The 114,737-nt window shown below is 60.4% G+C and carries 106 protein-coding genes (1 of these 106 running past the window's edge); 56 read left to right on the forward strand and 50 right to left on the reverse strand.

The features are described from left to right. The 8 genes from DOU54_RS22900 to DOU54_RS22935 form a co-directional block, all read right to left on the reverse strand. On the reverse strand, positions 1-990 hold a 990-nt coding region (locus DOU54_RS22900), incomplete at its 3' end, for a Gfo/Idh/MocA family protein (RefSeq protein WP_113731829.1). 10 nt (positions 991-1,000) lie between these two features. Then, positions 1,001-1,897: a sugar phosphate isomerase/epimerase family protein gene (locus DOU54_RS22905; protein WP_022562706.1), complete on the reverse strand. Its 897-nt coding sequence runs from the start codon at positions 1,895-1,897 to the stop codon at positions 1,001-1,003. Between the two features lie 46 nt (positions 1,898-1,943). Continuing rightward, entirely contained in the window at positions 1,944-2,867 is a 924-nt protein-coding gene (locus DOU54_RS22910) for a sugar ABC transporter substrate-binding protein (RefSeq protein WP_113731830.1), read from the reverse strand. A 137-nt stretch (positions 2,868-3,004) separates the two neighbouring features. Continuing rightward, positions 3,005-3,187: a hypothetical protein gene (locus DOU54_RS22915; protein WP_146617397.1), complete on the reverse strand. Its 183-nt coding sequence runs from the start codon at positions 3,185-3,187 to the stop codon at positions 3,005-3,007. Between the two features lie 280 nt (positions 3,188-3,467). After that, positions 3,468-4,496, reverse strand: a complete 1,029-nt coding sequence (locus tag DOU54_RS22920) for a LacI family DNA-binding transcriptional regulator (RefSeq protein WP_037092251.1) — start codon at positions 4,494-4,496, stop codon at positions 3,468-3,470. Positions 4,497-4,927: 431 nt separating this feature from the next. Further along, positions 4,928-6,133, reverse strand: coding sequence for a 3-oxoadipyl-CoA thiolase (gene pcaF / locus DOU54_RS22925; RefSeq protein ID WP_113731832.1), 1,206 nt, complete (start codon positions 6,131-6,133; stop codon positions 4,928-4,930). 10 nt (positions 6,134-6,143) lie between these two features. After that, positions 6,144-6,839, reverse strand: a complete 696-nt coding sequence (locus DOU54_RS22930; protein WP_113731833.1) for a CoA transferase subunit B — start codon at positions 6,837-6,839, stop codon at positions 6,144-6,146. Continuing rightward, the gene (locus DOU54_RS22935) at positions 6,836-7,543 is read right to left on the reverse strand and encodes a 3-oxoacid CoA-transferase subunit A (RefSeq protein WP_113731834.1); all 708 of its coding nucleotides are present in this window, start codon (positions 7,541-7,543) and stop codon (positions 6,836-6,838) included. The genes DOU54_RS22930 and DOU54_RS22935 overlap by 4 nt, the downstream gene beginning before the upstream one ends. 138 nt (positions 7,544-7,681) lie before the next feature. Here DOU54_RS22935 and DOU54_RS22940 point away from each other — a divergent pair, with 138 nt between their 5' ends. Then, on the forward strand, positions 7,682-8,443 hold the full coding sequence (locus tag DOU54_RS22940) for an IclR family transcriptional regulator (protein ID WP_113731835.1): 762 nt from the start codon (positions 7,682-7,684) through the stop codon (positions 8,441-8,443). Here the strand turns inward: DOU54_RS22940 and DOU54_RS22945 are convergent. Continuing rightward, positions 8,413-9,336, reverse strand: coding sequence for a helix-turn-helix domain-containing protein (locus DOU54_RS22945; protein WP_113731836.1), 924 nt, complete (start codon positions 9,334-9,336; stop codon positions 8,413-8,415). The genes DOU54_RS22940 and DOU54_RS22945 overlap by 31 nt on opposite strands. 117 nt (positions 9,337-9,453) lie before the next feature. Here DOU54_RS22945 and pobA point away from each other — a divergent pair, with 117 nt between their 5' ends. Further along, positions 9,454-10,626 (forward strand): 4-hydroxybenzoate 3-monooxygenase, encoded by a 1,173-nt coding sequence (gene pobA / locus DOU54_RS22950; RefSeq protein ID WP_034496718.1) that lies wholly within the window; start codon positions 9,454-9,456, stop codon positions 10,624-10,626. Between the two features lie 199 nt (positions 10,627-10,825). Here the strand turns inward: pobA and pcaQ are convergent, their stop codons facing one another. Continuing rightward, positions 10,826-11,767 carry a pca operon transcription factor PcaQ gene (gene pcaQ, locus DOU54_RS22955; protein WP_113731837.1) on the reverse strand — a complete coding sequence of 314 codons (942 nt, stop codon included), beginning with the start codon at positions 11,765-11,767 and terminating at the stop codon, positions 10,826-10,828. Positions 11,768-11,860: 93 nt separating this feature from the next. Here pcaQ and pcaD point away from each other — a divergent pair, with 93 nt between their 5' ends. From pcaD to aroQ, 11 genes are all read left to right on the forward strand, one after another. Further along, positions 11,861-12,658 (forward strand): 3-oxoadipate enol-lactonase, encoded by a 798-nt coding sequence (gene pcaD / locus DOU54_RS22960; RefSeq protein WP_113731838.1) that lies wholly within the window; start codon positions 11,861-11,863, stop codon positions 12,656-12,658. Between the two features lie 3 nt (positions 12,659-12,661). Continuing rightward, complete coding sequence (pcaC, locus tag DOU54_RS22965) at positions 12,662-13,096, forward strand: 4-carboxymuconolactone decarboxylase (RefSeq protein WP_004445114.1); 435 nt, start codon at positions 12,662-12,664, stop codon at positions 13,094-13,096. Beyond that, the gene (pcaH, locus tag DOU54_RS22970) at positions 13,093-13,833 is read left to right on the forward strand and encodes a protocatechuate 3,4-dioxygenase subunit beta (RefSeq protein WP_004445116.1); all 741 of its coding nucleotides are present in this window, start codon (positions 13,093-13,095) and stop codon (positions 13,831-13,833) included. The genes pcaC and pcaH overlap by 4 nt, the downstream gene beginning before the upstream one ends. A gap of 2 nt (positions 13,834-13,835) precedes the next feature. Beyond that, positions 13,836-14,456: a protocatechuate 3,4-dioxygenase subunit alpha gene (pcaG, locus tag DOU54_RS22975; RefSeq protein ID WP_004445117.1), complete on the forward strand. Its 621-nt coding sequence runs from the start codon at positions 13,836-13,838 to the stop codon at positions 14,454-14,456. Between the two features lie 68 nt (positions 14,457-14,524). Continuing rightward, positions 14,525-15,607, forward strand: a complete 1,083-nt coding sequence (locus DOU54_RS22980; protein ID WP_113731839.1) for a 3-carboxy-cis,cis-muconate cycloisomerase — start codon at positions 14,525-14,527, stop codon at positions 15,605-15,607. Positions 15,608-15,948: 341 nt separating this feature from the next. Next, positions 15,949-16,617, forward strand: a complete 669-nt coding sequence (locus DOU54_RS22985; RefSeq protein ID WP_004445120.1) for an amino acid ABC transporter permease — start codon at positions 15,949-15,951, stop codon at positions 16,615-16,617. Between the two features lie 12 nt (positions 16,618-16,629). After that, positions 16,630-17,280, forward strand: coding sequence for an amino acid ABC transporter permease (locus DOU54_RS22990; RefSeq protein WP_004445121.1), 651 nt, complete (start codon positions 16,630-16,632; stop codon positions 17,278-17,280). A gap of 42 nt (positions 17,281-17,322) precedes the next feature. Then, complete coding sequence (locus DOU54_RS22995; RefSeq protein ID WP_004445123.1) at positions 17,323-18,162, forward strand: transporter substrate-binding domain-containing protein; 840 nt, start codon at positions 17,323-17,325, stop codon at positions 18,160-18,162. 13 nt (positions 18,163-18,175) lie between these two features. After that, complete coding sequence (locus tag DOU54_RS23000) at positions 18,176-18,937, forward strand: amino acid ABC transporter ATP-binding protein (protein ID WP_004445125.1); 762 nt, start codon at positions 18,176-18,178, stop codon at positions 18,935-18,937. Between the two features lie 203 nt (positions 18,938-19,140). Further along, the gene (locus DOU54_RS23005) at positions 19,141-20,010 is read left to right on the forward strand and encodes a shikimate dehydrogenase (protein WP_044459384.1); all 870 of its coding nucleotides are present in this window, start codon (positions 19,141-19,143) and stop codon (positions 20,008-20,010) included. Continuing rightward, positions 20,007-20,450, forward strand: coding sequence for a type II 3-dehydroquinate dehydratase (gene aroQ / locus DOU54_RS23010; protein WP_004445128.1), 444 nt, complete (start codon positions 20,007-20,009; stop codon positions 20,448-20,450). Before DOU54_RS23005 ends, aroQ begins: the two co-directional genes overlap by 4 nt. On the opposite strand, the gene DOU54_RS23015 is transcribed toward aroQ, so the two are convergent. Beyond that, complete coding sequence (locus tag DOU54_RS23015; protein WP_113732082.1) at positions 20,422-21,117, reverse strand: TetR/AcrR family transcriptional regulator; 696 nt, start codon at positions 21,115-21,117, stop codon at positions 20,422-20,424. The two genes, aroQ and DOU54_RS23015, sit on opposite strands and share 29 nt — an antisense overlap. 121 nt (positions 21,118-21,238) lie before the next feature. On the opposite strand from DOU54_RS23015, the gene DOU54_RS23020 reads away from it, so the two are divergent. Then, positions 21,239-23,140 (forward strand): bifunctional sugar phosphate isomerase/epimerase/4-hydroxyphenylpyruvate dioxygenase family protein, encoded by a 1,902-nt coding sequence (locus tag DOU54_RS23020; protein WP_113732083.1) that lies wholly within the window; start codon positions 21,239-21,241, stop codon positions 23,138-23,140. A gap of 63 nt (positions 23,141-23,203) precedes the next feature. Here the strand turns inward: DOU54_RS23020 and DOU54_RS23025 are convergent, their stop codons facing one another. Beyond that, the gene (locus DOU54_RS23025) at positions 23,204-23,506 is read right to left on the reverse strand and encodes a putative quinol monooxygenase (RefSeq protein WP_113731840.1); all 303 of its coding nucleotides are present in this window, start codon (positions 23,504-23,506) and stop codon (positions 23,204-23,206) included. A gap of 212 nt (positions 23,507-23,718) precedes the next feature. On the opposite strand from DOU54_RS23025, the gene DOU54_RS27595 reads away from it, so the two are divergent. From DOU54_RS27595 to DOU54_RS23055, 6 genes are all read left to right on the forward strand, one after another. Then, a complete protein-coding gene (locus DOU54_RS27595; protein WP_193603444.1) occupies positions 23,719-23,856 on the forward strand; it encodes a hypothetical protein in 138 nt (45 codons plus the stop codon). A gap of 130 nt (positions 23,857-23,986) precedes the next feature. Next, entirely contained in the window at positions 23,987-25,807 is a 1,821-nt protein-coding gene (locus DOU54_RS23035; protein ID WP_004445135.1) for an ABC transporter ATP-binding protein, read from the forward strand. A gap of 41 nt (positions 25,808-25,848) precedes the next feature. Beyond that, entirely contained in the window at positions 25,849-27,384 is a 1,536-nt protein-coding gene (locus DOU54_RS23040; RefSeq protein WP_113382267.1) for an ABC transporter substrate-binding protein, read from the forward strand. A 76-nt stretch (positions 27,385-27,460) separates the two neighbouring features. Beyond that, positions 27,461-28,384: an ABC transporter permease gene (locus DOU54_RS23045; RefSeq protein ID WP_006700225.1), complete on the forward strand. Its 924-nt coding sequence runs from the start codon at positions 27,461-27,463 to the stop codon at positions 28,382-28,384. A 6-nt stretch (positions 28,385-28,390) separates the two neighbouring features. Further along, a complete protein-coding gene (locus tag DOU54_RS23050; RefSeq protein WP_113731841.1) occupies positions 28,391-29,239 on the forward strand; it encodes an ABC transporter permease in 849 nt (282 codons plus the stop codon). Positions 29,240-29,244: 5 nt separating this feature from the next. Further along, on the forward strand, positions 29,245-30,978 hold the full coding sequence (locus DOU54_RS23055) for a M14 family metallopeptidase (RefSeq protein WP_113731842.1): 1,734 nt from the start codon (positions 29,245-29,247) through the stop codon (positions 30,976-30,978). A gap of 26 nt (positions 30,979-31,004) precedes the next feature. On the opposite strand, the gene DOU54_RS23060 is transcribed toward DOU54_RS23055, so the two are convergent. Then, positions 31,005-31,379, reverse strand: coding sequence for a hypothetical protein (locus DOU54_RS23060; RefSeq protein WP_006700227.1), 375 nt, complete (start codon positions 31,377-31,379; stop codon positions 31,005-31,007). A 340-nt stretch (positions 31,380-31,719) separates the two neighbouring features. Here DOU54_RS23060 and DOU54_RS23065 point away from each other — a divergent pair, with 340 nt between their 5' ends. From DOU54_RS23065 to DOU54_RS23115, 11 genes are all read left to right on the forward strand, one after another. Then, a complete protein-coding gene (locus DOU54_RS23065) occupies positions 31,720-32,892 on the forward strand; it encodes an ABC transporter substrate-binding protein (RefSeq protein ID WP_004445145.1) in 1,173 nt (390 codons plus the stop codon). A 90-nt stretch (positions 32,893-32,982) separates the two neighbouring features. Next, positions 32,983-33,846, forward strand: a complete 864-nt coding sequence (locus DOU54_RS23070) for a branched-chain amino acid ABC transporter permease (RefSeq protein WP_004445147.1) — start codon at positions 32,983-32,985, stop codon at positions 33,844-33,846. Position 33,847: 1 nt separating this feature from the next. Then, positions 33,848-34,855: a branched-chain amino acid ABC transporter permease gene (locus tag DOU54_RS23075; RefSeq protein ID WP_107339574.1), complete on the forward strand. Its 1,008-nt coding sequence runs from the start codon at positions 33,848-33,850 to the stop codon at positions 34,853-34,855. Next, on the forward strand, positions 34,852-35,616 hold the full coding sequence (locus tag DOU54_RS23080) for an ABC transporter ATP-binding protein (protein WP_004445150.1): 765 nt from the start codon (positions 34,852-34,854) through the stop codon (positions 35,614-35,616). Before DOU54_RS23075 ends, DOU54_RS23080 begins: the two co-directional genes overlap by 4 nt. Beyond that, positions 35,597-36,313: an ABC transporter ATP-binding protein gene (locus DOU54_RS23085; RefSeq protein ID WP_004445152.1), complete on the forward strand. Its 717-nt coding sequence runs from the start codon at positions 35,597-35,599 to the stop codon at positions 36,311-36,313. The genes DOU54_RS23080 and DOU54_RS23085 overlap by 20 nt, the downstream gene beginning before the upstream one ends. Positions 36,314-36,585: 272 nt before the next feature. Further along, positions 36,586-37,401, forward strand: a complete 816-nt coding sequence (locus DOU54_RS23090) for a MurR/RpiR family transcriptional regulator (protein WP_004445154.1) — start codon at positions 36,586-36,588, stop codon at positions 37,399-37,401. Between the two features lie 204 nt (positions 37,402-37,605). Then, entirely contained in the window at positions 37,606-39,522 is a 1,917-nt protein-coding gene (locus DOU54_RS23095; protein WP_113731843.1) for a bifunctional 5-dehydro-2-deoxygluconokinase/5-dehydro-2-deoxyphosphogluconate aldolase, read from the forward strand. Beyond that, a complete protein-coding gene (iolD, locus tag DOU54_RS23100; protein WP_113731844.1) occupies positions 39,519-41,345 on the forward strand; it encodes a 3D-(3,5/4)-trihydroxycyclohexane-1,2-dione acylhydrolase (decyclizing) in 1,827 nt (608 codons plus the stop codon). Before DOU54_RS23095 ends, iolD begins: the two co-directional genes overlap by 4 nt. Position 41,346: 1 nt before the next feature. Continuing rightward, a complete protein-coding gene (iolE, locus tag DOU54_RS23105; protein WP_113731845.1) occupies positions 41,347-42,255 on the forward strand; it encodes a myo-inosose-2 dehydratase in 909 nt (302 codons plus the stop codon). A gap of 197 nt (positions 42,256-42,452) precedes the next feature. Beyond that, positions 42,453-43,265, forward strand: a complete 813-nt coding sequence (gene iolB, locus DOU54_RS23110) for a 5-deoxy-glucuronate isomerase (protein WP_004445159.1) — start codon at positions 42,453-42,455, stop codon at positions 43,263-43,265. A gap of 151 nt (positions 43,266-43,416) precedes the next feature. Further along, a complete protein-coding gene (locus DOU54_RS23115) occupies positions 43,417-44,544 on the forward strand; it encodes a Gfo/Idh/MocA family protein (protein WP_113731846.1) in 1,128 nt (375 codons plus the stop codon). A gap of 237 nt (positions 44,545-44,781) precedes the next feature. Here DOU54_RS23115 and DOU54_RS23120 read toward each other — a convergent pair whose 3' ends face one another. The 3 genes from DOU54_RS23120 to DOU54_RS23130 form a co-directional block, all read right to left on the reverse strand. Next, complete coding sequence (locus tag DOU54_RS23120; protein WP_022562733.1) at positions 44,782-45,744, reverse strand: 2-hydroxyacid dehydrogenase; 963 nt, start codon at positions 45,742-45,744, stop codon at positions 44,782-44,784. A gap of 339 nt (positions 45,745-46,083) precedes the next feature. Continuing rightward, positions 46,084-47,106: a LacI family DNA-binding transcriptional regulator gene (locus tag DOU54_RS23125; protein ID WP_003505469.1), complete on the reverse strand. Its 1,023-nt coding sequence runs from the start codon at positions 47,104-47,106 to the stop codon at positions 46,084-46,086. Between the two features lie 134 nt (positions 47,107-47,240). Next, complete coding sequence (locus DOU54_RS23130) at positions 47,241-47,750, reverse strand: MarR family winged helix-turn-helix transcriptional regulator (RefSeq protein ID WP_022562734.1); 510 nt, start codon at positions 47,748-47,750, stop codon at positions 47,241-47,243. A 79-nt stretch (positions 47,751-47,829) separates the two neighbouring features. On the opposite strand from DOU54_RS23130, the gene DOU54_RS23135 reads away from it, so the two are divergent. From DOU54_RS23135 to DOU54_RS23150, 3 genes are all read left to right on the forward strand, one after another. Next, positions 47,830-48,630, forward strand: a complete 801-nt coding sequence (locus DOU54_RS23135) for a creatininase family protein (protein WP_113731847.1) — start codon at positions 47,830-47,832, stop codon at positions 48,628-48,630. A gap of 113 nt (positions 48,631-48,743) precedes the next feature. Then, complete coding sequence (locus DOU54_RS23140; protein ID WP_035207166.1) at positions 48,744-49,856, forward strand: CobW family GTP-binding protein; 1,113 nt, start codon at positions 48,744-48,746, stop codon at positions 49,854-49,856. 477 nt (positions 49,857-50,333) lie between these two features. After that, entirely contained in the window at positions 50,334-51,326 is a 993-nt protein-coding gene (locus DOU54_RS23150; protein ID WP_034496759.1) for a WD40 repeat domain-containing protein, read from the forward strand. A gap of 221 nt (positions 51,327-51,547) precedes the next feature. Here the strand turns inward: DOU54_RS23150 and DOU54_RS23160 are convergent, their stop codons facing one another. The 3 genes from DOU54_RS23160 to DOU54_RS23175 all read right to left on the reverse strand — a co-directional run bounded on the left by DOU54_RS23160 (position 51,548) and on the right by DOU54_RS23175 (position 54,473). Next, entirely contained in the window at positions 51,548-52,729 is a 1,182-nt protein-coding gene (locus DOU54_RS23160) for an MFS transporter (RefSeq protein ID WP_113731848.1), read from the reverse strand. A gap of 290 nt (positions 52,730-53,019) precedes the next feature. Continuing rightward, positions 53,020-53,667 carry an outer membrane protein gene (locus tag DOU54_RS23165; protein WP_037092288.1) on the reverse strand — a complete coding sequence of 216 codons (648 nt, stop codon included), beginning with the start codon at positions 53,665-53,667 and terminating at the stop codon, positions 53,020-53,022. Positions 53,668-54,185: 518 nt separating this feature from the next. Further along, complete coding sequence (locus DOU54_RS23175; protein WP_004433441.1) at positions 54,186-54,473, reverse strand: hypothetical protein; 288 nt, start codon at positions 54,471-54,473, stop codon at positions 54,186-54,188. Between the two features lie 271 nt (positions 54,474-54,744). Between DOU54_RS23175 and DOU54_RS23180 the strand changes: the two genes are divergently transcribed. The 3 genes from DOU54_RS23180 to DOU54_RS23190 all read left to right on the forward strand — a co-directional run bounded on the left by DOU54_RS23180 (position 54,745) and on the right by DOU54_RS23190 (position 57,714). After that, complete coding sequence (locus DOU54_RS23180; RefSeq protein WP_113731849.1) at positions 54,745-55,923, forward strand: hypothetical protein; 1,179 nt, start codon at positions 54,745-54,747, stop codon at positions 55,921-55,923. 106 nt (positions 55,924-56,029) lie between these two features. Then, entirely contained in the window at positions 56,030-56,671 is a 642-nt protein-coding gene (locus DOU54_RS23185; protein WP_193603445.1) for a DUF1007 family protein, read from the forward strand. Further along, on the forward strand, positions 56,665-57,714 hold the full coding sequence (locus DOU54_RS23190) for a nickel/cobalt transporter (protein ID WP_113731850.1): 1,050 nt from the start codon (positions 56,665-56,667) through the stop codon (positions 57,712-57,714). The genes DOU54_RS23185 and DOU54_RS23190 overlap by 7 nt, the downstream gene beginning before the upstream one ends. Here DOU54_RS23190 and DOU54_RS23195 read toward each other — a convergent pair. From DOU54_RS23195 to DOU54_RS23210, 4 genes are all read right to left on the reverse strand, one after another. Next, positions 57,705-57,953 carry a hypothetical protein gene (locus DOU54_RS23195; RefSeq protein WP_004445178.1) on the reverse strand — a complete coding sequence of 83 codons (249 nt, stop codon included), beginning with the start codon at positions 57,951-57,953 and terminating at the stop codon, positions 57,705-57,707. The genes DOU54_RS23190 and DOU54_RS23195 overlap by 10 nt on opposite strands. Continuing rightward, positions 57,940-58,632, reverse strand: coding sequence for a GNAT family N-acetyltransferase (locus tag DOU54_RS23200; protein WP_034496774.1), 693 nt, complete (start codon positions 58,630-58,632; stop codon positions 57,940-57,942). Before DOU54_RS23200 ends, DOU54_RS23195 begins: the two co-directional genes overlap by 14 nt. A gap of 318 nt (positions 58,633-58,950) precedes the next feature. Further along, entirely contained in the window at positions 58,951-59,646 is a 696-nt protein-coding gene (locus tag DOU54_RS23205; protein WP_108081581.1) for a tellurite resistance TerB family protein, read from the reverse strand. A 109-nt stretch (positions 59,647-59,755) separates the two neighbouring features. Further along, entirely contained in the window at positions 59,756-60,394 is a 639-nt protein-coding gene (locus DOU54_RS23210; RefSeq protein ID WP_006700245.1) for a 2-dehydro-3-deoxy-phosphogluconate aldolase, read from the reverse strand. Positions 60,395-60,565: 171 nt separating this feature from the next. Between DOU54_RS23210 and DOU54_RS23215 the strand changes: the two genes are divergently transcribed. The 3 genes from DOU54_RS23215 to trhO all read left to right on the forward strand — a co-directional run bounded on the left by DOU54_RS23215 (position 60,566) and on the right by trhO (position 63,182). Continuing rightward, complete coding sequence (locus tag DOU54_RS23215; protein WP_004445188.1) at positions 60,566-61,054, forward strand: CYTH domain-containing protein; 489 nt, start codon at positions 60,566-60,568, stop codon at positions 61,052-61,054. Then, positions 61,038-61,946: a CHAD domain-containing protein gene (locus DOU54_RS23220; protein WP_113731851.1), complete on the forward strand. Its 909-nt coding sequence runs from the start codon at positions 61,038-61,040 to the stop codon at positions 61,944-61,946. Before DOU54_RS23215 ends, DOU54_RS23220 begins: the two co-directional genes overlap by 17 nt. A 291-nt stretch (positions 61,947-62,237) precedes the next feature. After that, on the forward strand, positions 62,238-63,182 hold the full coding sequence (gene trhO / locus DOU54_RS23225) for an oxygen-dependent tRNA uridine(34) hydroxylase TrhO (protein ID WP_113731852.1): 945 nt from the start codon (positions 62,238-62,240) through the stop codon (positions 63,180-63,182). A gap of 102 nt (positions 63,183-63,284) precedes the next feature. Here the strand turns inward: trhO and DOU54_RS23230 are convergent, their stop codons facing one another. The 11 genes from DOU54_RS23230 to DOU54_RS23295 form a co-directional block, all read right to left on the reverse strand. After that, positions 63,285-65,528, reverse strand: coding sequence for a bifunctional diguanylate cyclase/phosphodiesterase (locus DOU54_RS23230; RefSeq protein WP_193603446.1), 2,244 nt, complete (start codon positions 65,526-65,528; stop codon positions 63,285-63,287). 194 nt (positions 65,529-65,722) lie between these two features. Then, positions 65,723-66,502, reverse strand: coding sequence for a MetQ/NlpA family ABC transporter substrate-binding protein (locus DOU54_RS23235; protein WP_006699526.1), 780 nt, complete (start codon positions 66,500-66,502; stop codon positions 65,723-65,725). Between the two features lie 33 nt (positions 66,503-66,535). Then, the gene (locus DOU54_RS23240; RefSeq protein WP_006699527.1) at positions 66,536-67,204 is read right to left on the reverse strand and encodes a methionine ABC transporter permease; all 669 of its coding nucleotides are present in this window, start codon (positions 67,202-67,204) and stop codon (positions 66,536-66,538) included. After that, positions 67,194-68,234 (reverse strand): methionine ABC transporter ATP-binding protein, encoded by a 1,041-nt coding sequence (locus DOU54_RS23245; protein ID WP_060942288.1) that lies wholly within the window; start codon positions 68,232-68,234, stop codon positions 67,194-67,196. The genes DOU54_RS23240 and DOU54_RS23245 overlap by 11 nt, the downstream gene beginning before the upstream one ends. A 367-nt stretch (positions 68,235-68,601) precedes the next feature. Continuing rightward, positions 68,602-69,231 (reverse strand): NAD(P)H-dependent oxidoreductase, encoded by a 630-nt coding sequence (locus DOU54_RS23250; RefSeq protein WP_004445205.1) that lies wholly within the window; start codon positions 69,229-69,231, stop codon positions 68,602-68,604. Positions 69,232-69,597: 366 nt separating this feature from the next. Continuing rightward, complete coding sequence (locus DOU54_RS23260) at positions 69,598-70,977, reverse strand: GH1 family beta-glucosidase (RefSeq protein WP_113732085.1); 1,380 nt, start codon at positions 70,975-70,977, stop codon at positions 69,598-69,600. A 705-nt stretch (positions 70,978-71,682) separates the two neighbouring features. Next, the gene (gene xylA, locus DOU54_RS23270) at positions 71,683-72,993 is read right to left on the reverse strand and encodes a xylose isomerase (RefSeq protein ID WP_004445208.1); all 1,311 of its coding nucleotides are present in this window, start codon (positions 72,991-72,993) and stop codon (positions 71,683-71,685) included. 241 nt (positions 72,994-73,234) lie between these two features. Then, positions 73,235-74,689: a xylulokinase gene (gene xylB, locus DOU54_RS23280; protein WP_113731856.1), complete on the reverse strand. Its 1,455-nt coding sequence runs from the start codon at positions 74,687-74,689 to the stop codon at positions 73,235-73,237. Between the two features lie 103 nt (positions 74,690-74,792). Beyond that, entirely contained in the window at positions 74,793-75,815 is a 1,023-nt protein-coding gene (locus DOU54_RS23285; RefSeq protein ID WP_004445210.1) for a LacI family DNA-binding transcriptional regulator, read from the reverse strand. A 339-nt stretch (positions 75,816-76,154) separates the two neighbouring features. Beyond that, positions 76,155-77,738, reverse strand: a complete 1,584-nt coding sequence (locus DOU54_RS23290) for a DHA2 family efflux MFS transporter permease subunit (RefSeq protein ID WP_113731857.1) — start codon at positions 77,736-77,738, stop codon at positions 76,155-76,157. A gap of 34 nt (positions 77,739-77,772) precedes the next feature. Next, positions 77,773-78,984 (reverse strand): HlyD family secretion protein, encoded by a 1,212-nt coding sequence (locus DOU54_RS23295; protein WP_004445212.1) that lies wholly within the window; start codon positions 78,982-78,984, stop codon positions 77,773-77,775. A gap of 163 nt (positions 78,985-79,147) precedes the next feature. Between DOU54_RS23295 and DOU54_RS23300 the strand changes: the two genes are divergently transcribed. The 6 genes from DOU54_RS23300 to lysS all read left to right on the forward strand — a co-directional run bounded on the left by DOU54_RS23300 (position 79,148) and on the right by lysS (position 86,689). Then, a complete protein-coding gene (locus tag DOU54_RS23300) occupies positions 79,148-79,834 on the forward strand; it encodes a TetR/AcrR family transcriptional regulator (RefSeq protein ID WP_113731858.1) in 687 nt (228 codons plus the stop codon). A 193-nt stretch (positions 79,835-80,027) separates the two neighbouring features. Further along, positions 80,028-80,786, forward strand: a complete 759-nt coding sequence (locus tag DOU54_RS23305; protein ID WP_072493045.1) for a TerC family protein — start codon at positions 80,028-80,030, stop codon at positions 80,784-80,786. A 178-nt stretch (positions 80,787-80,964) separates the two neighbouring features. Continuing rightward, the gene (locus DOU54_RS23310) at positions 80,965-81,252 is read left to right on the forward strand and encodes a GIY-YIG nuclease family protein (RefSeq protein WP_107339551.1); all 288 of its coding nucleotides are present in this window, start codon (positions 80,965-80,967) and stop codon (positions 81,250-81,252) included. A 243-nt stretch (positions 81,253-81,495) separates the two neighbouring features. Then, positions 81,496-83,268 carry an SLC13 family permease gene (locus DOU54_RS23315; protein ID WP_072493046.1) on the forward strand — a complete coding sequence of 591 codons (1,773 nt, stop codon included), beginning with the start codon at positions 81,496-81,498 and terminating at the stop codon, positions 83,266-83,268. 213 nt (positions 83,269-83,481) lie between these two features. Next, on the forward strand, positions 83,482-84,939 hold the full coding sequence (gltX, locus tag DOU54_RS23320) for a glutamate--tRNA ligase (RefSeq protein ID WP_113731859.1): 1,458 nt from the start codon (positions 83,482-83,484) through the stop codon (positions 84,937-84,939). 250 nt (positions 84,940-85,189) lie between these two features. After that, positions 85,190-86,689, forward strand: a complete 1,500-nt coding sequence (gene lysS, locus DOU54_RS23325) for a lysine--tRNA ligase (protein WP_113731860.1) — start codon at positions 85,190-85,192, stop codon at positions 86,687-86,689. Between the two features lie 254 nt (positions 86,690-86,943). Here lysS and DOU54_RS23330 read toward each other — a convergent pair whose 3' ends face one another. Then, positions 86,944-87,879, reverse strand: coding sequence for a hypothetical protein (locus DOU54_RS23330; RefSeq protein ID WP_286079954.1), 936 nt, complete (start codon positions 87,877-87,879; stop codon positions 86,944-86,946). A 284-nt stretch (positions 87,880-88,163) separates the two neighbouring features. Here DOU54_RS23330 and DOU54_RS23335 point away from each other — a divergent pair, with 284 nt between their 5' ends. From DOU54_RS23335 to DOU54_RS23355, 5 genes are all read left to right on the forward strand, one after another. Continuing rightward, positions 88,164-89,054 (forward strand): metal ABC transporter substrate-binding protein, encoded by an 891-nt coding sequence (locus tag DOU54_RS23335; protein WP_072493047.1) that lies wholly within the window; start codon positions 88,164-88,166, stop codon positions 89,052-89,054. Beyond that, positions 89,051-89,947: a manganese/iron ABC transporter ATP-binding protein gene (locus DOU54_RS23340; protein ID WP_193603447.1), complete on the forward strand. Its 897-nt coding sequence runs from the start codon at positions 89,051-89,053 to the stop codon at positions 89,945-89,947. The genes DOU54_RS23335 and DOU54_RS23340 overlap by 4 nt, the downstream gene beginning before the upstream one ends. Then, entirely contained in the window at positions 89,940-90,800 is an 861-nt protein-coding gene (locus DOU54_RS23345) for a metal ABC transporter permease (protein WP_113731862.1), read from the forward strand. The genes DOU54_RS23340 and DOU54_RS23345 overlap by 8 nt, the downstream gene beginning before the upstream one ends. Then, positions 90,797-91,651, forward strand: a complete 855-nt coding sequence (locus DOU54_RS23350) for a metal ABC transporter permease (protein WP_077986910.1) — start codon at positions 90,797-90,799, stop codon at positions 91,649-91,651. The genes DOU54_RS23345 and DOU54_RS23350 overlap by 4 nt, the downstream gene beginning before the upstream one ends. A gap of 108 nt (positions 91,652-91,759) precedes the next feature. Continuing rightward, positions 91,760-91,933 (forward strand): DUF1328 domain-containing protein, encoded by a 174-nt coding sequence (locus DOU54_RS23355; RefSeq protein ID WP_003499086.1) that lies wholly within the window; start codon positions 91,760-91,762, stop codon positions 91,931-91,933. Between the two features lie 55 nt (positions 91,934-91,988). Here the strand turns inward: DOU54_RS23355 and DOU54_RS23360 are convergent, their stop codons facing one another. Continuing rightward, the gene (locus DOU54_RS23360) at positions 91,989-92,720 is read right to left on the reverse strand and encodes an SDR family oxidoreductase (protein ID WP_037092311.1); all 732 of its coding nucleotides are present in this window, start codon (positions 92,718-92,720) and stop codon (positions 91,989-91,991) included. A 205-nt stretch (positions 92,721-92,925) separates the two neighbouring features. On the opposite strand from DOU54_RS23360, the gene DOU54_RS23365 reads away from it, so the two are divergent. Beyond that, positions 92,926-93,693 carry an IclR family transcriptional regulator gene (locus DOU54_RS23365; protein ID WP_113731863.1) on the forward strand — a complete coding sequence of 256 codons (768 nt, stop codon included), beginning with the start codon at positions 92,926-92,928 and terminating at the stop codon, positions 93,691-93,693. Positions 93,694-93,796: 103 nt separating this feature from the next. On the opposite strand, the gene tal is transcribed toward DOU54_RS23365, so the two are convergent. Further along, positions 93,797-94,762, reverse strand: coding sequence for a transaldolase (gene tal, locus DOU54_RS23370; RefSeq protein WP_004445235.1), 966 nt, complete (start codon positions 94,760-94,762; stop codon positions 93,797-93,799). Positions 94,763-94,967: 205 nt separating this feature from the next. On the opposite strand from tal, the gene DOU54_RS23375 reads away from it, so the two are divergent. Further along, positions 94,968-95,942 (forward strand): sugar-binding transcriptional regulator, encoded by a 975-nt coding sequence (locus DOU54_RS23375; RefSeq protein WP_034497564.1) that lies wholly within the window; start codon positions 94,968-94,970, stop codon positions 95,940-95,942. 69 nt (positions 95,943-96,011) lie between these two features. On the opposite strand, the gene DOU54_RS23380 is transcribed toward DOU54_RS23375, so the two are convergent. Further along, complete coding sequence (locus tag DOU54_RS23380; protein ID WP_034496818.1) at positions 96,012-96,884, reverse strand: methylated-DNA--[protein]-cysteine S-methyltransferase; 873 nt, start codon at positions 96,882-96,884, stop codon at positions 96,012-96,014. Positions 96,885-97,101: 217 nt separating this feature from the next. Further along, positions 97,102-97,581: a DUF2244 domain-containing protein gene (locus DOU54_RS23385; RefSeq protein ID WP_113731864.1), complete on the reverse strand. Its 480-nt coding sequence runs from the start codon at positions 97,579-97,581 to the stop codon at positions 97,102-97,104. A 37-nt stretch (positions 97,582-97,618) separates the two neighbouring features. On the opposite strand from DOU54_RS23385, the gene nth reads away from it, so the two are divergent. Beyond that, a complete protein-coding gene (gene nth, locus DOU54_RS23390; RefSeq protein ID WP_004445242.1) occupies positions 97,619-98,401 on the forward strand; it encodes an endonuclease III in 783 nt (260 codons plus the stop codon). Here the strand turns inward: nth and DOU54_RS23395 are convergent. Next, positions 98,363-99,100 (reverse strand): sulfate transporter family protein, encoded by a 738-nt coding sequence (locus DOU54_RS23395; protein ID WP_113731865.1) that lies wholly within the window; start codon positions 99,098-99,100, stop codon positions 98,363-98,365. The two genes, nth and DOU54_RS23395, sit on opposite strands and share 39 nt — an antisense overlap. A 295-nt stretch (positions 99,101-99,395) precedes the next feature. On the opposite strand from DOU54_RS23395, the gene DOU54_RS23400 reads away from it, so the two are divergent. Then, complete coding sequence (locus DOU54_RS23400) at positions 99,396-100,229, forward strand: MurR/RpiR family transcriptional regulator (protein ID WP_113732087.1); 834 nt, start codon at positions 99,396-99,398, stop codon at positions 100,227-100,229. 103 nt (positions 100,230-100,332) lie between these two features. Here the strand turns inward: DOU54_RS23400 and DOU54_RS23405 are convergent, their stop codons facing one another. The 10 genes from DOU54_RS23405 to DOU54_RS23450 form a co-directional block, all read right to left on the reverse strand. Beyond that, complete coding sequence (locus tag DOU54_RS23405; RefSeq protein ID WP_072493054.1) at positions 100,333-101,910, reverse strand: FGGY-family carbohydrate kinase; 1,578 nt, start codon at positions 101,908-101,910, stop codon at positions 100,333-100,335. Positions 101,911-101,970: 60 nt separating this feature from the next. Then, a complete protein-coding gene (locus DOU54_RS23410; RefSeq protein WP_113731866.1) occupies positions 101,971-102,690 on the reverse strand; it encodes an HAD family hydrolase in 720 nt (239 codons plus the stop codon). Positions 102,691-102,697: 7 nt separating this feature from the next. Further along, positions 102,698-104,182: a mannitol dehydrogenase family protein gene (locus DOU54_RS23415; RefSeq protein WP_072493056.1), complete on the reverse strand. Its 1,485-nt coding sequence runs from the start codon at positions 104,180-104,182 to the stop codon at positions 102,698-102,700. Positions 104,183-104,301: 119 nt separating this feature from the next. Further along, the gene (locus DOU54_RS23420; RefSeq protein WP_072493057.1) at positions 104,302-105,300 is read right to left on the reverse strand and encodes an ABC transporter ATP-binding protein; all 999 of its coding nucleotides are present in this window, start codon (positions 105,298-105,300) and stop codon (positions 104,302-104,304) included. 12 nt (positions 105,301-105,312) lie between these two features. Further along, positions 105,313-106,137 carry a carbohydrate ABC transporter permease gene (locus tag DOU54_RS23425; RefSeq protein ID WP_004445255.1) on the reverse strand — a complete coding sequence of 275 codons (825 nt, stop codon included), beginning with the start codon at positions 106,135-106,137 and terminating at the stop codon, positions 105,313-105,315. Between the two features lie 12 nt (positions 106,138-106,149). Further along, complete coding sequence (locus DOU54_RS23430) at positions 106,150-107,022, reverse strand: carbohydrate ABC transporter permease (RefSeq protein ID WP_034496826.1); 873 nt, start codon at positions 107,020-107,022, stop codon at positions 106,150-106,152. A gap of 166 nt (positions 107,023-107,188) precedes the next feature. After that, positions 107,189-108,502: an ABC transporter substrate-binding protein gene (locus DOU54_RS23435; protein WP_034496827.1), complete on the reverse strand. Its 1,314-nt coding sequence runs from the start codon at positions 108,500-108,502 to the stop codon at positions 107,189-107,191. Positions 108,503-108,646: 144 nt separating this feature from the next. After that, positions 108,647-109,600, reverse strand: a complete 954-nt coding sequence (locus DOU54_RS23440) for a sugar-binding transcriptional regulator (RefSeq protein ID WP_113732088.1) — start codon at positions 109,598-109,600, stop codon at positions 108,647-108,649. A 306-nt stretch (positions 109,601-109,906) separates the two neighbouring features. Beyond that, the gene (locus DOU54_RS23445; protein ID WP_022562770.1) at positions 109,907-111,757 is read right to left on the reverse strand and encodes an ABC transporter ATP-binding protein; all 1,851 of its coding nucleotides are present in this window, start codon (positions 111,755-111,757) and stop codon (positions 109,907-109,909) included. A gap of 49 nt (positions 111,758-111,806) precedes the next feature. Further along, complete coding sequence (locus DOU54_RS23450) at positions 111,807-112,970, reverse strand: M20 aminoacylase family protein (protein WP_113731867.1); 1,164 nt, start codon at positions 112,968-112,970, stop codon at positions 111,807-111,809. A 305-nt stretch (positions 112,971-113,275) separates the two neighbouring features. Between DOU54_RS23450 and DOU54_RS23455 the strand changes: the two genes are divergently transcribed. Beyond that, positions 113,276-114,737 carry the 5' portion of a peptide ABC transporter substrate-binding protein gene (locus tag DOU54_RS23455; RefSeq protein ID WP_113731868.1) on the forward strand. It continues 248 nt past the right edge of the window, so 1,462 of the gene's 1,710 nt are visible here — the first part of the coding sequence; it begins with the start codon at positions 113,276-113,278; the stop codon falls past the right edge of the window.

Genomic DNA, 114,737 nt, shown 5'->3' on the forward strand with positions numbered 1-114,737 from the left:
GGCGGGAAGCCTGATTGCGACGGCTGCTCCGTCCGTCTCCTGCGCGGCGACGCAGGCATCGGAAGTGATCGCGGCCACGTAGCCGTCCCAGGAATTGGGGCCGGAGGCTGTTCCCTTCGCCGCCGCATGGATGAAGTCCTGCAATTCGACGTCGTAGCTCGCGATGAAGCGATCCTTCCAGTCGGTGAGAATATCGTTCTGCAGCTTGGCGCCGAGCCGTGTCTGTATCGCCATCGGCTCCGGCAGGCTGGCAATGCCGTCCTCGCCGACCACCTGGCACTGTATGTCGTAACCATAGTGGCAGTTCACGAAGATTTCGACGTCGATGATCGTGCCCCTGGCCGTTTCCAGAATGACGATCTGCGGGTCCCTCAGCTTTGCATGGCTGCGGGCGGCGGCACGTGGAAAGAGAACCCGGGCCGACACATAGTCGTCATCGAGCAGCCAGCGCAGCACGTCGATCTCATGGATCATCGTGTCGTGGATCGCCATGGGCGTCACATAATGCTCCGGAACGGTCGGGTTGCGATGGGTGGCATGGACCATGATCGGGGCGCCGATCATGGTGTCCACGGTCTTTTTCAGCGCCACGTAACCGGCGTCGTAGCGGCGCATGAAACCCACCTGCACCAGCCGTTTGCCATGCGCCACCTCAGCATCGACGATCCGCTTCGCGCCCTCTGCCGTCGTCGCCAGCGGCTTTTCGCAGAAGCACGGCTTGCCGGCGGCGATGGCAGCCAACACATATTGCTCATGCGTCGCGCCCCAGGAGGTGACAAGCACGGCATCCACATCAGCTGATGCAATGAGCTCCTCGCCGGTGGCGAAAATGGCGGCATCAGGGGCGATGTCTTTTTTGACCGCCTCGGCCGAGGCGCGGTCGACGTCGCTCAGCGCAACGACCTTCGCACCGCCCAGAACCTCATTGATACGTCGGGTGTGATCGCGCCCGATGGCACCGGTGCCGATGACACCAATTTTCACAGTCATCTGAAAAACCTCATTTCCAGTATTTGGCGACATATCGCCGGGTTTCGCTGAGCATGAAACGCGCGCTTTCATCGACACGATCTTCCCAGGCAAAGACGCAGTTCGACAGCACACCGTCGAATTTCATGTCGGCCAGCGTGGCAAAGAATATCTCCCAGTCGATCTCGCCCTGGCCGAAATCCGTGTGCTGGTGCACCCTGACTTTGGCGCCGGGCGGATTGACGATGTAGCGCAGCTGCGACGATTTGGTGTGGTCATAGGTATCGGCAAGGCGCACATGCACCAGATGACCTTCGGTCGCGCGCAGGTTGGCAACCATGTCCGGACCGTAAAAGAAGGTGTGAGGCGCGATGAAGGAGGCCTTTACCGCCTTGGAATTGATGGTCTTGATGATGTCGATGGCCGGCGCGATTTCCTCGATCCAGTCTTCGGGATGCGCCTCCAGCGACAGCACCAGCCCCTCCCGCTCGAGGATCGGCACCAGAACATCCATGGCGCGGAAGAACTGCGCTTCGCAGGTTTCCGGACGGTGCAGGCCGGACCGGTCGTTGAGGCTGCGCTCCGGCGAGCCTCCACGGCCGAATTCCGAAACGAACATTGGGCACTCCATCTCGACCGCAATCTCGATGGCGCGTTTCCAGTTGTCGATCGCTACCTCCCATTCGTCCGGATACGGGCTCGCCCAGCGATACATGGGCTGCAGCGTGGCAAGGCCGACGCCGTGATCCTTCAGGGCCTTTTTGAATTCGGCGACGCGCTCGGGATAGACCTTCGGTCGCGTCCACCAGGACAGAAAATCCGGACGGGGTGAAAGTTCGACATAGTCGTAACCGAGCTCTGCGACCTTGCGGCAGGTCTCGGCCAGCGAAAGATGCCGGAACATGTGGGGATCGAGCGTATGTTTCATGGCTGTTTCCAGTCGGTGGGATAAGGGACGGGGCCGAAGCCCCGGCTCATTTGGCATAGGCGGACATGTTTTCCGGCGTGACGAGTTCGAAGGGCACCCAGAGCGTCTTTTCGGTGCTTTGACCGGCAGCGGCCTTCACCGCCGTCTGAACGGAGACCTCGCCCTGCTTCGTCGCATTCTGGTAGACGGTGATATCGAGATCGCCCGCCTGCATCGCGGCAAGTCCATCGGGTGTCGCGTCAATGCCGGCAATGACGACGTCCTTCATGGATACGCCCGCTGCCTTCAGCGCCTGCACGGCGCCAATCGCCATTTCATCGTTGTTGGCGATGACCGCATCGAACTGTATGCCCGCCGTCAGCCAGGAGGAAACGAGGTCCTGTGCCTGCGTGCGGCTCCAGTTCGCCGTCTGCTTTTCAAGGATTTCGATCTTGCAGTCCGGCTTGGAGAACACCGTTTCCACATCCTTGGTGCGAACCAGCGCCGCATGGTTTTCCAAAGGGCCCATCAGAATGACGGCCTTGCCCTTGCCGCCCATCAGCTTGCAGGCGGCTTCGGCTTCCATGGTGCCGGAATCAAGTTCGTTGGAGCCGACAAATGCCGTGCCGTCAGGCAGCCCGGTTTCCAGCTCAGCCGGCGGATGGTTCACATAGACAAGCGGAATTTTCGCAGCGGATGCGGCCTTGGTTATCGCCGAGGTAGCGTCACCGTCGACGGCGTTGACAATGATCGCATCGACGCCATTGGCAATGAAGTTCTGCACCTGATTCAGCTGCTTTGAAGGATCGAGCTGGGCATCCTCGAGCAGAAGCTCGATGGTCTTGTCGCGCCCGGCCTCGGCCCTTATGCCGTTGAGCAGGATCGTCAGAAACGGATTGTCGAAAGACGTCATCGAGACTGCAATTCGGGTCTCGGCCAGAGCCGGTGTCGCGAAGATACAGAGTGCCGTCGCCATCAATAGTTTTTTCAAGGTTTCCTCCCGCGGAAATCGCTGCTGATTGCATTGTCCAGTTTTTACCGTGGCCGGTCGTGCCCGGCTGCGGCGCGTCAAGCCCCTCCGGCGGCACTCCCCCGGGGAGCGCAGAAGCCGGCAGGCACGGCCATGGCTCAATTCCCGGCCTGATGGTTTTTGAGATCGGCCGGCCTTACCAGCTCGAAGAGCACGAAGACCCTCCTGTCTGCCGCATCGTTTCCGGCAGGTTTCAGCGCCATCGAAACTCCAACGGCCTGCACCGGCGCGCCCGTCGTCCGCATGGTCGCGAAGGCTGCATTGGCGAAATGTCTTTTCATCTCGTTCCCCCTCCAAACCTTGAAAAGAACCGGCCGCACCATCGCGCTCGAAGTGCGCCGTCACGGCTTTCCGGAAAAAGCTGCCCCCGCGCCGCGAAGGAATATCCGCAGCGTCAAGCAACCCCGACGTAATCTCATGCTGTGAAGGTCGGCCTCCTGTCCGCTCCACAGGCAGGCAAGATTTCCTAGTCCGGTCACCACGTCAACGCGTCAGCAGCAGGCAAAACCATCAAGCATGATAGAAACGGGCGGACGCGATATGATGTAATCTATCAAACCATCAAAGGCTTTCAGGAACCCAGAGATGGGCAGGAAGGAAACGCTGTCCCGGCGTCTCCGCCATGCCATGTTCGATAGTGTGAACCATGGTTGCGATGAGATCGGCGCACAATTCGCGCAGCGGCGTCTGGAACACGCCGCTGATGCTGCCTTCCAGCAGTGCCTGGCGGGACACGGGGGTCAGTTCGTTGACAAGGCAGACAATGGGTTCCTGCCGCTTTTCGTGTTGAAGTGCCTCGATCACCCCTTCCATGCCGCCGCCCACGCAATAGATTCCGACGAGATCCCTGTGCTTGGCGATAGAGTCCATCACGAGCTCATAGGTTACGCGTCGCGTTTCCAGCGTGATCAGGGCATCCATAACCTCAAATTCCGGCGCATATTCACGCATGTAGCTGCGAAAGCCGGTTTCGCGCAGCGAATGACCATGAAACCGGTGACCGCCAAGCAGCAGAAGCACCTTGCCCTTGCTGCGCGCCAGTCGTGAGATCATCCACGCCGCTGTGCGCCCCACCTTCATGCTGTTGACACCGAGATAAGCTTCCCGCACGCCCTGGGCAAAATCGGAAAGCAGCGAGAATGTCGGAATGCCCTTGATCTTCAATGCCTCGACGGCGGCCGTGACATCGTGGTGGTCCGGCCCGGTAGCGGCCACCGCCTGTACCCGGCCCTTCATGCCCATAAGCAGCGCCGCAAGCTCCGCCGGCTCACCGGATTGCGCAAATTCGATGCGCAGACTGACGTGGCGATCCCGGATGTTGCGCGCCGCAAGCTCCAGCTCGTCGGCAAAGGTCTGATAAAAGGCGTGCCGCTCCTTGCGCAGAATGATTCCAAGGCCATAGGAAGGCATATCCGCCAGCATACGCTGACGAATGATGTTGGTGGCATGAAAGCCGATCTTCTCCGCGGCCTCGAACACACGCCGCGAGGTTTCCTCCCGCACCGGCAGGCGGCCGTTCAGCACCCGGTCGACCGTGGCGACGCTGACGCCGGCGGCCTTTGCAACATCGGTAATGGTCGGACGTTTCATGCGGGTGCCCCGTAGACGGAAAGATTCCTGTCATATCTCGCAAAACATGTCACGGATCATGATGGAATCCAACATGTGCAGAGGGATAAGAGCGTGGAGTACTTTATCAGGGAATAATCGACCGGGGCCTGCATCGCAGGGCCGGCTTGCTTGGCCCAGCACGCCTCCTCCCCTCATCTCTGTGCTCGTCACGGAGATCCAGCCAGCCCAAGTCCCTGGGCTGAGAGGAGTCTTTCCGCCGCGCAGACGCGCGTCGCCTGGATTCCTGTGACAAGCACAGGAATGGGGGCTGGGATGTGTCAGAGCGAAAAAATCACCTGCCGAGTAACCTGAATGGCCACTGTCACACTAAGGAAGCTGCGGCAGCGGGCATTCGTACCGGTTTACGGCGGCATTAGCACCGTTATCACGATACTGAAGCCGTTATCCCGTCAGATCCGCTCCAGCGCGACGGCGATACCCTGCCCGACGCCGATACACATGGTGGCGAGCGCCAGCCGCTTGCCCGTCAAGGAAAGTTCGAGCGCCGCCGTTCCGGCGATACGCGCACCGGACATGCCGAGCGGATGGCCGAGCGCGATGGCACCGCCATTCGCATTTACCCGCGCATCGTCATCGGCAATGCCGAGCTGGCGCAGCGTCGCGAGGCCCTGGCTCGCGAAAGCCTCGTTCAGCTCGATCACATCGAGCTGTTCCTGCTTCAGCCCGAGCCGCGCCAGAAGCTTGGCGGAGGCCGGAGCCGGGCCGATGCCCATCACGCGCGGCGGCACGCCGGCAGCGGCGCCACCGAGGATACGGGCGATGGGAGTGAGGCCATATTTCTTCGCAGCCTCGGCTGACGCGATGATAAGCGCGGTCGCGCCATCATTGACGCCAGACGCATTTCCCGCCGTTACCGTAGCGCCCTCGCGCTTGTTCACCGGCTTCAGCTTAGCCAGTGCTTCGAGGCTTGTGGCCCGCGGATGTTCGTCCTTCGAGACGACAAGTGGATCGCCCTTGCGCTGGGGGATCGTTACCGAAACGATTTCCCTGTCGAGGCGGCCATTGGCCTGCGCATCCGCTGCCTTCTGCTGACTGCGTACGGCGAAGGCATCCTGATCCTCGCGCGAGACCTGATAATCGACCGCGACATTGTCACCGGTTTCCGGCATGGAATCGACGCCATATTGCGCCTTCATCAGCGGGTTGACGAAACGCCAGCCGATTGTGGTGTCGTAGATTTCGGCATTGCGCGAAAAAGCGCTCTCCGCCTTGGGCAGAACGAAGGGCGCGCGGCTCATGCTTTCGACACCGCCGGCAATCATCAACTCCGCCTCGCCCGATTTGACGGCCCGGGCGGCAGCAATGACGGCATCCATGCCGGAGCCGCACAAACGATTGATGGTCGTTCCGGTTACTGAAACCGGCAGGCCGGCAAGTAGCAGCGACATGCGCGCGACGTTACGATTATCCTCGCCTGCCTGATTGGCGCAGCCGAAGATCACATCCTCGACGGCTTCCCAGTCGATGGAAGGATTGCGTTCCATCAGCGCCTTCAGCGGCACCGCGCCGAGGTCATCCGCCCTTACGGAAGAAAGCGCACCGCCGAAACGGCCAATGGGCGTGCGGATGTAATCGCAGATATAGGCTTCGGTCATCGGTGTTTCCTCAAAGTTCCGGTGCAACGAGATCAGCAACCGTGCCATCCACATGAAGCGGCGCGCCGGTCATGGCCTGCAACTCATCGAACGTCATCGCCGGCAGTTTTTCACGCAGCACGAAGCGGCCGTCCACCACGTCAATCACCGCGTGGCTGGTATAGATGCGGGTGATGCAGCCGACGCCGGTCAGCGGGAAGGCGCATTTCTCAACCAGCTTTGGCTCGCCATTCTTGGTCACATGTTCGGTGATGACGAAGACCTGCTTGGCGCCATGAACCAGATCCATGGCCCCACCGACGGCTGGCACACCCTTGGAGCCGACGCGCCAATTGGCGAGATCGCCATTCTGCGCCACCTGATAGGCCCCGAGGATCGCCACATCCAGATGTCCGCCACGCACCATGGCGAAGCTGTCGGCATGGTGGAAGAAGGCCGCACCCGGCTTCAGCGTCACGGCTTTTTTGCCGGCATTGATGAGGTTCCAGTCCTCCTCGCCCTCCGGCGGTGCCTCACCAAAATTCAGGATGCCATTTTCGGTGTGGAAGATCGCCTGACGGCCGTGTGGCTGATAGCGCGCCACCATTTCGGGAAAACCGATGCCGAGATTGACGTAGGCGCCATCTTCGATGTCCTGCGCCGCACGCCAGGCGATCTGGGCGTTGGAAAGCTTGATGTCTTCGCGGGTGTCGATGGTCGTGGTCATGCGTAGGCTACTCCGGCGCGAATGAGGACTTCTTCCTGTTGCGGATCGGGAATTTCCACGACGCCGTTCACGAAAATACCCGGCGTCACGACATGCTCCGGATCGATCTCGCCGGCGGCGACGATCTTCGAGACCTGCGCAATGGTGGTTTTCGCGGCCATGCACATCAGCGGGTTAAAATTGCGCCCGGCCTTGTTGTAGGTGAGGTTGCCATATGTGTCGCCAAGCTCGGCCTTGACGATGGCAAAGTCGGCCTTCAGCCAGCGCTCCTGCACGTAGGAGCGGCCGTCGAATTCCGCGATTACCTTGCCTTCTGCCAGTTCCGTGCCGAAACCTGTCGGGGTGTAGAAGGCCGGAATACCGGAACCGCCAGCGCGGATACGCTCGGCAAGCGTGCCCTGCGGCACCAGCTCCAGTTCGATTTCGCCGGCCAGATAGCGATCGGTGAAGGCGCGCGGATCCGAAGAGCGCGGGAAGGAGCAGATCATCTTCCTGACCATGCCCGCATCGATCATCGCGGCGATGCCGATGCGGCCGTTGCCGGCATTGTTGTTGATGACGGTAAGGTCCTTCGGTCCCTTGTCGATCAGTGCGTGGATCAGCTCGATCGGCGCGCCGGAGCCGCCAAAACCGCCGATCATGATCGTCGCACCATCGCCGATGCCAGCAAGCGCCTCTTCCGCGCTCTTGATTGTCTTGTCCATTCTCAAAACCTCCATCCAGCCGAGCGGATGGACCGGCAGGGCTGCTTGGCCATGAGGTAAAGCTGAAATTGCCTCGACGGCAAGGATTTTGTGCGTTATATGATTTTTGTTCGTATATCGCACAAGTGGAACGTAGCCATGGCCGTCAGCGAAAGAGACATGATGGGCGGTCTCGCCAAGGGATTGCGCGTGATCGAAGCCTTCAGCGCCGAGCGGCCGCGCCTGTCCATCTCCGATGCCGCCGAGATCGCCGGACTGGACCGCGCCACCACACGCCGCTGCCTGCTCACGCTTTCGGAGCTTGGTTATGCCGCCTATGACGGGAAGTTCTTCACCGTCACGCCGAAGGTGCTGCGGCTCGGAACCGGCTGCCTCGCCACCATGCCGCTGCCGAAAATCGTCCAGCCGCTCATCGATCGCCTTTCGGAGGACATCGGCCAGAGCACCTCCGTCTCTATCCTGGACGAAACCGAAATCGTTTATGTGGCCCGCGCCGCCCAGCAGCGGGTTATGTCCATTGCGCTGATGCCGGGGTCGCGCCTGCCCGCCTATTGCACCTCGATGGGCCGTGTTCTTCTTTCCGCTCAGCCGCCCGAACGCCAGCGCGACATTCTCGAAGCCTCCCGGCTGGTCGCCCGCACGGAAAAAACCATTACCGATATTCAGGCCTTGCTCACCGAAATCGAGGTGACCGGCCATCGCGGTTATGCGTTGATCGATCAGGAAGTCGAAATCGGCCTTCGCTCCATCGCCGTGCCGCTGAAAAGCGTGCGTGGCCAAACTGTTGCCGCGCTGAATGTCGGGCTCGCCGCCTCGGTCGCTTCGATGGATGATCTGGTGGAGCGACATTTGCCCGCACTTCTGTCCGTTCAGCGGGAACTGGCGAGAATGCTGGTCTGAAGCGGCATCTGCCGCGCGCCGGTATCGCCCATCCTGCGCTGCTCGGCGAGCCGCCAGGCGCGCGGCGTCATGCCGGTCTCGCGCCTGAAGAAGCGGTTGAAATAAGCGGGATCGGCAAATCCAAGACCCTCCGCGATCATCTGTACGCTGGAGACGGTGAAGACCAGTTCCTGCTGGGCGATCTCGATCTGGCGCTTGGCAATCAGCCGCTGCAGGCTGAGCCCGGAAACGGAACGGACAAGCCGGTTAAGGTGCGTTTCCGAAAGGCCGAGCTTCCTCGCATAAAAACCGGCTTTCTGCGGCTCGCGGATATGGCGAGCAATCAGTGACAGCAACCGTTCGAAACGCTGCTCCGCCAGGCCCTCACCGCTTGTTTCCAGAAGCGGCCGCGCCGCCCGTGAAAGAAGCGCGACGACGGTCGCAAGCTGGCCTTCTATCATCGCGTCGCGACCGATCTCACGGGCCTCATATTCCGCGGAAATCCGTTCGAACCCGCTGCGCACTCCTTCTCCATCGGCAAAATCCAGCAAGGGCAGAAGCACCGGTTGGGAGAAATTCCGCAGCAGAAGCGCCTGCACCGATGCCGGCAGCGCGCCCTGCAGCATGGTGACGATCACGCCGCCGATATCGCGGGAAAAACGGAAGCCGTGTTCGAAACCGGGTGGCACGATGATGGCGACCGGCGGGCGGATCGGCTCGATGCGGCCATCCAGCAAGGCATCGCCCTCGCCGCCAAAAATGTACAAGATTTGCAAAAAAGCAGAATGGCGATGCAGGCCGATTTCAAAGCGATGCAGGCTGCTCCGCGAAAAAAGCGTTTCGCAATGGAAGCGAAAATCGCTGCCCTGCGCGGCTTCCTCACCATAGAGCCCTTCATTGGCAGTCACACGCATCTCATCCCCCTCCTGGGCCCGATGGTCGGATTGTGCAATTTACGGACCGGAAAGTCCATTGAGCTTCCGGCAACGCTTGGTCAATTTCTTGACCGGAGACAAGTTCGGGAGGAAACAATGCGTACACAGGTCGTCATCATCGGCTCCGGTCCATCGGGGCTGTTGCTTGGCCAGCTTCTGGCGAAAGCCGGTGTCGAGACCGTCATTCTCGACCGGGTCAGCAAGGAATACATTCTCGGCCGCGTCCGCGCCGGCGTACTGGAAGAAGGCACGGTACAGCTCATGGAAAAGGCCGGCGCGGATAAGCGCCTGCGCCGCGAGGGTCTGCCGCATGACGGTTTTTCGCTGACCTTCGACGGTCGCGACCATCGTATCGATCTATTCGATCTGACCGGCGGCAAGCGTGTGATGGTCTATGGTCAAACGGAAGTGACCCATGACCTGATGGATGTGCGCGAAGCGGCCGGCCTCTCGACCATCTACGATGCATCTGATGTCGAGCCGCATGATTTCGATGGCGAAAGCCCTTATGTAACCTATCAGAAAGATGGCGTAACCCACCGGATCGATTGCGATTTCATTGCCGGCTGCGATGGTTTCCACGGGGTGAGCCGAAAATCCGTGCCGCAAGGCGCGATCAAGGAATTCGAGAAGGTCTACCCCTTCGGCTGGCTCGGCATTCTGGCCGAAGTGCCGCCGGTCAACCACGAACTCATCTATGCCAACCATCCGCGCGGTTTTGCGCTCTGCTCCATGCGCTCGCACACGCGCAGCCGGTATTACATTCAATGTTCGCTGGAGGACCGGCCGGAAGACTGGAGCGACGAGCGCTTCTGGGACGAAATTCGCCGTCGCCTGCCGGAAAACCATGCGGATGCAATGGTGACCGGCCCCTCCTTTGAAAAATCGATCGCTCCGCTCCGTTCCTTTGTCAGTGAACCAATGCGGTTCGGACGGCTGTTTTTAGCGGGGGATGCCGCCCATATCGTGCCGCCAACGGGTGCCAAGGGCCTGAACCTTGCCGCCAGCGACGTACATTATCTGAGCGAGGCGCTGATCGAGTTTTATCGCGACAGGTCTGAAGCCGGCATCGACGCCTATTCGCAGAAGGCGCTTTCCCGCGTGTGGAAGGCGGTGCGCTTCTCCTGGTGGATGACGACGATGATGCATCGTTTTCCCGATACGGGGGATTTCGGCCAGCGCATTCAGGAGGCGGAACTGGATTATCTCGTCCAATCGCGCGCCGCTTCCACCGCGCTTGCGGAAAATTACGTGGGGCTTCCGTATTAGGGCTGCCCCAGACACGCGGCTTTTATCTCTACCGTTTCCACACCCGTCACCCCGGACCTGATCCGGGGTCCAGCGCGATCAAGTCATTGATCGCAAAAAAGACTCTTTTCACGGCGCAGACGCGCCGTGGCTGGATTCCGGCTCAAGGCCGGAATGACGGAGGAGAGGTTCTCAGACTTTTCCGACCCTCACCCTCATCTCAAGAACCAGCCTCCGCCCTCCCATCCAGCAACTCGCCCGCCGCCTCACGTATGGCCTGCATCAGCAGCGAAAGCGGCAGCGAGGGCTGCGTATCGGCCCGGACCGTCAGACCCACCGGCCCGCTGGTATCGCCGGTCTCGACCGGCAGAATTTCGAGGATGCCATCCGCCACATCCGCCGCCACCACGCCCTCCGAGATGATCCAGATCGCGTCGCTGGTGCGCAGAAAGGCGCGACCGAAGGCGTCGGATACGGTTTCGATGCGGATCGGCAGGGCCGGAACACCGTTGGCGATCAAAAACTGTTCCACGACAGGACCGATGACGGACTGCCGTGTGGGCATCAGCACCGGATATTCATGCAGGTGATCGAACACCGAAACACCGGGCGACAGAAGCGGGTGGCCAGCCCGCACCACGAAGCGCACCCTTTCCGAATAGAGATGCTCGAAGGAAAACCCGGCCATCTTCTGCGGCGCCGCGAGACGGCCGACGACGAGATCGAGATCGCCGACCCGCAGCTGCTCCAGCAGAACAGCGTTTTCGCCCGTCACGATCTTCACCGGGCTGCCGGTCTTTTCCGCCAGAAAACCGGCCATCGCCTTCGGCATGATGCGGACCGAAACCGTGGGCAGAGCACCCACCCGCACCGGGGGACCGGCGCGCGCCGCCTCCTGCGAAACCGAATCGACCGCCTGTCGCAACGCCGTCATTGTCGCGCCGGCGTGGCGCAGGAAAACCTCGCCGTAGCGGCTGATGCGAATGCCGCGACCTTCCCGGTCGAATAGCGAGACACCCAGAATCTCTTCCAGTTCGCGGATCGTTTTTGTCACCGCCGGCTGGCTGACATGCAGGATTTCGGCGGCGCGGATAACGCTTTTCTGCCGCGCAACCCCCACGAAGGTCTGCAGGTGGCGGAACTTGATACGCTGGTCGACCATCGCTCGTATAATCCAGTGGTTATGATTTTCATCGATAATGTCATTTTACTTAACCGGAACCCGCTTGCAATATCCCCGGCAGGAGGAGCCATCATGCATTTTCTGCGCTGCGGCGAGACCGTGATCCATTATCGCGTCAAGGGATTGGACAGCGGCAAGCCGGTCATCGCCTTCATCAATTCGCTCGGTACGGATTTCCGCATCTGGGATGCGGTGATCGAAGTGCTCGGCGATGACTATGCCTACGTACTGCACGACAAGCGTGGCCACGGGCTTTCCGATATCGGTCGCCCACCCTATTCGATCGATGACCATGCCGGTGATCTGATCGCGCTGCTCGATCATCTCGGCGTGAAAAGTGCCGTCATCTGGGGACTGTCCGTCGGCGGCCTGATTGCCCAGGGGCTTTATGCCCGCCGGCCCGATCTCGTCCGCGCATTCGTGCTCAGCAATACCGCTCACAAGATCGGCACAGCCGACATGTGGAACGCCCGCATCGACAAAATCTCTGCGGATGGCCTCGGCTCGCTGGTCGATCCCGTCATGGAGCGCTGGTTCACGCCCGCCTTCCGCACGCCTGACAATGCCGCCTATGCCGGCGCACGCAACATGCTGTCGCAACAGCCGGAAGCCGGTTACAGCGGCACTTGCGCCGCCATCCGCGACGCGGATTTTACCGCGGCCGCCGGGCGCATTGCCGTGCCGACCCTTTGTATCGTGGGCGATCAGGACGGCTCGACACCGCCGGAACTGGTAAAATCGCTTGCGGACCTCATTCCCGCAAGCCGCTTTGTAACAATCGCCGGCTGCGGCCACATTCCCTGCCTTGAACAGCCACTCGCCTACGCGCAGGCCGCGTGCATTTTTCTCAAGACCTTGCCGGAGCATTGACCGATGGCGGACCAGAACAACAAGAACGAACGTTTCGAACAGGGCATGAAGACCCGTCGCTCCGTGCTGGGAGATGCCCATGTGGACCGCGCCCAGACCGTGACGACGGGCTTCGACCAGCCTTTTCAGCAGCTCATTACCGAAGGCGCCTGGGGCACCGTCTGGTCCGGCAATCAATGGACGAAACGCGAGCGCTCGATGGTCACCATCGCCCTTCTTGCGGCGCTGGGCCAGGACGAAGAACTTGCCATGCATGTGCGCGCCACCGTCAATACCGGCGCAACCGAGGCGGATATTCGCGAGGCGCTGATGCACGTTGCGATCTATGCCGGCGTGCCTGCCGCCAATCATGCTTTCAAGATTGCCAAGCTTGCCCTGGCCAGCATGAAAGCCGATAGTTCCCTTGATAAAACTGGCGATGGGGAGGAGACGAAATGAGCAACCAGCCACCAGAAACCGGGCCTTTCTTCGCGCGCAACCGCGATATTCACCCGCTGGCCTATGCGCCCGGCTACAAGACCTCGATCCTGCGCTCGCCGCAACGCGCCCTGATTTCGCTTGAGGGAACCAAAAGCGAGATCACCGGTCCCGTTTTTGGCCATGGCATGCTGAATCCGCTGGATAACGACCTCATCCTCAACTATGCCCGCCCCGGTGAAATGCCTGTTGGACCGCGTATTCTCGTTCACGGCCGGGTGCTGGACGAGCGCGGTCGCGGCGTCGGCGGCGCGCTGGTGGAATTCTGGCAGGCCAATGCCGGCGGTCGCTACCGCCACAAGAAGGAAAGCTACCTCGCTGCCATCGATCCGAATTTCGGCGGCGTCGGCCGCACGATCACCGACGAGAACGGCTATTACTGGTTCAAGACCATCCAGCCGGGCGCCTATCCCTGGCCGAACGGCGTCAATGACTGGCGGCCGGCCCATATCCATTTCTCCATCTTCGGTCACGGTTTCGCGCAGCGCCTCATCACCCAGATGTATTTCGAAGGCGATCCGCTGATCTGGAAATGTCCGATCGTCAAAACCATTCCGGACGAGGATGCGATACGGAGACTGATCGCGCCGCTGGACATGAATGCGACGCTGCCGATGGACATGCTGGCCTATAAGTTCGATATCGTGCTGCGCGGTCGCCGCTCCACCCTTTTCGAAAACCGCATGGAGGGCAACTGACCATGGTTCAGCCGCTCAACTATTTCAAGGAAACCGCCTCGCAGACGGCAGGGCCCTATGTGCATATCGGCTGCACACCCAATTTCGTCGGCATCGAAGGCGTGTTCGAGAAGGATCTCGGTTCCGGCCCGCTTTATAACGACAAGGCCCGCGGCGAGCGCATCAGCGTGCGCGGCACGGTCTATGACGGCGCCGGCATGCCGCTCAAGGATGCGCTGATCGAGATATGGCAGGCCGATACCGACGGCTATTACAACAGCCCGAGCGAAACGCGCGGCAAGGCCGACCCGAATTTCATCGGCTGGGGCCGCTCGCCCGGTGACATGGATACGGGCGAATTCGTCTTCGAAACCATCAAGCCCGGCTCGGTGCCGTTCCGCGACGGTCGGCCGATGGCGCCGCACATCACCTTCTGGATCGTCGCGCGTGGCATCAATATCGGCCTGCAGACCCGTATGTATTTCCCGGAAGAACAGGAGGCCAATGCCGCCGATCCCGTTCTCGCCCGCATCGAGCAGAAAAGCCGCATCGCCACGCTTGTCGCCAAAAAGGAAGAAGGCAACGTTTATCGTTTCGATATCCGTCTGCAGGGCGAAGGCGAAACCGTGTTTTTCGATATCTGACGCATATCGCGCAAAAGTGTGCAGCGGTTTTGCGACAACGATATGCGCAAAAGAAAGCGAGACGGACGATGAGCCTTTCCCCCTTCGAGCACCCTTTCCTCTCAGGCCTTTTCGGCGACAGCGAAATCGTCGAGCTGTTTTCGGCAAGGGCGGATATCGACGCCATGATCCGTTTCGAAGCGGCGCTGGCGGAGGCGGAGGCTGGCATCCTTGCGGATGAGGTGGCACAAGCGATTGTCTCAGGCCTGTCGGACTTTGCCGCCGACATCACCGCCCTTCGCCACGGCGTCGCAAAGGATGGCGTTGTGGTTCCCGAACTCATCCGGCAGATGCGGGCGGCCGTCGCCGGCAAGGCAGCGGACAAGGTGCATTTCGGCGCGACCAGCCAGGATGTCATCGATACCAGCCTGATGCTGCGGCTGAAAATGGCGGCGGAAATCATCGCCATGCGGCTCGGGCGTCTCGTCGATACGCTGGGAGATCTCGCCTCCCGCGACGGCCATAATCCGTTGACGGGCTATACCCGCATGCAGGCCGCGATCGGCATCACGGTCGCCGACCGGGCGGCAAGCTGGATTTCACCGCTGGAGCGCCATCTGCTGCGGCTCCAGAGCTTCGCGCAGACCGGTTTCGCCCTGCAATTCGGCGGCGCGGCCGGCACGCTCGAAAAGCTCGGTGACAATGCCGCAGCCGTGCGCATCGATCTGGCAAGGCGCCTCGGCCTTGCGGATCGGCCACAATGGCAAAGCCAGCGCGACGGCATCGCCGAATTTTCCGGTCTGCTTTCGCTGATCACGGGCACGCTCGGCAAGTTCGGGCAGGACATCGCGCTCATGGCCGAACTCGGCACGGAAATCCGCCTCTCCGGAGGCGGCGGTTCCTCGGCCATGCCGCACAAACAAAACCCGGTCAATGCCGAAACGCTGGTGACGCTCGCGCGCTTCAATGCCGTGCACATATCGGCGTTGCACCAGTCGCTTGTGCACGAACAGGAAAGGTCCGGCGCGGGCTGGATGCTGGAATGGCTGTCGCTCCCACAAATGGTGACGGCAACGGGAGCCTCGCTGCTGATCGCCGAGCGGTTGGCGGGGCAGATAGACAGGTTGGGCGCAGGCGAAAACGAGCCTCAGGGCGATCGCCATCTTCCATAGACCAGGGTTTCCAGGAACTGCCAGACGGGCGGCCGGTGGCGACATGGTGACGTGCGGAAAGCGCTTGCGATCCTTTGCATTAGCCATTGATAAAAAAGACTTTATCGGGAATTTAGAAAAACAAAAAAACAGCGGCGACGCCGCTTTTTAACCGGATATGACGCTTGACACAAAAATGAACTAACTGGTACAAACATTAAGATTAACGAGACGCCGCCGACGAGGGTTCGAAGCCCGCAGCGGCAAAAATCGACAAATGGAGGGCTTTGGCGCCGCACGGTTCCAGAGCGATGCGGACAAGGCGCAAAGCCTGTCCGGACCCGAAGGGGTTGGGAGGAAGAATGTCTTACAGTCTCGATTTCTCAGCGGTCATAGACCGGCTGCCCGAGCTGCTTTTAGCCTGTCTGGCGACGATCGGCCTTGCCATTGCCGGCATGTCGCTTGCCACCGTCATCGGGGTTCTCGGGGTTGTCGCCCGACGCTCGCGTTTCAGGCTGCTGCGCGGCATCGTCATCGGCTTTGTGGAAGCCATCCGCAATACGCCGTTTCTGGTGCAGATATTCTTCATCTTCTTCGCCCTGCCGCAGATCGGCATCAAGCTCAATCCCACCGTCACCGCCATCATTGCGCTGGCCCTGAACGGTGGCGCCTACGCCATTGAAATCATTCGGGGCGGGGTCGATTCCATCCCTAAGGGCCAGGTGGAAGCGGGCCTCGCGCTCGGCCTGCACCGGGCGCAGATCTTCCGCCATATCATCCTGAAGCCGGCGTTGCGCGCGGTCTATCCGTCACTCACCAGCCAGTTCATCATGCTGACGCTGACGACGTCGGTCTGCACTTCGATCGCCGCTTACGAGCTGACTTCGGTCGCGCAGAAGATCGAGGCGGATACGTTCAGGTCCTTCGAGGTCTATTTCTCGATCACGCTGCTTTATCTCGTCATTTCCTCGCTGATGATGGCCGTCTTCTCGCTCATCTCCCGCCTTTCCTTCAGCTATCCGGTCAAGTGAGGAGAAAAGACAATGGCATCCATCGGTCCCAACGAACTCTTCTTCCTGCTGCAGGGCCTGAAATGGACCCTTGCGCTGACCATCATCGGCTTTATCGGCGGCGGCATTTTCGGCCTTTGCGTGGCGCTCGCGCGCGTTGCGGACAGCCCGGCAATCCAGCGGGCAAGCACGGCCTACATCGCCATCTTCCAGGGCACGCCGCTCCTGATGCAGCTTTTCGTCGTTTATTACGGCGTGGCGCTCGCCGGCCTCAATGTCGATGCCTGGATCGCCGTTGCCATCGCCTTCACGCTGCATGCCAGCGCCTTTCTGGGTGAAATCTGGCGCGGCGGCATCCAGGCCGTGCCGAAAGGGCAGACGGAAGCGGCCAATGCGCTCGGCCTGCATTACGTCTCACGCATGAAGGATGTGATCCTGCCGCAGGCGCTCAAGATTTCACTGCCGGCCACCATCGGTTTCCTCGTGCAGCTCATCAAGGGCACCTCGCTTGCGGCGATCGTGGGTTTCGTCGAGCTCTCCCGCGCCGGACAGATCGTCTCCAACCAGACGTTCCGCCCGCTCACCGTCTTCGCCCTCGTCGGCATCATCTATTTCCTGATCTGCTGGCCGCTCTCCCTGTGGGGCGCCGGCGTCGAAAAGCGGCTGCAGGCCGCGTCCCGTTAAACGTCAAAACCATCTCATCAGCTTTGTAAGGAGGAGCAAAAGATGAAAACCACCAGCATGAAATTCTCGCGTCGCGCCCTGCTCGCGCTCGCCGCGGCAACGGTTGCGCTGCCTTTCGTGACACCGGGCGATGCTTTCGCCGGGACCGTTGAAGAGGCAAAGGCCAAGGGCAAGGTCGTCATCGGCATTCAGGGTGACAATTCGCCCTGGGGCTTCGTGAATTCCAGCGGCGTGCAGGATGGTCTCGATGCCGATATCGGCAAGGCCTTCGCGGACTATCTCGGCGTCAAGGCCGAGTTCGTGCCGCTCGCCGTCGCAAACCGCATCCCGGCGCTGCTGACCGGCAAGGTCGACGTGCTCTTCGCCACCATGGCCATGACCGCCGAGCGCGCCAAGAGCATCCAGTATTCGAAGCCCTATGTCGGCAACGTGTTTTCCGTCTATGCCCCCAAGGACAAGAAGATCGCCGGTTACGATGATCTGACCGGCATCAATGTCGGCGTGCCGAAGTCGAGCGCCATGGACACGGCGATTACTGCCGGTGCCGGCTCCAAAGCCAATATCCTGCGCTTCGATGACGACGCCGCCAATATTCAGGCGCTGATATCGGGCCAGGTCGAAGCCGTGGGCGGCAACATGTTCTACGGCGACCGGCTGAACAAGGCCGCCGAGGGCAAGTACGAATCAAAGTTCGAACTGACGACCATGTATAACGGCGCCGGCACCCGCCCGGGCGAGAAGGACTGGAACGAAACCGTCAACGCCTTCCTCGACAAGATCAAGTCGGACGGTCAGCTCGCCAAGATTTACGACAAATGGATGAAGCGCGAAGTGCCGGCCTTCCCGGACAGCCTTCCCGACATCCCCTTCACCGTGAAGTAATCTGGAGGTTTCCATGCCGCAATCCGCCGCCGCACAGGTTCCGCTTATCGCCCTTGAAGGGGTCGGAAAGTGGTATGGAGCCTACCACGCGCTTAAAAATGTCAACATGACGGTTCGCAAGGGCGAGAAGATCGTTCTTTGCGGCCCGTCCGGTTCGGGCAAATCCACCCTCATTCGCTGCATCAACCATCTGGAGGAAATCCAGGAGGGCAAGATTACGGTGGAGGGAACCATGCTTTCGGATTCCAGCCGCGCCATCGATGCGGTTCGGCGCGAAGTGGGCATGGTGTTCCAGAGCTTCAATCTCTTCCCGCACAAGACCATCATGGAAAACTGCACGCTGGCGCCCATGCGGGTGAAAGGCCTGTCGAAGGCCGATGCGGAGGCGACGGCACGCAAATATCTGGAGCGCGTGCGCATTCTCAACCAGGCCGACAAGTACCCCGCCCAGCTTTCCGGCGGCCAGCAGCAGCGCGCGGCGATTGCGCGGGCGCTGTGTATGGAACCGAAGGCGATGCTGTTCGACGAACCGACCTCGGCCCTCGATCCGGAAATGGTGAAGGAAGTGCTCGACACCATGATCGGTCTTGCCCGCGACGGCATGACGATGATCTGCGTGACGCATGAAATGGGTTTCGCCCGGCAGGTGGCCGACCGCGTGGTCTTCATGTCGGAAGGCGAGATCATCGAGGAAGGCCCCCCGGAGGAATTCTTCCGCGATCCTAAGCACCAGCGTACCCGCACGTTCCTTGGCGAAATTCTCGCCCATCATTGAGGTTCGCGCTCCGCGGGGAACTCTTGGCGACCTCCCGCGCAGAGACAGCGTCATCCCCGGGACAGGCCCGGGGATCCATGGAGCCAGCGGATGACAGATCCCCGGGATCAGGCCCGAGGATGACGACGGCGAGGTTTCAACACCTCGCCAGCAACCCGAAGGCAGGCGATGCCCGCCGCCGAACAGATGAACGACCCGAGATCATGACAGACAAAACCGCATTCAAGGTCGGCCTGATAGGCGCCGATATCCAGCTATCCAAGTCACCCGCGCTGCATATGCGCGAGGGAGCAGCCCATGGTCTCGACTATTCTTATGAGCTGGTGGATGTCTCCGCACGCAAATTGCCCTTAAGCGCCCTTCCCGATCTGCTCGATGAGCTGGAGGCGCGCGGTTTTGCCGGCACCAATATCACCCATCCGTTCAAACAGGCCGTCATCGCGCATCTGCACGAACTTTCTGACGACGCCCGCATGCTTGGAGCGGTCAATACCGTCGTCTTCCGCGACGGCCGCCGCATTGGCCATAACACCGACTGGTACGGCTTTTACGAAAGCTTCGTGCGCGGCCTGCCGGATGCAAAGCGTGATCGGGCGCTGCTGGTCGGCGCAGGCGGCGCCGGCGTGGCTGTCGCCCATGCCGCCCTGAAGCTCGATATTATGAGACTCGATATTTTCGATCGCGATTTGCCCCGGGCCGAGCGCCTGGCGAGCGAACTCAACGACCGGTTCGGAGAAGGGCGCGCCTTTGCCGTTGGCGACCCCGCCGCTTCCCTGCCCTTTGCCGATGGCCTGATCCACGCCACGCCAATGGGCATGCCCGCCCATCCCGGCATGCCGGTTTCGGCCGACCTGATCGAGCAACGACACTGGGTGGCCGACATCGTCTACATGCCGCTCGTGACCGAGTTGCTGGCGACGGCGGCGAAAAAGGGCTGTCGCACCCTGCCCGGCGGCGGCATGACGGTATTTCAGGCCGTTGGCGCATTCCGCCTCTTCTGCGGCCGCGAGCCGGACGCTGCGCGCATGACCGCACATTTCACCGAGCTGTGCATGGCGGAGGGGGTGGCATGAGCCTTTTCACAATCCTCAACGGCCCGAACCTCAACCTGCTCGGCCAGCGCCAGCCGGAAATCTACGGCTATGAAACGCTCGCTGACATCGAGTCCCGTTGCCGCGGGATCGCAGAAACCGCCGGCCACGAACTGTTTTTTGCCCAGAGCAACCGGGAATATGAACTGATCGACTGGGTTCACGAAGCCCGCGGCAAATCCGCAGGCATCGTCATCAACCCCGGCGCCTTTACCCATACGTCGGTGGCCATCCTCGATGCGCTCAATGCCTTTGAGGGGCCGGTGATCGAGGTTCACATTTCCAACATCCACAAGCGCGAGGTCTTCCGGCACCACTCCTATGTCTCGACCCGAGCCGAAGGCGTGATCGCCGGCCTCGGCATCGAAGGTTATGACGTGGCGCTGCGCCACCTCATTGGCCGTCTTTCGCGCTCGTCGTGATATGGGCGGGCGTCAGCACATAACGCAGCACCATGTCGCTGACATGCCGCGACAATGTCTCCTGTCCCGCATCGGTGAACAGGCTGTCGCCGAAGATGAACGAGAACGTCGTGACATTCGAGACGTTGAAAAAGGACAGCGCGCTGATCTGCCAGTGCAATTCCAGCGCATCGATGCCCTCGCGGAAGACGCCGCTCTGCTGGCCTCGCAGCAGCACGCTTTCCAGCGCATCGATGGCGGGACGGTTGAGCTGGCGGATCGTTTCGGAGGACTGCATGTGCCGGCCGTGATGGATGTTCTCGATCATCACCATGCGAATGAAAGCGGGGTTGCGCCTGTGGTGATCGAAGGTGAACCGACAGAGCTTGTCGAGCGCCGCAGCCGGTTCCAGATCATCGAGTTCCAGATCGCTCTCGCCGCCGCGCACCTTGGCATAAGCCTCCTCCAGAACGCGCTGGTAGAGGCTCTCCTTGTCGGTGAAATAATAATAGATCATGCGCTTGGACGTGCGCGTGCGCGCCGCTATTTCATCGATGCGGGCGCCGGAGAGGCCATTTTTCGAAAACTCTTCCATGGCCACCGAAAGAATGTCGCGGCGAACCCCTTCCGGATCACGCTTCGCCTGCCGGCTTTCTCGGGTCGCGTTCAAAGTCGCAGTTTTGGTCATCATCCATTCCATCGGTGGGGCAGCGGCCTGCGGTCACGCCCTGCTTATTAACCAATCAGTACATAAGGCTGAAAAGGAAGGCAATATGGCGAGCTATGACACAGCAGGACACGGCATGCCAATGCGCACATCCATTGCAACCGTATCGATCAGTGGCGAATTCCCCGAAAAGCTGGCGGCGATCGCCAAGGCCGGCTTTTCCGGCGTGGAGATTTTCGAAAACGATTTCCTGACCTATGACGCCTCCCCGCGCGAGGTAAAGGCACTGGCTGCCGACCACGGACTTGATATCACCCTGTTTCAGCCGTTCCGCGATTTCGAGGGCATGCCGGAGCCGCACCGCGCCCGCGCCTTCGAGAGAGCGCAGCGGAAATTCGACATCATGGGCGAACTCGGCACAGATCTGATGCTGATCTGCTCGAATGTCTCGCCGGTCTCGCTCGGCGGCATAGACCGCGCCGCCGCCGACTTCCATCAGCTGGGCGAACTCGCCGCAAAACATGGCGTGCGCGTGGGTTACGAGGCGTTGGCCTGGGGCCGTCACATCAGCGATCACCGCGATGCCTGGGAAGTGGTGCGCCGTGCCGACCACGCCAATGTCGGCATCATTCTCGACAGTTTCCACACGCTGTCGCGCAAGATCGATCCCAATTCCATCCGTTCCATTCCCGGCGACAAGATTTTCATCGTCCAACTGGCCGATGCGCCGCTGATCGACATGGACCTGCTCTACTGGAGCCGCCATTTCCGCAACATGCCGGGAGAAGGCGATCTGCCTGTCGTGGATTTCATGCGCGCCGTGGCTGCAACCGGTTATAGCGGCCCGCTGTCGCTCGAAATCTTCAATGACCAGTTCCGCGGCGGCTCGGCCCGGCTGCTCGCCGAGGACGGCCACCGCTCGCTCGTCAACCTGATGGATCAGGTGCGCCGTCTTGAGCCGGATATCAGAATCGACGTGCCCGCCATGCCGGACCGGGTTGAGACGCGGGGCGTGGAGTTTGTGGAATTCACCACGGCGCCGGAAGAAAAGATCAATCTGGAGGCGCTGCTCGCCACGCTCGGTTTCGAGAAAACCGCACATCACCGCAATCGCGATGTCGACCTCTACACCCAGGGCGATATCCGCATCGTCATCAATACCAGTGATGGCGGCGACAGTTTCGCCGGGGCGTCCTATTCCATCCACGGCACCAATGCCTATGCATTCGGCCTGAAGGTCGATGACGCCAAAGCGGCGCTGGCGCGTGCTGAAGCGCTGGGCGCGCCCACCTTCGCCGAGCCGCGCAAAACGGGCGAAGTCGCCGTCCCGGCCATTCAGGGCGTGGGCAACGGTGTCATTTATTTCCTCGACGATTCGCCGGCGCTTGCTTCCATCTGGGACAATGAGTTTGCGACAGTCGGCGACAATAAACTAGCTGGCGATGCCGGACTGAAGAGGATCGATCATCTTGCGCAAACAACGCATTACGGTGAAATGCTGACGTGGCTTCTGTTCTACACCTCGCTGTTTTCTACCCGCCGCACACCGATGATCGATGTGGTCGATCCGGGCGGGCTGGTGCGCAGCCAGGCGATTGAAAGCGTACCCTCACCGCATTTCCGCCTGACCATGAACGGTGCCGACAATCGCAAGACCTTCGCCGGCAAATTCCTGGCTGAAGGTTTCGGCACCAGCATCCAGCACATCGCCTTCGCCACCAACGATATTTTCGCGACGGCCAAGGCGATGCAGGCGCGCGGTTTTCAGGCCCTGCCGATCTCGCGCAATTATTACGACGATCTGGAAGCCCGTTTCGGTCTGGAGCCGGAATTTTCCGATGCGCTCAGAGCGGCAAGCATCCTTTATGACCGCGACGACAATGGCGAATATTTCCAGATCTACAGCCGCACCTTCGGCGAAGGATTCTTCTTCGAAATCATCGAAAGGCGCGGGGCTTACGGCGGTTATGGCGCCATGAACGCCCCCTTCCGCATCGCCGCGCAACGACGCCTTGCGCCGCCGGTTGGCATGCCGAAGGAATAGGTCTCGGCAGCGAAATCCGAACAGGCTGCAGCCGGCAGGAATGCCGCTGCGGCCTGTTCTCATTTATTCCAATGTCGTTATCTCGTAATCACGTGGAATGGCGGAGGTCGCCATAAACCACTCCGACGCCCGCGTCCGCTGCTGATGAAAATCAAAGGCGGCACGATCGGCAAAAAGCTCCTCAACCCGCCAGATCAGGGGATCGTCTGTCTCGGATACCCCGAAGGAAATGCAGCCGGGTTCCTCTCTCGTCAGACGAAGATGTTCAGGAAGGTGGCGCCGGACCAGTTCGACATCATCCTTGGTCAAGCATCGTAGAAAACCCCTCAGCCTGACTGCGCCTGCCCTATTGTTCATGCACGGCATTCCCATTCCTCTTCGTTCTTCTCAGCGTTTTTAGTGGCGCTACAGGCGGAATACCCGCCTTTTTGCGAAGCATTGTGCAGGAACACGCGCTCAAAATCGGTGCATATGCGTATTTGTAGAGCAGTACACAAAAATTGTTCAACACTATGGACATGATTGTTCTGTTTTGTTAGCTTTTTCCATAAAACAAGGGCGGGGGAGAATAAGGTTTCATGCGCATTGTCGAATTGGCATCCGGCGTTTCGCGTCGGGTGGCTGCCATGGATGTAACCGGCACGGCTGCGGCGGCACTGCGGCTATTAATGCGGGGCATCGATTGTCGCGCGGCTGCCTGTGAAAAAGCAGCCTGAAGATGCAATCTCACCCGACATTTTCGATATTCCCGCCCGGCGTTGCGCGTAGCTCGCCTGCCCATCGCCCTTTTCTTTTTCCAGACCACCGCGCCGCTTCACCGGCGCAGGCCACGCCGGAGACACTGACATGACTGCCGCAAACGCAAACGCCCTGCTGTCCGTCGAAGGCCTGAGCGTCGAGTTTGGCAACAGCCGCGTCGTGGACGATATTTCCTTTCGCGTCGAGCCCGGCCGCACGGTGGCGATCGTCGGCGAATCCGGATCGGGAAAATCGGTCACGTCGCTCTCCACCATGCGCCTTGCGGACATGATGGGCGCGACCTATCCGACAGGCAAAATCCTGTTTGAAGGCAGGGACTTGCTGAAGGCCTCTCAGAAAGAGATGCGCTCGATCCGCGGCAAGGAGATCGCCATGATCTTCCAGGAGCCGATGACCTCGCTCAACCCCGTCTTCACCATCGGCGACCAGATCTGCGAAGTGCTTGTGCTGCATGAGAAGATGGGTAAGCAGGCAGCGATGGCAGAAGCACAGAAGCTTCTCGAAATGGTGCGCCTGCCCGATGCCGCCGAGCTTCTGAAGCGATACCCGCACCAGCTTTCCGGCGGCATGCGCCAGCGTGTGATGATTGCCATGGCGCTCGCCTGTCGTCCGAAGCTTCTCATTGCCGACGAACCGACGACGGCGCTCGACGTGACCATTCAGGCGCAGATCCTCAACATCATGCGCGACCTGCAAAAGAAGCTCGGCATGGGCATGGTCTTCATCACCCATGACATGGGCGTGGTGGCGGAAATGGCCGATGACGTCGTCGTCATGTGGAAGGGCAAGAAGGTCGAGGAAGGTCCGGTCAAGGATATCTTCGCCAATCCGCAGCACCCTTACACGCGCGCCCTGCTTTCCGCCGTTCCGCGCCTTGGCAGCATGGAAGGTGAAGCCTTTCCGAAGCGCCTGCCGCTCACCGTGCTGCAGGATGGCCAGCCGGTCGTGATCGGTGAAGAGCGCGTGCAAAATACCGCGAAATACGACCAGAAACCGCTTCTGTCGGTCAAGGACCTGTTCGTGCGCTTCGATATCCGCAAGAACCTGTTCGGCAAGGCAACGCACCGGTGCAGCGCCGTGCAGAAGGTCAGTTTCGATATTCATGCCGGCGAAACGCTGGCGCTGGTGGGAGAATCCGGCTCGGGGAAATCCACTATCGGCCGCACCATCCAGCAGTTGCAGTCGGCCATCTCGGGCGAAATAACCTTCAACGGCCGCAGCTTTGCACAGATGTCGGCGGCGGAACGCTTCCGCATGCGTCAGGAAGTGCAATATATCTTCCAGGACCCCTTCGCCTCGCTCGATCCACGCAAGACGGTTGGTTTTTCGATTGCCGAGCCGATCAACACCCATGGTTTGATCAATGATCAGAAAGCCGTAAAGCGGCGGGTGGATGAATTGCTGGAGCGTGTGGGCCTCTCCTCCGAGCACGCCGCGCGGTATCCGCACGAGTTTTCCGGTGGCCAGCGCCAGCGTGTCTGTATTGCCCGCGCGCTCGCTTCCGATCCGAAGCTCATCATTGCCGACGAGGCGCTGTCGGCGCTCGATGTTTCCATTCAGGCGCAGATCATCAATCTGTTCATGGATTTGCAGGCCGAGCGCGGGCTCGCCTATCTCTTCATCAGCCATGACATGGCTGTCGTGGAAAAGATGAGCCATCGCGTCGCCGTGCTTTATCTCGGCCAGATCATGGAAATGGGCAGCCGCCGGCAGGTCTTCGAAACGCCGACGCATGATTATACCCGCCGCCTGCTGTCGGCCGTGCCGGTGGCCGATCCGACCATCGAGCGCCGCATTGCCATGATCGAGGGCGAAATTCCCAATCCCGTGCGCCGTGTCGGCGATGAGCCGGCCATTCTCGCCCATGAGGAAATCAATCCGGGCCACTTCATCGCGAAGAGCGCCTGAATAACAACCAGAACCACAACCATCTGAAGAGGAACAGGTAGATGACAATAATCAAGAAGGGGATGACGACAACGTTCGTCGCGCTTGCCATGGCCGCAACGGCCTTGACCGCCGCACCGGCTCTTGCCGCCGGCAAGATGACCATTTCCAGCCCGCAGGATCCGGGCAGCTGGGATCCGATCGACACCTTCCTCGTTCAATGGGCCGCTGTCGCCACCAACATCTTCGATGGCCTCACCTATCGCGGCCCGGACCTGAAGGTCGTGCCCGGCCTCGCCGAATCCTGGGAAGAGCTGGATGAAGGCAAGCGCATCCGCTTCAAGCTGCGCCAGAACGTCAAGTTCCACAATGGCGAGCCCTTTAACGCCGCCGCCGTCAAGTTCACCTTCGAGCGCCTTCTCGGCGAACAGGGTGCCAAGGGCCCGCAGCGCTCCAACTATGTCGCCATCGAAAGCGTCGATGTCATCGACGACTACACCGTCGACATGAAGCTGAAGGCGCCGGATCCGGTTCTGCTCACCAAGCTTGCCGGTTATGGCGGCATGATCGTGCCGCCGAAATATATCCAGGAAAAGGGTGAGGACAACTTTAACCTCAACCCTATCGGCACCGGCGCGTTCAAATTCGTATCCTATGCACCGAAGACCAACATCAAGCTTGAAGCCAACCCGGATTACTGGGGCGGCGCACCGAAGCTTTCCGAACTGGAATACCGCTTCATTTCAGAGCCGGCGACCGCCGTTGCCGAATTGCAGGCAGGCCGCGTCGATCTCGTCATTCCGCCCACCATCCCGATCGGCATGATCCCGGTCATCGAGGGCGATTCCAAGCTTCAGATCGTCAGCGTCCCCGGTCCGACCGTCGATGCGCTGCGTTTCAACACCCGTGACGGCATCACCGCCGATCCGAAGGTCCGCAAGGCCATCATCATGGCCGTCGACCGCGGCACGATCGTCAAGTCGATCCTTGCCGGCCAGGCATCGGAAATCGCAAGCTTCCAGAGCGCGCTGTCCTTCGGTTACGACCCGGAACTGAAGCCGCTGCCCTACGATCCTGAAGGCGCCAAGAAGCTTCTCGCGGAAGCCGGCGTCAAGCCGGGTGCGGCGCTGCAGATCGACATCCGCGGCAACGACGCGACGATGAACGAAGTGGCGCAGGTCATTTCCAGCTACCTCTCCATGGTTGGCATCACCGCCACCATCAAGCCCTATGAAACCAACGTTCTCTTGAACGACATCATTCCGCAGGGCAAGACCGGCGCGATGTTCCAGCAGAAATGGGGCGGCTGGACCTTCGATTACGATAACACCGCCTATTCCATGTATCACTCGGGTGAGAAGTGGAACCCCTATGACAAGGACGAAAAGCTGGACAAGCTCTTGGAATCCCAGCGTCCGCTGACGGACCGCGCCGAGCGCGAAAAGATTCTCAAGGAAATCGGCAGCTACACCGCCGAACGCGCGCTGGAAATCCCGCTCTACAACACCAATGCCATTTACGGCATCAACAAACGGGTCAAGGGTTTTGTCGCACCGCCTGACAATCGCCTGAAACTGACCGACGTTACCGTCGAATAATCAGGCTGGTTTCTGATCAACACACCTTGCCCGCCGCAATGCGGGCAAGGCCGGGTCTCTCTTCAAGGTAAAAAACGTGGCCGGTTTCCTCATCAAGCGATTGCTGCAGGCGATTTTTGTCGTCATCGCCATCACCCTTCTCGTTTCTTTCGCCATCCGCCTGACGGGTGACCCCGCCGTCACCATGTTCCAGGGCGGCGGCAGCATGACGGAAGATGATCTGGCGCGCATCCGTGCGGCGCTCGGCACCGACCGGCCGTTCTTCGTGCAATATTTCAGCTTCCTGAAGGGCCTTCTGACGCTCGATTTCGGCCGCAGCTTCACCGGCAGCACGCCGGTCTCGCGCCTGATCGCCGATGCCCTGCCCGCCACGCTGCTCTTGGCCTTCATCTCCATGGCGGTGTCGATTGCGCTGTCCATCCCGCTCGGCATCAAAGCCGCAACATCGCGTGGCAAGACGGCCGATCAGGTGATCCGCATCTTCTCGCTCGTCGGCCTTTCCTTCCCGAATTTCTGGCTGGCGACCATGCTGGTGCTGCTGTTCTCCATCACGCTCGGCTGGCTACCGCCAAGCGGCATGGGCGGTTTTGCGAGCTACATCATGCCCGCGGTCACCATGGGTGTGATCCTTACTGCCACCAATGTGCGGCTGGTGCGCACAGCAATGCTTGATACGCTGCGTTCTCAATACGTCATGGTGGCGCGCGCCAAGGGGCTCAGTGAAAGCAAGGTTCTCTACAAACACGCGCTGCGCAACTGCGCCATTCCGCTCATCACCTATTTCGGCCTGCAATTTGGTGGGCTGCTGGGCGGCATCGTCGTTATCGAGCGTGTCTTCAACTGGCCGGGCCTCGGCACGCTCGCCTTCGACGCGGTCGGCGCGCGCGATTATCCCGTGCTTCAGGCCGTCATCACCGTGCTGTCGCTCATGATCGTCGGCATCAACCTTCTGGTCGATATCGCCTATGGGCTTGTCGATCCGCGCATCCGCACGGAGTAAGTGACGATGGCTGCCAAATCCTCGCGTCTCGCGCGCTTCACCAATCTCGAATTCGTCCTCGGCGCGTCGCTGACGACAATCATCTGCCTTGCCGTCATCTTTTCCGATGTGCTGTTTCCTGGCGGAGCTGACAAGATCGACCTGATGGCGCGCCTTGCCAAACCCTTCGCCAATGCCGCCCATCCCCTGGGCACCGATCCGCTCGGGCGGGATGTGCTGGCGCGTGTCGTCGCCGGTGGCAAGATTTCGCTGCTGGTCGGTTTCACCTCGGTCATCGGCGCGGTCATCTTCGGCGTCGCCGTTGGCCTTGTCGCCGGTTATTATCGCGGCTTCTGGGATATGCTGGTCATGCGCTTTGCCGATATCCAGCTCGCCATGCCCTTCATCCTGCTCGCCATCACCTTCATCGCCATTGTCGGCGGCAGTCTCACCAACACCATCATCCTCCTGATCGTCTCGCAATGGGTGCAATATGCCCGTCTCGTGCGCGGATCGGTGCTGACGCTCAGGGAGCGGGAATTCATTCTTTCCGCCCGCGCCATCGGCGTGAAAGACTGGCGCATCATCCTTCAGCACCTGCTGCCGAACCTCATCGGCCCGGTCATCGTGCTGATGACGCTCAACGTCGCCAACAACATCCTGCTGGAAAGCAGCCTCACCTTCCTCGGTCTCGGCGTTGATCCGACAATTCCGAGCTGGGGCGGCATGCTGGCGGATGGGCGTACCTATCTGCAGACGGCATGGTGGGTTAGCGTCTTTCCCGGCCTTGCGATTCTTCTGACCGTGCTTGGCCTCAACCTTCTCGGCGACTGGCTGCGCGACAGCCTCGACCCAACAGGCAGAACCTCGAGGTAACCGTGATGAGCCAGATTTTCGACAAGACCTTCGAACGCACGCTGGACGCGCTTGTCGCCAAAGCCGAGCCCGGCCAGTCCTTCGAGGCATGGACCTTCGATGACGCCAAAAGCCGCCGCGAGACTGAGGAGAGGCTGAAGAAAAAAGGCATCTGCGCCCGCATCCGCAGCGCCTACAAGCCGCTTCTCTTCACCTTTCTGGAAGAGATCAATCTGGATGGCGTCGACGCCATCGAAGTGCGTTACCCGGTGCACGAAAACGCCCCCTCCAACCGTTTCCGGCTGGAGGCCTATCCGCTGGCGGCGCTGGTGGGCGATGCGAAGCTGGATTTCATCGCCCGCGAGGACGACAGTTTCCATTATGAGGTGACGCTGAGCCGCCGTGGCAAGACGGAAACTCTGAAGGTTCTGGCTCCGAACCGGGTTCATACCGATATCGTCGGCGAAACCAATGTCTCGCCAACCGGCTGGTTCCGGCTTGCCGGTGATGCCTCGGGCGAGCGACTGGAGACGGATTACGAACAGCTTTTTGAAGCGGCAATCAGTGCCGTCGCCAACCACGGCTGGGGCGATGAAGAGCCCTATTTCGAGGAACTGAACATCCGTGTTACCCATCCGGCAGAAGATCTGCCTCTTTCCGTTGGTGATGAGGTCGTCAGCCTGCGCGAAGCGCTGCACGAGGATTTCTATTTCTCGCTGCTGGAGTTCTTTCAGAAAAAATCCGGCCGCCCGCTGGGTGACCGTGGCCTCAAGCCCGGCCAGATCGTACCGGAAATCGTCAAAAGCGAAGGCGAGATCACCCTTCACATCGAGACCCGCCCGCTCACAACCGCCTTCCTCGATGGCGGCGAGCAACCGATCGATGAGGCGCGCGAACCGGTTGCGGCAGGCCAGCTCGCAGGGCTGCTTGAGGAAATCGGCGGCGAGGCATTCCAGGCGCGCTCCCGCTCCGGCCGCGTCCTTTCCGCCCGTTATGTCGCCGGCAGCGATGCCGCGGTTATGATCAGCGGCGGCCAGCACCCCAACGAGACGACGGGCATCGTCGGCGCCATCCGCGCCGCCCGCAAACTCGCTGATCGCAAGGGCGCGCATTTCACCATCTCGCCGCTGGAAAATCCTGACGGTTACGCCCTGCATCAGCGTCTGCGCGTCGATAATCCGCGCCACATGCATCATGCGGCGCGGTACACCGCCCTTGGCGATGACCTCGAATATCGCACGTCGGAAAATTCGGCTGCGCATCTGAACGAGAAGGAAATCCGTTTCAAGGCGCAGGAAATGAGCGGCGCCAGCCTGCATGTGAACCTGCACGGTTATCCCTCGCATGAGTGGACCAGACCACTGTCAGGTTATGTGCCGCGCAATTTCGCCATGTGGACGCTGCCGAAGGGTTTCTTCCTCATCATCCGCCACCATGCGGACTGGGAAAGCCGAGCGGAAGCCCTGCTGGACAAGGTAACCCGCCATCTCGGCGCCATTCCCGGCTTGCTAGACTACAATAACCGCCAGATCGCGCTTTATGAAATCCACGCCGGCGAAACCGGTTTCCGCATCATCAACGGCTTTCCGTGCCTGTCGTCCATCGATGACCGCCACACCGTGCCGATGACGCTGATCACCGAATATCCCGACGAAACCATCTATGGCACGGATTTCATCACCGGCCACACCGCGCAAATGGAAACGGTGCTGTCCGCCTACGATGCCTGGCAGGAAATCCTGTCGCCGCAAGTGGCCTGATACGGCAACCGCCCCGGGCGGGCGGTTCACTTCCCCGGCGTTGTCGCAGCCAGTTTCTGATCGCGCTGTTTTTGCAGCAGCTTCTTGCCCTTGCTGAGAATATGCAGGTTGGCGGCATCAAGCTTGTTATATCCCGCCTGGATAATATCGAGATCGGCCACATGGCCGATGGCGGCCAGCTTGTACATCACGTCGCCGACGGCTACGTCGATGGTCGGTGCAGGTGATGACACGGCGTCCTTGACGGCCGCTTCCACATCCTCCATCGCACCACCCATGGCATGATAAAGCGTCAGCGCCTTGCGCAGAAATGCTTCACGACGCTCGATCCGGTTGTTGAGCCTGTTTTCTCCAACGCGATTGCGCATCAGCTCAACAGCTTTATTCTGATATTCGCCCATCAAGACACCAAATAACGTTCTAAATATGCTTGGGGAGACTACGAAAAATCCCCTTAGAACTGGTTAAAGCTCTGGTTGCGGGACGGCCGGTCGCGCGGTTGCAGGCGACATTTGCCCCGAACTGTTTGACCGCGAAGACCAAGGCCGATGCGGAGCTGAAAAAGGGGCAGGCGCCGGGCTGATTTCCCGATCCGATATGGGCAAGGCGTCAAAGACGCAGTATTGATAACCGTCAGGTTATTTATTACCCCCCTTATTTCATTTTACTTTGATATTCTTAATCATCAATCTGGCAGCCTGGACCGGTGGATGGGAGCCACAGGCGAATTTGGAGGAAACCATGAAATTTCGGATCACCGTGGCGATAGCGGCCATCTGTTTCAGCTCTGCCGCTTATGCAGAAACGATCAAGGTGGGCGTTGTCGGCCCGTTTTCCGGCCCGTTTGCGCTGCAGGGCAAGAACTTCAAGGCCGGCATCGATGCCTGGTTTGCCCTTCACGGCAACAAGGTCGGCAATGACACGGTGGAGGTCGTCTATCGCGATGTGCCGCAGGCCGATCCGGCGCAATCCAAGGCACTGGCGCAGGAGCTGGTGGTGAAGGAAGGCGTGCAATATCTTGCCGGCTTCTATTTTACCCCTGACGCCATGGCCGTCACACCCCTGCTGAAGCAGGGCAACGTGCCGATGGTGGTCATGAATGCCGCCACCTCGGCCATCGTGACCAAGAGCCCCTATGTGGTGCGCACGTCGTTCACCACCTGGCAGACTTCCACCCCCATCGCCAAGGTGGCCTTTGACGGCGGCGTGAAGAAGGTCATCTCACTGGTCAGCGATTATGGCCCGGGCGTCGATGCCGAAAATGCTTTCAAGGCGGCCTTCACCGCTGCCGGCGGCGAAGTGGTTGAAACCATCCGCATGCCGCTTTCCACCAATGATTTCAGTCCCATCATGCAACGTGTGAAGGATTCCGGCGCACAGGGTGTTTTCGCCTTCCTGCCATCGGGCCCGACCACGCTCGGTTTCGTCAAGGCCTTCAACGACAACGGCCTGAAATCCGCAGGCGTCAAGCTCTTCGCGCCGGGTGATCTGACGCAGGAATCCGACCTGCCGGCGCTCGGGGAAGCCGCACTCGGCATGCAGACGACCTTCCATTATGCCATCTCGCATGATTCACCCGAGAACAAGACCTTCGTGGAAGCCGCAACCAAGGCAATCGGCAATCCGAAGGAACTCTCCTTCCCTTCCGTCGGCGCCTTTGACGGCATGTATGTCATCAGCAAGATGATCGAGGCCACTGGCGGCAAGCAGGATGCGGAAAAGGCGGTTGAGGCAGTCAAGGGCCTTTCCTGGACAAGCCCGCGCGGCCCGGTCAGCATCGACCCGGAAAGCCGCCACATCACGCAGAACATCTATCTGCGCGAAGTAGCCAAGGCCGATGACGGCAGCTATTACAACAAGGAAGTCCAGACCTTCGAAAAACAGGGCGATCCGGGTCTCGCCGCCGCGAAGTAACGGCCAGACAGGACAATATTGCCGGGCCGCCAGTGGCGGCCCGTTTCCGGCCCGGACGGGCATTGCAGCACCGGGAGGAGTTTCTTCATCATGCAGACGGTCTTCAGCATCCTCATCGATGCGCTTGCCTATGGCATGGTCCTGTTCATCATCTCCATCGGCCTTTCGGTCACCATGGGGCTGATGCGTGTGGTCAATCTGGCGCACGGCGCTTTCGCCATGATCGGCGGTTATCTCGCCTCCTATGCCGCCCACGGACTGGGTCTCGGTTATGCGGCTGCGATCCTCGTCGCCATCGTCGGCACCATCGTCATCGCCATACCGCTGGAACGTTTCCTTTATCGCCGCATCTATGGCGCGCCGGAACTGACACAGGTGCTGATGACCATCGGCATCACCTTCTGCATCATTGGCATCGCGAACTTCGTTTTCGGCCCGACGCTGAAGACCATTCCGCTGCCGCAGCAGCTGGCCGGCCCCACCGATCTTGGCTTCCGCACCATCGCCACCCACCGCATCTTCGCCATTGCCTGCGGTCTTGCCGTGGCCGGCGCGCTGTGGTTCACCTTTGAAAAGACCGCCTTCGGCATCAAGCTGCGCGCGGCGGTCGATAATGCCGCCATGGCCGCAGCCCTCGGCGTGCGCACCGAAATCATCTATGCCGTCAGCTTCGCCATCGCCGTCGGACTAGCCGCCATGGGCGGCGTCATCGGCGCGGAACTGCTGCCGGTGGAACCCTATTATGCCCTGCGCTACATGGTCACCTTTCTGGTCGTGGTTTCCGTTGGTGGCGCGGGCTCCATTCCCGGCGCGTTGATCGCCTGCCTGCTGCTCGGCGCCATCGATACGACCGGGCGATATCTTGCGCCCGAATATGGCGAGTTCTTCTTTTATCTGGCGGTCATCGTGATCATCACGCTGTTCCCGCGCGGCCTTCTTGGAAGGGCGAAATGAGATGGCGGTGCTCATGAACGACGTGACTGAAACGGCAGACATTCCGAAGGCGCGCTCACCACTGCGCGCGCTCGCGGGGCCGCTCCTCATCATCGCCGCCGCTGTTGCCGGTTATTACCTGTTTCCGGATAATCTGGCGCTTCTGACACGCATCATAGCCATCGCGCTTCTGGTGCTGTCGATCGATCTCGTCACCGGTTATTGCGGCGTCGCCACGCTTGGCCATGCCGCCCTCTTCGGCGCCGGCGCTTATGCCGCCGGCATCGCCGCCGCCCATTTCGAAATCACCGACCCGCTTCTCATGACCGTCATCGGCGCGGCAGCGGGCGGCGTGGCCGGGCTGCTTTCCGGCGCGGTGCTGCTGCGTGCCCACGGGCTTCCACAGCTTGTGCTATCCATCGCCGTCATCCACCTGTTCCACGAGGCGGCGAACAAGGCTTCAGGCTGGACCGGCGGCAGCGACGGTCTTGCCGGCGTTTCGCCGGACGCGCTGTTCGGCACCTTCGAATTCGACCTCTTCGGCCGCACCGCCTATATCTATGGTGTCTGCCTGCTGCTTGTCGTCTTCCTCGCCCTAAAGGTGGTCGTCAATTCACCATTCGGCATGTTGTGCCGCGGCGTCAAACAGGACAGCATCCGCATTCAGGCCATGGGCGGCGCCGTCAATGGCACAATCCTGAAGATGTTCGTTATCTCAGGCATCGTCGCCGGCATCGGTGGTGCGCTCAACGCCATCTCCACGCAGGTTGTCGGCCTGGACAGCCTCAGCTTCACGCTATCGGCCGAGGGGCTGGTCATGCTGGTGCTCGGTGGCGCGGGTTCCCTTTACGGCGCGCTGATCGGCACCGTCACCTTCATGTGGTTTGAAGACGTGGTTTCCGCCGCCAACCCGTTTCACTGGCTCACCATTGTCGGCCTGCTGCTGATCGCCGTCGTGCTCTTCGCGCCGCGCGGCCTTTATGGCGCAGGCGAACAGATCATCGCGCGTCTCCGGGGAGGTCGCAAATGAGCGCCATTTTCGAAGTCTCCGGCCTGCAGAAAAATTTCGGCGGCCTCGTCGTCACCAACAACGTCTCGCTGTCGCTTTCGCCGGGAGACCGGACGGTACTCATCGGGCCCAATGGCGCCGGCAAGACGACCTTTGTCAATCTCGTCACCGGCAATATCAAACCGTCAGCCGGCACGGTGCGCATCGCCGGCGAGGATGTGACGGGCCTCAGCGCCAGCCAGCGCGTGAAACGCGGGCTCGTACGTTCCTTCCAGGTTACCAGGCTGTTTCAGGACATGACGCCAGAGGAGCACGTGGCGCTCGCCATTCTCCAGCGTGAGGGAAAGACCGGCCGGATTTTCGGCCGTTACCGTGCCATGCCTGCGGTGATGGGCGAAGCCCGCGACATTCTCGGCACGCTTGGCCTCACGGCCCTCGCCGAAACAAAGGTGCGCGAAATCGCCTATGGCCAGCAGCGGCTGATCGAGATCGCGCTTGCCATGGCGCTTCGCCCGAAAATCCTCTTGCTCGACGAGCCGGCCGCCGGCGTGCCTTCCACGGAAACCGCGCGCATCGAACAGGCGCTTGACCGGCTGCCATCCGACCTCGCGATCCTGATGATCGAACACGACATGGATCTGGTCTTCCGTTTTGCCAAGCGCGTCGTCGTTTTGGCCGCCGGCGCCGTCATTTTCGACGGTTCGCCTGATGATGTCACCAGCAATGCGGAAGTCCGCCAAGCCTATCTGGGAAGTTACGCCGATGCCCGCAGCGCCGCTTGAAATCGTCAACCTCACGGCCGGTTATGGCCCGACAAGGGTCATCGAGGGCCTGTCGCTTTCCGTGCCATCGGGCTCGCGTTTCGCCGTGCTCGGCCGCAACGGCGTCGGCAAGACAAGCCTCTTCGCCACGCTGGCCGGCCAGACGAAGCGTTTTTCCGGCGATATCCGCATCGGGGGGCAGGAGATTGGCACCCTGCCAAGTGCTGCGCGCGCCAAGGCCGGCCTCGGTTACGTGCCACAGACCCGTGACGTGTTTCCGACGCTGACGGTGGAGGAAAACCTGTTCGTGGGCCTCAAGGGGCGACCGAAATCGGCGATAGAGGAAGCCTACACGCTGTTTCCGCGCCTCAAGGAGCGCCGCCGCAATCTCGGCTCGCAACTTTCCGGTGGCGAACAGCAGATGCTGTCCACCGCCCGCACCATTCTCGGCCAGCCGCGGGTGCTGCTGCTCGATGAACCGCTCGAAGGCCTCGCCCCCGTCATCTGCGAAGAGCTGATGGCCGCCTTCTCCAAGCTTGCGCAATCCGGCGAAATGACCATTCTTCTCGTCGAACAACGCATCCAGATGGCCATCGACTTCGCCGACCACGCCATCATCATGGAACGCGGCCGCATCGTCTGGGACGGACCGTCGAGCGAACTGGTGGAGAACCCGGATATTATCGATACGCATCTAGGCGTGGGTGGGCTGCACTAAGCCAACGTATCGCCATTGCGCGTTCATATATAATCTCCGTCATACCGGCCTTGAGCCGGCATCCAGGCACCCCAAGTCTTTGGGGTGAAGAGACCCTTCGCGCCGCGCCGACGCGCGTCGGCTAGATTCCGGCTCGAGGCCGGTATGACGGAGGGTGACCGATCACACAAAGCCCCGCCGTCTCATCTGCCCTTCCTCCGAAAAACCCAATGGAATAAAAATTCCATTGCAGTTAAAGTGCACACGATTTCAATCTGCACCAGGGAACGACAATGACGGCAATCGAGGCGCCAGACTCCGTAAAGGCTTTTGAGGAGCGCCTGCTCCAGGTGGCGGAGGGTTTGCCGAAACGATTGCGGCAATGTGCCGATTATGTCGCCTCCAATCAGGATCGAATCGCCGTTTCCACCGTCGCCGAAATGGCTGAAGGCGCCGGCGTGCAACCCTCGGCCTTCATGCGTTTCTGCCAGATCATGGGTTTTTCCGGATTTTCGGAAATGCAGCGCCTGTTCCGTGATTCCTATGTCGGCGGCTGGCCGGATTATGCCACGCGGCTCGATCATCTGCGCGAAAAGGGCGATGAAAGCGCGTCCGGCCTGCTTGCCGAATTCGTGGAAGCCGGCCGCTCGTCGCTTGAAATGCTGCTGAAATCGGTCGACACCCGACAGCTCGATGAGGCGGTTTCCGTGCTGGCCAAGGCGCGCACCGTGCATATCGTCGGCCTGCGGCGGTCCTTCCCCATTGCCAGCTATCTGGCCTATGCCTTCGAGAAGATGAAGGTGCCGGCGGTTCTGCATAGCGCCGTGGGCGGGCTCGGCAATATCAGTGCGATTTCCCGCGACGACGCGCTGATCGCAATCACCTTTTCCCCCTACTCTACCGAGACGCTGGAACTGGCGGAAACGGCCCGCGCCAAGGGCGTTCCGGTTGTCGCCATGTCCGATTCCGCCGTCAATCCGCTAAGGAAATCCGGCGCAACGCTGCTGACGGTTACAGAGATCGATTTCGGCGCTTTCCGCTCCCTTTCGGCCACGCTCTGTCTCGCCATCACGCTGGCCGTGGCTGTGGGAACACGCAAGACGGCCTGAATATTTTTATTGAAAACGGAAAAAATAGAATTTATGATCCAAATTCATGAAACGGACATTCCACGACGGTCCTTCTCGTGACGGACAAGTGAGCGGAGGAGGCTCACCGGAGCGGGGATGGCGATAGCTGGCGGCATGGTTGCCTGATCCGCTCGACACACATGAGGCAGACCGCGCCAGCGTGCGGTGCTAAGGAGGAACCTTTTGAAAAAACTTGATCTCATCACGATCGGGCGCTCGTCTGTTGACCTTTATGGGTCGCAGGTCGGTGGCCGTCTGGAGGACATGGCCTCCTTTGCCAAATATATTGGCGGCTCTCCCACGAACATTGCAGCCGGTGCTGCGCGGCTTGGCCTTAACAGCGCCGTCATCACCCGTGTCGGCGTCGAGCACATGGGCCGCTTCATCCGCGAACAGCTGGTGCGCGAAGGCGTTGACGTGCGTGGCGTGAAAACCGACCCGGAGCGCCTGACCGCGCTGGTGCTGCTCGGCATTCGTGATCAGAACCAGTTTCCGCTGATTTTCTACCGCGAAAACTGTGCCGACATGGCGCTGAGCGAAGACGATATCGATCCCGCCTTCATTGCCGAGGCGGCCTGCGTCTGCGCCACCGGCACGCATCTGTCGCATCCGAAGACGGAAGCGGCCGTGCTGAAGGCCCTGAAACTTGCCCGCGAAAATGGTGCAAAAACCGCGCTCGATATCGATTACCGCCCCAATCTCTGGGGTGTGGCCGGCCATGGCGATGGCGAGAGCCGTTTCGTGGAATCGCAGAAGGTGACCGCCAAGCTGCAATCCACCCTGCATCTCTTCGATCTGATCGTCGGCACGGAAGAAGAATTCCACATTGCCGGCGGCTCGACAGATACGCTGGCCGCACTGAATGCCGTGCGCAAGGTTTCGAATGCCACGCTGGTGTGCAAGCGCGGCCCGATGGGTGCTTCGGTCTTCACCGGCGATATTCCCGCAAGCCTCGATGACGGGCAGACGGGCGAAGGTTTCCCGATCGAGGTCTTCAATGTTCTGGGCGCTGGTGACGGCTTCATGGCCGGACTGTTCCGCGGCTGGCTGCGCGGCGAAGACTGGCCGACGACGCTGAAATACGCCAATGCCTGCGGCGCCTTCGCCGTCTCCCGCCATGGCTGCACGCCCGCTTATCCAAGCTGGGAAGAACTGCAATATTTCTTCAAGGCCGGCATTCGCAATAGGGCGCTACGCAAGGACGAGGCGCTGGAGCAGGTGCACTGGTCCACCAACCGCAAGGGCGACTGGGAGACCATGCGCGTCTTCGCTTTCGACCATCGCATGCAGCTGGAAGCGATCGCCGACGAGCTTGGCGTCAAGCATGAGCAGATCGGCGCCTTCAAGAAGCTTTGCCTCCAGGCCGCGCAAAAAGTTTCCGGTGGTGAGCCGGGCTATGGCATTCTCTGCGACGGACGCCTTGGACGTGACGCGCTGTTTGCCGCCAGCGGCTCCGGCCTCTGGATCGGCCGTCCGGTGGAATGGCCGGGTTCCCGTCCGCTGACACTGGAACCCGATCTCGGCAAGGACTTTGGCGGGCTCGCCGAATGGCCGCTCGAAAATGTCGTCAAGGTACTTTGTTTCTATCACCCCGATGACACGGATGAGATGCGCGCTGCACAGGAAGAGACCGTGATACGGCTGTTCGAGGCCGCACGGCGCAACCGCTTGGAAATGCTGCTGGAGATCATCCCCTCCAAGGTCGGCCCGACCGACGATCTTACCGCCGCCCGCATCATCGAGCGTTTCTACGAGATCGGCGTTTACCCGGACTGGTGGAAGCTGGAGCCGATGAAAACCACCGCGGCATGGAAGAATGCCTGCGACGCCGTTAACCGCAACGACCCTTACGTGAGGGGCATCGTCGTTCTCGGTCTCGACGCACCGCAGAGTGAGCTGGAAGAAAGCTTCCGCCTTGCGGCTGGTTTCGATCTGGTCAAGGGTTTCGCCGTTGGCCGCACGATTTTTGCCGACGCCGCCCGCGGCTGGCTTTCCGGCAAGATGACCGACGAGGAAGCGGTCAAGGATATGGCGCAGCGCTATACCAGCCTGTGCCGTATTTGGGATGAGGCGCGCGCCAAAAAGGGAGAGGCAGCGTGAAGACAGTAAGATTGACGGCTGCGCAGGCCATGGTTCGTTACCTGGCAGCGCAGATGAATGAACATGGCGAAACCTATATCGCCGGCATGTGGGCGATTTTCGGCCATGGCAATGTCGCCGGGATCGGCGAAGCGCTTTACGGCATCAGGGACGAGCTGCCGACCTATCGCGGCCAGAACGAGCAGTCCATGGCCCACGCGGCCATCGCCTATTCCAAGCAGCTGCGCCGCCGCCGCGCCATGGCGGTCACCTCGTCCATCGGCCCGGGTGCCGCCAATATGGTGACGGCGGCAGCGCTGGCGCATGTCAACCGCCTGCCCGTCCTGCTCATCCCCGGCGATGTCTTCGCCAATCGTGGCCCGGACCCCGTGCTGCAACAGCTCGAAGATTTCGGCGATGGCACCATGACGGTGAATGACTGCTTCCGTCCTGTCAGCCGCTATTTCGACCGCATCATGCGCCCGGAACAGTTGCTCACCGCCCTCCCCCGCGCCATGCGCACCATGACGGACCCTGCCGATTGCGGCCCCGTCACGCTCGCCTTCTGCCAGGATGTACAGGCGGAAGCCTATGATTATCCCGAAAGCTTCTTCGAAAAGCGGGTCTGGCGCCAGCGCCGCCCCGAGCCCGACGTGGTGGAATTCGAAGAGGCCGTCGCGGCGCTGAAGGCCGCGAAGAACCCCATCATCGTTGCTGGCGGCGGCGTTCATTTCGCCGGCGCAACGGAGACGCTGAAGCGCTTTGCCGAAACCCACTCCATCCCCGTCGTCGAAACGCAGGCCGGTAAATCAGCATTGGCTTGGGATCACGATCTCAATTTCGGCCCCGTTGGCGTTACCGGTGCCGAAAGCGCCAACATCATCAGCGAAAAGGCTGATCTGGTCTTCGGTGTCGGCACCCGCTTTCAGGATTTCACCACCGGCTCCTGGGCGCTGTTCAAGAACCCGAACCGCAAGATCCTGGCGCTCAACGTCCAGCCCTATGACAGCGCCAAGCATGATGCGATCAGCCTGACGGCGGATGCCAAAATCGGGCTTGAAAAACTCTCCGCAGCCCTCGGCGCTCACCGTTTTGCAGCGCCGGATGCCGGCCTGAAGGCAGCATGGTTCGAAAAGGCCGATGCCGATACGGCGGCGCCGGGCGAAGAGCACGCAAACAGCCTGCCGACCGACATGCAGGTCATCGGTGCTGTCCAGCGCCAGTCGCGCGACAATACCGTCGTCATGTGCGCGGCCGGCACCATGCCGGGCGAGTTGCACCAGCTCTGGAAATCCAAGCTGCCGCTTTCCTATCACATGGAATACGGCTTCTCCTGCATGGGTTACGAGGTCGCCGGCGGTCTCGGCATCAAGATGGCGGAACCGGACCGGGACGTGATCGTCATGGTCGGCGATGGCTCTTACATGATGATGAATTCCGAGCTTGCCACATCGGTCGCCATGGGCGTGAAGATCACGCTCGTCATTACCGACAACAGGGGTTACGGCTGCATCAACCGTCTGCAGATGGAAACCGGCGGCGCGGAGTTCAACAACCTCTACGCCCATACCAACGTCAATCCCATCGCCATCGACTTCGTCGCCCATGCCGGCTCGATGGGCGCGGATGCACGCAAGGTTTCGACCATAACCGAACTGGAAGAGGCCCTCGCCGCCGCCCGCGCCTCCACCCGCACGACCGTCATCGTCATCGATACCGACCCCTACCCGACCCCTCGAGCCGGTGGCCACTGGTGGGATGTCGCGGTGCCTGAAGTCTCAGACCGCGCCGAAATCGGCCCTGCGCGCGCCCGTTATGAAAACCATGTCAAGGAAAGACAGTAAGATGATCCGTTACGGCACCAACCCCATCGCCTGGTCCAACGACGACGACCGCACGCTGGGCGCCCATATCAGCCTGGAACAATGCCTTGATGAAACCGCCAAGATCGGTTTCGACGGCATCGAAAAGGGTCACAAATTCCCGACCGACCCGGAAGGCCTGAAGGGCGTGCTTTCGCCGCGCGGCCTCTCCTTTGTCTCAGGCTGGCATTCGCTGAACCTTCTGACGGACAGCATCGAATCTGAAAAGAAGGCGATGCAGCCGGCGCTTGACCTCCTGAAGGCCATGGGCTCGAAGGTCATCATCGTCTGCGAGACCTCCAACGCCATCCACGGCGCAGACGACACGGCGCTGGTAGACCGTCCGCGCCTTGCGGCCGAGGACTGGGCTAAATTCGGCGCGGGCGTGGAAGCGCTTGCGGCTTTTGCCGCAGAACAGGGCGTCACCCTCGTTTATCACCACCACATGGGCACGGTAGTCGAGAGCGAAGACGAGATCGACCTTCTGATGAAGCACACCGGCCCGAAGACCCATCTGCTGCTCGATACCGGCCATTGCCTGTTCGGCGGCGGCGACCCTGTTCGCGTCGCGCAGAAATATATGGGCCGCGTTGGCCATATCCATGCCAAGAACGTGCGCCCGGTCATTGCCGATCAGGTCCGCAATGAACGGCTTTCCTTCCTCGAAGGCGTTCGCCGCGGCGTATTCACCGTACCCGGTGATAGCGAAGGCGGCGTGAATTTTCCGCCGGTGCTGAAGGTGGCGGCCGAGCATGGTTACAGCGGCTGGCTGGTGATTGAGGCCGAGCAGGACCCTGACGTTCGCAACCCGTTCGAATATCAGAGCCTTGGGCTGAAATCGCTGAAGGCGTTTGCGCGGGAAGTGGGGCTGGATAAGGCTGAGGCTGCTTGAGCTGAGCCAAGGAGACCTATCCCACCCGTCATACCGGCCTCGAGCCGGTATCCAGCCAGCCCAAGTCATTGGGCTGAAAAAGTCTTCGCGCCGCGCAGACGCGCGTCAGCTGGATTCCGGCTCAAGGCCGGAATGACGGTAGGGCGCGAAACTACCGAACGACATGTTTGTGCTACACACGAAAAAGGAACGACACCATGACCTCACTTCTGCGCAAGCCGGTCGCGACAAGCGGCAAGGTGCACGATATCACGCCCCAAAGCGCGGATTGGGGTTATGTCGGTTTCGGTCTTTACCGACTGAAGCCGGGCGAGACGGCAGCCGAAAGCACCGGCGACACGGAAGTCATCCTCGTCCTTGTCGAAGGCAAGGCAACGATTTCCGCTGGCGGCAAGGATTTCGGTGAACTCGGGGACCGCATGAATGTGTTCGAGCGCAAGCCGCCGCATTGCGTTTATGTTCCGGCCGGTTCCGAATGGTCGCTGACGGCCACAACGGATTGCACCGTCGGCGTCTGCACTGCTCCCGGCGAAAAAGGCAGCCGCGAGGCGCAGCAGATCGGGCCTGACGGCGTGCAGCTGACGGAACGCGGCAAGGGCGCCAACACGCGATACATCTTCCCCATCGCCATGGAAGAACGCGACGTCGCCGACAGCCTGCTGGTAACGGAAGTCTTCACACCCTCGGGCAACTGGTCTTCCTATCCGCCGCACCGGCATGACGAGGATAACTACCCCGACATGACCTATCTCGAAGAGACCTATTATCATCGCCTCAACCCGGCGCAGGGTTTCGGTTTCCAGCGCGTCTTCACCGAAGACGGTTCGCTTGATGAGACCATGGCGGTATCGGACGGGGATGTCGTGCTGGTGCCAAAGGGCCACCACCCCTGCGGCGCGCCCTATGGTTACGAGATGTATTATCTGAACGTGATGGCGGGGCCGATGCGCAAATGGCGCTTCAAGAACCACCCGGATCATGACTGGATTTTCAAGCGCGATAATCCGTAAGGCATTTCAGACAAACATCGCCGCCTCCCCATCCCTGTGCCTGTCACAGGGATGAGGGAGTGCGCGAAGACACGTCTTGAGACTGTCTTGGCACACAACAAACGCAATTAACGAATTGTATTAATTCAAATAATTTCGGGAGGAGAACACCATGACCGCTCTTGGCGTGGGCCTTATCGGCACCGGTTACATGGGCAAATGCCACGCGCTGGCGTGGAACAACGTCACGAGCGTCTTCGGCGATGTGGAACGCCCCCGCCTCGTGACGCTGGCGGAAGTCAACCCCGAGCTTGCCGCGAAGAAAGCCGCAGAGTTCGGTTTTGCCCGCTCGACAGGCAACTGGCGCGACCTGCTTTCCGATCCCGAGATAGATGTCATCTCCGTCACCACGCCCAACGCCTTCCACCCGGAAATGGCGATTGCCGCGCTTGAGGCCGGCAAGCATGTCTGGTGTGAAAAGCCGATGGCGCCCGCCTTTGCTGACGCGGTGAAGATGCGTGATGCGGCCCGCCGGTCCGGCAAGGCGGCGGCGATGGGTTACAACTACATCCAGAACCCCGTCATCCGCCACATCCGCCGCCTGATCGACGAAGGTGCGATCGGCAGGGTCTACCATGTGCGTGCCGAAATGGACGAGGACTTCATGGCCGATGCCACCCAGCCCTTCTACTGGAAGAGTGAGGCGTCTTCCGGTTACGGCGCGCTGGATGATTTCGCCGTGCACCCGCTATCGCTGCTTTACGCCCTGTTCGGCCACGCACAAAGCGCCATTACCGACATGGTCAAACCTTACGAGACCCGTCCGCTTGCCGGCGGCGGCGAACGCGCGGTTGAGACACATGATCTCGCTAGCGTTCTCCTGAAACTTGAAAGCGGCATTTCCGCCGTGCTCATCGCCAACCGTTCCGCCTGGGGCCGCAAGGGGCGCATCGCCATCCAGATTTATGGCTCTACCGGCTCGATCCTGTTCGATCAGGAACGGATGAACGAGTTCCAGCTTTACACCACGGATGGACGCCCGGAAGAGCAGGGTTTCCGAACCATCCTCACCGCCCCGCACCACAAGCCCTACGACCGCTTCATCCCCGCCCCCGGCCACGGTCTCGGCTTCAATGACCTGAAGGTGATCGAATGCCGGGAGCTGATCGCGGCGATCGAAGGGAAAAAGGCGCATATCATCGACTTCGAGGAAGGGTTGAAGATCGAGCGCAGCATTCACGCCATGGCACGGTCTTTTGCCGAAGGGCGATGGGTGACGGCGGAGGAAACTACGGAGTAGGACGGCGTGCACGCACGAGGCCGACCGCCGTCGTCACAAACTTCTCTTCCGTCATGCCGGACTAGATCCGGCATCCAGCCACGGCGCGTCTGCGCCGTGAGAAACAAGTCTTTTGCGATCAAAGACTTTATCGCGCTAGACCCCGGATCAAGTCCGGGGTGACGGTGCGCGGGATTTGCGAGCGGGCAAAGCCATTCGCCTTACCAGAGGATATTGGTCAAGGCTTGCCAACAGGCCTTACCCCTTGACCGGCGTCTCCGGCACCGGCGTCAGCACCTTGCCGTCCCGGAACCAGCCGAGAATATTGTCGGCTACCAGATCGGCCATCGCATTGCGCGTCGGGATGGACGCAGAAGCGACATGCGGCAACAGGGAAACGTTTGGTAGCGACAGGAAGGCCTCCGGCACCTTCGGCTCGGCATAAAACACGTCGAGACCGGCAGCACCCAGCGCACCGCTTTTGAGCGCCTCAAGAAGCGCGTCCTCATCGACGCTGGAGCCACGACCGACATTGATGAAAACGCCCTCAGGCCCGAGCGCGGTCAGGATGTCGGCATTGATCGCCTTGTGCGTCTCCGGCGTGCCCGGCACGATGCAGATCAGCGTATCGACGGCCTCAGCCATCTCCTTCAGCGAAGCGTAATAGGTGTAGGAGAGTTCGTCGCGCTTGCTGCGGGTGTGATAGCCGATCTCCACCTTGAAAGGCTCCAGCCGCTTGGCGATTTCCTGGCCGATGCGGCCCATTCCGAACAGGCCAACCTTGCGGCCGCGCAGCGAAAACGGCGACAGCGCGAACGGTCCTTCGCCGACCCACTTGCCAGCCCGTAGCCAGGTTTCGGCCTGATAGAGACGTCGCACGGTATTGATCAACAGAGCAATCGTTGTATCGGCCACTTCGTCATTGAGCACATCAGGCGTGTTCGTCACCACGATGCCACGCGTGGCGGCGTGTTTGGCATCAACGCCATCGTAACCCACGCCGAAATTGGCGATGATCTCGAGCTTCGGCAGCGCGTCGATCCATTTGGCGTTGACGGCGCCCGAAACGGCAATGGCATTGATGCGCTCCGCCGCGCCGTCAGGCAGAACCGGCTCTGCGCCGGCGGGTGCCGTGACAATCTCGACCTTGCCTTCGAGGCGTTCGAGAACGCGCGGATTGATCTTGCCGGGAACGAGAACGACGGCCTTTTTGTCAGACATAAGCGGATATTCCTCCTGATAACATTCCAATAGCAGGAGAGGGTTGCGGGCAAACTACCCGCCATCCTGCTCCATCGGACCGCGATCTTTTCAAACAAAGACGGCCGTGAAAAGGGCAATAAGGGGATGCTATGGGGGCAGACGGAAGTTTCATGCCGATTTTTTTAAGCGCCCCTCACCGTCATGCCGGACTTGATCCGGCATCCAGCCAGCCCAAGTCCTTGGGCTGAGAGAGGCTTTTCACCGCGTAGACACGCGGTGGCTGGATTCCGGCTCAAGGCCGGAATGACGGAAAGCTGCAATGCACAGAACGCGCACCATTTCCCATCGTCTGAAGCCTCACACCCGCGGCCGCACCGGCCCGGTCGATTGCCGGATACGCATTTCCGGCTTGATGAGGTGAATGCCGTCAGGTTCATGGCTGCCCGCCAGCCTGTCCAGCAGTGCGCGGGCCGCCAGGCGCCCGACCTCGGCCTGGCCGTTGGAAACCGTGGTCAGCGCCGGGGTGGCGATGGCAGCTTCCTCCAGGTCGTCGTAGCCGGTCACGGAGATATCGACACCCGGCACCAGACCGGCGCGGGAAATACCGTTCATGAGACCGATGGCGACGAGATCGTTCCAGCACACGGCGGCGGTCGGCTTCTGCGGCAGCGACAGGAAATGCACCGCCGCCTCGAAACCGCCCTGCTTGGAGCGCGGGCCGGGAATGCGCAGGTTCGGGTCGACCTCGATGCCGGCCTTGCGCAGCGCATTGACGTAACCCTGGTAACGGTCACGGCCCGTGGAAGTCTGGTCCGTGCCGCCGACCATGGCGATGGTGCGGTGGCCGAGGCTGATCAGATGGTTGGTGGCGAGCGAAATGCCGTAGCTGTCGTCGCCGCGATAGGTCGGCATATCAACGCCATCCATGGAACGGGCCACCAGAATGGCAGGCATGCCGTTTTCTTCGGCGAGCGTCATGTCCTCGATCGGCGTGCCGATGGCCGGCGACATGATGATGCCGTCGGAGCCGAGCTGCAGCAGCGTCTCGATGAAGGTGCGCTGCTTTTCAACCGAATCATAATGGTTGGACAGGATGAAGGTCTGGCGGCTGCGGTCCAGCTCGCTTTCAATGGCTTTCAGGATTTCGCCATAGAAGGGGTTCATCACGTCATGGAACACGACACCAACAATGCCGGAGCGCGAGGTGCGCAGGCTGGCGGCGCGGCGGTTGTAAATGTAGCCCAGCGCCCGCGCCTGTTCCTTGATCTTGTCCCGCGTATCTGCGGCGACCAGCGGACTGTCGCGCAATGCAAGGGAAATGGTGGCGGTTGAAAGGCCGAGACTTTCGGCGATGGTAGACAGTTTGACCTTTTGGGCCACGGCATTCCTCCCCAAACGCGTGTCAGTGACGGATGGCTCCGTTTAAATCGCAATTAAACAATTTAAACAAAATCCGCAACCCGTTTAAGGAATAACCGCAAAACAGATGGTTCTTTTAAAAATTTCAGCAAAAATTATTGAAGATTGGCGTCTATGGCTTTCAAGAGTTTAACAATGTTGCGAACATCCTTGGCCGAAAGGCCTTCGATAGCTCTCGCGCCACAATTGGCGATGGAAACGTTGATGTGCTCGACGCTTTTCAGGCCCGCTTCGGTCAGCTTCACCAGCGTCACACGACCGTCCCCGTCGTCACCGCTGCGTTCCACGAAACCCTGGGCTTCCATGCGGCCAATGGTGCGCGTCATGGTTGGCGCCTTGACACCCAGCTTCTGGGCGATTTGCCCCGGCGTCAGGCTGCCTTCCTGCGCCAGCGCCAGGATGACGCCGTCCTGTCCGGCATAAAGCCCGCTTTCGGCGAGGCTGTGGCTGAGCGCGGTACGCATGGAGCGGGCGGCCTGGGTTATCGATTGCGCCAACTCCTCCGGGTTGAAGTTTTCATCCCTCTTTTTGGCGTCCTTGACCTTCTTGCCGCCCTTATCCTTCTTGGCGCTTTTGTCCTTGTTCCCGGATTTGTCCTTGCTCATACGCGAGTGCCTTTTACCCTGTGGCGGAACCGATATATGTTGCTGGAAATCCTTACCGAATGCTCGCGCGGACTGCCAGATGCCAAACTCATACACGCATTATCACGACGAAAACGTAACAGACCCTCATCTTCACGCAACAGGCGCAATTTCCGTGCTGCCGCTCGGCGCGCATGAACAGCATGGCCCCCACCTGCCCTTCGAGACCGATACTCTGATTGCTGAAGGCATCGTCGCCCGCCTTGCCGCCGCCTTGCCCAGTCATCTGCCCGTCTCCTTCCTGCCAGCGGAGCCGGTCGGATATTCCATCGAACACATGAATGTGCCGGGCACGAAGACGCTGCGATACGATGAGGCCATCGAGCGCTGGCTCGGCATCGCCGAGTTGGAACATAAAAGAGGTGTGCGCAAATTCGTGATGCTGAACGCCCATGGCGGCAATTCACCGCTGATGACCATCGTAGCCACCGAGGCCCGCGCCCGTTTCGGCATGCTGGCGGTCGCCACAAGCTGGACCCGTTTTGGCGTACCGGCCGATATCGTGAAGCCGGAGGACAAGGCGGTCGATATTCACGGCGGCGATATCGAGACATCCGTCATGCTGGCACTTCACCCCGAATGCGTGGCAATGGAAAAGGCCGCGAATTTCCCCTCCCGCCAGAGCGATTTCGCCAGCCGCTTCAAACACCTGCGCGCCTATGGTCCGCACGCATTCGGCTGGCTGATGAGCGACCTCAACCCCGATGGCGTTGCCGGAAACGCCGCCGCCGCGACAGCGGAAAAGGGCGAAAGGCTGATTTCCCACGCCGTAAAAGGCCTTGTCGAACTGCTTGAAGATGTCCACGCTTTTGACATAACGTTATTTCATAACAAAATTTGAGTGAGATGGCCGGATTCGGCCAAAATCTCTTTGAACTGCCGGAGCGTCGCGCCTATATGGACGACGACACATTTTCCTGAGGCCATCGGGCCTCTCTCCACGCGGGGTTTTCCATGACCGAAACAGCAACAGCCAAGCCCATTCCAGTCACCGTCCTGACGGGTTATCTCGGCGCCGGCAAGACGACGCTTCTCAACCGCATTCTATCCGAGAACCACGGCAAGAAATACGCTGTCATCGTCAATGAATTCGGCGAGATTGGCATCGACAACGATCTGATCGTCGAATCCGACGAGGAAATCTACGAAATGAACAATGGCTGCGTGTGCTGTACGGTGCGCGGCGACCTGATCCGCGTCGTGGAAGGCCTGATGCGCCGCCCCGGCCGCTTCGACGGTATCATCGTCGAGACGACGGGCCTCGCCGATCCGGTGCCCGTCGCCCAGACTTTCTTCATGGATGACGACGTGCGCGCCAAGACCGAGCTTGATGCTGTCGTTGCCCTGGTTGACGCCAAGCATCTGCCGCTGCGCCTGAAGGACAGCCGCGAGGCCGAAGACCAGATCGCCTTTGCCGATGTCGTTGTCGTCAACAAGACCGATCTCGTTTCGCCGGAGGAAGTTGCCCGCATCGAGGATATCGTGCGCGCCATTAATCCTTCCGCCCGCATCTACAAGACCACCCGTTCCGGCGTCGATCTCGCCCGGGTTCTCGATCAGGGCGCCTTCAATCTGGAACGCGCGCTGGAAAACGACCCGCATTTCCTAGAGCACGGCCATGACGACCACGTCTGCGGCCCTGATTGCGATCATCATCATCACGATCACGACCATCATCATCATGACCATGACCACGGGCATCATCACCACGATCATGACCATGGCCACGATCATCACCACCATGGCGCGGTCTCGCCGATCCATGACGTGACGGTCCAGTCAGTTTCGCTGCGCGGCGGCGAGATGAACCCCGAACGGTTCTTCCCGTGGATCCAGAAGGTCACCCAGACCGACGGCCCGAACATCCTTCGCCTCAAGGGTATCATCGCCTTCAAGGGCGATGCCGAGCGTTACGTGGTGCAGGGCGTGCACATGATCATCGAGGGCGATCACCAGCGCCCGTGGAAGGAAGATGAAAAACGCGAAAGCCGCCTCGTCTTCATCGGCCGCGAGCTGGACCGCGAGAAGCTGGAAAAGAGTTTTAACGCCTGCCTCGCCACGGCTTGATCCTTATCCCTCCGTCACCCCGGTCCTGAGCCGGGGTACGGCTGCGTTCGTCATCCGCCGACGCGCGTTCTTTGATACCGTACACGGCAGTTGAAATCATTGACGCTCCGGTGCTCCGGGCCCCCTCTGTCCTGCCGGACATCTCCCCCTCAAGGGGGGAGATCGGCAAGACGCTATCTCGCCACTTCATTCTCAAACATTGAGAGGGGCGGGATCTCGCCGCAGGTCGATCTCCCCCCTTGAGGGGGAGATGTCCGGCAGGACAGAGGGGGGTGAGCCCGGAGCGCCGGAATCTCAATAATTTTCAACCGCTGTGCAGGGATGATTCCCCTACCGCAAAGAATTCTATCTCCTTGATTTCGCGAATCGTCCGAACGTAAAAGCGGTTCCGCTTTTGCCGGAAATGCTCTAGAACCATGCCAGCCGGCGGGAATGACGCCCCGCCAATCAGACACAGATACGAAAGACCAATACCCCATGCCGACTGTTGCCCCGCTTGATATCGAAGGCCACGTGGTCTCGACCCATTTTCTCGGCGACATTCCCCTGTTTGCCACCGCCGCCGGCACCATTCACCGGCTCGATGGCGGCGAGAAGGTGACTGAGGCGCATGACGGGCTCTTGACCTGCATTCGCGACCCCTACAGCGCCACGCTGCTTTCCGGCGGCGAAGACGGGCGTGTGCTGCGCATCGGCCATGATGGCAGCCTCAGCGAAATTGCCAACGTGCCGCGCAAATGGGTGGGCGTCGTTGCCGGCGGGCCACAGAAGGCGGTTGCTTATGGTGTCGGCAAATCCAGCTTCGTGCGGCTGCCGGACGGTACGGTCAAGGAATTCAAGGAAGAGCGCACGGTGGAGGCGATCGCGTTTGCGCCCAAGGGCCTGCGCATTGCCGTTGCCCGGTATAACGGCGTGACATTGCATTGGGTCGCCACAGCAGGCGACCCGGTGGATCTCGAATGGAAGGGCGCGCATACCGGCGTCACCTTCTCGCCCGACGGCAAGTTCCTCGTCACCACCATGCAGGAAAATGCCCTGCACGGCTGGAAGATGGAAGCCACCAAGGGCGGCATGGAGGCCCGCCATATGCGCATGACGGGTTATCCCGCCAAGGTCAAATCCGTTTCCTGGTCGGCAAAGGGCAAATGGCTCGCCTCATCGGGCGCACCGGCCGCCATCGTCTGGCCCTTCTCCGGCAAGGATGGTCCAATGGGCAAGGCCCCGGAGGAACTCGGCACCCGCGCCAACATCATGGTCACCAATGTCGCCTTCCACCCCGTGGAAGATGTGCTCGCCATCGGGTTCATCGACGGCATGATCCTCGGCGTGCGCCTCGCAGATGGCAAGGAAGCCCTACTGCGTCGTCCCGGCAAGGGTGCGATCACATCCATGGACTGGAGCGCCACCGGCAAGCTGCTCGCCTTCGCTTCAGAAGCGGGTGATTGCGGGATTATCGACATTTCGGCTTGAGGGCTGGCCGCCCGCGAGGCGGCCGCTTATCCCACGGCCAATCTCGCTCCCTCATCCTGTGCTTGTCACAGGAATCCAGCCGGCCCAAGTCCCTGGGCTGAAAGGAGCCTCCCGTCGCGCAGACGCGCGTCGACCGGAATCCTGTGACAGGCACAGGAACGAGGGTCGTCCGCTATCTCGCCGCCAAGCCTTTGTGCAAGATTGCTGCCCCCTGCAATACCCTACTCTCCCACCTGCCGCCGCGTGAGGAACAAGAGCAGCAAAGCCGCGCCCGCACCGACCGAGGCGAGCCGGATCGAGGCCCCGAAGCTGGCATATTGCGATACGAACCCCATTAGCGGCACCGCAAACAGCGCAGCGAGAAAAATCGAATTCATATAAAGCGCCGTCGCCCGCGCCGTGCGTCCACGGGCAAAGCCCTGCACGAAGGTCAGACAGGTGCCGGCGAAAAGGCCGTAATAGGCACCCTCCATCGCAGCCCCCACCAGCATTGCGGGCAGGGTCGTGACCGAAGCGATGATGTTGAAGGCGATTATCGCCGTTATCGCCGCGCCGCTCAGAAGCAGCCGTGCGCTGATCCGGCGCATGATGCGCGGCGCAAGAAGAATAAGCAGAACTTCCATGGCGCATTTGACGCTGAGCGACAGGCCCGGCGCATAGTCCGGCAACCCCACTTCACGCACCAGAAACACCGGCAATGCCGAAGCGCAGAGCGCATGGGCGAAAGACATGCAGAAACTGGCCGCGGCGGCGAGAAGCAGCGGCATATTGCGCCGTGTGTCGCCCTCGGCCTGCGGCCGCCGTTCCATGGGGCTTGTCTGGTTCAACGGCACGACGACGAGCGCAAGACCGCCCCAGATGACGGCCATCAGCATGGCATTCACGAATACCGCCTTCGCACCCGCAACGTCGAAGATCAGATAGGCGGCGGCGGGGACCAGCATCCATGCCAGCGACACCATCGTCCGCAGGAAGGCATTATAGGCGACCGTGTCCAGCCCCTTCACCCGGCCATGATACCGACCGTAACTGAAAATGAGCGTGCTTGCGGCGTTGGAAAGCCCCATGCCGGTCGCCGTTACGGCCACCAGCAGCGCCATATGCCCAAAGCTTGCCGCCGCAGCCGCGACAAGAGCGCCGCACACCGAAAGCAACAAAAGCGGCCTCACCCGCATCCCGGCATCAACGCGCTCACCATAAACGCGGCTTGCGACAATCGAAGCCAGCGCCGCCGTCACACTGTAAAATCCGACGGTGGCCGGCGGATGACCAAGCACCTGAATGATGTAGAAGCCGATAAATGGCACAACGGCGGCATTGGTGCTGCCGGCAATGAAGACCAGCAACGCGATCATATAGGCCTGGCGATCCAAAGCGCCCGGCAAAGTGCTTTTTTGTTGCATGGGAATCGTCTGAAGGCTGGCAAGCGGGGGTGGCACCCACCATCACATCAAAACGCTCCGCTGTTCAAGCCTGCACGCAACACTGGATGCCGTTTCGTCGCTGAAAGTAGACGAAACCTCTTCTCGCCACTCAGGATGTCTATCGCCCACGGCTGGACCTGCTTCAGCGGAAAGCAAGCGTCGTTCGATTAAGGGCACCTGCCCGGAGATGTTCTCGCCACCGGGCAGGTTATGGATTGATACTGCTTGACTGTCGCCCGATGCGTTCCGCCGGTACGAATAACCGCCAATCAGAACTTCACGCCGAGACCGACGTTAACGACGTGGTCGCTGAGCTTTCCATCGGCAGAGAGGTTCTGGACAGTGTAGGTCTTCTTGCCGAAATCGTTGTAGCGATATTCGAGACGGCCGAATATGTTGTCGGTGAAGGCGTAATCGATACCCGCACCAATCGTCCAGCCATTCAGCGTCTCGCTCGTGTTGCCGAAAGGCGTCTTGATCTTGCTGTTTGTGGCGGTGTAACCGCCGGCGGTGTAGATCAGGGCGCGGTCGATGGCATAGCCGGCGCGCAGACGTGCCGAACCGTTCAAGCCCGAGGAAACCTTGCTGAGCTCGATCGTCTTTTTGCCCCAGGCGTAACCGAGGTCGCCCTCGACACCGAGAACGACTGACGGCGCCACTTCCGCATTATAACCGGCAAAGCCCGCGAAGCGACCGCCATCAAAACTATGCTTTTCGGTGTCACCGTCTTCCGTGGCTTTCAAACGGTTCCAGCCATAGCCACCGGAAACACCGGCGTAAAAACCATCCCAGGAAAAGGCAGGCGCAACGTCGCTGACAGCAGGCGCCGCCGGAATGTCGCTAACGGCATCAGCAGCAATGGCTGCGCCGGAAAGAACGCCAAGTGCGGCGAAGACGAGAAATGATTGTTTCAACATAAATTGCTCCTTCAAAACTGCCCTACCCGCCACGAAGCGGGCCTCGAATATACCCGCCGCCGAAATCACGGTCACAAACGACGAGTCGGGGACACGTTCTAATTGAAGCATCCAAACGTTAAAAACAAGCAACAATGACGCCAAAGCCAGAGAATAGCAAATTATATTGTATATTTCTACATTATAAATTCTTATTTCATTTGAAGTAAAATTAGAATATATAAACATAAATACACCGGATGCACGCATCTTTCTAAGGCACGTCAAGGATCGGCGAGCGCGACGACGCAGCTGGATCATCCTCCAAAAAAAGGGAGCCCGAGGGCCCCCTTCAGTCATGCGATGCGCCGTTTGTTCTTGCCGGAAATACCATGCGTCACACACACGCAACTCTGGGTTCGTTACCGGCTTATGCGCTTCGCGCATCGTCTGCGTCGAAAATCCCTGATGATCTTCGAGCTGTCCCGTCAGAGCGGGATGGCGAAAGACAATGGTTTCGCCATCCCTTTCTTCATTCCTTAGTGCCGGCGCTTCTTGCCGCCGTCATTCTTGTTGTCGATGACATCGACGGACGTCTTGTTGCCATTCAGCACGCCGTTCAGGATGCCGGTCTTGTTGCCATTCAAAATCCCGTTATTGGATAGGATGCCACTGACACCGAGATCGATGCTTGGCGAAACCACGACAAGGGCGCCGCCCTTGTTGCTGTTGCCGGACAGGATGCCACCCAGAAGACCGCCCGCATTGGCCTGACCAACGGAAGCGACAGTAAGAATAGCGGCTACACAAGCGAACTTTGCAATCATTTCTCTCTCCTCTTTTGTTTGATCACGCCATCTGGCGTAACTTAACTGTATATTTAGAGGATTCTAATTCAAGCAAAGGCTAATATTAAAATAAACGATTAACACTAATACTGGCGATTTTAATCAAATACTACATATCTCGCCTCCGCCCTTTCGCTCCTTTTCCTAACAGTATCGGCAGGCACCTTTGGCGAAGACAGTAAACCCGGGCAGGAAACTTTATTAACCATCCAAATATAAGATATTGCTTAATTAGCGACCGGAGATGCAAATGCGGCTGGGGGGATATATCGCGCTTGTTCTCGGGCTTGCCTGCGCCTGCCGCGGGTGGGCGGGAGAAAAGGCCGATGAGCACACCATCACCTACAAATCCGGCATCTCCTATGACAGCAATTATTTCGCCGACACCAATCGCTTGAGCGCCATTTCGCTGCGCGCCGGCTTCGGGCTCACGGGCAAGATCGCGCTTGAAGGGGCGGAACTGCGTTACTCGCTTGAGCAGGAAGAGGTTCGCCTTCCCCGTTACCGTTTTGCCAATGAGCATAACACCATCGCGTCGCTGGGTGTGACCAGACGCTTTTCCGAAAAGCTGGAATGGGCTCTTGAGTTGCGCGGCACCCGCAGCGATGCCGGCGATATTTTCCTGCACCTGCCGGAAGAAAATATCGGATACAGGCAGCTGGATCACAAGCTTGAAGCCTCCTCCCAGCTTGGCATCCTCGCCCTTGGCGGCAAGAACAAGCTGACGGCCAGCCTTGCCAGCCTGATGAAAGGCGAGGCTCGATTCCGCCCGGCCTATTTCATCCCCACGCGTCTGGAGGCCAATGAGGCGCTCCTGTCGCTGAAGGCGGAACATGAACGGCCACTCGCCGGCGGTGAGGCTGGCATCACGATCGCCTATGACCGCATTCTCGTGCCGGAAGGGCAGCAGGAAAAATATGAGCGGTTTCCGGCCCATACGCTGCGCGGCTCGCTTGCTTACGGCTACAGGTTCTCGAACCGTCTCGCAGTGCTTGCCGAAGCTGGGCTGACCTCCATTTTCGGAGACGAGATCAGCGACAAGGTGAAACGCACCCGGCCTTATCTCCGGGCGGAAGCCGAGCTGAAGGCCACGGACCGCATCGCCTTCGGCGTGGGCTTCTCGCAGGATTACGCCCTGTTCGATCCCGACGACCCGATCGCCGAATTTCACCGTCGCTGGCAGTTCGTCGTGAAAAGCAGGCTGGCCGAGAAGGTCGGCCTGGACCTCGCGCTGCAGCAGGTCCACAAGGACTGGATCTATTACAATTACGATACCAGCGAGCGCCGGCTGGTCGCCACCCTCTCTTTCGATACCGGCAAGAACAGCAAGCTGGAGGTGGAGTTCAACCGCCTGCTGCATGACGAGCGCGATACCGACCTTGCCTATGATGGCTCGAGCGTCACCTCGCGTTTCAGCGGCACCTTCTGAACTCCGTCTCAACCTGCGCGAAGGTTCGGACGCATCGGGTCGAAATTCGGTCCCAATTTCTGCTAGAGTCAGACCTTCCAGATTCGACGGCAGGACAGACCGGATAATGTACAGACGATTTTTGCTTATCGCGGCCGGCCTCGCCTGCATCCCCGTCGCCGCCTCCGCCCATCCGCATATCTTTGCCGAAGCCCGGATGGAAATCGTCGAGGGACCGAACCGGACCATCCAGGAAGTGCGCAACATCTGGCGTTTCGACGAGATGTTCTCAGCAAGCGTTGTGATGGATTACGACAAGAACAGCGATCTGAAACTCGACAAGGACGAGCTGGCCGAAATCGGCAATACCGTGCTGGAATCGCTGGCCGAATATTCCTACTACACCTTCATCACCGCTGACGGGAAACCGGTGGAGTTCGGTAAACCCGACGCCATTCATGTGGATTACAAGGACCAGCAGATTCTGATGTTCTTTTCCGTGAAACCGCTCAAACCTCTGGCGGTGAAGGGCAGGCTCAGCTTTGGCGCGTGGGATCCGACGATGTATACGGCGATCGATTTCGCCAAGGACGGCGATATCGCCACCGAGGGCAAGGATTTGAAGGCCTGCAAGCAGCATGTGGTGCGCCCTGATCCGGACGAGGTGATCTCCCAGAACCAGAATACGCTCACCGATGCCTTTTTCAACGATCCCACCGGTACAGACATGACCAAGCTCTTTGCCACGCGGCTGGAGGTCACATGCTGAGCCGCCGGGTCGGCCTGCTTGCCGTCGTCATCGGCTTCATTGCCGTGGCCGGCGCGGCCCATGCGCAATCGCCGCTCGGCATAGGCTCGGCCGAACCGTCCTTTTCCGTCGGCGGGCCTTTTGCCCCGTTGATGCAGTGGATCAACGTGCACCAGCAGATGTTCTACCGGGCGCTGACCGGCGCGCTGAAGGCGATGCGCGAGGACAGCTGGGCGCTCGGTTCGCTGATCGGCCTCTCCTTTACTTATGGCGTGTTCCATGCGGCCGGTCCCGGCCACGGCAAGGCGGTCATCTCCTCCTACATGATCGCCAATGAAACGCAGCTGAGACGTGGCATCGTCATCTCCTTCGTCTCGGCGCTCATTCAGGGCGCTGTCGCGATCGGCCTTGTCGGCGCGGCCTGGCTGGTGCTGCGCGGCACCTCAATCACCATGACGAAAGCGACACAGGCGATGGAAATCGCCAGTTTCGCCATGGTCGCCCTGTTTGGCGCATGGCTGCTGGTGCGAAAACTCTGGTCGCTGCGCATCCGGCGCGAGCAGGCCACCGTTTTCGCTGTGGCGGGTGAGGCACCGGCAGCAAGAACCACCGGCATGGGCACGGGGCTGCGGTTTCAGGGCAAACCGGTTTTTGCCGATCACGCCCATGACGGCCCGGGCGACCTCTGCACCGCCTGCGGCAAATCCCATGCGCCCGATCCGATGCTGCTGAGGGCAAAGAACTTCAGTCTTCACGAGGCATGGTCAGCCATCATCGCTGTAGGGCTCAGGCCCTGCTCGGGGGCTATCATCGTCATGAGCTTCGCGCTTTTGAACGGGCTTTATCTTGGCGGTGTGCTCTCCGTCCTTGCCATGTCGCTCGGCACCGCCATCACGGTCTCGGTCCTCGCCATCATGGCCGTCTCCGCCAAGGGTCTGGCCGTGCGTTTCGCCGGCCCCGGCAGCCGCAGGGCGGCCGGCATCAGCCACGCGATCGAAATCGCCGGTGCGCTCTTCGTCTTGCTGATGGGCCTGATGCTGCTCGGCGCGTCGCTTCAGTTCTGATCGTTATGGCGGCGCTGGTAACGCGCCCGCAGCCAGAACAGCAGGAAAAAACAGAGCACCGCCACCGTGCCGAAGGCGGCCGCCAGCCAGGGCGAATAATCGCCGAGCCACAACATGATTTTAGGCATAATGAAGAATATCAGCCCGAAGCCGAGGATGATGAGCACCGCGGCAATGGCAGGCGACCAATCCTTTCTGGCGGTTGGCGTCTCGGGCTTTGGCTTTTCAGGCGTTGGCATGGGCAAGCTCCGCGCGAATATCCTCAAGCTTGCGCTTCTGCGTGCCGTCAGCTGTAAAATTGTCCGGTGAAAGCCAGGCCTCGAAGGCCCTGCCGATCAGTGGCCATTCGGCGTCGATCATGGAAAACCACGCCGTATCGCGATTTTGCCCCTTCGAGATCATATGCTGGCGGAAGACGCCTTCGAAGGTGAAGCCATAACGCTTCGCCGTCGTCTTGGAGGGCTCATTTTCGTTGTGGCATTTCCACTCGTAACGGCGATACCCCAGATCCTCGAACACATGCTTCGCCATAAGGTAATGCGCCTCGGTGGCAAGCGGGGAACGTTTCATTTTCGCCCCATGGGCGACGGAGCCGACTTCTACCACGCCATTGGCGGGATCGGGCCGCATGTAACTCGCCATGCCGACGATTTCGCCCGTTGTGTTTTCGACAAAGACGAGCGTCACCCAGTTAAGCTTTTCGCCAGCGCCAACAAGCCAGTCGCCAAAGGCATCCGCATCGGGAAAGGCGCTTTGCGGGAAATATCTGAGCAGCGCATTGGTGCCCTCGCCGCCAAGCGCAGCCCAGAGTTTTTCCAGATGTTTGTCGCGATCGAACGGTTCCGCCGTTACATAACGGCCCTTCAGCACCACCGGCTGCGGCGCCGGACATCCCTTGAATTCTCTCAGATCGCGCATTCTCTTCCCCATTTGCTGGGAGAAGGATTAGGGCAAGCCGGGCGGGATGACAACAGTGCATGTGGGGGTGGGATGCGGTGATCTCGGCGGGGCGCTTATCGTCCTCGGTGGGCGTGGCTCATCCCCCTCTGCCCTGCCTGGCATCTCCCCCTCAGGGGGGGAGATCAGCGGGAGGCCCTACCGCCGCTTCAATCGCTAACGTCGAAAGAGGCGAGATGTAGCCGCGTGTCGATCTCCCCCCTTGAGGGGGAGATGCCAGGCAGGGCAGAGGGGGTGAGCCACACGCTCAAACCTTCATGCCCAAGTCCAAACGCCAACCTACACCTTCGCCGCCACCACCGTCGCCTCGATGTGATCCACCAGCGCATCCGGCAACCCAAGCCGCCCGGCAAGAAGATCGAGATACCCCCGCTCCGCCCGCGTATCGGCCTCGATGGCAAGCCGCGAGGCGGTATAAAGCTCCACCTTCTGCTCTTCCGTGCGGGCAGCGGCCACCAGCGCGTCTATGTCGAGCGGATCGGCCAGTTCCTTTTCGAGGAAACGCTCGGCTTCGCTATCGAGGCCGGAAACCTGCACCTTGTCCATGATATTGGCGCGCTCTTTCTCATCGATATGCCCGTCGGCCTTGGCAGCCGCGATCATGGCCTGGATGAGCTTCAGCGCGAAATCATTGGAAAGCGCCGGCGACTGCGGATGGAAAGCGGAATCGGCGGGCGGAGCGAGAAGTTCCGCCTCTGGTTTCGGCGCGGCTTCCGGCGCCTGTCCTGACTTGTAATTCTTGTAGGCGAGGTAACCGAGGCCAGCGATGGCGGCGACACCGCCGATGGTGGCGACGTTGCCGGCGAGCTTGCGGCCGGTTTTGGTGCCCAGGATTGCGGCGGCGAGAGCACCGGCCTTGAGGGGATTGTTCTTGGCGATATCGGCGGCCTGCCCGGCTCTGTCACGGACGCTTCCCGAAAGGCCCGGCACCTGCGAGCCGAGGAATTGTTCAAGAAGCTTCTTGGCGTCGAACATCAAAATCTCCTGTAGAGGTCAAATCTACAGGGGGAGATAGGAAGCCGTGGGCCGATTATAAATGTCAAACCCGCTCACGCCTTCGTGAACGGGTCTGACAGGAGACAAATCAGCCGCGCAGCGCAGCAGCTTCGGCGGCAAGCTTGGTGATGCCCGCCCAGTCACCCGTCGCCACCAGTTCGCGTGGGGCAACCCAGGAGCCGCCGACGCAGACGACGTTCGGCAGGGAGAGATAGTCGTTGGCGTTCTTGAGCGATACGCTGCCGGTCGGGCAGAAGACGGTGCCGGCGAGCGGCGAAGACAGCGCCTTGAGATAAGGTGCGCCGCCAGCCTGTTCGGCCGGGAAGAACTTCAGCACCTTGTAACCCTCGTCGCGCAGCGCCATGACTTCGCTGGCAGTGGCGGCGCCCGGAAGCAGCGGCACCCTGGAGCTGCGCGCAGCTTCCAGCACGCTCTTGTTGATGCCTGGGCTGACGATGAAGGTGGAACCGGCTTCGGCAGCCGCCTCGAAATCCTTCGCATTGAGAATGGTGCCGGCGCCGACATTGGCGCCTTCCACTTCCGCCGCAACAGCACGGATGGCGTCCAGCGCGGCCGGCGTGCGCATGGTGATCTCGATTGCCTTCAGACCGCCCGCGACCAAAGCACGCGCAAGCGGCACGGCGGAGGCGGCGTCATCCACGATCAGCACCGGCACGACCGGCTGAAGTTTCAGGATGGAGAGAAGTTTTTCGGAGTCCTGGGCCAAGATGAGCCTCCTTGCGCGATTGAAACGATTGAAATCCCGTTTACCGATTAGCCTGCCCCGGCTTTGATGTCGAGGCATGGCAAGGCCATTTTTTGCCCTGATACTTCAATCAATTCGCTTCTTCATCAAGCCGTCTTGCGATAGTCTGGCGCACCAGTTTGCGGAGACAGCATGGCCAAGGAAATCGAACGGAAGTTTCTTGTTGCAGGCGGTGAATGGCGCGATGAGGTAACGCATAGCATGGCTTTCCGGCAGGCCTATGTCGCCTCCATGGAAAATCGTTCGGTCAGGGTGAGGATCGTCGACGGGCGTGACGCGACACTCACAATCAAGATCGGCGCAAGCGCCCTCGTCCGCGACGAATATGAATATCCCATCCCGCTGGAAGATGCCGAGGAACTGATGGCCAGCGCGCCCGGCGTGGTGATCGAGAAGACGCGGCACACGGTTGATCACGGCGGCTTCACCTGGGAGATCGATGTTTTCGAAGGCCGATATAAGGGGCTTATCGTGGCGGAAGTGGAGATGGATGACGAAAATGCCGATCCGGATCTTCCTCCCTGGCTCGGCAGGGAGGTAACGGGCGACAGGCGCTTTTCCAACCAGTCCCTCGCCACGGACGACCAGAGCGGAGACCTGTCGGATGCCTTTCAGAATTGATCCGAAAAAGCCCTTTGACGATGAAATCCGCCGCGCCGGCCTGGAATTGATCGAAGACACGGTCACCATCCTGCGTGACCGTCCGTCCGGCCCGCACGAGGCCGTGCACGATGTGCGCAAGCGCTTCAAGCGGCTGCGGGCCCTCTACCGCCTCATCCGAAAGGCGGCGCCGGATTTTAGCCGAGAGGAAAATGCCCGCTTCCGGGATATTGCCCGTTCGCTCGCCTTCGCCCGTGATGCGACGGCATTGGTGGAAACGGCGGAATATCTGGAGGCTTTCGCGCTCTCCGATACACAGGGTGAGGCGCTGCGGTCCATCACGGCGATGCTGCGCGCGCGTCGGGATCATGCGGTGAAATACGAGGCCGCTCTCGACGAGGCGATTTCTGCGGCCATCACCGGCTGCGAGGCGGGACGTGAACGGCTGAAGACGCTATCGCTGCCGGATGAGCTCAAGGACAGCGCCCGGCTGCTGAGGACAAGCTGGGCGCGGCAGAGGAAACGGGCGCGACAGGCGCTGGCCGATTGCCACGAGCAGGCCGATGTCGAGCATTTCCATGAGTTGCGCAAGGCCGGCCAGACCTACTGGATGCATCTTGGTCTGATGAGGCGTATCTGGCCGTCCGCCATGCGCGCCAAGCGCGCCGATACCAAGCGACTGGTCGACATTCTCGGCCACGAACACGATCTCTCGGTTCTCGCCGCCGTGGCCGACCGCGAGCCCGACCGCTTTGGCAACGGCGAACGGCTGGCGCTGCTGCTCGACGCCATCATCGAAAGGCAGCAGGCGCTGCGTGCCGAAGGCCTTGAACTGGCAGATGAGGTCTTTTCCGAATCTGCCCGCACGGAAAGCCGCATCGTCGGCCTACTGTGGCGGCAGGCGGCGAAGTAGGCCAAACGCCACTTTCGGCGCTCGCTCACCTCCGTCATTCCGGCCTTGAGCCGGAATCCAGCCAGCCCAAGGACTTGGGCTGAAAAGACTTGTCCCGCCGCGCAGACGCGCGTCGGCTGGATTCCGGCTCAAGGCCGGAATGACGGAGGCGGCATTGCGACATCCCGTTGCCTGCACACGGCAGCAGGAATGACAGGAAGCCCACAAATCCTCCCGATTGACGATTTTCAAAATACCCGAACCCACCGATAAATATTGCTTTGCGGCCGCCGTCGCTGTATTTCACCGGCCATGACCGACACGACCATTCTCCCCCGCCCGGAAGTCTCTGGCGATTTCCTTGTGGCCGCGCTTTATCATTTCGCCCGCCTGCCGCGGTTCGAGAGCCTGCGTGAGCCATTGTTCGAGCTCTGCCAGAAGAACGGCGTCAAGGGCACGCTGCTGCTGGCCGCCGAGGGCATCAACGGCACGATCGCCGGCCCGGATGCAGGCGTTCACGCCGTGCTTTCCTTCCTGCGCGCACAGCCGGAATTTTCGGCATTGGAGCACAAGGAAAGCCGCGCCTCGCACATGCCTTTCGTGCGGCTGAAGGTGAAGCTCAAGAAAGAGATCGTCACGATGGGCGTGCCTGATATCGATCCGAACCGGATCGTCGGCACCTATGTCGACCCGCGCGATTGGAACGAATTGATCTCCGACCCGGACACGATCGTCATCGATACCCGCAACGATTACGAAACCGCCATCGGCGTCTTCAAGGGTGCAGTTGATCCGAAGACGAAAACCTTCCGCGAGTTTCCGGACTGGGTGAAGAACAATCCCGGCCTGCACAACAAGCCGAAGATCGCCATGTATTGCACCGGCGGCATCCGCTGCGAAAAGGCCACGGCCTTCATGAAGGAGCAGGGCTTCGACGAGGTCTATCACCTCAAGGGCGGCATCCTGAAATATCTGGAAGAAGTGCCGGAAGAAGAAAGCCTGTGGGAGGGCGCCTGCTTCGTTTTCGACGAGCGTGTGTCGGTGGTGCATGGCCTGGCCGAAGGCGACCACCAGCTGTGCCACGCCTGCCGCAACCCGATCACCCCGGAAGTGCGCCTGTCACCCAAGTTCGAGGAAGGCGTCTCCTGCCCGAGCTGCTACGATGGGCGCAGCGAAGAAGACCGCCAGCGCTTCCGCGACCGGCAACAGCAGATCGACCTGGCAAAGAAGCGCGGCGAGCGGCATCTGGGGCGGTAAGCCCAGGTAGCTATAGGACTGTATCTAAATTTGGATAGAGCGGCGCCGCGTGTTTCTTCTCCCCGCCGGGGAGAAGAAACGAGAAGCGACACGTCGAGAACCTCACGCCCCCGCCCGCAGCGCAAAAAGCGGCGCATCCTGTCCGTCCAGCATGGCGGTGATCTCTTCCGCCGCGACCGGTTTTGAGAACAGGTAACCCTGCAATTCGTCGCAGCCGCACAGATGCAGTATGGCCGCCTGCTCTTCCGTTTCCACGCCTTCGGCCGTGACCGGAATGTCGAGTGATTTCGCCAGCGCCACGGTCGTCTGCAGCATTTCCAGCGAGCGGCCTCCCTTGTCGAGCGCCATGATGAGCGAACGGTCGATCTTCATCCTGTCGAAGCCGAAGCGACGCAGATAGCCGACGCTGGCAAAGCCGGCGCCGAAATCGTCGAGCGCGATATGCAGGCCGAGCTGTTTCAGCTTGTCTATTGCCGCACTTGCCCGCTCCGGGTGCTGGATGAAATAACCTTCCGTCATTTCCAGCCGCAGCCTTTCCGGCGGCGTCTTCGTTGCATCCAGAATATCCGCGACATGGCCGGAAAAGGCCGGATTGCGGAACTGCACGGGTGAAATGTTGACCGACAGTTTGATGGACGGCCATTGCTGTGCTGTCTCGCAGGCCTTGCGCAGCACCAGCAGGCCGAGCCGGTCGATGAGACCGCTCGTCTCGGCAGCGGCGATGAATATGTCGGGCGGGACGAAGCCATATCCCGGCCTCTGCCAGCGGGCCAGCGCTTCCACCCCGGTAATGCAGCGCGTGGCGGCGCTGACGACCGGCTGATAAACCACCTGTATCTCGTCGTTCAAAATGGCGGAGCGAAGATCGGCCTCGAGCTGCAGTTTTTCCTCGCGCAGCGCATCCATTTTCAATTCGTAGGACACGTAACGACCGCGGCCGTTTTCCTTGGCCTGATACATGGCCATATCCGCGCGGCGCAGCAATTCCTCACCATTGATGTCCCCCGCCCGCGAGATCGACGTGCCGATGCTGCAGCCTATACTTGCCACACGCTCGCCTATGCTGAAGGGTTCGGTGAACAGTTCCAGCAGTGACATGCAGAGCTTGCGGCCTTCCACCCACACGTCGTCGCCCTGAATGGCGATGGCGAATTCGTCGCCGCCGAGCCGCGCCAGAACCGCGCCTTCCGGCACCAGCACCCTGAGCGCCGCCGCCACGCCCTTGATGAGCCGGTCACCCGCCGCGTGGCCGTAGGAATCGTTGATTTCCTTGAAGCCGTCGAGATCGAGATAAAGCAGCTTGATATCCGTCTTGTCGTGGCTTGCCTTGGCGACCATGCGGTCCAGCCTCGCGAAGAGACCGGCGCGATTATTGAGGTCGCTCAGCCGATCGCGCAGAGCCTCTTCCCGCGCCGCCGCCTCATCCGCCTTCAGACGATCGAGCGTGGCCGAACCAATAATGAGCAGCACCAGAAAGAACGTGCCGGCGATACCGAGCGCGGTAAAGACGACCGGCCGCGCCTCATGAAAACTGACATCTCCGGGCAGGTGCGAGCGCCAGACGAGCCGTGCCAGCACCTGCCCCAGCGGATTGACGATATCCACATGGTTGGCGGCCGTTCCCTCGCCATATTGCAGCTCCAGGCCCTCGATCACGTAGTTGCGGGCGAGTTTGTGCACCGTCGCCTGGGTGAGATGACGGGCAAAAACCAGATAGCGCCGCTCCGCACCGACCGGCGGCAGCGCTCCCGATTTGAGCCGCACCAGCGCAACACCGGCAGCGGCGATGCCATCCCCGGTTTTGACGAAACCCGTGACCTGCGAGGTGACGCCGGGACGCATGGACCGCACCCGTTCAATCATTTCCGGAAGGCCGGCGGCGAAATAGGTGCCGGGCACCCATTTCGCCGGCTTGCCATTCTGATAGGCCATACGGACCTTGTCATCCTCGTCGATGATAACGGCAGTATCGAAAAGATCGTTATTGGCCGTCATGTCGCCGTAATTGCTGGCCACCCAGTCGAAGCGATCAGGAGCATAGACATATTCGGCGGCATCGTCCCAGGCGGCGTAATCGTTGAGGGTCGCACCAAGCTGTTCGCGAAAAGTGACGAGAGCTCCCGCCGTCGTCTCGCGTGAACGGGCACTGTCGAGCAGGTTGGCCTTTTCCCGGACCTGACTGAGAGCGGAGAGGACGAGCGCCGTAACGATGAGAAGCACCAGCGCGAAGGTGGACAGCACAACGCCGACGGCGGTTCTGCGCCCGACCGGCAAATAGTCCCCAATGTTGCGCGGCGCAATCCGCATAAAATCCCCTTCGAAAGCATCATCTTGCCAAGGAAACATTCAAAAGCCGTTAAGCCGCGCCGTAACACCGACCCAAAAAACAACGGGTACAAAACGACAGTCCGACCGAAAATCTGAAAAATCCTTTCTGGAAAGAACGGAGGTTTTTCAGGAAAAGTGGATTTGCGCCCGTCCGTAAAACAAAAAACCTCCCCCGCGAGCGGGAGAGGTCATCATTTTCATCGATGGAGCGATTACCAGGACGGGATAACCGTGCCGTTATACTTCTCCAGAATGAAGGCCTTCACTTCCGGGCTGTGGTAGGATTCCACCAGCGTCTTCACCCAGGGCTTGTCCTTGTCCTGCGTGCGAACGGCGATGACGTTCGCGTAAGGGGACTTTTCGCTTTCGATCGCGATGGAGTCCTTCTTCGGGTTCAGGCCGGCTGCCGTGGCATAGTTGGTGTTGATGACCGAAGCGTCGGTATCGTCAAGCGAGCGCGGCAGCTGTGCGGCGTCGAGTTCGACGATCTGGATGTTCTTCGGGTTTTCGGTGATGTCGGCAGGCGTTACCTTGAGGCCAGCTTCTTCCTTGACCTTGATCAGGCCCTTGGAGGCAAGAACCAGAAGGGCGCGGCCGCCATTGGTGGGATCGTTCGGAATACCGACCGTCGCGCCATCCTTCAGCTCGTCAAGGCTCTTCACCTTCTTCGAATAAACGCCCATCGGGGTGGTGATGGTGGTGCCGACGCTGACGAGATCGAACTTGCGGTCAGCGATCTGGTTGTCGAGGTAAGGCTGGTGCTGGAAGGAGTTGGCCTGCAGCTCGCCGTCGTTCAGCGCCTGGTTCGGCACGACATAATCGGAGAACTCGACGATATCGATATCGAGGCCCTTGGCGGCCGCGATCTTCTTCACCTGTTCCATGATCTGCGCGTGTTCGGCGGGGGTGACGCCGATCTTGATCGTCTCGGCCAGCGCCTGACCGGCGGTGAAGAGAGCGGCGAGCGATGCCGCGAGGATGAGTTTCTTCATGGGTGTCTCCTTGGGTTGTTATTATGAACGCAGTTAATTCTTCCGTGTACGCTTGTCGAAGCTGCGCGCCAGCCGGTCGCCGGCGCTCTGCACCAGCTGCACCAGCACGATCAGCACCAGAACCACAGCCAGCATCACGTCTGGCATGAAGCGCTGGTAACCGTAGCGGATGCCGAGATCGCCCAGCCCGCCGCCGCCAACCGCGCCCACCATGGCCGAATAACCGATGAGGCTGACCAGCGTGAGCGTGAGCGCCAGCGTGATGCCGGGCTTGGCCTCAGCCAGCAGAACCTTGGTGACGATCTGCAGCGGGGTCGCACCCATGGCGCGGGCAGCCTCGATCAGACCCTTGTCCACCTCGCGGATCGCCGCCTCCACCAGCCTGGCGATGAAGGGCACGGTCGCAACCGTCAGCGGCACGATGGCGGCACTGGTGCCGATCGACGTGCCCGCCACGAGACGGGTGAAGGGAATGATCGCCACGACAAGAATGATGAAGGGCGTGGAGCGCGCCGCATTCACGATGAGGCCGAGGATGCGGTTGGTCATGGGTGCGGGAAACAGTTCGCCCTTGCCGCTGGTGGCGAGGAAAACGCCCATCGGCACGCCGATGATGGACCCAACGATTCCGGAGACAGCAACCATGTGAAGGGTTTGCAACAGCCCTTTCAGCAGAAGGTTGAAGATCATATCAGGCGACATAACCGAGCACCTCCGTGTGAAGACCGGTTTCAGCATAAAAGCGATCGGCGCGCGCCGTAACCTCAGCCGAGGCCGGATAGGAGACGACAAGCGAACCGAAGGGCTCGCCGGAAATTTCCTCGATGGTGCCGGCGAGGATGTTCACATCGGGGCCGATTTCGGCGACGAGACGGGCCGTCAGCGGCTGGAAGGCCGTTTCGCCGAAGAACACCAGACGCACCAGAACACGATCGCCTTCCGCTGCCTGCGGCTTGAGACCAGAGGTAACCCAGTGCGGCAGCTTCACGCCGACAGAGGACGACAGCAGGCTGCGGGTGGTCTCGTGTTTCGGCGCCGTGAAGATATCGAAGGTGGTGCCTTGCTCAACGATCAGTCCCCTGTCGATGACGGCCACCTGCGACGCGATGGTCTTTACCACCTCCATCTCGTGGGTGATGAGCAGCACGGTCAGACCGAGCTCGGCATTGATGCGCTTCAGCAGTTCGAGAATGGATTGTGTCGTTTCCGGATCGAGCGCAGACGTTGCTTCGTCGGAAAGCAGCAGCTTCGGCTGGGTGGCGAGCGCACGGGCAATGCCGACACGCTGCTTCTGGCCGCCGGAAAGTTCCGCCGGATAACGCTTTGCCTTATCGGACAGGCCAACAAGATCGAGCAGCGGCGCAACCCGGGTCTCGATATCCTTCTTGCCCATGCCTGATATTTCGAGCGGCAGCGCGACATTGTCGAACGCTGTGCGCGACGACAGGAGATTGAAGTGCTGGAAGATCATGCCGACGGAACGACGCAGCGTGCGCAGGCTCTTTTCATCGAGCGCCGCAACATCGACACCATCAACGATCACACGACCGGTCGAAGGCTTTTCAAGGCCGTTGGCGAGGCGGATGAGCGTGGACTTGCCGGCACCGGAGCGACCGATGATGCCGGTGATTGAGCCTTTCGGCACGGCGTAATCGATACCGGCTAGGGCTGCGAAGCCGGGCTTGCCGCCCGTGCCGCCAAAGGTCTTGGTCACGCCTTCGAACGTGACCATCGGCTCCTTTGCCGCCCCTTCAGGGACCGCCTGTTCTTGGCGCGCGGGCGAGGCCGCACTGGATGGAAAACTCATTGTGAACTCTGGGAATGCGTGACGGATCGGGTCTCAAAAAATCCTGTTGCGGTGCTGAACCGCTCTCTTCATGCAGCCTTCGGGCACATTCGATGACAGCTGATTTTCCGGGTCATTTCGTCAGGCTTTCACTCAGAAATGCCGGGGATCGGCAATTCGATGGCGCATACTTGCCCGCACACGCCACCTTTTAACAGGGATGTTTTTTCAATTATCTGAAAAGAGAGGAAAAATCTACCGCAAAGCCGCGTGTGCAGCCCTGCGGCAGTCAAGATTTTGCGAGTACCTTGAATCAGACGCGGCTGACGAATTCTTCAGCGGGACGGCGCACCTTCTTCAGGTTCACCAGCCAGTCGCCTTCCGGCTGGCGATAACCGAGCGGCAGGATGGTGACGGAGCGCAGGCCCTTCTCACGCAGGCCAAGGATTTCATCGAGCTTGGCAGGATCGAAACCTTCCATCGGAGTGGAATCCACACCCTCAAAGGCGGCCTGCGCCACAGCCATGCCGAACCCGATATAGGCCTGACGGGCGGCGTGCTCGAAATTCACCTGCTGATCGCGCTGCGGATAGGTGTTAAGCAGCATCTGGCGATAGGCTTCCCAGCCTTCATTCTTGATGCCGCGCTCTTCATTGACCAGATCGAACATATGGTTGATCCGCTCTTCGGTGTAATTATCCCACGCCGCAAAGACCAGCAGATGCGAGCCTTCGGTCACCTGCGCCTGGTTCCAGGCAATCTCGCGGATTTTGGCGCGCACCTCCGGATCGGTGACGACGATGACTTCAAAGGGCTGAAGACCGCTGGAGGTGGGCGCCAGCCGCGCTGCCTCGACAATGCGCTCAACCTTGTCTTCGGACACCGTCTTGGAAGGGTCCATTTTCTTGGTGGCATAACGCCAGTTAAGTTTTTCGATAAGCATGTTCGTTTTCCCTGGGAGGACCAGCCCGCCCTGCCCCTTGACGGCAGGATGGGCGCTACGCTTCGTAGCCCGTCTCACATAGGAGCCGGGACGGCAGGCGCAAGCAGGCACCGTGGGGTAACCGACAAAAAAGTTTGGAAAACTGATAATAAGGGGAGAGAACTTTATTGCGGACAGGCTTCGTGCTCTCGCCCGTCAGGAGTCGACGTTGAATTTTACGCATCAGCCGGCCTCCCCACCCTCATTCCTGTGCTTGTCACAGGAATTTAGCCCACACGCGTCCGCGTGGCGGAGAGACTGCCCTCAGCCCAAGGACTTGGGCTGGCTAGATCCCTGTGACAAGCACAGGGATGAGGGGAAAAAACCTCACCCCTTGGCAACCCCATGGTTCCCCTTCGGGAAACCCGAAGCCAGCGCGCTGTACCACTTGCCGCTATTCTTCACCGTCCGCACCTGGGTCTCATAATCCACATGCACGAGCCCGAAACGCATGCGGTAACCCTCGGCCCATTCGAAATTATCCATCAGGCTCCAGGCGAAATAACCGCGCATCGGGTAACCGTCACGGATGAGATCGGCGACGATGCCGAGGTGTTCGGCGTAATAATCGAGACGCGGCTGGTCATTCACCTCGCCGTTTTCGACGCCCATATTATAGCAGGCGCCGTTTTCGGTGATGTAGCACTCCGGCAGATCGTAACGCCTGTAGAGCGTCTCAACCAACGACTTCAGCGCCGGAGCGTAAACCTCCCAGCCGATATCGGTCTTCACATCGCTGACCGCCGGTGCGGGCATAGTCGCGGGGAATTCCGCGCCCGGTGTCGCGTCGTCGGCAACGCGCATCGGCGTGTAATAATTCAGGCCCCACCAGTCGAGCTTCTGGCTGATGATGCCGAGGTCTTCCGCCTCCACGACGGGCATACGATCACCCAGCGCCTCCATCATCTCGGCGGGATATTCGCCTTTGAAGACCGGGTCAAAGAACGCGCCATTGTGGAACTGGAAGGCCCGCTCGGCCGCCTTCAGATCAGCCTCGCCATCGGAAGCGGGAATGACGGAATGGGCGTTCAATACCAGCCCCACCGGCACTTTCGGCGCGACATGGCGGGAAGCTTCCACGCCGAAACCATGGGCGAGGTTGATATGGTGCATGGCGGCAAGCGCGGCCTCCATGTTGCGCTCGCCCGGCGCGTGGATGCCATAGAGATGGCTGAGCCACACCGCGCACCAAGGCTCGTTGAAGGTCGCGACTGAATCCAGCCGGTCGCCGAGGCGGGCCATGACGGTCTTGGCGTAACGCTGGAAGGCATGTGCCGTGGAGCGGGAAGCCCAGCCGCCATCCCCCATCAGGGTCAGCGGCAGATCCCAATGGTACAGCGTCGCATAGGTCTTGATCCCGCGTGCCTTGCAGCCATCAACGAGGCGGTCGTAAAAATCCAGACCCTTCTCATTGATCGGCCCGAAACCATCGGGAATGATGCGCGGCCAGGCGATCGAGAAACGATAGGCCTCCACCCCCATCTCCTTGATGAGATCGAGGTCTTCCTCCCAGCGATTGTAATGATCGCAGGCGATATCGCCATTGTGACGCCCAAAGACATGGCCCGGCATATTGCAGAAGGCATCCCAGATGGAGGGCTTGCGGCCATCCGCCTTGGTGGAACCTTCGATCTGGAACGAGGCAGTTGCGACGCCAAACAGGAAATCGCCGGGGAAACGGGCTGCGAGCGTTTTGGGATCGGTCATCGGAGAGTCCATCGGATGTGAAAAGATCAGCAGCGGTTTAGACCATGTCGCCTGCGAGGTACAGTCGGGCTCGGCGGAATCTACAACGTTTCAGGATGCGCGGTGAACAGGCCCAAAGCGCTTTACATGCGCAAACGTCACCGCAGCGCGTAGCGGCGGCATGGGAGGCAGGCCCGGTGAATGCGTGTGAAATGGGTAGTGGTGGAAGTATTTGCATGCACCGGGCCGCATTATGGAGACCATAATCACGGCCTCTCGCTTACAGCCTTTTCACGACATCTATCCGATCAGCCCTTCCCGCCTCTGGCCGTGCGGGACGCCTCTCCGAAACACGGTCTACCAGAACCATGCTTGTCGATGCCGGCAACCGGTTCGCAAAAGGCGCCGCGCGTATCGCCCTTCCGTTCCGGTTGCGGGAGGAATGATGCAGCCAACGGAGGCAATGGGGATGGGAGAGGAAGAATTTTTTCGGAAGTGACTGAAAAGGATGGAGGGGTGGCGCAGAGTTGTCCGCTTCTTCTGGAGCAGAACTGAGAGCGGGCCCCTCATCCGGCCCTTTGGGCTCCCCCGGCGGAGAGAAGAAATGTGCCGAGCCCGCCGCGTTTGGCAAGGAGCGTGAAGCTTGTTCTTCTCCCCGCCGGGGCGAAGTGCCGGAGCGCAGCGAGGCGATGAGGGGGCAACGTTGCCGTCACCCCCTCCATCACGTCAAACGTAACGATTGACCACGTTTTCGAGATATTCCTGGCGGCCAGACTTAGGCTCGGGGTTGATATCCTCGCGCTCGACCAATGCCGCGATCTCGTCGAGCTTCAGCTCGCCGCGCAGCATCTTCTGGGCTTCCGGCGAATCCCACTTGGCGTAGCGCTCCTTGAGCGGCTTCGAAAGTGCACCGTCCTCGATCATCTTCGCCGCCGCCTTGAGGCCACGGGCGCAGCAATCCATGCCACCGATATGGCCGATCAGCAGGTCCTGCGGATCGAGCGACTGGCGACGCAGCTTGGAATCGAAGTTGGTACCGCCATTCTTGAAGCCGCCGCCGGCGAGAACATGGTAATAGGCGAGCGCCATTTCCGGCACGTTGTTGGGGAACTGGTCCGTATCCCAGCCGGACTGGTAATCGTTGCGGTTCATGTCGATGGAGCCGAAAATGCCGAACGCGTTGGCCATGGCAAGCTCGTGCTCGAAGGAGTGGCCGGCGAGAATGGCGTGGCCCTGCTCGATATTGACCTTCACTTCCTTGTCGAGACCGTTCTTCTGCAGGAAGGCATAAACGGTAGCGACGTCATAGTCGTACTGGTGCTTGGTCGGCTCCTGCGGCTTCGGCTCGATCAGGATCGTGCCTTCAAAACCGATCTTGTATTTGTATTCCACCACCAGATTGAGGAAGCGGCCAAGCTGGTCGAGCTCGCGCGACAGATCGGTGTTGAGCAGGGTTTCGTAACCTTCGCGGCCGCCCCACAGAACGTAGTTCGCGCCGCCGAGCTTCTTGGTGGCGTCCATGCAGGTCTTCACCGTTGCGGCGGAGAAAGCGAAGACGTCAGGATCGGGATTGGTCGCGGCACCCGACATGAAGCGGCGGTTGGAGAAGAGGTTGGCCGTGCCCCAAAGGAGCTTCACGCCGGTATCGGCCTGCTTCTGCGCGAAATAATCGACGATCTCGTTGAGGTTCTTGGTGTTTTCCGCGAAGTTCTTGCCTTCCGGCCGTACGTCGGCATCGTGGAAGCAGTAGAACGGCGAACCCAGCAGCGAAAAGAATTCGAACGCCACGTCGGCCTTCAGTTTCGCGGCCTGCATGCTGTCTTCAAACCATGGACGCTCGAACGTCTGGCCGCCAAAGGGGTCACCGCCCGGCCAGGTGAAGGTGTGCCAGTAGGCCACCGCAAAACGCAGATGGTCTTCCATGCGCTTGCCCGCGACGATTTCATCAGGGTTGTAGTGGCGGAAGGCCAGCGGGTTGGTGCTGTCGGGGCCTTCATATTTGATCTTGGCGATATCGCCGAAGAAGCCTGTGCTCATTGGGTGGGTTCCTCCTTGGTGGGTCTAGATGGTGTTCTGAAATTTCAGGGTTGGCGTTTGCCGCTCACCCCCTCTGTCCTGCCGGACATCTCCCCCTCAAGGGGGGAGATCTACTCGTGGTTAGGTGTCCACCTCTTGCGAGGCTGAAGATGAAGCGAAGTGTCCGCCGCTTGCCGATCTCCCCCCTTGAGGGGGAGATGCCCGGCAGGGCAGAGGGGAGTGAAGCCGCACCCTCAACACCTCAATGCGATAGCGCCCGAATGGCCGGATAAACCGCGTGATACCGCCGGTAAGCCTCCTCATAGGCATCGGCCAGATCAGCCACCGGCTCAATCGTCCGCGCCGTCTCCGGCTGCGAGCACACCGCCACCGGATCAGCTCCGGTCGCGGCAATCAGGCCGAGACGCGCGGCACCGAAGGCCGCACCGAAATCGCCCTCGGCGGGAATATCCACTGGCACAACAAGCGACGTAGCAATCGACGCCAGCCAATAGGCCGAACGCGAGCCGCCGCCGATGGCGGTGACACGAGAGATCGAGGTGCCGGCGGATTTCAGGGCTTCGAGATTGTCTCTGATCGCGAAGGTCACGCCCTCAAGCACGGCCTGCGTCAGCGCCTTGCGGTCGCTCTCATGCGAAAGGCCGATGAAGGAGCCGCGGATGGCAGCATCATTGTGCGGTGTGCGCTCGCCGGAAAGGTAGGGAGCGAAAGTGACGCCAGTCGGTGCAAGCAGCGTGTCGCCGAGTTCGCCGGTCAGATCGGCGGCAGATTGGCCTGTCAGCCGCGAATACCAGTTCAGTGCATCCGTGGCGGAGAGAATGACGCCCATCTGGTGCCAGGTATTGGGCAACGCGTGGCAGAAAGCATGAACTGCGCTTTCCGGCTTCGGCAGATAAGAGGCATTGGCGGCAAAAAGCACGCCAGAGGTTCCGAGCGACACGAAGGCATGACCTTCCTTCACCGTGCCCATGCCGCAGGCCGAGGCGGCATTGTCGCCCGCTCCGCCGGCAACCACGGCCCGGCCGGAAATGCCCCATTCGGAGGCAAGCTCGGCGCGCAGAACGCCCGCCTCATCCGTGCCTTCCACCAGAGACGGCATGTGTTTTTCATTGAGCCCGGTGACGGCGAGAAGTTCGGATGACCATTTGCGCGCGCCGGTATCGAGCCAGGAGGTGCCGGCGGAATCGGACATTTCCGAGATATATTCACCGGTCAGCCACAGCCGCAGATAATCCTTCGGCAGCAATACCTTGGCGACTTTTGCGAAGACTTCAGGTTCGTTCTTTGCCACCCAGGCGAGCTTCGGCGCGGTGAAGCCGGGGAAGACGATATTGCCGGTTATCTTGCGGAAGCGCGGATCAGCGTCGAGTGCGGCTGCTTCGGCATGGGAGCGGGTGTCATTCCAGAGAATGCAGGGGCGCAGCACCTTGCCATCGGCATCGACAAGTGTGGCGCCGTGCATCTGGCCGGAAAGGCCGATGCCCTTCACCGCGGCAAGCTCTTTCGGAAATTTCTGCTTCAGGCCGGCCACTGCGGTTTTCGTCGCGGCAATCCAGTCCGCCGGGTCCTGTTCAGACCAGCCATGATGCGGGCGCGAGACATCCAGCGAGCCGTTGGCCGAGCCGATGATTTTCTGATCGCCGTCCATCAGCAGGGCTTTGACGCCTGAAGTGCCAAGATCGAGACCGAGATACATGTATTTCTCCATTCCGGCGCGCCATGCGCCAAAGTTCATGCGGTTTTTTAAAGCCGCCGCCAGAGGGAAAACCGGCGGCCACTTTTCCTTCGGAAGAGTTTCTTCAGGGAAGATTGTCCCTGAGGAAGATGTCGATACGAATACGTTCCTGCGCGGCGATGACGGGAAGGCCATCGGCGCGCGCCTTCAGGACGCGGATGGCGCTGCGCACCTCATGACCCGCGTCCTGGTTGAGCACGGCATCCAGCAGCCCTTGCCGCAGCGCATTGGCGGTGGTTTCGGTGAGCTCATGGGCGATGACCGAAAGCGGTCTTTCGTCATCTACCGCTCCAAGCGCGCGGATGAGACCTCGATTACCGGCACCGAGACTGTAAATGCCGGCGAGGGTTGCATTGCCGAGCGCCCCGCGCACCAGCGCCTCGACGGTCAGCGGATCGTCCCTGCCCTCCAGCACCGGCAGCAGCCGCGCCTGGGGAAACTCTGCCTCGATGACGGCGCGAAACCCTTCCAGACGCTCGCGATGGTCGCGCACCAGCATGGAGCCGGCCACAACGGCGACATCGCCGCTACGTCCGGAAAGAAAACGTCCCATCAGGCTCGCCGCCGTTCGGCCGGCGGCGACGTTGTCCACACCTGCATAATGATCACGCCTCGAACCCGAGAGGTCCGACACCAGCGTCACCGTGGCGATGCCGTCTTCCGCCAGCCGGTCGGCGGCCTCCGCCACATCCTCGGAATCGGTGGCGACGAAGGCCACCCCGGATGGTTTTTCCCGGCGCGCAACTTCCAGAGCCTCGGTCAGAGCCGCAGCATTAAACGGCGGCACCTCGATGACGCGGATCGCCGTCCGCTCCAGATGCGAGCGGCTGGCCGCAGCCCGTACCTCGGCGCGCAGCGTCGCCATGAAGGAATTGTCGTTGCCGGGCAGGATGAAGATCATCGAGTAATTGCGCCCCTTGGCCAGATTGGCGGCGGCGATGTCACGCACGTAACCCAGTTCGGCAATGGCCGCTTCCACCCGCGCCCGCGTTGCGGCATGCACGCCGGGACGCATGTTTAGCACCCGGTCTATGGTGGCGAGGCTGACGCCCGCCCGCTCGGCGATATCGTGAACTGTCGGCTTCATGGCTCCTCCCGCCTCCTGCATATCCAGCTTTGCGGCCGCCGTAAATCGAAAAATGATGTACGTACCTCATATTTCGATGAAAGACGGCGATCCGTCGGTGTTCTTTCGCCCGCGTTGCCGCGTGTTTCTTCTCCCCGAGGGGGAGAAGGTGGTCCGAAGGGTCGGATGAGGGGAAACGTCAGCGGTAGACCGAGTGCTTGCCCCCTCATCCCGCTGCCGCGGACTTCTCCCCGGCGGGGAGAAGAAAATTGCCGCCCACGCTCGCTCCATATCCAAAACAAAAAAGGGGCCGTCATTTCCGACGGCCCCAGCTCTGCGGTGGATGGGAGGGGATTGTTATCAGTGCGCCGCGTCTGGTGGCGGCGCTGCCTTGGGTTTCTGGATCAGGATCGTCATGAAGATCAGGCTGGAAAACAGCAGCGTCAGCGCGAAGAACACATCGGCGAAGGCTAGAATCCATGCCTGCTGCGAGACCATGCCAACCATTTTCTTGACCGCGACGGATGCGCCGTCCAGCCCGTAGGAATCATAGTTGGCGCCGACACTGTTCAGCCATTCCAGCGCCTTGGGGTTGGAATAGCTGATATGTTCGGCCAGACGCACATAATGGTCGTCCGTGCGCTGCGACAGCATTGTGTTGATGACGGCAAGACCAACGGCGCCGCCGAGGTTACGCGTGAGGTTGAACAGGCCGGAGGCGTTGCGGATGCGGGCGGGCGGCAGGGTGCCGAGCGCGATGTTGTTGATCGGCACCATGCACATCATCAGGCCGAAACCGCGCAGGATCTGCGGGATCAGCAGCTCGTAGAAATCCCAGTCGGTCGTCACATGCGTCATGATCCAGGTGCCGCAGCCGAAGCTGATGAAGCCGATGGCCATCATCGCCCGCGGATCGAGCTTGGTGGAGACCTTGCCGGCAATCGGCGCGGTGAAGAACATCGCAAGGCCGGACACGAACATGGTCTCGCCAATCATCAGCGCGTCATATCCCCTCACCCGGCCGAGATAGAGCGGGTAGAGATAGGTCAACCCGTAAAGCCCGATGCCCATGACGAAGGAGAACAGCGAGCCGATGGAGAAGTTGCGGTCCGCAAAGGCGCGGATATCAACCACGGGGAACTCCACCTTAAAGGCGCGCCAGAAAAAGACGACCGCGCCGATAACCATGGCGACCGCTCCCATGACGATGTGCTCGTCGTTGAACCAGTCCTTGTTGTTACCCTCTTCCAGCACATATTCCAGCGAGCCGAGGAAGACGGCCATGGAGATCAGCCCCCACCAGTCGAACTTCTTCCACAGTGACTTTTCCGGCTTGTCGAAATCGATCAGGCTCCATGTCAGGATGGTGACGATGATGCCGGGGATGATGTTGACGAGGAACAGCCAGTGCCAGGAAAAGGCGTTGGAAAGATAACCGCCGACCGTCGGGCCGATGGTGGGCGCGAGCGTGGCGACGAGACCGATGATCGGTGAGACGACCGAGCGTTTGGACGGCGGGAAGATGGTGAAGGCGGCCGCAAAGACCGACGGGATCATGCCGCCGCCGATAAAGCCCTGGATCGCGCGGTAAACGATCATCTGGTCGATATTGGTGGCAGTGGCGCAGAGCGCGCTCGAGATGGTGAAGCCCGCAGCACAGGTGGCGAAGAGCACGCGCGTGGAGAGGATGCGCGCCAGCGTGCCCGACAGCGGGATCATAATGACTTCCGCGATCAGATAGGACGTCTGCACCCAGGCGATCTCATCCGAGCCGGCGCCGAGGCCGGCCTGGATTTCCGCAAGCGAGGCGGACACGATCTGAATGTCGAGAATGGACATGAACATGCCGAAGACCATCGCGAAGAATGCGATGAGCCTGCGCCTGTCCATCGGAGGATCGGCGGGGATGGACGCCCCGCCCGTACCGACAACCGTAGCCGCCATGATCTTGCCCTCAACGGCGCGTCAAAGACGCGCCTTACTTGGCCTGCGGATTAGCTTGCGCCGTTCTGGTGGTTTCCGGCGCCGTGCGGGTATCGACATCGACAACAACGCTGAGGCCCGCGCGCAGATTATGCTTTTCGAGGTCTTCCTTGGAGAAGACGATCCGAACCGGCACGCGCTGGATGACCTTGGTGAAATTGCCCGTCGCATTTTCCGGCGGCAGCATCGAGAAGACCGAGCCGGAACCCGGCGAGATCGACTGGACCGTGCCTTCGATCGTCGCGTCGTCAAAGGCGTCGACATGCACGCGCACCTTCGAACCGGGTACGACGCGGGCGAGCTGCGTTTCCTTGAAATTGGCGTCGATATAAAGCTCGTTCATCGGCACCAGCGAAGCCAGACGCTTGCCGACAGACACCAGATCGCCATTCTGTACCGCGAGATTGCCGATAACGCCGTCATAAGGCGCCTTCAGAACCGTGAAGGACAGATCGCGGGCCGCCTTGTCGCGGGACAGCTGCAGCGAACGGATGGTGCTTTCCGCCTCCTGACGCTGGGCGCGCAGGAGCTCCACATTGGCCTTGGCCGAGGCGATGGCGGCATCGCCGGCGACGACATTCGCCTTGGCCTGATCGAGCGCGACCTGCGCATTATCGGACGCGGCAACCGTGCCGACATCCTTTGCCTGCAGCTGGCTTGCGCGCTTCTGGGTGATTTCCGCACCACGAAGGGCTGCATCCAGCGCGCCCTTCTGGGCAACGGCCTGCTCGAGCGCCGCTTCGCCGCCGATGATCTGCGCATCGATACGCTTCAGAGACAGTTCCTCGGTGCGGATCTGCGCTTCGGCCTGGTCAAGCGCGATACGATAATCGCCGTCGTCAAGCGTCACCAGCGGGTCGCCCGCCTTGACTTCCTGGTTCTCGACCACGTTCACCCTGGCGACGTAACCGGAAACCTTCGGCGCAATGACCGCGATGTCACCTTCGATATAGGCGTCGTCCGTCGACACCAGGAAGCGACCATCGATCCACCAGTTGTAACCGTACCAGCCAGCACCGGCCAGCAGTGCAATGGCAATGACAGGCAGAAGCTTCGAGCGCTTCTTCTGCTTTGGTGCCGGCGCTGCCTGCGGCTGCTGGGAAGGCGCCTCCGCCGGCTTTGCGGGAGAGGTCTCGGCCTTGGCGGAGATATCCGCCTCTTCCGCATCGTTGACGGCGCGAACCGCATTATTCTTCTGGGCCGACATGAGAGAGCTTACCGTGATAGATTGAAGAAAGTTTTTCGAACTGAACCGTTCGGTTCGATTGACATAATCTCTTTCCTGACACATATCAAGTGTTATCGAACCGATTGGTTCGACGTTCGGTTAATTTTTTTTACGCCGTTGTGATGCTATGAGGGCGGTAGCGATGGCAGGTGAAGACAGGGATATGGAGACGGAAACGGAAACGGGCTGTCCGGGCAATGCCGCCGGGCGTTTTGCGGCGGGCGAAGACCCGGCCAAACGCGAGCAGATTCTGGCAGGTGCCTGGCGTGTGTTCAAGCGCAAGGGCTTCGATGCGGCCAGCATGAACGACATCACGCGTGAAGCGGGCGTTTCCAAGGGCACGATCTACGTCTATTTCTCCAACAAGGAGGATCTGTTCGTTGCGCTCGTCGACCACCATCGCAACGAATTCGCCACCTCCATGCGCCATATCCTTGAGGGCACCGAGGAGGTGCGCGAGGGGCTGGAGCAGTTCGGCAAGGCCTTTGCCAACAAGATGATCTGTTCGGACATGATCCCCGCCATGCGTTCGGTGCTCGGCGTCATCGATCGCATGCCAAAACTGGCGCAGCGCTTTTTCATGTCGGCTCCGAACAACGTACGCACCGTGCTCCTGGATTTCATCCAACATCAGGTCGAGATCGGCCATCTGAAAGTGGACGATCCTGAACTGGCCGCCCGGCAATATATCGAGCTTTCCACCGGCACCTTCTTCAAGCTGCGGCTGTTCGGCGAACTGGAAGGCCCGGTTCCCGACGAGGAACTGGACCGGGTTATCAGCAGCGCCATCAACGTATTCATGGCGGCTTACGGAACAGACAAGGCCTGAGACCATTCAGCAAGGGACGGCCTGACCGGCATCGGGCCGGCAAGGCAATGGCGTCCGATACGCGGTTTGCGCGAAATTTCGATGAAATCTTGCCAAACACAGGAGCTATCTCCTTGTTTCTCGCGTATTGCGCTATAAATTCCACCCACCGAATATATCGGCTGGCCTTGTTGCTGAAAGGAAAACATACCTGATGGAGTCCATTCTCCCTCTTCTGTCGGACCCCGCCGCCTGGGTGGCGCTCGTCACACTGATCGTCATGGAGGTCGTGCTTGGCATCGACAACCTGATCTTCATCTCCATTCTCACCAACAAGCTGCCGCCTGAACAGCGCGAAAAAGCCCGCAAGATCGGTATAGGCCTCGCGCTCGTCATGCGCCTTGGCCTGCTTGGTACCGTCGCCTGGATCGTGCAGCTCACCACACCGGTCTTCGAAGCCTTCGGCCACCCATTCTCGTGGAAGGACATGATCCTCATCGCCGGCGGTCTCTTCCTCGTCTGGAAGGCGACCAAGGAAATTCACCACAATGTCGACCCGGAAGACCACAAGGAAGACCTGGTGGGCGGCCCTGTGGGCATGAATTTCGGCGCCGCCATCGGCCAGATCCTGCTGCTCGACCTCGTCTTCTCGGTGGACAGCATCATCACCGCCGTCGGCATGACCCCTCACCTGCCGATCATGATCGTCGCCGTCATCGTGGCCGTGACAGTCATGCTGCTGGCCGCAACGCCGCTCGCCAATTTCATCGAGCGCAACCCCACCATCGTCATGCTGGCGCTCGCCTTCCTGATGATGATCGGCACGACACTGATCGCCGAAGGCATGGGCTTCCATGTTCCCAAGGGCTACGTCTATGCCGCCATGGCGTTCTCGGCACTGGTGGAACTGCTCAACATGCTGGCGCGCAATGCAAGGCGCAGGAAGAAGGCGGGTGCGGAAGAGGTGCATTGACCGCACTTCCTTCCGTCGTGCCGGACTTGATCCGGCATCCAGCCGATGCGCGTCTGCGCATCGTAAAGAGTCCCTTCAGCCCAAGGACTTGGGCTGGCTGGATACCGGATCAAGTCCGGTATGACGGAAATGATTTCTGCCTATTGCCAAAATAGTTGGCGCTGCGCATGCTTTTCTCATGCGCCAAGGTTACGTTTATATTCTTGCATCGAAAAGAAACGGAACGCTCTATACTGGCGTTACCAGCAATCTTTCTCAGCGACTATATGAGCATCAGAACAATCTGACACCCGGTTTCACAACCCGTTATGGCGTCAAGACTCTCGTTTGGTTCGAGACATACGATCTCGCCACCGACGCGATTGCTAGAGAAAAGAACATAAAAAACTGGCCACGCGCTTGGAAGATCAAGTTGATTGAAGATCTCAATCCGGAATGGGACGATATCGCTCATTATCTTCTCTAACGAAACCTCACCTCCGTCATGCCGGACTTGATCCGGCATCCAGCCGACGCGCGTCTGCGCGTTGGAGAGAGTCCTTTCAGCCCAAAGACTTGGGCTGGCTGGATGCCGGATCAAGTCCGGCATGACGGAGGGGCGTGAATCCTCAGTTCACGCCAGGAACCGCCTCACCCCGGCTTGCGTTCTTCGATATCCTCATCGATAGGTGCGACTTCCGCCGCCTCTCCTTCGAAAGCATAAGCCAGCATGACGACAGACCAGATCCTCGCCTTCACCGTCATCGCCGGCATGATGGTGGCCTTCATCTGGGACAGGTTTCGTTATGACGTCGTCGCCTGCAGCGCGCTGCTGGTGGCTGTAGCACTCGGCGTCGTGCCTTTCGACAAGGCATTTTCCGGCTTTTCGGATGATATCGTCATCATCGTCGGCAGCGCGCTGGTTGTCAGTTCGGCGGTGGCGCGTTCAGGCATCGTCGACATGACGATCAAGAAATATTTCCCCGAGATGCATTCAAAAGGCCTGCAGCTCGCCTTCCTGATGATCGTCGTCGCCGTCATGTCGGCCTTCATCAAGAACATTGGCGCACTCGCCATCATGATGCCTGTCGCGTTCCAGTTCGCCCGCAAATCCGGAAGCCCGGTTTCCTATTACCTGATGCCAATGGCGTTTGCCGCCTTGCTGGGCGGGCTGATGACGCAGATTGGCACGTCGCCGAACATCGTCGTCTCGCGCCTGCGTGAGGAGATGACCGGTGAGAGCTTCTCGATGTTCGATTTCACGCCCGTTGGGGCTGGCCTCACCGTCATCGGCATCATCTTCCTGACCTTCGGTTATCGGTTGCTGCCGGTGCGCAACCGGGAAAAGGCCTCTGTCGAGGATATTCTCGACCAGTCCGCCTATACCGCCGAAGCGACGCTGCCTGCAGACAATACCTTTGCGGACAAGCCGCTGCGCGAACTTCTCAAGCAGGCCGATGGCGATGTCATCGCCAGCACCATCCTGCGCGGACCGCGGCGCATTTCCCCCTTTCCCGACGTGACGCTGAAGGCCGGAGACACGGTTCTGCTCGAAGGCAGCCCGGAAGGGCTCGACCGCATCGTCTCCCAGGCAAAGTTGCTGCTTTCCGGCAAGCCCCTGATGGAGAACGGCCAGAAAACCGCCGATCTCATTTCCATGGAGGCCGTCATCAGCAACGAATCCGTTCTGAACGGCATTTCGGCGCGGGAACTCGCGCTGTCCTATACGCGTGGCGTCAACCTGATCGCGGTGAGCCGGCGCGGCCAGCGTGTCAGCCAGCGGCTCTCGGAACTGACATTGCAGGCGGGTGACGTCATCCTTTTACAGGGCAGCCGCAAGAACCTGCCGCAGGTGCTGCAGGAATTTTCGCTGCTGCCGCTGGCGCAGCGGGAGATTCTGCTCGGCGTACAGCGCCGCGCGCTTTTGCCGGTCATCGTACTCGCCGCCGCCATGATCGCGGCCGGCAGCGGTCTGGTCCCGGTCTCGGTCGCCTTTTTCGCAGCCGCCTTCATGATGATCGTCGTCGGCGCCATTCCGCTGACCGAAGTCTACAAATCCGTCGATGGCCCGATCCTCGTCATGCTCGCCGCCCTCATTCCCGTCAGCGACTCGCTTCGCACCAGCGGCGCCAGCGAGTTGATCGCCGCCTGGCTCGGCAGCGCGGCTCAGGGCCTGCCGCCCTTTGCCGCGCTCGGCATGATCCTGCTCACCGCCATGGCGGTTACGCCCTTTCTCAACAATGCCGCAACGGTGCTGGTCATGGCGCCGATTGCAGCGGGTTTTGCCACCACGCTGGGTTTCCGGCCGGAGGCCTTCCTGATGGCGGTGGCGATCGGCGCGGGCTGCGATTTCCTCACCCCCATCGGGCACCAGTGCAATACGCTGGTCATGGGTCCCGGCGGTTATCGTTTCAGCGACTACCCGCGGCTTGGCCTGCCGCTGTCGATCATGATCGTCATTGCCAGCATTCCCATGCTGCTTTACGTCTGGCCGGTCAACTGAAGCCAGCCGGCAGGACCGGCCGACCTCTGGAGACTCCATATTTCCTTGACGCCTGCGGCAGAATATGGCCTAAGCCCAAGCCGAACGGGAATATGAAAAAGGCACTTTCCTTTCGCCTTTCGACATGATGTCCTGCCGCATCCAAACGAAAACTCCGTGGTATCAGGGTGGAACCGCCCCGATGTCACCGCCACGTCACGACGAGTGAAATTCATGACCACTTCCGGCGTTCGCGTCCGCATCGCACCTTCCCCCACCGGCGAGCCGCATGTCGGCACCGCTTATATCGCGCTGTTCAACTATCTCTTCGCCAAGAAACACGGCGGCGAGTTCATCCTGCGCATCGAGGATACCGACGCCACCCGCTCGACCCTCGAATATGAGCAGAAGGTGCTGGAAGCCCTGCGCTGGACCGGCCTTACCTGGTCGGAAGGCCCCGATGTCGGCGGCCCTTACGGTCCCTACCGCCAGTCAGAGCGCAAGGCGATGTACTGGCCCTATGCCGAAGAGCTGCTGGAAAAGGGCCATGCCTTCCGCTGTTTCTGCACGCCCGAGCAGCTGGAGCAAATGCGCGAGGCCCAGCGCGCCGCCGGCAAGCCGCCGAAATATGACGGACACTGCCTCAACCTGAAGGCCGAGGAAGTAACCGCGCGCGTTGCCGCCGGTGAAGCCAACGTCGTGCGCATGAAAATCCCGACCGAAGGCTCGTGCGATTTCCATGACGGCGTTTATGGCGATGTCTCGATCCCGTGGGATTCCGTCGACATGCAGGTGCTGATCAAGGCCGACGGCATGCCGACCTATCACATGGCCAACGTCATCGACGACCATCTGATGAAGATCAGCCATGTGGCGCGCGGGGAAGAATGGCTGGCGTCTGTGCCCAAGCACATCCTGCTTTACCGTTATTTCGGCTGGCAGGAGCCGGTGTTCATGCATCTTTCTTTGATGCGCAACGCCGACAAGTCGAAGCTTTCCAAGCGCAAGAACCCGACCTCGATCTCCTATTATTCCGCGCTCGGCTACCTGCCGGAAGCGTTGATGAACTTCCTCGGCCTGTTCTTCATCCAGATCGCAGAGGGTGAAGAACTTCTGACCATGGACGAGCTCGCCGCGAAGTTCGACCCGGAAGCGCTGTCCAAGGCCGGCGCCATTTTCGACATTCACAAGCTCGATTGGCTGAACGGCCGCTGGCTGCGCGAAAAGCTTTCGCCGGAAGAGTTCATTGCCCGCACACTGGAATGGGCGATGGAGAATTCCCGCCTGACCGAGGGCCTGAAGCTTGCGCAGAGCCGCGTTTCCAAACTCGGCGAGCTGCCGAACCTTGCCGGCTTCCTGCTCGCAAGCGATGCCGGCCTGACGCCCGCCTCCTTTGCCGGGCTGAAGAGCAAGCCGGAAGAAATCCACGAAATCCTCACCACGGTTGCGGCAGACCTCGAAAAGATGCCCGACTGGAACGTGGAAGCCATCGAGGCGGAGTTGCGCGATGTGGCCGAACGCACCGGCAAGAAGCTGCGTGTCGTCACGCCGCCGCTTTTTGTCGCCATGTCCGGATCGTCGCGCTCGCTGCCGCTGTTTGACTCGATGGCGCTGCTTGGCCGCTCCGTGGTGCGCCAGCGCCTGAAGGCTGCGATCGCCGTTGTGGCCACGATGGTTGGCAGCGGAAGCTGATGATGACGTGCTGGCGGTGACGGCAGCATTTTAGAATACGCCCTTTGCCTGGGGCTCACCCCCCTCTGCCCTGCCGGGCATCTCCCCCTCAAGGGGGGAGATCGACAAGCGGCTGACACCTTGCCCATGGAACGGGCGGGCGCGGCATCTGATCTCCCCCCTTGTGGGGGAGATGTCCGGCAGGACAGAGGGGGGTAACCCAGAGCGCCAAGGGTAACCGCAACGAACAAGCCCGCTAAAGGCGAACACGATGACCGACACCAAGACCGAAACCACCGCCCTCTCCTCCGACGCAACAGAAGTGCGCCGCCAGAAACTTGCGCTGCTGCGCGAGCAGATCGGCGACGTCTATCCGACGCATTTCCACCGCACGATGAGCAATGCCGAGCTGGCGGAGAAATATGCCGATATCGAAGCCGACGTCGAGACCGGTGATACGGTGACGGTGGCGGGGCGCGTTTATTCCTCGCGCAATTCCGGCATGTTCATGGATATTCATGACGCCTCGGGCAAGGTGCAGATCTTCAGCCACAAGGATACGACGCCGGAAGCGGCGCGCAACCTGCTGCCGATGATCGATATCGGCGACATCATCGGCGTGACCGGCAAGGTGCGCCGCACCAAGCGCGGTGAGCTGACGATCAACGCCGAAGAAATCACCATGCTGACGAAGTCGCTGCTGCCAATGCCCGAGAAGTGGCACGGCGTCTCCGACATCGAGCTGCGTTACCGCAAGCGCCACCTTGACATTCTCTCCAACGAGGAATCCAAGCTGCGATTCCTGCAGCGTTCGAAGATTCTCTCCGGCATCCGCCGCTTCATGGAGGCCGAAGGCTTCCTCGAAGTCGAGACGCCGATGCTGCAGACCGTCTATGGCGGCGCGACCGCCGATCCGTTCAAGACCTTCCACAACACGCTGAAGATGGACATGTATCTGCGCATCGCGCCGGAACTTTTCCTGAAGCGCACGCTGGTATCAGGCCTTTCCGACAAGGTTTTTGAAATCAACCGCAACTTCCGCAACGAAGGCGTCTCCACACGGCACAATCCTGAATTCACCATGATGGAGTGCTATTGGGCCTATGCCGACTACGAGGACATCATGGGTCTCGTTGAGCGGCTGTTCGAGACGCTGGCGATCTCGCTCCACGGCACCACAGAGGTGGAATTCCAGGGCCAGACGATCTCGTTCAAGGGTCCGTTCAAGCGCGTGCCGATGCCTGATGCGGTGAAGGAAGCAACCGGTATCGACTTCCTCGCCATCAAGACCGACGAAGAAGCCCGAGCTGCCGCCAAGGCCGCCGGTTTTGCTGTCGAGAAGGACTGGACCTGGGGCGAATGCCTTGCCTTCATCTTCGAAGAGAAGGTGGAAGGCACGCTGATCCAGCCGAGCCACGTCACGCACTTTCCGAAAGACATCTCGCCCTTCGCCAAGGAAGTGCCGGGCGAACCCCGCCTCGTCGAGCGTTTCGAAAGCTATTGCAACGCCTGGGAAGTGGGCAACGCCTTCTCGGAACTCAACGATCCGGAAGAACAGCGCCGCCGCATGGTGGAGCAGCTGGAACAGGCGCATGCGCGTGGCGAAAAGGACAAGCAGCTGGACGACGAGTTCCTCGACGCCATCGACCAGGGCATGCCACCCGCCGGCGGCCTCGGCATCGGCGTCGACCGCCTGATCATGCTTTTGACCAACGCCCCGTCGATCCGCGACGTCATTCTCTTCCCGGCCCGCCGCAACAAGGCGGATTGAGGCACCAGGAGCGCTGCCCGGTTCGAATTTCCGGGCAAGCTGCAATCCCCTTGAAGTTGGCGCTGAAGGGTGAATATTCACTCAACCTCATCCTCGGGCTTGTCCCGAGGATTTGCTAACGTAGCGATTTTGTTGACGTGCTTAGAGGCGTGGGACAAGCACAAGGATGACGTCGCGCAAGCATGACAAGGCAGCGTCGGCGGAACCTGCCGCCGGCATGAAACAGGAACGCATCGGCAACAGCCGAATCCCTCTCAATGCCCCGCCTTGGCCTTTTCGCCAGCAGCTTCCTCTGCCACCGCCGCCTCTCCGTCCATCGGTTTTTCCTCCGCCGCCTGCGCGGTGGTCGAGCCTTTTCCGAAGATCAGTGACTTCAGATAGGACAGGCTGAATATGCTGCTGCCCTCGGCTTCCGGTGTCGAGGTCAGAAGCTCGTCGGTGACGGTTTCACCATGCGCTTCGGGAGAAGGAGTTTCGTCATGTGCTTCCGGAGCAGTTTCGCCATGGCCGGGCTCCGTTGGCGCAGCGTCATGTTCGCCGCTGGCCCCGCCCTTGCTTTCGCCGTGACCTTTGGCGGAATTGCCCTCGTGGCCGCCCGCTTCCGGCTCCGCAACCGGCGTCGCACAATCGGCGAAGTCGCTGAGGCTGGCAGCCATGGCTTCGGTATCTTCAAGCGGCAGATCGATGCGCAGACCGTAAAACTGGCCGCTGCCATTTGCTGCGCCGTCATAATAGAAGGCTGAATAACGGCGGGCCTCGGCGCCCTCGGGAATTTTCGCCGGATCCGGAATGAAGACCACCTGTGCGGCAATGGCCCGGCCACGCATTTCCGAGCGCAGCTGCGGGCCGTTCCTGTCAAGCACGGAGACCTGAACCAGATCGGGCTTCTGTTTGTCGTAAACCGCTTTGGCGACGCGCAGGGCGGTTTTCAACCGCTCCGTGCCGTCTCCGCCTTCGGTGCGAATGAACTTGCGTACCCATAGCGAGCCGTTCTTGCGGATATTCACTGTCTGGACTGCGTCGCAGGAAAGCCCGTTGGTGGAGGCATAGGATGGGCCAAGCAGCCGCTCGCTGCCGATGAACACGGCAGCGGAACCGGTCGCGCCTGCCAAAAGCAGGATCCCGCCTCCAATCATAACGAGCTTGCGCGAAAACCGCATTCGTCCGAATACAGCTTTCACCCGCAACATCCTGACATCAAGTACCCCGCCTCTCGCCCTCACCCCGGAAACGTGGCTCGAAGGATGAGGAACACGCGCGGGATAAGCTTCGGACCACGCTGTCCGAGCCTTCCGATAGTGCCGCTTTCTCATTGAAAAAAGTTTAATCCCGCAGGCAAGATACCCGCAAAAGCGCATCATTTTCGCACATTTCAGAAATCTCAAGATTTGCGAATGATTTGCAATAGCGTTGACAAAGGTGATTTTATAACAGATGGTATTGCGAATTAGTCGCAACAAAATCTGGTGAGCACGTGAACGTCCATAAATTCCGCCACGCCATTTTCGCTTTCTCGCTTTTTCTTCCGGGCGTCGGCTTTGCCCAGGAAAAACCTGTTGTCGTGACCACCTTTACCATCATCGCCGATATGGCGCGCAACGTAGCGGGTGACGCGGCCGAGGTGGAAAGCATCACCAAGCCCGGCGCGGAAATCCACAATTACCAGCCGACGCCCCGCGACATTCTGAAGGCCCGCAAGGCCGATCTGGTGCTGCGCAACGGACTCAATCTGGAATTGTGGTTCGAGAAATTCCTGACTAACCTCTCCGGCGTGCCTGATGTGACGGTGAGCGATGGTGTGAAGCCGATGGCGATCAGCGGCGGCGCCTATCAGGGCAAGCCCAATCCGCACGCCTGGATGTCTCCCGATAACGCCTTGATCTACGTCGAAAATATTCGCAAGGGCCTGAGCGAGATCGACCCCGCCCACGCCGATGTCTACGCCGCCAATGCCAAGGCCTATTCGGACAGGATCAGGGCCACGGTGCAGCCGATCCGCAATGAACTTTCGGCCCTTCCGGAAAACAAGCGCTGGTTGGTGACAAGTGAAGGCGCCTTTTCTTATCTCGCCCGCGATTTCGGCCTGAAGGAATTGTTCCTCTGGCCGGTCAACGCCGACAGTCAGGGCACGCCCCAGCAGGTTCGGGGTGTGATCGACGCCATGCGCGAGCATAATATCCACGTCATCTTCAGCGAAAGCACCGTTTCCGCCGATCCAGCCCAGCAGGTGGCCAAGGAAACCGGTGCGGCCTATGGCGGCATTCTCTATGTGGATTCGCTGAGCGAGGCTGATGGTCCCGTCCCGACTTACCTGGACCTGCTGCGTGTGACGAGCGAAACCATCGCCAAGGGACTGTCTTCATGAGAATGGGGAGTAAAAGATCAGGCGGCGGCCTGACGGTTCAAAATGCGACAGTGACCTATCGCAACGGCCACACCGCATTAAGAGATGCCAGCTTCTCCATTCCCCGCGGAACGATCACGGCACTTGTCGGCGTCAACGGCGCCGGCAAGTCCACGATTTTCAAGGCGATCATGGGTTTCGTTCCTTTGGCCGCCGGTTCCGTCTCGATCTTCGACCTGACGGTAAAGGAGGCGCTGAAGAAAAACCTCGTCGCTTACGTGCCGCAGGCGGAAGAGGTGGACTGGAGCTTTCCGGTGCTGGTGGAAGACGTGGTGATGATGGGCCGTTATGGCCACATGAATTTCCTGCGCATTCCCTCGAAGCGCGATCACCAGATGGTGGAAGAGGCGCTGAAACGCGTCAACATGCTCGACTATCGCAAAAGGCAGATCGGCGAACTCTCCGGCGGGCAGAAGAAGCGCGTGTTTCTGGCTCGCGCGCTGGCGCAGGAAGGACAGGTGATCCTGCTGGACGAACCTTTCACCGGTGTCGACGTGACGACGGAGGAGCAGATAGTCGCGCTTTTGAAGGCGCTGCGCGACGAGGGCCGCGTCATGCTGGTCTCCACCCACAATCTTGGCAGCGTTCCGGAATTCTGCGACCGCGCCGTCTTCGTCAAGGGTACGGTTCTGGCGTCGGGCAAAACAAGCGACACCTTTACAGAGGAAAACCTGCAAAGGGCTTTCGGCGGCAGCCTGCGCCACTTCGTTCTCGGCGGGGCAGACCTGCATAGCGACGCCGATCCGCGCCGCCTGAAGGTCATAACCGATGACGAGCGGCCCTTCGTGATCTACGGCAAAAATGGCCAGGACAGGGGCGATTCTGAGGCTCCGAAAGAGAAAGCCGATGATTGACACCCTTTTTGAGCCTTTCACCTATGGTTACATGTTGAACGCCATCTGGGTCAGCGCACTGGTGGGCGGTGTCTGCGGCTTTCTCTCGGCCTATCTGATGCTGAAGGGCTGGTCATTGATCGGCGATGCGCTTTCCCATGCCATCGTTCCCGGGGTTGCCGGAGCCTATATGCTGGGCCTGCCCTTTTCGCTCGGCGCGTTTCTCTCCGGCGGGTTGGCGGCCGGGTCCATGCTGTTTCTGAATCAGAAGACACGGCTCAAGGAAGATGCGATCATCGGCCTGATCTTCACCTCGTTTTTCGGGCTTGGCCTGTTCATGGTGTCGCTCTCGCCGACCTCGGTGAATATCCAGACCATCGTGCTCGGCAATATCCTCGCCATCACCGCTGAAGACACCATCCAGCTGGCTTTGATCGGCGGTATCAGCCTCCTTGTGCTTTCGCTGAAATGGCGCGACTTCATGGTGGTGTTCTTCGATGAGAACCACGCCCGCACCGTGGGGCTGAAACCGGAAGTGCTGAAGGTGATCTTCTTCACCCTGCTGGCCGCCTCCACGGTTGCCGCCCTACAGACTGTCGGCGCTTTCCTCGTCGTCGCCATGGTGGTGACGCCGGGTGCTACTGCCTATCTCCTGACCGACCGTTTCGAGCGGCTGATCCTGATGAGCCTCATCATCGGCGCGGCCACCAGCTTCATCGGCGCCTATCTCAGCTATTTTCTCGATGGCGCGACCGGCGGCGTCATCGTGGTGCTACAGACGGCGATCTTCCTTGCCGCCTTTGTCTTTGCACCCAAACACGGCCTGCTCGCCTCGCGCGCCAAGGCGCGCAGGGCGCTGGAGGAAACGCCATGAGCGAATATCTCGAACTGGCCATACTGCCGTTTCAACTGCCTTTCATGCAATATGCCTTCCTGATCACGCTGATGATCGCGATGCCCATGGCAATGCTCTCCTGTTTTCTGGTGCTGAAGGGCTGGTCGCTGATGGGGGACGCCGTTTCCCATGCCGTGCTGCCCGGCGTGGTGGTGGCCTATATCGTTGGCATCCCGCTTTCCATCGGGGCCTTCATCGCGGGCATGATATGTGCCCTCGGCACCGGTTTCATCAAGGAAAACAGCCGCATCAAGGAGGATACGGTGCTCGGCATCGTCTTTTCCGGCATGTTCGGGCTGGGACTGGTGCTTTACGTGAAGGTGCAGAGCGACGTACATCTCGACCATATCCTCTTCGGCGACATGCTCGGCATCGCGCCCTTGGACATGCTGGAGACGGGCGTGATCGCGCTTTTCGCCACCCTGTTTCTCGGCATCCTGCGGAAGGATCTGCTGGTCAACGCCTTCGATGCGCAACATGCAAGAGCCATCGGCCTGCCCGTGCGTGTGCTGCATTATGGCCTGCTGATGGTGCTGTCGCTCACCGTAGTCGGCGCGCTGAAGGCGGTTGGCATCATTCTCTCCGTCGCCATGCTCGTCGCACCGGGCGCAATCGCCTTCCTGCTGACCCGGCGTTTTTCCGCCATGCTGCTGGTGGCCATTGCGGTGGCGGTCGCCTCGTCGCTTGCGGGCATATGGCTGAGTTTCCTGATCGACAGCGCTCCCGCCCCCACGATCGTGCTCTTCATGAGCGTCACCTTCGTCGCGACATTCGTCCGCACCATCTGGAAAACCCGCCGTACCGACACGGCCCGTGAGACGGCAATATAAAAGAACGATTTTTACGGGCGCGTGGAACATTTTCTCCTTTTGCGCGTCATTTTATCGAGCCTGTCGCGGGGCGGCGGCTCGGGAAAATTTCGCAAAAGGGGAAGCGCCATGCTTAAATGGGCTCTTATTTTCTTTGTCATTTCTTTGATCGCGGGCGTGTTCGGCTTTACCGGCATTTCGGCAGCCGCAGCCGGCGTGGCCCGCATTCTGTTCTTCATCGCCGTGGTGATCTTCCTGGTCTTCCTCGTGCTTGCGCTGATGGCCGGAAGCGCCGTCGTCTGAATGAAACGGCGACCGGTTGTCACGCCGGTCGCCCTCCCCTCTCCCTTGAAATCCGTCAGCCCGTCCAGCCGCCATCAATGACATGGATCTGGCCGGTGGTGAAACCTGCTTCGTCTGACGCGAGGTAGGTGACGAGCGCTGCGATCTCTTCCGGCGTGGCGATGCGGCCCATAGGCTGGCGCGCGATGAAATCTGCAAGAGCCTGTTCGTAATTGCCGGTGGCGCGCAAACGATCGTGCAGCGAAGGGCTATCCACCGTTCCGGGGCAGATGGCGTTGCAACGAATGCCCTTTGTCACGAAGTCCGCCGCAATCGCCTTGGTCAGGCCCACAACGGCGGCCTTGGAAGCGGTGTAGGCAAACCGGTTTGGCACTCCCTTTACGCTGGACGCAACCGAGGACATGTTGACGATTGCGCCCTTGCCCTTCTCCAGCATGCCGGGCAGGAAAGCGCGGCAGGTACGGTACATGGCTTTTGCGTTGAGGTCGAAGGAGAAATCCCAGTCCTTCTCCTCACACTCGAGGATGGTGCCGGAATGAACAAAACCGGCGCAGTTGAACAGCACATCCGCATGGCCGATATCGGCGGCAAAATCTTTTACGCCATCGCTGTCGAGCACGTTCAGAACCCGCGTCTCTGCCCCCTTGAGCGTAGAAAGCGCCTGCTCATTGATATCGGTGGCGATGACGCGCGCCCCGAGCGACACGAACCGCTCTGCCGCCGCCCGCCCGATACCCTGACCGGCCGCGGTGATCACCACTGTCCGGCCGTTAAAATCCTGCACCATGAATAGCCTCCGGCTAAGGCACGCCCGCCTGCCGGGGCCGAGCCGTTGAATTTCAGTGATCTCAAATATGGATCGACAATTCATATGTAAACGCGGTATTCATATGGCGTCAAGCAAACTTGCGTGGACGGACGGTATAGGGCAAGCCTATTTTCAGGCCCTGCCCGGCGCCGGCGACCATACACACCATCATCATCGAGGCCAGATGACCGACGACGACAGCGAAAGATATCGCGCTCCCGCCCTCGACAAGGGCCTGGACATTCTCGAACTTCTGGCCCGCACCGATGGCGGGCTGACACAGATCGAGATCGCCAAGTCCATCGGAAAGAGCCCCAACGAGCTTTACCGCATGCTGGACCGGCTGGTGCGCCGGGGTTATGTGCAGCGGCTTGACGGCGATCGATTCTCTTTGACGCTGAAAATGTTCGGGCTGGCGCATTTCCATGCGCCTATCCGCCGGCTGGTTTCCTTCGCGGCCCCTGTCATGCGCGATTTTTCGGCGAGTGCGGAGCAGGCCTGCCATCTGGCGGTCCATGATCGCGGCAGCGTTGTCGTCATTGCCCAACAGGAATCATCCACCTACTGGGCCATGTCCGTGCGTGTCGGCGCGCAGATGAGCCTGTTCCACACCGGCTCGGGCCACGTGCTTCTGGCCTTCCAGACAGAAGCGCAGCGCCAGATCATGATAACCGAACAGGTGCGCGGCAGCGGCGAGACCATACCGCCGGGTCTTGCCGATCGGCTGGCAGAGGTGCGCAAGAACGGCTTCGAATCCATGGACAGCCTCCAGACCGCCGGTGTCCGCAATATTTCCGCTCCGGTGCTGACGCTCGATGGCACCGCGCTGGCCGTGATCACCTGCCCCTATATTACCCCTCTTGGCGGCAAGGCGCCCACACGCGAAGCCTGCGAGGTGTTGATCCGCGAGGCAGCAAAACGTATCTCCGAGATCGTGACGGGCACTATCTGAGCACAAAAAAACGCGACCGGCAGGGATCCGATCGCGTTTCAGTTGACTGGAGATTTATGTCTCGTAAACGTCGGGGGAACGCGGATGGTTCCCCCTTTTTTCGTCAGGCGGCGGCGGCCGTCAGTTCCTTGCGCACCATTTCGCGCAGCGTCACCAGATCCTTGGCGAAGAGGCGGATACCTTCCGAGAGCTTCTCGGTAGCCATTGCGTCTTCGTTCAGCGCCCAGCGGAATGCCTTCTCGTCCAGCGACTGCAGCGGCTCGGCCTTGACGTTGTCTGCCGAAAGCTTGCGCTCCAGCTTGCCGGTATCCTTGTCCAGCTCTTCCAGCAGCGCCGGGCTGATCGTCAGGCGGTCGCAACCGGCAAGCGCTTCGATTTCGCCGACGTTGCGGAAGGACGCGCCCATGACGACGGTGCTGATGCCATTGGCCTTGTAGTAGTTGTAGATGCTGCGCACGGAAACGACGCCCGGATCGGTCTCGGCGGTGTAGTTTTCGCCGGTCGACTTCTTGTACCAGTCAAGGATACGGCCGACGAAGGGCGAAATGAGGAAGACCTTGGCTTCGGCGCAGGCAATCGCCTGAGCCTGCGAGAAAAGGAGCGTCAGGTTGCAGTCGATGCCTTCGGACTGCAGCACTTCGGCAGCCTTGATGCCTTCCCAGGTGGAAGCAAGCTTGATGAGGATGCGTTCACGCTCGATGCCGCGCTCCTTGTAGGCGGCAATGATGTGGCGGGCCTTCGTGATGGAGGCTTCGGTATCGAATGAAAGGTCGGCATCGACTTCGGTCGATACGCGGCCCGGCACGAGGCCGGCAAGCGCTGCCCCCACGGAGATGGCCAGACGATCGGCAACGGCAGCAACAACGGCGTCGGACTGGCCGCCCTGCTTTTTGCCCCAGGCGACGGCTTCCTTGACCGCATCGGCAAATGCCGGCGTGCCAAGCGCCTTCAGAACGATGGTCGGGTTGGTGGTGCAATCCACCGGCTTCAGGCGCGCAACCGCCTCGATATCGCCGGTGTCGGCAACGACCGTGGTGATGGCGCGAAGTTGTTCGAGTTTGGATGTCATATCGAATGATCCTTCATGATCTCTTGAAAACTTGCTCAGCCGTCATTTCGTTCCCGCACCATGGGTGCGCCCAAGGCCGAAATCGCGGTTTCGTCGGCTCTGACTATCGCAAGCGGCACGGTCGAAAGTCAAGACATTTGCGCATCGCAATTGACATAAGTTTCATGCCTGCGATACTCGGCAAACACAATGAATGGCGGAAACCGTGGCAAAACTGAGAAGAGAAACCCATACGGCCTATTCGGAAGCGGCTTCGCTGCGGCTGCGGGCGGCATGGCTCTATTATAATCAGGGCATGACGCAGAAGGACGTCGCCGAAAAACTGGGTATCAGCCGCTCCACCGTCATACGCCTGCTGGACGAAGCGATGAAGCGCTCCGAAGTGCAGATATGGATCAATGAGGGTATCGAAGATTTCGTCTCGCTGGCCGGCCAGCTTGAGGCGGCTTACGGGCTGGACGAGGCCGTGATCATCCCCTCTCCAGACAAAGCCAGTGCGGAAGGCACCGCCAAGGCCGTCGGGCTGGCGCTCGGGCAATTTCTCTCCGAAGCGGTGCCGAATGGCGCCACCATCGGCGTTGGCTGGGGTCGCACCATGACCGCCTCGCTTTCCAGCTTCCGCCCGCCGCGCCGGGAGAACTGCAAGGTCGTTTCGCTGCTCGGCGGTATCGTCGCCGTGCACCAGACCAACCCGCTCGATTACACCTGGCGGCTGGCGAGCGCGCTCGGCGCGGAATGTTACATGTTCCTCGCACCGCTGCTGGTGGATTCGGTCGAGACCAAACGGGCGCTGATCGAAAAATGCGGGCTTGCAACGCTGTACGATCTCGCCGAAACGCTCGATCTTGCCATCGTCTCCTGCGGCGATATCGGCCCGCACTCCACATCTTTGTCGGAAGGTTTCATCTCCAGGGAGACGCTGCGCGAACTCATTGACGCCGGCTGCGTCTGCGACACCATGTTCAACTTCATCGATGCCGAGGGCCGCTCGGTCGATCATCCAATCAACCAGCGCGCCATGGCGATCGATCTCGACACGCTGCGCAAGGCCAAACACATCGTGCTTGCCTCCGGCGGCGCCCACCGCGCCATCGCCATCCGCGCCACGATCAAGCGGATCGGCTGCAATACGCTGATAACGGACGAGGCGGCGGCGCGAGCGTTGATGGAGCTAGTTTAGGCGTTGTCAGGCAGCCTACTCAGACACCCCTCATTCCTGTGACAAGCACAGGGATGAGGGAGACCAGCCTCACACCTTTCCCGTTTCCCAACCCAGCATCGCCCGCTTGCGAGTGAGGCCCCAATGGTAACCCGTTAGAGCCCCGCTTTTGCCGACAGCGCGATGGCAGGGAACGACGAAGGACACCGGGTTTGCCCCCACTGCGGCACCCACGGCACGGGAGGCAGTAGGCTGGCCGATATCACAGGCGATGTGCGAATAGGTGACCGCGCGGCCCATCGGGATTTTGAGGAGGCTTTCCCATACCCGCACCTGAAAATCCGTACCGAGCAGCACAACACGCAGCGGCCTGTCCGCCGACCACATGGACGGATCGAAGATACGGGCGGCATAAGGCGCGGTCGCTTCGCGATCCTCGACATAATCCGCATTCGGCCAGCGGCCGGCCATGTCTTCAAAACAGGCCCTCTCCTCACCCGGATCGGCAAAAGCGCAGCCGGCAAGTCCACGATCGGTCACCATGACCAGCGCAAGACCGAAGGGCGAGGCGTGGAACCCGTAACGGATCGTCAGCCCGCCGCCCTTCGCCTTCCATTCGCCGGGCGACATGGCTTCATGCGTGACGAAGAGGTCGTGCAGGCGTCCCGGCCCCGACATGCCGACCTCGATCGAGGTTTCGAGCAGCGGCAGATCCTCCTCGCGCAAAAGCCGCTTGGCATGATCGAGCGTTACAGCCTGAAGGAATGCCTTGGGCGAAAGGCCGGCCCAGCGGGTGAAAGTCTTCTGCAATTGCGTCGGTGACTGGCCGAGCCTTGCGGCAATGGCTTCGAGGGAGGGCTGCTCGCGATAATCCAGCGTCAAAAGCTCGATGACCCCGCGCACCGTGTCGTAATCGGATCCGATGGGGGTGATGTCTTCGTTCAGCGCAATATTGGCGTTCATCGCAAATCTCCTAACGGGTAAGAGAAAACCATTAAAGCGTGGTCGTCTCCACCCGTTTCTTGCGCCCTGCTCCATTTCTACCGTCATACCGGCCTCGAGCCGGTATCCAGCCAGCCAAAGTCCTTGGGCTGAAAGGAGTCTTTTCCGCCGGGCCGACGCGCGTCGGCTGGATTCCGGCTCAGGGCCGGAATGACGGAGGGAGAGCTGGATTATCCTCTTACATCCGCCGCACCGTCGCCAGCGCACCGCCAAACGCCTTGGCAAAGCTTTCCCGATCATCCGGATTGAGGAACGAGCCGATGTCGGTCGCCCGGCCCTCGCCCGTCACATGCATCGAGACGATGCCGATCTCGTCATGCCGCCTCACCCTGAAACGCGCCCAGAACGGATTGAAGCGATGCTCCACCATTCGTCCGGCAGGGGAGAATTTTCGGATCGACAGGCTGGTGCGCGAGACGCTGACCTCCTCCCGCGCCTTGGCCGCCCGGTAATTGACGCGGAAAGCGATATAAAGCAGCAGAAAATCCAGTCCGAAAAACAGGCCGATCGGCCACGCTCCAGTGGCGAAGAAAAAGCGGCCATAGATCAGGCAGGCAAATCCCGACAGGATGAGAAGCAGCCGGAAACCGCGGCGGCCAAGCGAACGGTGCGGAACGAGTTCCGCCGCGAAAATCGGCTGGTCGTTGAGCGTATCCACGTTGCTTTCCTTTGGGCGGGCTGGCTATAGATAATCCATGACAATCGCCAAGAAACGATCCAGCACCCAAACCTTGAAAAAGTCAAATCCGGCAGCCGCGCGCAGGCCGGCGCGGGTGAAGACGGCCTATTCCAGGGAGGAGCTCAGCGAAATCTTCCGCCGCTTTTCCATCCAGCGGCCGGAACCGAAAGGCGAGCTGGAACATACCAATCCCTTCACCCTGCTGGTGGCTGTGGCGCTGTCCGCACAGGCGACCGATGTGGGCGTGAACCGGGCCACCCGCGCGCTGTTCAGGGTGGCCGATACGCCGGAAAAGATGCTGGCGCTCGGCGAGGAAGAACTGATCGGTTACATCAAGACCATCGGGCTTTACCGTAACAAGGCGAAGAACGTCATTGCCCTGTCGCAGATGCTGATCGACAATTTCGGCGGCGAGGTGCCGAAGACCCGCGACGAACTGGTGACGCTTCCCGGCGTGGGCCGCAAGACGGCCAATGTGGTGATGTCGATGGCCTTCGGCGTGCCCACGCTTGCGGTGGACACACATGTGTTCCGCATCGCCAACCGGCTCTGTCTTGCGCCGGGCAAGACCCCTGACGAGGTTGAAGACCGGCTGATCCGCATCATTCCCGAAGAATATCTGTTCCATGCGCATCACTGGCTGATCCTGCACGGGCGTTACTGCTGCAAGGCACGCAAGCCGGAATGCGAGCGCTGCGTGATTGCCGATATCTGCAAATCGCCGGAAAAAACCTTCGATATTCCGGCGCCGCTGGTGGAATTACCCGCGCAGCTGTTCGGTTCGGCTGGCGGCGAATGAAGGGTCGCGGCGGCTGACAGCCTTGTGCAGATGCACCATCATGGAGGCCGCAAAAAGCGGCGTCAGCAGGTTGAGGAATGGAACCGCCAGAAAGGCCGCAATGACCAGCCCGGCCATGAAGACGGTGGTGCGGTGTTTTACCCGGAACAGCCGGGCGTCAGCGGGCGAGCGGAAGCGCATCGCCGCGAATTCGAAGAATTCCCGGCCGAGCAGGTAACCGTTCACCAGAAAAAACGCGATGAGGTTGATACCGGGAACAAGCAGCAGAAAAAGCGCAATGAGGTTGCCGGCAATGACAACGCCGAAAAACTTGATGGAGGAGAGCACAGCCTCGCCCATCGGCATCGCCCTGCCGGGCGGATCGTCCGGATAGCTCTTTTTTTCAACCACTTCGGCGACATCGTCGAGAAACAGGCCGGCGATGACGGCAGTGACCGGCGAGATGAGCAGCGCCAGTGCCAGAGCCAGCCCTATTCCGGCGAAAATGGCGAAAACGAAGCTCAGCCAGCCCGCCCAGTCCGGCACGCCGGGAATCAGCGCGTCTATCCATGGCAGGGCGAAATAGATGAAGATCGAGCGGATGGCGAACCACAGGGCCGCGAGCACGAGAAGGGTGAGCCCCAGTACCTTCCAGAACACCGACCGGGTTTCGGCGGCAAAGAGATTTTGGAAGGCGAGCCGCGCCGCAACAAAAATCATTCGGAACTCCTTGAAGTTTCTCGGGTTGGGGCACTCTCTCAGGAGGAGATAGGCAATGACCCCATCCTGCGCAAGACGGGGACCCAAAAGGTAGATTAGCGCGATCTAAACCGGAGATGGAATTTCTCTTGAATAAAAGGTATCTCTAAAATATATTAATATACCTATCATAATTCGCATTCCGGTCCGGTGGAGGACAAGGCCGGAAAAGCTATCCCCCACCGTCAAATTGCGGTTCGCACGCTTGTCTGCGCGCGCGCATGCATCATCGTTCAATAAAGATAAGAATGAGGCGTTGGTGGAAAAGCTGCTGTTGAACCTTACGCGCGCCATGAAGGCAGGCACCCCTTCCGAGCGCAAGATCGCCAAATATCTGATCGAACATCTCGACGAATTACCGTTCGAGACGGCGCAGACGCTGGCTGCGAAGCTCGGCCTCAGCCCGATGACGGTCGGACGTTTCCTGCGCTCGCTGGGATACCGGCAGTTCAGCGATATCCGCGCCGATCTGCGCCATGCCGAAGAAACCGCCGGCGCGGACCAGCCCGCAACGGCGGAAGGCGGCGAACGCCAGTCCAACCCGTTTTCACAGCTTCTTTCGCAGCAGATCCAGGCCGTCCAGACTGCCTTCGACATGACGTCCCAGTCAATCTGGCGGCTTGCCATGAACGAGATCGCCACGGCGGGCGATGTCTTTCTGGCAACCTCGCCGGAAGGTCTCGATGCCGGGCGGCATTTCTACGCGCGTCTTCTCGAAAGCCGGGGGCACATCCATTATCTCGGCAGCGACAGCGCCGCCTATGTTGCCCTGTGGGATTTCGACGCCGTGAAGACCCTGCTCGTCATCATGGATTGCGGCGGCAGCCTGTCACCGCTGCAGCGCTTGGCTGCAATGGCGCGCAAGAGCGGCTATCGCACATTGCTGATCACCACGCGCTTTTACGAATGGGGTCCGGAAAGTGCCGACCTCTGTCTCGCCATGCCGCAGGCGCAAAATGGCGGCCAAGGCTTGCTGCAACTGGTTTCCCTGCTGGAATTCACCCTCTGCGCGCTAAGCGCCGGGGCAGATGACGCAACAAAAGCGCGGGCGAAAAACTTTGCCGCGCTGAAGCGCTCGCTACGCGGCTGATCTGCGCTTGGCGGGCGGCAGGATCGAGTGGCCACCACCTGTTTCTTCTCCCGCCGGAGAAGAATCGCGCGGCATCCGTCAGCAAAAATTCCACGCTGATAAGTCAAAGGCTTTCCAGCTCCTGACGATGCCGGTACATGGCGAGAAAACGGCGATAATCCCGCTCATAACGTGGTCCTCGCGCCGGATCGCCTGATATTTCCGCGTTGCCGGGGTACATGGCGGCGCCAGCAGCCGCGAGGCTTGCATGCACCCCGCCGGCGGTTGCCGCTGTCATTGCCGTGCCCAGTAACACCGCATCGGCGGTGGCGGGAACCACGATGCGCTTGCCGGTCACATCGGCATAAAGCTCCATCAGCAGCGGGTTTTTCACATGTCCGCCAGTGACATGCAGGCTCTCCACGGCATAACCGAAACGCTCCATCGCATCGAGCACATGGCGCGCGCCGAGCGCAATCGCAACGGCGGTGCGCCAATAGAGACGGCAGAGACTGTCGAAAGACGTATCCAATGTCAGCCCGCTGATGACGCCGACGGCGTGCGGATCGGCAAGCGGCGAGCGGTTGCCGTGAAAATCCGGCAGCACATGCAGCCGCTCGGCAAAGGCCTCGCCCTCAAGCGCCCGCAATTCCGTTACCCGCGCAACGATGCGGGCATGCAGCGCCGTATCCGGCTCCCCGCCCGCCGCATGCATGCGTACCATATGATCGAGCAGCGCGCCGGTGGCCGATTGCCCGCCCTCCACCAGCCAGTGCCCGGGCAGGATCGCCTGCCAATAGGGGCCCCAGAGGCTATGGCCGGGCATTTGCCGCTCAGACACCGCGACAAGGCAGCTCGAAGTCCCGGCGATCAGCGCAACATGGCGGCCAACATCGGCAGACAGGCATCCGCCCAGCGCCCCCAGCGCGCCGGCATAGGCGTCGATCATGCCCGCAGCGACCTGACAACCGGTATCCAGACCAAGCTCGGCTGCAGCTTCGGGCGAAAGCGGGCCGATGCTTTCTCCCGGCATCACGGTGGTTTCGGGGAGCCCTGCCCGCTCTCTCAAGTCGGCAAGCCCCGCCAGTTCGAGATAATCCGCCTGCCAGCCGGGATTTTCCTGCGCAAGAAAATTCCACTTCGCCGTCTGCGTGCAATTAGAACGTTTTGCTGAACCGGTCGCTTTCCACGTCAGGAAATCCGCCAGATCGAAGGCGAAGGACATGCGCGACCAGCTCCCGGGCATATGCTGCTTCAGCCACATCAGCTTCGGCATCTGCATTTCCGGCGAGACGCTGTTGCCGGCGAAATCCAGCACCCGGTGTCCCGATGCCGTCAGCCGGTCGGCCTCCGATATCGCCCGGTGATCGAGCCAGACGATGGTGTCGAACCGGTCTTCCCCGGTCACGGATACCGAAACCGGCTCACCCCGCCCATCGCGGATGACGAGCGAACAGGTGGCATCGAAACCGATTGCAGCAATGCTTTGCGGCGCAACACCCGCCTCGGCAAGCGCTGCCCTTACCACGATGCAGACTGCCTTCCATATGTCGGTGGAATCATGTTCGGCGTGGTTTTCCTGCGGTCTCTGCATCAGGATCGGATGGGTGGCGCGGGCAAGCAGCCGGCCGGCCGCATCGAAAATGCCGGCCCGGGCGCTGGCGGTGCCGACATCGACAGCGACGAGATTTTGACGCTTCAAGACTGCAATTCCATCCCTTGCGCAACGGCCCGGCGACAGCGGCGGCAGGCGAAATCCGTTTTAGCCTGCATCACGTTCCGCTTGGCCGCCCAAACCGCCCTTCCCCACATAGCTGCCGACAAGTTGGACCAAATCCGGCATCGCGTCAAACACGGCATCCGCGCCAAACCCGGCGATCTTTTCACGGAATGCGGGAAAACGGGCATGCGAACCACCGGTAAAAGCAAAAACGCCCATGCCGGCGGCCTTTGCCGCGGCAATACCGGCCGGGCTGTCCTCGATCACGATGCAGTGACGCGGATCGACGCCCATCTGGCGCGCCGCGTGCAGGAAGAGATCAGGCGCCGGCTTGCCGTTCTTCACCATGGTGGCGCTGAAGACATGTGGCTCAAATTTGTCGATCAGGCCCGTCAGCCCAAGTGAATAACGGATACGCTCCGGCTGGCTGGAAGAGGCGACGCAGCGCCTGAATGGCACAAGCCTGTCGAGCGTCTGCGCAATGCCGTCGATCGGCTGCAACTCGCTTTTGAAGCGCTCGAACAGCGTCGCCCGCATATGATCGAGAAAATCGATATCCGTCTCGACACCGTAATCCTCGAACAACGTCCTTGTCATGCTGGCGACGCTTCGGCCGAGAAAGCGCTCATAGGCTTCCTCCTCCCCCATCGTCACACCCAAATGGGAGAGCATGTCGAGGAGGACGGAGATGGAAACCGGCTCGCTGTCGACAAGAACGCCGTCGCAGTCGAAAATCAAAAGGGGGCCGGTGTCGTCTTCCATCTCATCGTCACTTTTCAGCCAGCTTGTCATCCAGATAAAGCTGCAAGGTCTTCGCTGTACCCTCTTGCCACAGCGTCTTCAGCGCGTGGGCGAAGCGTTTACGGAAAAGTTCCGATTCGGCAACTGCTCCGAAAATATCGTTAAGCGCGAGGAAGGCCATGGGATCGTCCTTGGCCTTGATGGCCGCCGCCTGCAGGCGCTCGGCGCTGGCATCGTTGAAGACGATTTCCTTGCCGCTGTCCGAGGTGCCCTGAAAATAACGGCACCACAAGGCCGAGACGAGGGATAGACCGATGATATCCTCTCCGCGCTCCAGCCGGTCGGCGGTGGAAGGCAGGATGAATTTCGGCTGGCGGTTGGAACCGTCCTGCGCCAGACGCGGAATGGTGTCGCCAATCTTCGGATTGAGGAAGCGCCGCTCGATCAGCGAGAAATACTCATTGAGGTCCGTATCCGGCACCGGCGGAATGACCGGTATGATCTCTTCCTTTTCGAGCTTTGCCAGAAACGCCCGGATCAGCGGATGCTCCATCGCCTCGTGGACAAAGTGGATGTCGAGCAGCGCCGCCGGATAGGCGATTGCCGCATGGCCGCCATTGAGGATGCGGATTTTCATATGCTCATAGGGCGCAACATCGGATACGAACTGCACGCCCGCTTTCTCGAGCGCCGGGCGGCCCGCCGGGAAATTATCCTCCATCACCCATTGCTTGAATTCTTCGCAGAACACCGGCCAGTTGTCGTCGATGTTGAAGTCATCCCGGGCGATGTTGCGTTCGCGATCGCCGGTGGCTGGCGTGATGCGGTCGACCATCGAATTGGGGAAGGCAACGTTTTCGCCAATCCAGTTGGCAAAGGCAGGATCGGACAGGGCCGCCAGCCCGACCACGGCATTTTTCGTGACCTTGCCATTATGCGGAATGTTGTCGCAGGACATGACGGTGAAAGGCTGCACGCCTCTGTCGCGCCGCGCCTTCAGCCCGGCGACGATCAGCCCGAACACGGTTTTCGGCGAAGCCGGATTTCTGCCGTCTTCGGCAATCGCCGGATGCTGCGGGTTAAACGAACCGGAGGCGTCAATGAAATAACCGCCTTCCGTGATCGTCATGGAAACGATGCGGATCTGCGGATCGGCCAGTTTTTCGATGATCGCCGCGCTGTCTCCGACCGGCAGAATATCGATCATCGGCCCGGTGACACGCGCACCGGTGCGGTTATTGTCCTGCTCCACAACGGTCGTCAGGAGATCCTGTGCGGCGAGTTTTTCGCGCATCACCGTATCCGACGGCAGGACACCCGCGCCGATGATCGCGAAGTCATGGTCCGCTCCGGTGTTGAACAGGTCGTCGAGATAAACCGCCTGATGGGCGCGGTGGAAATTGCCAACGCCGAAATGCACGATGCCGGCAGAAAGATCGTCCCGGCTGTAGGACGGAACGGCCGCGGTCTTTTTTGCTTCGTCAAGCGTTGCGAGGGAAAGTTTGCATGTCATGTCATGATCCTCGAAGGGAAAACGGTGGTCTTGCCAATCGCCCTGTCGCGGGCATTCGGACTATCTGCAAACGGCCGCCACCGAATGGCGAGCCGCTGCGTCTTTAGGGCCAGCCCCGCCTAGATTGCCTTGCCCTTGTCATCGAACCTGTGGATTTTGGTATCGTCGGGCGTGATGAAGACAGTGTCGCCGTGCTTGCAGGCGAATTCGCCGTCCGCGCGGGCGGTAATCGGGCCGATGCCTGGGACATCGATATGCAGAAATGTGTCGGAGCCGAGATGTTCGGCGACGGTGACCTTGCCCTGCCAGAGACCGCTTTCCTTCGACAGCACCAAATGTTCCGGCCGAACCCCGGCTGTGGCGGCACCCTTTTGGCGGGCGAAGTCACCGGTGATGAGGTTCATGCGCGGCGAGCCGATGAAGCCGGCGACGAAGAGGTTGGCGGGAGAGCGATAGAGCTCCATCGGCGAACCGACCTGCTCGATATTGCCACGGTTCAGCACCACGATCTTGTCGGCCATGGTCATGGCCTCCACCTGGTCGTGGGTAACGTAGATCATCGTCGTTTTCAGCGTGTTGTGCAGCTCGGAGATTTCCAGCCGCATGGTGCCGCGCAGCGCCGCATCGAGGTTGGAGAGCGGCTCATCAAACAGGAAGGCGGAAGGCTCGCGCACGATGGCGCGGCCAATCGCCACGCGCTGGCGCTGGCCGCCCGAGAGCTGTGAGGGCCGGCGTTCGAGATAATCGGTGAGGTTCAGCACCCGTGCCGCATCCTCCACCTTCCTGTCGATAACCGCCTTGTCGAGCTTGGCCATCTTCAACGGAAAGGCGATGTTGTTCCTGACGCTCATATGCGGATAAAGCGCATAGGACTGGAACACCATGGCAAGGCCACGTTCGGCCGGCGCCCGCTCGGTCACATCCTTGCCGTCGATGACGATCTTGCCGCCGGAGACATCCTCCAGCCCGGCGATCAGGCGCAGAAGCGTGGACTTGCCGCAACCGGAGGGACCGACGAAGACGACGAATTCGCCATCGTTGATATCGAGATCGATCGACGGGATGACCTTTGCCTCACCGAAGACCTTGGACACGTTCTGAAGGGAAATGCTGCCCATGTTTGTCGTTCCTTATTTCACGGCGCCAAAGGTCAGGCCGCGCACGAGTTGCTTCTGCGAGAACCAGCCAATGACGAGAATGGGGGCGATCGCCATCATCGAGGCGGCCGAAAGTTTTGCCCAGAACAGCCCCTGCGGCGAGGAGAAGGAGGCAATGAAGGCCGTCAGTGGTGCCGCATTGGTGGTGGTCAGCCGGATGGTCCAGAAGGATTCATTCCAGGCGAGGATGACGTTTAAGAGCAGCGTCGAGGCAATGCCGGGCACCGCCATCGGTGTCAGCACATGCACGATCTCGTTCCACAGCGATGCACCATCCATGCGCGCCGCTTCCAGGATCTCGCCGGGAATTTCCCGGAAATAGGTGTAGAGCATCCAGATGACGATCGGCAGGTTGATGAAAGTCAGCATGATGGTGAGGCCAATGCGGGTATCGAGCAGCCCGGCATTGCGGAAGATCAGATAGATCGGCACCAGCACGGCCACCGCCGGCATCATCTTGGTGGAAAGCATCCACATCAAAATGTCCTTGGTGCGCTTGGTCGGCGAGAACGCCATGGCCCAGGCGGCAGGAATGGCGATGATCAGCGCGATGATCGTAGAACCTAGTGACAGCACCACCGAGTTCATGAAGGGCTTGAAGTAATCGCGCTGGGTCTGGACCGTCACGTAATTCTCAAGCGTGCCCGAGGGAATGAGGCTGAAGCCGGCGATCGCCTCCGGCTCGGTCTTGATCGAAGTGAGGAAGGCGTAAAGGATCGGAAAGAACAGCAGGAGCGCGACGATCCATGCGGCGATGGAGAAGCCGATCTTTGCGCGAGTGGTTGTCTTGCGGGCCATGATGTTTCCCCTTTACCGGTCGAGGTTCTTGCCGACCGCGCGCATCAGGAAGATGGCGACGATATTGGCGAGGATAACGGCGATGATACCGCCGGCCGAAGCGCCACCCACGTCGTAACCCAGAAGCGCGGTGCGATAGATCAGGAAGGCAAGGTTGGTGGACGCATAACCCGGGCCGCCATTGGTGGTGACGAGGATTTCCGCGTAGACACCGAGCAGGAAGATCGTCTGGATGAGGATGACGACCGTGATGGCGCGGGAAAGATGCGGCAGCGTCAGATAGATGAAGCGGTTGGCGAAGTTGGCGCCATCCATCTCGGCCGCTTCCTTCTGCTCACCATCGAGGGATTGCAGCGCGGTGAGCAGGATCAGCGTCGCAAAGGGCAGCCATTGCCAGGCGACGATGATGATGATGGACAGCAGCGGAAACTGTGCAAACCAGTCCACCGGCTGGAAACCAAAGAAGCGGGAGAGATCGGCGAGCACGCCATAACCGGGATGCATGATCATATTCTTCCACACCAGCGCGGCAACCGGCGGCATGACGAAGAAGGGCGAAATGATCATGATGCGCACGATGCCCTGGCCGAAAATATCGTTGTCAAGCAACAGAGCAATGGCAATGCCGCCGATCACGGTGATCAAAAGCACCCCGCCGACGATCAGCAGCGTGTTCCAGATCGACTGGAAAAAGGCGGGGTCGGTGTAGAAATACTGATAATTGAACAGGCCAGCGAAGCTGACATTGGCCGGGTTCAGGAGGTTGTAGTTCTGGAACGAGAACCACAGGGTCATTGCCAGAGGCACGATCATCCAGACCAGAAGCAGCAGAACCGAAGGCGCAAGCATCACCCGCGCAAGACCGCTTGTGTTTCGCGTTGCCATTTGCACTCACCTCCCCTTGGGCTCGGGCATCAAGAGATGCGCCCGGCATATCCGGAAGAACCGGCTCATTCTTGTTTTGATTTGAAAGCTATCGAAGCCGCATGGCGGTCTTCAGCCCGCAGTCTCGCTGCCCGGCATTGGCGCCGGACAGCGATCTTCGGGAGGATTACTTGATGTAACCGGCGCGGGTCATTTCGCGCGTCGCGGTCGACTGGGCGCTGGCAAGCGCATCATCGACGCTGGACTGGCCGGCAACGACCGCCGAGAACAGCTGACCAACCGTGGTGCCGAGCGCCTGGAATTCAGGGATCGCCACGAACTGACCGCCGGTGTAAGGCACGGGCTTTACAGTCGGCTTGGTGATGTCGGCGGCATCCATGGCGGCAAGCGTCGGCTTGGCGAAGGCGGCAGCCTTTTCATAGTCGGCGTTCTTGTAAAGCGAGGTGCGGGTGCCCGGAGGCACGTTTGCCCAGCCTTCCTTGGAAGCGACGAGTGCGGTGTAGTCCTTGCTGGTTGCCCAGGAGATGAACTTCTCAGCGGCTTCGGCCTTCTGCGAGCTCTTCGGGATAGCAAGGTTCCAGGACCACAGCCAGTTGCCGTGGTTCTTCAGCTCACCATGGGTCGGGAAGAGCGCGTAACCGACCTTGTCGGCAACGGTGGAATCCTTCGGATTGGAAACGAAGGAGGCAGCCACAGTGGCGTCAATCCACATGCCGCACTTGCCCTGCTGGAACAGCGTCAGGTTTTCATTGAAACCGTTGGAGGAGGCACCGGACGGGCCGGCATCCTTCATCAGATCAACGTAGAACTGCAGCGAGCTCTTCCATTCCGGCTGATCGAACTGCGGCTTCCAGTTTTCATCGAACCAGCGGCCACCGAAGGAGTTGGTGAGCGCGCTGATGAAGGCCATGTTCTCGCCCCAGCCGGCCTTGCCGCGCAGGCAGATGCCGTTGATATCGGCCTTGCGGTCGGTGATCTTGCGGGCCGCATCGCCGATGAATTCCCATGTGGGGTTATCAGGCATCTTCAGGCCGGCTTTTTCAAACAGGTCCTTGCGATACATGATCATGGCGGATTCGCCGTAGAAGGGGGCTGCGTAAAGCTTGCCGTCAGCGGAAAGGCCGCCACGGATCGCCGGCAGAATGTCGTCGACGTCATATTTGTCGCCGAGCTTTTCGAGCGGCAGCAGCCAGCCCTGCTTGGCCCAGATCGGCACTTCGTAGTTGCCGATGGTCATGATGTCATATTGACCGCCATTGGTGGCGATATCGGTCGTCACGCGCTCGCGCAGGACGTTTTCTTCAAGCGTTACCCATTCGACCTTGATATCCGGGTTCTTGGCGGTGAAGTCCGAGGTGAGACCCTGCATGCGGATCATGTCGCCGTTGTTCACGGTGGCAATGGTCAGCGTCTCGGCGGATGCAAGGGTCGAAAAGGCGAGTGCCGAGCATGCGCCCAGCAAAATGGTCTTCAATGTCATATCTTCCTCCCAGAAGAAAAATGATGAGCATTCGCTTTGCTCTGGGGCATTTACTCACTCGCAGATCAAAAATGTCAAGCGACATCCTGTGCTGCGACGCAGAGAGAAAAATCAAGTATTTGATTTTACTAAATTAATTTTTGCTCAGTGTGTGAGCAAATATTCACTTGTCGCTTCGTCGGTGATGAGCCCGTTCAACAGGCCACCCTTCAGCGCCGCCAGAATCGATGCGTTCTTGCGCGCACCCTGCGCCATGCCGATGACGGTGCAGGTGTCTCGTGAGGGAATGGGAACGGAGGCGACGCGCTCGTTGACGGAATGCTCGAGAATGCGACCTCCCGCGTCATATATCCAGCCGCAGATCTCACCGACAGCACCGCTCGCCATCAGCGCCTTCATCTCATCGACGCCTAGAAAACCATCAACGCAGAGCGGCGCGTTCTCACCGAGTTCACCGACACCAACGAAAGTGACGTTGGCGGCAGCGCCGAGCGCCAGCGTGGAGCGCACCATGGACTGATCATGTAACAGTTCCCGCTCCTCTGCCGATGAACAGAGCACCGGTAACGGCATCGGGAAATGCCGCGCCTTGATGGCATCGGCCATGCTGAAGATGACGTTGTAATAGGCGGCCGATCCATCAGGGCCGATATTGCCGGTCAGCGACACGATGCGGTGCTGCGGGCACTCCATCGGCGGCAATTGATCCACGGCAGCCTTCAAGGTGCGGCCGGTACCGATGGCGAGCACGATGGGATCGGCATTCTTCAGCCAGCGCTCGATTTCCGCCGCGCCCGCCTCGGCAATGCCGACGGTCGAGGACACACCGGCGGGATCGCTCGGCACCACCTCGATATATCTAAGGTCGAATTTCTCTTTCAGCCGCTCGGCCTTTTCGAGACAGGCGGCAATGGGGTGGTCGAGCCGGACCTTGATCAGCCGCTCGGCAACCGCCAGCGACACCAGCCGCTGCGCCGACTGCCGGGAAATGCCCATGGCGCCGGCAATCTCGTCCTGCGTGCGACCGGCGACATAATAAAGCCAGCCAGCACGGGCCGCATCATCCAGCCGTCCATGTGCGTCGTTTCGTCTGGCCATGCCGCTGCCCCCTGAGAATTTCGTCTGCGCATTTGCTGGCATTTTTTTGCAGCGGCTGTCAAACGGGGGGATGCGCAGGGGAGCGTGCGACGGGCGTAAAATCATCTGTCGTGGCAGTGCGGCAGGTTTCTTCTCCTCGAGGGGGAGAGGTGGCCCGAAGGGTCGGATGAGGGGGCAAGCTCTCGGTTTATCTCTACCCTTGCCCCCTCATCCCGCTGCCGCGGACTTTTCCCCGGCGGGGAGAAGAAATATGCGGGAACCACCCGGTCCCTTTATCTGCGTCAGCCCGAAGCCAGCACTGCTCAATCAAGCCGCTTCCTGCACCAGGTGCCCCGCCGAAACCTCACGATAAAGCCGCTGCGGCGGCACATAGTCCACCGGCCGGATCGGGCTTCTGATCTCGTCGGTCGCCATGTTGCGCTTGATCTGCCGTCGCGCGGGATCGGGCACCGGAACGGCGGACATCAGCTTCTTCGTATAGGGGTGCTGGGGATTATCGAAAACGGCCGCGCGCGGGCCGATCTCGACGATCTCGCCAAGATACATCACCGCCACCCGGTGACTGACCCGTTCCACCACCGCCATGTCATGGCTGATGAACAGGAAGGCGAGGTTGAGGTTTTGCTGCAGGTCGAGCAGCAGGTTGCAGACCTGCGCCTTGATCGAGACATCGAGCGCCGATACCGCCTCATCGGCGACAATGACCTTGGGATCGAGCATCAGCGAGCGGGCAATGGCGATGCGCTGGCGCTGGCCGCCGGAAAATTCATGCGGGAAGCGCCGCATCATATCCGGGCTCAGGCCCACTTTTTCCAGAAGATCGGCAGCCTTTTCCCGGGCCTGCTGTTTGGTTCCGAGGCGATGTTCGATAAAGGGCTCCATGATCGCCGTGCCGACGCTCATGCGCGGGTCGAGCGAGGCGAAGGGGTCCTGGAAGATCATCTGCACGCTGCGGCGCATGGTTCGCAGCGTCGTCTTGTCGAGCTTCAGCACCTCGTAGCCATCGAGCATGACATCGCCTGACGTCGGCTCGATCAGCCGGGTGATGGAGCGGCCCGTGGTGGACTTGCCGCAGCCCGATTCACCCACCAGCGAGAGGGTTTCGCCCTCGGCGAGATCGAAGGAAACCTTTTCCACCGCATGCACGGCGCCGGATTTGCGGCCGAATAGGCCGGAGCGGATGTCGAAACGGGTGGTCAGATCCTTGACCGAAAGGATGGGCGTGCGGCCGCCGGAGACAGTATCCTTCACGTCCGCCACAGGCTGACTTTCGCCGGTCTTGATATCGATGATCGGGAAACGGGCCGGCAGCAGCCTTTCCTTCATCGAACCCAGCTTCGGCACCGCGGAAAGCAGGGCTCGCGTATATGGGTGGCGGCCACGATGGAAAATGTCGTCGGTGGTGCCGGTTTCCACCACATCGCCACGGAACATGACGATGGTGCGGTCAGAGACTTCCGCCACCACGCCCATATCGTGGGTGATGAAGAGAACCGACATGCCCTCCTCTTCCTGCAATGTCTTGATGAGGTCGAGAATCTGGCCCTGGATGGTCACGTCGAGCGCCGTCGTCGGCTCGTCGGCGATCAGCAGCTTCGGTTTGGAGGCAAGCGCCATGGCGATCATCACGCGCTGGCGCATGCCGCCGGAAAACTGGTGAGGATAATCGTCGAAACGGTTCTTCGCATTGGGAATGCGGACTTTTTCCAGAAGCCGGATGACCTCGGCCTTTGCGGCAGAGGAGGAAATATCCTGATGTACGGTCAGCGCTTCGGCGATCTGCTTGCCGATCGGAAAGATCGGGTTGAGGCTGGTCATCGGCTCCTGGAAGATCATCGAAATGTCCTTGCCGCGGACCTTGCGCATCTCTTCTTCCGGCAGTGCCAGCAGATCGCGCCCGCCGAGCATGACCTTGCCTTCGATGCGGCTCGTCTTTTTATCGAGCAGCCGCATGATGGAGAGCGAGGTGACGCTCTTGCCCGAGCCGCTCTCGCCGACGATCGCCACCGTCTCACGCGGCGCGATCTCGAAACTCATATTGCGCACCACGGATTTCCAGCCGCCATCGACGCGGAAGGAGGTGGTGAGATTTTGAACCGATAAAACCGGGCTGACCGAACCGCCGGTCTGTTCCATTGATGTCGCTGCCAAAAGCATGCCGATCTCCTGAAAAGCAGAAGGCGGCCACGAGGGGCCGCCGGATGTCTCATGCAGCAAGTGCGGTTTCGGCCATCGAAACCCAGTAGCTGATGCCGTAAGGCAGCGCGTCGTCGTTGAAATCATAGGCGGCATTGTGCAGCCTGGCGGTATCGCCATTGCCGATGAAGATGAAGGCGCCGGGGCGCGCCTCCAGCATGTAGGAGAAATCCTCGGCGCCCATATGCGGATTGGGATTGGTGTTGACGGCGTTGGCGCCGGCCACACCCATTGCCACGCCGGTCGCGAATTCTGTCTCGTCACTGTGGTTGAACGTGACGGGATAACCGCGATCGTATTTCACCTCCACCGTCGCGCCATGAGCCATGGCGGTGGCGGCGGCCACTTCCTTGAGGCGCTTTTCGGCGAAATCGCGGGTCTCCGGCAGCAGCGTGCGCACGGTGCCGGTCAGCGTCACCGCACCGGGAATGACGTTGGACGCCGTGCCGCCATGGGTGGTGGCCACGGTGACGACGAGTGATTTCAACGGATCCGTCTCGCGCGAGACGATGGATTGCAGGGCGATGATGATATGCGCCGAAGTCAGCACCGGATCGATGGAAAGATGCGGTGCCGCCGCGTGGCTGCCCTTGCCGGTGATGGTGATTTCGAAACTGTCCGCAGCCGCCATGGTGGAACCCTTGCGGATGGCGAACTGCCCGACGGGGATGCCCGGCTCGTTATGCATGCCATAGACCTGCGAGATGCCGAATTTCTCCATCATGCCGTCATTCAACATGGCAAGCGCTCCCGCGCCACCTTCTTCCGCCGGCTGGAAGATCACGGCCACCGACCCCTTGAAATTGCGCGTCTCGGCCAGATATTGCGCCGCACCCAAAAGCATGGCGGTATGCCCGTCATGACCGCAGGAATGGGCCTTGCCCGGCGTCTTCGAGGCCCATGGCTTGCCGCTCGTCTCAAGGATCGGCAGCGCATCCATGTCGGATCGGAAACCGATGGTCGGACCATCCCCGTGCCGGCCCTTGATGATGCCGACCACGCCTGTTTTGCCAATGCCCGTTTCGACCACGTCGCAGCCGAAGGATTTCAGTTTTTCGGCAACGAATTTCGATGTTTCGTAGACATCGTAGAGCAGTTCCGGGTGTTCATGCAGATGGCGCCTCCAGCCGGCAACTTCTTCCTGCATTTCAGCCACACGGTTCAATATCGGCATTCTCTTTTTCCCTTTTTTTGTTCCCCGCCGGGTTGTCGGACGCCATATTGAGTTTGGAATTTCCTCTTTTGCAAGCATGAAATTTGCTGCATGAGCGAAAAATAGGCCCAAAACTAAATGGCTCAAAATTTGTTCATCAATGAAACATTCGGACTTGCTTTTCAAAAAAACTGACAATAGCATCATCTGGAATGGAGGAATATTCCTTAGCAAAGTCAAATAGTTAGAATAACAGACCTTGCACATGACGACGGGAAAAGCGTCAAACATTCAAACAGATAAAATCCAAAAAGGGGAAAACCACAATGAAGAAGCGCAGCGTTCTCTTTGCCGGCACGGTGGCGGCCATGGCTCTCGCGGGCTCTGCCGCCCACGCCGAGCGCGGCAGTGACGGCGAACTGAAAATCCTGTTCTGGCAGGCCGTATCGACGCTTAATCCCTATCTGTCGGGTGGCACGAAGGAAGTCTACAGCTCGTCCATGGTTATCGAGCCGCTGGCGCGGTATGACGAAAAGGGCGAGCTGGTGCCGATGCTGGTGACCGAGATTCCGACGATCGACAATGGCGGCGTCGCGAAGGATCTGCTCAGCATGACGTGGAAGCTGAAGACCGACGTGAAGTGGTCTGACGGCACGCCCTTCACCGCAGAGGATGTGATCTTCACCTGGAAATATTGCACCGCACCCGATGGCGGCTGCGCGCAGGCGGCACAATATGAGGGCGTGAAGAACGTCGAGGCCATCGACGACCACACCGTCAAGGTCAGCTTCACCGAGCCGAAACCCTACCCCTATTCGGCATTCGTGGGCGCACAGTCGCCGGTCATCCAGAAGAAGCAGTTTGAAAAATGCGTAGGCGCGGCAGCTCCCGGCTGCACCTCCGCCAATTTCGGCCCCATCGGCACCGGCCCCTTCGTCGTCAAGGATTTCAAGCCGAACGACGTCATCAGCTTCGTTGCCAACCCCAATTACCGTGACCCCGCCAAGCCCGCCTTCGCCACGGCGACCCTGAAGGGCGGCGGCGATGCCGCTTCCGCCGCGCGCGCCGTGCTGGAAACCGGGGAATTCGACTATGCCTGGAACATGCAGGTCGAGCCGGAAATCCTCGCCACCATGGTGGCGGCCGGCAAGGGCAAGCTGGAAACCGCCTTCGGCACGCAGGTCGAGCGTATCAATCTCAACTGGTACAATGCCGATCCTTCGCTGGGCGACAAGCGCTCCACCAAACAGGCCGGTCCCCATCCTGCCATTTCCGATCCCGCCGTGCGACGCGCGCTTTCGCTCGCCATCGACCGTGAGGTCATCGATGAAGCAGGTTACGGAGAAGCGGGCAAGCCGACCTGCAACATCGTACCGGCTCCGGAAGCCGTCGCTTCCACCAAGAATGACAGCTGGTGCCTGAAGCAGGATGTGGAAGGCGCAAACAAGCTATTGGACGATGCCGGCTGGGTGAAGGGTGCCGATGGCATTCGCGCCAAGAATGGCGTGAAACTTTCCTTCCTTTACCAGACGTCCACAAACTCGGTTCGCCAGGCCACGCAGGAACTGGTGAAGGACATGTGGTCGCAGATCGGCGTCGCTTCCGAACTGCGCAATGTCAGCGCTTCGGTCTTCTTCGGCGGTGACCCGGCGAGCCCGGATACCTTCCAGAAATTTTATGCCGACGTCGAAATGTACACCAACAATTTCGACGGTACGGACCCGGAAAAATATCTGGCGGAATGGCTGTGCGACAAGATTCCGGCCCCTGAAAACGGCTGGCAGGGGC

Origin of the sequence: Agrobacterium sp. MS2 (assembly GCF_003261015.1) — a bacterium.
Classification (GTDB): domain Bacteria; phylum Pseudomonadota; class Alphaproteobacteria; order Rhizobiales; family Rhizobiaceae; genus Agrobacterium; species Agrobacterium pusense.

What these genes read in the sequence shown, in the direction of transcription:
- iolE (WP_113731845.1), top strand. Translation starts at nt 41,347, where the DNA reads ATGATCCGTTACGGCACCAACCCCATCGCCTGGTCCAACGACGACGAC.
- DOU54_RS23440 (WP_113732088.1), bottom strand. Translation starts at nt 109,600, where the DNA reads ATGGCCAGACGAAACGACGCACATGGACGGCTGGATGATGCGGCCCGT.
- DOU54_RS23380 (WP_034496818.1), bottom strand. Translation starts at nt 96,884, where the DNA reads ATGAACGCCAATATTGCGCTGAACGAAGACATCACCCCCATCGGATCC.
- pcaD (WP_113731838.1), top strand. Translation starts at nt 11,861, where the DNA reads ATGCATTTTCTGCGCTGCGGCGAGACCGTGATCCATTATCGCGTCAAG.
- DOU54_RS23120 (WP_022562733.1), bottom strand. Translation starts at nt 45,744, where the DNA reads ATGTCTGACAAAAAGGCCGTCGTTCTCGTTCCCGGCAAGATCAATCCG.
- DOU54_RS23185 (WP_193603445.1), top strand. Translation starts at nt 56,030, where the DNA reads ATGTACAGACGATTTTTGCTTATCGCGGCCGGCCTCGCCTGCATCCCC.
- DOU54_RS23115 (WP_113731846.1), top strand. Translation starts at nt 43,417, where the DNA reads ATGACCGCTCTTGGCGTGGGCCTTATCGGCACCGGTTACATGGGCAAA.
- DOU54_RS22940 (WP_113731835.1), top strand. Translation starts at nt 7,682, where the DNA reads ATGGCCGTCAGCGAAAGAGACATGATGGGCGGTCTCGCCAAGGGATTG.
- DOU54_RS23180 (WP_113731849.1), top strand. Translation starts at nt 54,745, where the DNA reads ATGCGGCTGGGGGGATATATCGCGCTTGTTCTCGGGCTTGCCTGCGCC.
- lysS (WP_113731860.1), top strand. Translation starts at nt 85,190, where the DNA reads ATGACCGACACCAAGACCGAAACCACCGCCCTCTCCTCCGACGCAACA.
- DOU54_RS23290 (WP_113731857.1), bottom strand. Translation starts at nt 77,738, where the DNA reads ATGGCGGCTACGGTTGTCGGTACGGGCGGGGCGTCCATCCCCGCCGAT.
- DOU54_RS23245 (WP_060942288.1), bottom strand. Translation starts at nt 68,234, where the DNA reads ATGGTCACGTTCGAAGGCGTGACCAAGACCTTTGGCGGCACGGGCGGC.
- DOU54_RS23450 (WP_113731867.1), bottom strand. Translation starts at nt 112,970, where the DNA reads ATGCCGATATTGAACCGTGTGGCTGAAATGCAGGAAGAAGTTGCCGGC.
- DOU54_RS23435 (WP_034496827.1), bottom strand. Translation starts at nt 108,502, where the DNA reads ATGACATTGAAGACCATTTTGCTGGGCGCATGCTCGGCACTCGCCTTT.
- DOU54_RS23330 (WP_286079954.1), bottom strand. Translation starts at nt 87,879, where the DNA reads ATGTTGCGGGTGAAAGCTGTATTCGGACGAATGCGGTTTTCGCGCAAG.
- nth (WP_004445242.1), top strand. Translation starts at nt 97,619, where the DNA reads ATGACAATCGCCAAGAAACGATCCAGCACCCAAACCTTGAAAAAGTCA.
- DOU54_RS23070 (WP_004445147.1), top strand. Translation starts at nt 32,983, where the DNA reads ATGCAGACGGTCTTCAGCATCCTCATCGATGCGCTTGCCTATGGCATG.
- DOU54_RS23360 (WP_037092311.1), bottom strand. Translation starts at nt 92,720, where the DNA reads ATGGTGCAGGATTTTAACGGCCGGACAGTGGTGATCACCGCGGCCGGT.
- tal (WP_004445235.1), bottom strand. Translation starts at nt 94,762, where the DNA reads ATGACATCCAAACTCGAACAACTTCGCGCCATCACCACGGTCGTTGCC.
- DOU54_RS23305 (WP_072493045.1), top strand. Translation starts at nt 80,028, where the DNA reads ATGGAGTCCATTCTCCCTCTTCTGTCGGACCCCGCCGCCTGGGTGGCG.
- DOU54_RS23200 (WP_034496774.1), bottom strand. Translation starts at nt 58,632, where the DNA reads ATGCGCGATCTGAGAGAATTCAAGGGATGTCCGGCGCCGCAGCCGGTG.
- DOU54_RS22935 (WP_113731834.1), bottom strand. Translation starts at nt 7,543, where the DNA reads ATGGACAAGACAATCAAGAGCGCGGAAGAGGCGCTTGCTGGCATCGGC.
- DOU54_RS23165 (WP_037092288.1), bottom strand. Translation starts at nt 53,667, where the DNA reads ATGTTGAAACAATCATTTCTCGTCTTCGCCGCACTTGGCGTTCTTTCC.
- DOU54_RS23220 (WP_113731851.1), top strand. Translation starts at nt 61,038, where the DNA reads ATGCCTTTCAGAATTGATCCGAAAAAGCCCTTTGACGATGAAATCCGC.
- DOU54_RS23300 (WP_113731858.1), top strand. Translation starts at nt 79,148, where the DNA reads ATGGCAGGTGAAGACAGGGATATGGAGACGGAAACGGAAACGGGCTGT.
- DOU54_RS23315 (WP_072493046.1), top strand. Translation starts at nt 81,496, where the DNA reads ATGACGACAGACCAGATCCTCGCCTTCACCGTCATCGCCGGCATGATG.
- pobA (WP_034496718.1), top strand. Translation starts at nt 9,454, where the DNA reads ATGCGTACACAGGTCGTCATCATCGGCTCCGGTCCATCGGGGCTGTTG.
- DOU54_RS23345 (WP_113731862.1), top strand. Translation starts at nt 89,940, where the DNA reads ATGATTGACACCCTTTTTGAGCCTTTCACCTATGGTTACATGTTGAAC.
- aroQ (WP_004445128.1), top strand. Translation starts at nt 20,007, where the DNA reads ATGAGCCTTTTCACAATCCTCAACGGCCCGAACCTCAACCTGCTCGGC.
- DOU54_RS22915 (WP_146617397.1), bottom strand. Translation starts at nt 3,187, where the DNA reads ATGAAAAGACATTTCGCCAATGCAGCCTTCGCGACCATGCGGACGACG.
- DOU54_RS23350 (WP_077986910.1), top strand. Translation starts at nt 90,797, where the DNA reads ATGAGCGAATATCTCGAACTGGCCATACTGCCGTTTCAACTGCCTTTC.
- DOU54_RS23015 (WP_113732082.1), bottom strand. Translation starts at nt 21,117, where the DNA reads ATGACCAAAACTGCGACTTTGAACGCGACCCGAGAAAGCCGGCAGGCG.
- DOU54_RS27595 (WP_193603444.1), top strand. Translation starts at nt 23,719, where the DNA reads ATGCGCATTGTCGAATTGGCATCCGGCGTTTCGCGTCGGGTGGCTGCC.
- pcaF (WP_113731832.1), bottom strand. Translation starts at nt 6,133, where the DNA reads ATGACCGAAGCCTATATCTGCGATTACATCCGCACGCCCATTGGCCGT.
- DOU54_RS22905 (WP_022562706.1), bottom strand. Translation starts at nt 1,897, where the DNA reads ATGAAACATACGCTCGATCCCCACATGTTCCGGCATCTTTCGCTGGCC.
- DOU54_RS23175 (WP_004433441.1), bottom strand. Translation starts at nt 54,473, where the DNA reads ATGATTGCAAAGTTCGCTTGTGTAGCCGCTATTCTTACTGTCGCTTCC.
- DOU54_RS23195 (WP_004445178.1), bottom strand. Translation starts at nt 57,953, where the DNA reads ATGCCAACGCCTGAAAAGCCAAAGCCCGAGACGCCAACCGCCAGAAAG.
- DOU54_RS23055 (WP_113731842.1), top strand. Translation starts at nt 29,245, where the DNA reads ATGAGCCAGATTTTCGACAAGACCTTCGAACGCACGCTGGACGCGCTT.
- iolB (WP_004445159.1), top strand. Translation starts at nt 42,453, where the DNA reads ATGACCTCACTTCTGCGCAAGCCGGTCGCGACAAGCGGCAAGGTGCAC.
- DOU54_RS22990 (WP_004445121.1), top strand. Translation starts at nt 16,630, where the DNA reads ATGGCATCCATCGGTCCCAACGAACTCTTCTTCCTGCTGCAGGGCCTG.
- DOU54_RS23410 (WP_113731866.1), bottom strand. Translation starts at nt 102,690, where the DNA reads ATGGAAGACGACACCGGCCCCCTTTTGATTTTCGACTGCGACGGCGTT.
- DOU54_RS23005 (WP_044459384.1), top strand. Translation starts at nt 19,141, where the DNA reads ATGACAGACAAAACCGCATTCAAGGTCGGCCTGATAGGCGCCGATATC.
- DOU54_RS23000 (WP_004445125.1), top strand. Translation starts at nt 18,176, where the DNA reads ATGCCGCAATCCGCCGCCGCACAGGTTCCGCTTATCGCCCTTGAAGGG.
- DOU54_RS22920 (WP_037092251.1), bottom strand. Translation starts at nt 4,496, where the DNA reads ATGAAACGTCCGACCATTACCGATGTTGCAAAGGCCGCCGGCGTCAGC.
- DOU54_RS23295 (WP_004445212.1), bottom strand. Translation starts at nt 78,984, where the DNA reads ATGTCGGCCCAGAAGAATAATGCGGTTCGCGCCGTCAACGATGCGGAA.
- DOU54_RS23090 (WP_004445154.1), top strand. Translation starts at nt 36,586, where the DNA reads ATGACGGCAATCGAGGCGCCAGACTCCGTAAAGGCTTTTGAGGAGCGC.
- DOU54_RS23080 (WP_004445150.1), top strand. Translation starts at nt 34,852, where the DNA reads ATGAGCGCCATTTTCGAAGTCTCCGGCCTGCAGAAAAATTTCGGCGGC.
- DOU54_RS23035 (WP_004445135.1), top strand. Translation starts at nt 23,987, where the DNA reads ATGACTGCCGCAAACGCAAACGCCCTGCTGTCCGTCGAAGGCCTGAGC.
- DOU54_RS23065 (WP_004445145.1), top strand. Translation starts at nt 31,720, where the DNA reads ATGAAATTTCGGATCACCGTGGCGATAGCGGCCATCTGTTTCAGCTCT.
- DOU54_RS23240 (WP_006699527.1), bottom strand. Translation starts at nt 67,204, where the DNA reads ATGTCGCCTGATATGATCTTCAACCTTCTGCTGAAAGGGCTGTTGCAA.
- DOU54_RS22945 (WP_113731836.1), bottom strand. Translation starts at nt 9,336, where the DNA reads ATGCGTGTGACTGCCAATGAAGGGCTCTATGGTGAGGAAGCCGCGCAG.
- DOU54_RS23365 (WP_113731863.1), top strand. Translation starts at nt 92,926, where the DNA reads ATGACCGACGACGACAGCGAAAGATATCGCGCTCCCGCCCTCGACAAG.
- DOU54_RS23445 (WP_022562770.1), bottom strand. Translation starts at nt 111,757, where the DNA reads ATGCTTTTGGCAGCGACATCAATGGAACAGACCGGCGGTTCGGTCAGC.
- DOU54_RS23250 (WP_004445205.1), bottom strand. Translation starts at nt 69,231, where the DNA reads ATGCTTATCGAAAAACTTAACTGGCGTTATGCCACCAAGAAAATGGAC.
- DOU54_RS23130 (WP_022562734.1), bottom strand. Translation starts at nt 47,750, where the DNA reads ATGAGCAAGGACAAATCCGGGAACAAGGACAAAAGCGCCAAGAAGGAT.
- DOU54_RS23075 (WP_107339574.1), top strand. Translation starts at nt 33,848, where the DNA reads ATGGCGGTGCTCATGAACGACGTGACTGAAACGGCAGACATTCCGAAG.
- DOU54_RS22985 (WP_004445120.1), top strand. Translation starts at nt 15,949, where the DNA reads ATGTCTTACAGTCTCGATTTCTCAGCGGTCATAGACCGGCTGCCCGAG.
- pcaC (WP_004445114.1), top strand. Translation starts at nt 12,662, where the DNA reads ATGGCGGACCAGAACAACAAGAACGAACGTTTCGAACAGGGCATGAAG.
- DOU54_RS22980 (WP_113731839.1), top strand. Translation starts at nt 14,525, where the DNA reads ATGAGCCTTTCCCCCTTCGAGCACCCTTTCCTCTCAGGCCTTTTCGGC.
- DOU54_RS23190 (WP_113731850.1), top strand. Translation starts at nt 56,665, where the DNA reads ATGCTGAGCCGCCGGGTCGGCCTGCTTGCCGTCGTCATCGGCTTCATT.
- DOU54_RS23430 (WP_034496826.1), bottom strand. Translation starts at nt 107,022, where the DNA reads ATGGCAACGCGAAACACAAGCGGTCTTGCGCGGGTGATGCTTGCGCCT.
- DOU54_RS23085 (WP_004445152.1), top strand. Translation starts at nt 35,597, where the DNA reads ATGCCCGCAGCGCCGCTTGAAATCGTCAACCTCACGGCCGGTTATGGC.
- DOU54_RS23025 (WP_113731840.1), bottom strand. Translation starts at nt 23,506, where the DNA reads ATGCCGTGCATGAACAATAGGGCAGGCGCAGTCAGGCTGAGGGGTTTT.
- DOU54_RS22930 (WP_113731833.1), bottom strand. Translation starts at nt 6,839, where the DNA reads ATGACCACGACCATCGACACCCGCGAAGACATCAAGCTTTCCAACGCC.
- DOU54_RS23060 (WP_006700227.1), bottom strand. Translation starts at nt 31,379, where the DNA reads ATGGGCGAATATCAGAATAAAGCTGTTGAGCTGATGCGCAATCGCGTT.
- DOU54_RS23260 (WP_113732085.1), bottom strand. Translation starts at nt 70,977, where the DNA reads ATGACCGATCCCAAAACGCTCGCAGCCCGTTTCCCCGGCGATTTCCTG.
- DOU54_RS22995 (WP_004445123.1), top strand. Translation starts at nt 17,323, where the DNA reads ATGAAAACCACCAGCATGAAATTCTCGCGTCGCGCCCTGCTCGCGCTC.
- pcaQ (WP_113731837.1), bottom strand. Translation starts at nt 11,767, where the DNA reads ATGGTCGACCAGCGTATCAAGTTCCGCCACCTGCAGACCTTCGTGGGG.
- DOU54_RS23415 (WP_072493056.1), bottom strand. Translation starts at nt 104,182, where the DNA reads ATGACATGCAAACTTTCCCTCGCAACGCTTGACGAAGCAAAAAAGACC.
- DOU54_RS23150 (WP_034496759.1), top strand. Translation starts at nt 50,334, where the DNA reads ATGCCGACTGTTGCCCCGCTTGATATCGAAGGCCACGTGGTCTCGACC.
- DOU54_RS23425 (WP_004445255.1), bottom strand. Translation starts at nt 106,137, where the DNA reads ATGGCCCGCAAGACAACCACTCGCGCAAAGATCGGCTTCTCCATCGCC.
- trhO (WP_113731852.1), top strand. Translation starts at nt 62,238, where the DNA reads ATGACCGACACGACCATTCTCCCCCGCCCGGAAGTCTCTGGCGATTTC.
- DOU54_RS23310 (WP_107339551.1), top strand. Translation starts at nt 80,965, where the DNA reads ATGCGCCAAGGTTACGTTTATATTCTTGCATCGAAAAGAAACGGAACG.
- DOU54_RS23420 (WP_072493057.1), bottom strand. Translation starts at nt 105,300, where the DNA reads ATGGGCAGCATTTCCCTTCAGAACGTGTCCAAGGTCTTCGGTGAGGCA.
- DOU54_RS23205 (WP_108081581.1), bottom strand. Translation starts at nt 59,646, where the DNA reads ATGTTCGACGCCAAGAAGCTTCTTGAACAATTCCTCGGCTCGCAGGTG.
- DOU54_RS23285 (WP_004445210.1), bottom strand. Translation starts at nt 75,815, where the DNA reads ATGAAGCCGACAGTTCACGATATCGCCGAGCGGGCGGGCGTCAGCCTC.
- gltX (WP_113731859.1), top strand. Translation starts at nt 83,482, where the DNA reads ATGACCACTTCCGGCGTTCGCGTCCGCATCGCACCTTCCCCCACCGGC.
- xylB (WP_113731856.1), bottom strand. Translation starts at nt 74,689, where the DNA reads ATGTATCTCGGTCTCGATCTTGGCACTTCAGGCGTCAAAGCCCTGCTG.
- DOU54_RS23040 (WP_113382267.1), top strand. Translation starts at nt 25,849, where the DNA reads ATGACAATAATCAAGAAGGGGATGACGACAACGTTCGTCGCGCTTGCC.
- pcaG (WP_004445117.1), top strand. Translation starts at nt 13,836, where the DNA reads ATGGTTCAGCCGCTCAACTATTTCAAGGAAACCGCCTCGCAGACGGCA.
- DOU54_RS23355 (WP_003499086.1), top strand. Translation starts at nt 91,760, where the DNA reads ATGCTTAAATGGGCTCTTATTTTCTTTGTCATTTCTTTGATCGCGGGC.
- DOU54_RS23215 (WP_004445188.1), top strand. Translation starts at nt 60,566, where the DNA reads ATGGCCAAGGAAATCGAACGGAAGTTTCTTGTTGCAGGCGGTGAATGG.
- DOU54_RS23340 (WP_193603447.1), top strand. Translation starts at nt 89,051, where the DNA reads ATGAGAATGGGGAGTAAAAGATCAGGCGGCGGCCTGACGGTTCAAAAT.
- DOU54_RS23395 (WP_113731865.1), bottom strand. Translation starts at nt 99,100, where the DNA reads ATGATTTTTGTTGCGGCGCGGCTCGCCTTCCAAAATCTCTTTGCCGCC.
- xylA (WP_004445208.1), bottom strand. Translation starts at nt 72,993, where the DNA reads ATGAGCACAGGCTTCTTCGGCGATATCGCCAAGATCAAATATGAAGGC.
- DOU54_RS23230 (WP_193603446.1), bottom strand. Translation starts at nt 65,528, where the DNA reads ATGTTTCCTTGGCAAGATGATGCTTTCGAAGGGGATTTTATGCGGATT.
- pcaH (WP_004445116.1), top strand. Translation starts at nt 13,093, where the DNA reads ATGAGCAACCAGCCACCAGAAACCGGGCCTTTCTTCGCGCGCAACCGC.
- DOU54_RS23235 (WP_006699526.1), bottom strand. Translation starts at nt 66,502, where the DNA reads ATGAAGAAACTCATCCTCGCGGCATCGCTCGCCGCTCTCTTCACCGCC.
- DOU54_RS23020 (WP_113732083.1), top strand. Translation starts at nt 21,239, where the DNA reads ATGCGCACATCCATTGCAACCGTATCGATCAGTGGCGAATTCCCCGAA.
- DOU54_RS23135 (WP_113731847.1), top strand. Translation starts at nt 47,830, where the DNA reads ATGCCAAACTCATACACGCATTATCACGACGAAAACGTAACAGACCCT.
- DOU54_RS23160 (WP_113731848.1), bottom strand. Translation starts at nt 52,729, where the DNA reads ATGCAACAAAAAAGCACTTTGCCGGGCGCTTTGGATCGCCAGGCCTAT.
- DOU54_RS23050 (WP_113731841.1), top strand. Translation starts at nt 28,391, where the DNA reads ATGGCTGCCAAATCCTCGCGTCTCGCGCGCTTCACCAATCTCGAATTC.
- DOU54_RS23140 (WP_035207166.1), top strand. Translation starts at nt 48,744, where the DNA reads ATGACCGAAACAGCAACAGCCAAGCCCATTCCAGTCACCGTCCTGACG.